The sequence below is a fragment of the Brasilonema sp. UFV-L1 genome, from assembly GCF_012912105.1.
Lineage (GTDB): Bacteria > Cyanobacteriota > Cyanobacteriia > Cyanobacteriales > Nostocaceae > Brasilonema.
Window position 1 is genome coordinate 1 of sequence record NZ_QMEA01000020.1, and the last position, 115,343, is coordinate 115,343.

A 115,343-nucleotide genomic window follows, 5' to 3' on the forward strand; every position below is an offset into this window, starting at 1 on the left:
ATGAGATTGTTTTGTGCCGTCAGGTGTAGCCAATTCAACTGCTAGAACCCCTTACTCTTGCCGCTCGCACCTATCATCGTCGGCGGGATTTCTACTCTAGCGCGGTCAGGGGATTGTTGTTATGCCCTGCTTCGGTTTAAGTTGCTTTTCTAGGCTCTGTTTCACCTTGTACACTCCCTGTTAGCGCCAGTGCTAGCCCATAACAGCCATCTGGTTGCGCCCTGTTAAGCGCTTCAGCCTCTAGGATTCCGAGCCTAGTCACTGTGGGCAGGTAAGGAGTCACCTCGCTCGTTTGAGGGGGAAGGGATTTCACCTTCATCCTGTCCGAAGTTCAGTCCGTTTCCAGACTGACTAGCTTATTTACGGACTGATTACCGAGATTCAGCTAGTAACGAATCGCACATAAGTAAACCGCGCTATACCCGCATGCTTACTCATTGTGGCTTTCTGTTCGGTTGTTAGTTTTAATTTAGTTTTGATGGATAAAAGCATTGTTCGACCTCAATACGTTTGTTTAGTGTCTAGGGATGTTAGGGGTTGACAATACAAGTCTTGGAAATTGACGACTTAGGATTGCTCCAAGAAACCGCCAAAGAAATCTAATGTTTCCTTCAACGCTTTGACAAAAACATCTATCTCTTCACGAGTATTGTAGAAAGACAGACTTGCCCGTGCAGTTGCCGCAATAGCTAAGTAACGGTGCAGTGGTTGCGTGCAGTGATGTCCAGAACGAATGGCAATGCCTTCTTGATCTAATAATGTAGATATATCATTAGCATGGACTTCCCCAGCGGTAAATGCAGCAAGAGCAGCTCTACCCAAACCTGCGACTTTAGGTTTAGGACCGTAGATGCGAATTTGAGGAATTTGTTCGAGCTGTTCAAACAAATAGCCAGTCAACTCAGCTTCGTATGCATAGATTTTATCCATACCAATGCTGCCAAGGTAGTCAACCGCTGCACCAAGAGCAATTGTTTCTCCAATGGCGGGTGTACCAGCTTCAAACTTATGTGGTAAATCCGCGTAGGTAGAATGGTCTAAAAACACCTCCGCAATCATTTCACCACCACCCAAGAAAGGAGGCATTTCTCGCAGCAAGTCTAACTTGCCGTACAAAAAGCCAATTCCGCTTGGAGCAGACATTTTGTGACCAGAAGCTACCAACCAATCACAGCCAATTTGCTGTACATTGATAGGCATATGAGGGACACTTTGGCAAGCATCAATTAATACTTTTGCACCGTGCTTGTGAGCAATTTCGCAAATTTCCTTGACTGGGTTAATACAACCCAAAGTGTTAGAAACGTGTACCACCGACACCAACTTTGTTTTGTCAGAAACCAGCTTCTTGAACTGTTCCAAATCAAAAGTTTCTTCTGCAGCCAGTTCAACAAACTTTAGCACTGCACCCGTCTTTTGGGCGACAAAATGCCAAGGTACTAAATTACTGTGGTGTTCCATCACCGAGAGGATGATTTCATCCCCTCGCTGCAAATTGCTCATTCCCCAACTGTAAGCAACCAAGTTAATCGCCTCAGATGCATTGCGAGTGAAGACGATTTCCTGACGCGACGCAGCATTGACGAACGCAGCAACTTTGTCTCTGGCGACTTCATAAGCTTCGGTAGCTTTAGCACTGAGAGTATGTACACCGCGATGTACATTAGAATTGTACTGCTCGTAGTAGTCTCGAATCGTGTTGAGGACGAGCAGAGGTTTTTGTGACGTAGCGGCGTTGTCGAAATAGATTAAAGGTTTGCCGTTGACTTCTTGGTGTAATATTGGGAAATCAGCACGGACTTTATCAGCAAGGGTTTTTTCTTGGGTAAAGGTCATATTAATCATGAGTCATGAGTCACTAGTGAGACCAGTGCTGCGGGAGGGGAGCCACTGCGTTGGATCGCCAGCACGGCGCAGGAGGGTCTCCCACCGGGCTGCGTCTGGCGTCCGGGTTTCCCGGCTTGTAGACGCCCGAAGGGCGGCTTCCCGAAGGGTAGCATGTGGCGTTTTCCCGACAACAGGCATCTGGCGGAACGCGCAGCGAGACCGGAGGTCTTCCCCGAAGGGTCATTAGTCATTGGTGATTGACTGATAACTGTTGACGGTTTGTGTGAGTCTTTCTTCTAAAGAGGTGACAGGTATTTGGTTGATGACTTCGGCGGCGAAGGCGTTAATTAATAAGTTGCGAGCATTATCTGCATCGATACCCCGACTTTGCAAGTAGAAGATTTCATCATCTTCCAACTGACTGACGGTAGCACCGTGAGCGCATTTCACGTTATCTGCGGTAATTTCTAATTGAGGCTTAGTATCAACCCTAGCCTTCGGTGATAGCAATAAGTTGCGATTCAACTGTGCTGCATCAGTTAACTGTGCAGGCTTGGGAACAAAAACTTTCCCGTTAAACACAGCATGAGCGCGATCGCCTACAATACACTTATGCAATTGTTGACTTTTACCATAAGGATAATTAAGTGCGATCGCGCTATGAGTATCCGCCAACTGGTTTTCCCCAATCACCGTCAACCCATTAAGAGTCGTCTGGGTTTGCTCACCAGCTTGTAAAATCTCTAAATTGTGACGCGACAGCTTTCCACCAAAAGTGATTGTATGACAAGTATACCGACTGTAACGAGCTTGAGAAACAGCAGTCTTCCCAACATGGAAAGCCTCCACACCTTCCTCCTCAAGCCGAGTGTGATTCACTTGAGCATTTTCCTCAATCCAAATCTCCGTCACCGCATTGGTAAAGTAAACCCTCTTCTCCTCTTCTTCCTTCGCGCTCTTCGCGCCTTTGCGGTTCGTATACTCTTCCACCAACGTCACACTACTACCAATCTCCGCCACCACCAAACAACGCGGTAGAGAAATCGTGGCATCACCAGCAGCAAGAAACACCAAATGAATCGGTGTTTCCACCACCACATTCTTCGGTACCCAAACCACAGCGACATCTTTAATTCCACTCGTGTTGAGCGCAGTAAAAACTTCATGCGCGCCCTCAGTTTGAGCCAAATACTGCTGTACACGATGACGATAGCCTACAGGTAAACCAGCCAAATTGCTGACAACAACCCCATCCGGCAAACCTGCAACCGTTGATAACTCAGGCGCATAAACCCCATTCACAAACACCAAACGGTTCGCAGCTTCTGGTATGGAATCAACATCCAATAAACTGATACTTGCTGGCTGATTCCCAACAGCTTCAAACGTAACTTTCCGCAAAGACGACAAATCAGTAAAGCGCCATTCCTCATCGCGGGTGGTGGGGAGAACCGATTTGCGCACCCAAAGCGTAGCGCGTTCCTGTAACTCCTGCAACCAATTTAGAGACGTTGCATCCCGTCGTTGTGCACCATGCGACGTCTCTAAAACCTGATTCAACAACTTAACGAGATCAGCATCTCTATCCAACACAGCAGACGCTAAATCGACTGGATTTGAATTCGGAACCGGACTAGGAGAAACTAGAATGCTCATCACACACCTACCTCAACCGCATTCTCTTCCAACACCCAGTCATAACCGCGTGATTCCAATTCCAACGCCAGTTCCTTACCACCACTGGTGATAATCCGCCCATTTGCCATCACATGAACAAAGTCTGGCACAATATAATTCAGCAATCGCTGATAGTGAGTAATCATAATCGTGGCATTTTCCGGACTCGTCAGCTGATTCACCCCATTCGCCACAATCTTCAAAGCGTCAATATCCAACCCTGAATCAGTCTCATCCAAAATCGCCAGCTTAGGTTCCAGAAGCGCCATTTGCAAAATCTCATTACGCTTCTTCTCACCACCAGAAAAACCTTCATTCACACTGCGACTAAGGAAAGCAGGATTCATCTTCACCACATCCAGCTTTTCCTCTACCAAATCATCAAAATCAAACGCATCCAATTCCTCCAAACCCTGCGCCTTACGCCGGGAATTGTAAGCCACCCGCAGAAAATCCAAATTACTCACACCTGGAATTTCCAACGGATACTGAAACGCCAAAAAAATGCCAGTCCTAGCGCGTTCCTCCGGTTCCATCTCTAAGAGATTTTCCCCTTGAAAAATCACCTCACCGCCAGTCACCTCATACGCCGGATGTCCAGCCAGAACCTTAGAAAAAGTACTCTTACCAGAACCATTCGGTCCCATAATCGCATGGATTTCACCCGAACGTACCTCAAGGTTCACTCCCTTAAGAATCGGCGTCCCATTAACCTCAGCCGTCAAATCTCGTACCGACAGCACAACTTCACTATTTTCAATAATCATGCTTGTTCTCTCTCTCTTCTCTTTCTTCCTCCTTCGCGCCCTTTGCGCCTTCGCGGTTAAATATTTTTTAAACCACGAAGACACGAAGAACACGAAGAGAACTAACCAACACTACCTTCCAACTTCAAACTCAACAGCTTATCAGCTTCCACCGCAAACTCCATCGGTAGCTGATTAAACACATCCTTACAGAAACCACTAATCATCATCGAAATAGCATCTTCCGAAGAAATGCCCCGCTGTGCGAAGAAGAACAATTGGTCTTCTCCAATCTTAGAAGTAGAAGCTTCATGCTCTACTTTCGCAGTATTATTCTGTACCTGAATATAAGGGAAAGTATTGGCGTGAGCATTATCTCCAATCAGCATAGAGTCGCACTGGGAATAGTTTCGCGCTCCTTGAGCTTTCGGATTGACTTTCACCAACCCACGGTAGCTGTTACTAGAGTTACCAGCAGAAATTCCCTTAGATATAATCGTGCTGCGGGTGTTCTTACCAACATGAATCATCTTAGTACCCGTATCAGCTTGCTGCATATTATTTGTCAGCGCCACCGAGTAAAACTCACCCACAGAGTTATCACCTACCAACACACAGCTAGGATACTTCCAGGTGATAGCAGAACCAGTTTCTACCTGTGTCCAAGAAATCTTAGAATTCACACCTTGACACAAACCGCGCTTAGTGACGAAGTTATAGATACCGCCTTTACCATTCGCATCTCCAGCGTACCAGTTCTGCACGGTGGAGTATTTAATCTCGGCATTATCAAGGGCGACGAGTTCTACAACAGCGGCGTGTAGCTGGTTGCTGTCATACATTGGTGCGGTACATCCTTCTAGGTAGGAGACATAGCTGTCTTCTTCAGCAACAATCAGTGTTCGCTCGAATTGTCCAGTTTCACCGTTGTTGATACGGAAATAGGTAGACAGTTCCATCGGACATTTTACGCCTTTGGGAATGTAGACGAAGGAACCATCGCTGAAGACGGCGGAATTAAGCGCTGCAAAATAATTATCTGCTGTTGGAACAACGCTACCCAAATACTTCTGCACTAATTCTGGATGTTCTTGCAGTGCTTCAGAAATGGAGCAGAAAATGACACCTTCTTCTGCCAGCTTTTCTTTAAAAGTAGTCCCAATAGAAACACTATCAAAAATCGCATCCACAGCGACGTTTGCCAGTCGCTTCTGTTCTGACAGGGGAAGTCCCAGCTTTTCAAAGGTTTCCAACAAAGCTGGATCAACTTCGTCCAAGCTGTTAAGCTTCTGTTTCTTTTGTTTCGGCGCTGAGTAATAAATGATATTCTGATAATCAATCACCGGATACTTAACGCTTGGCCAAGTTGGTTCTGTCATTTTCTGCCACTGGCGAAAAGCTCTGAGGCGAAAATCCAGCATGAACTCCGGCTCGTTTTTCTTTGCCCAGATGATGCGGATGATGTCCTCGTTTAGTCCACGCGGAATCATGTCGGCTTCGATGTTGGTGATAAAGCCGTACTTGTATGGCTGGTTGACTAAGGTTTTGACAGTGGCACTCATCAGTTGTTTTCTCTTGTGTTCGTTTTCTAGAATCTCTTTAAAGGACGGGAGACGGGCTTTGGTAGCCGATTCCCAGGTTTCGTAACCGAGTGGTTACAAGACTGCTAAAATTAGTATATAGATTAAAACAACAACTTTGTTGTTTAATGTATCTTCATTTTAAGCTAGATTAACAACAACATTGTTGTCAAACTTATATTCTTCTGCAAATCACATGAATTATTGGGGCGACGATGGAGACTACCCACCAGTCCTCAACAAAGCAAGATATCCTAGAATATCTTCTCAAACACATACAGGCTAGCGCTTTTGAGTTAGCCGAAGCTCTTGATATTAGCCCTCAAGCAATTCGTCGTCATCTTAAAGATTTAGAGGCGCAGGAGGTGATTTCTTTTTCGTTGTCAGCGCAGGGAGAAATGGGGCGTCCACAGCACATCTATCAATTGACTCGTAAAGGGCGCGATCGCCTGCGTCGAGAAGGTGCTGATGGTTATGGTCAATTTGCAGTTTCTCTGTTGGATACATTAGCAGAAACAGTGGGACGCGACAAAGTGAGTTCCATTTTACGAAAGCAATGGGAGCGTAAAGCAGAAGAATATCGCGATCGCCTGGGAAATGCTTCACTATCAGATCGGGTGGCAATTTTGGTAAAATTGAGAAAAGCTGAGGGCTTCATGGCTGAGTATCACCCTGTAGAATCGAGTGAGTCATCCGAAAGCGACGGATTTATCTTAACTGAACACAACTGCGCGATTTCTAACGTTGCAGAGTCTTTCCCCAGCATTTGCGGTCATGAATTAGAAATGTTTGCCGCAGTTTTACCAGATTGTACAGTGGAACGTACTCACTGGATGATCAACGGTGAACATCGCTGTGGCTATTTAGTACAAGAGCGAAAAAACAGACCTTAGCTTTTTCCATCAAATGATTCGCCCCAACAAGTGGGAACTTTTATTAAGTTTAAGTCATGGATGATTGGTAATTCGTAATAAACTTTACGAATCAATGATTCATGAGCGGTTATAACCAGAAATTTTGAGTGAGTTTTAGACAAATCTTAAACGAAAAGTTATGGAGTTACCATCACAGTCAGCGACACCACAGTTTTTAACTCTAGAAGAAGCAGCAAAAGTTGATGCAGCTTTGCTGTCTTCACCGGAGAAATTTTTAACCAGATTGACAATTTCATCACTCAGGCTTTTGAAGCAAATTGCTCAAGAATACGAAGTGAAAATCGAAAATTTGACAGCACAACAGGTGATTGATTGGTTTGAAAAAGATGGAAAGATTCGACGAGAGCAAGGAATTGAAGCTGCTTACTTGAAATGGTAGCGGTGAAGAGTTAGCTCTCATGTATCACATTATTACCAATCTCACCGAAAGTCAGATTTCAGAGTTGCTGGAATTGTACAAAAATGAATTCTGGAGTTACGAACGCGAACGTAAGGACATTGTGAAGATGCTTGCAGCATCAGATATTATCGTTGGATTGGTAGATGAAAACGAACAATTAATTGGCTTTAGTCGTGTTCTCACCGACTTTGTGTATAGGGCAATGATTTATGATGTCATTATTAAACCGAGTCATAGAAAAATGGGACTTGGTGCTAAGTTGGTTGACGCAGTTGTTAATCATCCTGAGTTAGCTTCAGTTGAGCAGATTATTCTTTACTGTTTACCAGAAATGATTCCTTTTTATGAACGTTGGGGTTTCACAAGTAATGTGGGTGGATTACGGTTGATGTACAGAAACAATCAAATTTAAGCTGAGAAGCCAGACAAAAACTTAGATCCAGTTTCTCAACAAGGAGATTTTCCACGGGGTTTTGGAGATTTGGCGCATGTGTTAATCGCCGCTATGCGCTTTGCTCGTGTTCGATTGGAGTCAGATGGATAACTACCCGTTGATTGAGAGCGCAAGCAATCTTTTGTAGCATGGAAAGAGAATGTCCCTCGTAATCAGCATCTTCAAGCCGTGCAATCACAGGCTGTTTTGTACCAACAAGTTCAGCAAGCTGTTTCTGTGTTAACCCGGCTTTTGTTCTGGCTTCGTAAATCAACTGCGCAACTTCTGCATTGATTGAGGCTTCTGCTACCATTGCCTCAAGCTCATGATCGGTACGAGTCATCTTGTCAATGATTTTAATCGCATTACTCGTCTTCGCCACTCTCTTCCTCCTCGACGTAAGTGTGAGTTTCTGGATTTTCTTCCAATAAACGTTTTCGCTCTATTGCTCGTTCAATATCAATGTTTGGTACTGCTGCTTGTTCTTTTGTAATAGCATGTGCGAGAATCGCCACGTTTTGCCCATGAAAAAAGTACAAGATGCGGTACTGCACATGAATATGCTTTGCTCGAAGTTCATAGATACCATCTCGCAGATAATCTGTTGCAGGGAAAGTCTGAGCGGAGGTTTCCTCCGAAGCGCGTAAGCTCCTCAAAGGAGCGAGGCTCAGAGCTTTCCAAGACAGAGGGCGCACCAGGAAGAGAGGAGGGAGAAGCAGAAGCTTGGTTTGACAGAGGTAATGAGCAATTTGATGCTGGGGATTTTGAAGGTGCGATCGCATCCTACGACAAAGCCCTTGAGATAAAACCTGACAATGATGCAGCTTGGTTCAACCGAGGGTTGGCGCTGCATAACTTAGGGCGATTTTCTGATGCGATCACATCCTACGACAAAGCACTTTTAATCCAACCCGACAAACATAAACCTTGGTATAACCGGGGCGTGACGCTGGGTAAGTTAGGGCGATTTGGAGAAGAAATTGCATCTTATGACAAAGCACTCTTAATCAAACCCGACAAACATGAACCTTGGTACAACCGAGGCGTGGCGCTGGGTAATAACTTAGGGCGATTTGAAGAAGCCAGTCCGGGGGTGAGGCAGAGTGATGCTTTGAGGGTTTCGTGACAAACAGGCGACTACCGTGCAGTTCCTGATGAGTTGAATATAGTTTCAAATATTGTATTAATATTTTTGAAGCGGTTTGTCTTTGCAAGACAAGCTGTTTTTTACACTATTGCTAATCTCTAGAGGTTCTTGGCTGTGGTTATGATAGCTCTTGTCAGGTGGATATCAGACCTGATCAGGACTTACGTAAAGAAACCCGGTTTCTACAAAAAATCCTCTGTTTCGCAACCAAATATGAACAAAGAAACCGGTTTGGTGGCTGATGGTGCGTCAGTCCTACTGATTTTAACGTAGAAGGAACGAAACACACCTCTGTTGAGAAAATGAGAAAATGCATTCATGGAAAAAATGCACTAAAGTACGATACAAATCACTGACAAATCATGAGATCATCAATTCAACCGTTGTCCTATCCCGTGATCAACACTCAATAGTCCGAAGTCTTAAAAAAAAACTAATAGCTGATGCTGATAATTCATGACTCAATCAAGTAAAAATTCATGGCAAAAAAACTTCGTCGCTCGGCTAAAACTGTCACTAAAAATTATGACGAAAATGAATTCTATCACGAACCAGGAACCATACCAGGAACCATCATTATTTCCGCAGATGCTTCCCCACCCCAGATTAAATTGATTGACTATACAACTCGCGATTTTCTTCGTAAAGAAATCACAACCCCCGAAGAGTGTGCTCCCTATCTAGATACAGAGTCTATTTCTTGGGTAGAAGTCCAAGGTTTAGGTAATGAAGACATTCTGCGACGACTGGGGAAGGTGTTTGATTTACATCCTTTGGTTTTAGAAGATATAGTCAATTTGGTAGAACGTCCAAAAATAGAAGAATATGAAGACCATTTGGTGATGATTTGCCGCATGGTTGTGCCAAAGGAAAGAAAATATGGTTTTTATAGTGAACAGGTGAGTCTGGTGTTGGGGAAAAATTGCTTGCTCACAGTACAAGAGGAACCAGAACATGATTGTTTAGAAGGAGTACGAGCACGAATTTGCAACAACAAAGGTATTATCCGTAAGCGTCAAACAGATTATTTAGCTTATTGTTTATTGGATGCAATTGTCGATGGTTTTTTTCCAGTTCTAGAACGTTATGGTGAGCGAATTGAAGACTTAGAAGAAGAAGTTATAGTAAATCCTTCACGGGAAACATTACAAAAAATTTACCAACTTAGACGAGAATTGTTACAATTGCGCCGTTATATCTGGCCTCAACGGGATGCAATTAATTCTTTGATTCGCGATGGCAATGAACTTATCAGTGAAGAAGTGAGAATTTATTTGCGAGACTGTTACGATCATGCGGTGCAGGTAATGGATATGCTAGAAACTTACCGGGAACTTGCCACTGGGTTGATGGATGTTTATCTTTCGGCAGTCAGTAACAGAATGAATGAAGTTATGAAGTTTTTGACAGTTATGTCATCAATTTTTATTCCGCTTACCTTTATTGCAGGAATTTATGGTATGAACTTCAATACTGACAAATCACCTTGGAATATGCCTGAGTTGAATTGGTATTGGGGTTATGCCTCTTGTTTAGCATTGATGGCAGTAATTGCCCTTCTGTTAGTCTTCATATTCTGGCGAAGAGGCTGGTTTCAGAATTTTTCAACAATGAATCCTGATTCCAAGATTTGAGATTGTCAGTCACTTGAATCTTCAAAATTAGTACAAAGGAGTTCATAAACTAAGTTATGAGAAACGGCGACAATAATTTACTGATTTTGACGCTTTATATAATTGGTATTACTTACACCATTAACCAAATGGTCGAATCAATTGCTGAACAAGTCAAGCTAGAATTCAATAAAGCATCTGTAGACGAACAACTGAAAGCCCAAAATCTGAAAGATAAGATTGGGATTAGTTTTGGCGGGCTGGCAAATACATTTGATATTGAAAAACCAAAATCTCTGTCGATTAATATTGAGAATAAATCTGAGGATGTAGCAATATACGTTGATTGGGATAATTGCGCTTTTGAAGAATTTGACGGAACCTCAAAGCGAGTCATTCGGATGTCACCAGATATCACCCGTGACTTAGGCGTATTTCAAACCCCCAGTCTGATTGTTCCTAAAAAAACACTTAAAGAATCAGTTTCATCTGAAAGTGTTTTTCAATTCGATAAGCTATCTGGAACATACACAGCAACAAAAAACTCGGTAGCTAATGTCCTTAAATGGAAAACAAGTCCCGTTAGGGCACAAAGAATTGAATTTAACAAATTTATGAGCCGAAAACGCAACTTTGAGTTTTCACTAGATTTAGTGTTCCGGCTAGCCGAAACAAATGTGGGTGTAGCTCATGGTACCACTGCTCCTCCCCTTTGTATTGTCAAGTGTCCCTTCACTGTCAGAAAACTTCCCTGGACATATGCTCTACCTTGGAATAAAAGGCGCTAAAGTGAAACGACCAGTACACCTCGGCAAAAGTCAAAAGAAAGAACCAAGATTTTGTAAGTCTCTTAGGCATTCCAAATGGTTGGTTTATTTGGAGCGCGACGTACTAGTTCGGTCATTCAAAGATTACACTGGATATTAAGAGAGAGTAGGCGCAGGTGGTTACAGACTAGTTTCATTGAAACTCGTTTGAGGAAAGTCCGGACTCCCGAAAGACCAGACTTGCTGGATAACGTCCAGTGCGAGCGATCGCGAGGATAGTGCCACAGAAACATACCGCCAGAATCAATTCAAAATTAAAAATTCAAAGGAGGGCTGCGCCCCGCTGCGCTAACAAAATGAATAATTTTTTGAATTGATTCTGGTAAGGGTGCAAAGGTGCGGTAAGAGCGCACCAGCGCGATCGAGAGATCGTGGCTCGGTAAACCCCGGTTGGGAGCAAGGTCGCAAGGAACTATGGTTGGTCTTTTACCAGTTCCGCTAAAATAAGAGCCGCTAGAGGCGTTTGGTAACAAACGTCCCAGATAGATAACTACCCTCTTGATATAGGAAAGTCGTATGCCTTTCCATAGAAAGAGAACAGAACCCGGCTTACGTTCCGACTCTCTCCCTCTTTTTTGTCCTTTGTTATTTGTCCTTAGTATGATTGTTAATCAGCAATGACTAATGACTCATGACTAATGAACGGCAGGAGGTGTTTTATGCCGGGGAACCCTAGTCGAGCACTGCCTTCTAATAACTAATAACTCAATGAGCATTGCTTATCCACGCCGTCAACGACAACTTGAAAGCTTAGTCAGAAAATTAGGTCTATCGGCAGATGCGCCCATAAAGTGGCAACTGATGGACTTGGCGCTGACTCATCCCACTGTCTCCGAGTCAGAAAATTATGAACATTTGGAGTTTGTCGGTGATGCAGTCGTGCGATTAGTGGCAGCTATTGTGCTATGGGAAAATTATCCCAATTGTCCAGTGGGAGATTTTGCAGCTATTCGTTCAGTGTTGGTGAGCGATCGCATTCTCGCCCAACTAGCCAGAGAATACGGCTTAGAGTTACATTTACTAGTTGCAGGTAGTGCGACTGCTGATAAAGTTGGTCAAGAGTCAAGACTAGCTGATGCCTTTGAAGCAGTTTTAGGCGCTCTTTATTTGAGTACAAACAATCTCGAACTCATCCGCTGTTGGCTAGATCCTCACTTCAAACAACTTGCAGCAGAAATTCGCCTCGATCCGGCTAGATTTAACTATAAAGCCGCTCTGCAAGAATGGACTCAAGCTAAGTATAAAGTCTTACCTGAATATCGAGTTGTGGAAATGAATCAACCGCAGCATAATCAAGAACGTTTCCTTGCTGAGGTATGGCTACACGGACAAAAGCTTGGTGAAGGAAAAGGACGTTCTATCAAAGCTTCTGAACAAGCTGCAGCCAAAATTGCTTTTTTATCACTTGAAAATCAGGAAAAATCCTGAAATGAAACAAGAGATGATACACTGATAAGTTGTTAGTTGTCCTTTGTCCTACACAATGGGAAGCCGCCCTCCGGGCGTTTACATCATTTGTGAATCGCTAATGACCCTTCGGGTTCGCCAGATGCCTGCGGAGGGAAACCCTCCCGCAGCACTGGTCTCACTAGTGACTAATGACTCATGACTCATGACTAAGAAAATAAAAATTGCAGTCGTTGGTGTTGGACGTTGGGGCGTCCATTTGCTGAGAAATTTTTTAGAACATCCGCAAGCAAGTGTGGTAGCGGTAGTCGATCCGAACCCAGAACGTTTGATGGTAGTCAAACAGCAATATCACTTAGATGACGAAGTTCTACTGATAACCGAGTGGAAAGCGCTAAAGCAAGTCGCGGGGTTAGATGCAGTCGTCATCGCTACCCCCGCGAGCACACATTACTTGTTAATTACCGATGCTTTGCGTTGGGGTTACCACGTTTTAGCAGAAAAACCTTTAACTCTTAACCCAGCAGAATGTCGAGAATTATACCAGCTTGCTCAAAAACAGCAACGACAACTGATAGTTGACCACACCTACTTATTTCACCCAGCAGTTTCGCGAGGGAAAGCTGTTGTACAAGCAAATCAATTAGGTGATTTACGTTATGGTTACGCAACCCGAACTCATTTAGGACCAGTTCGCCAAGATGTTGATGCACTCTGGGACTTAGCGATTCACGATATTGCCATTTTTAATTCTTGGCTAAATCAAATTCCCGTAAAAGTGCAAGCAACGGGTACAGTATGGCTACAACGAGGTGGGGAGAGTGCAAACTCTCATTCACCAGATCACCCGATCACCCCATCAAGTTTATCCGACCTAGTGTGGGCAATCCTCACATATCCGAACAATTTTCAAGCGTATATTCACTTATGTTGGCTCAATCCTGATAAACAACGACGACTAAGTATTGTTGGAAGTCTTGGCAGTCTGATTTTTGACGAAATGTCTCCTACCTCACCTTTGACCATACAACACGGCGAATTTGAACGCCAGGGAAACCAATTTATTCCTGTGAATCAGAAGCAACAAGTACTGGAAATAGAAATAGGTGAACCATTACGGCGAGTGTGCAATCACTTTATCACTTGTATTCTTGAGAATACTTGCTCAGAGGTTTCTTCTGGCTTGGTAGGTACGCAATTAGTGGAAATTCTTACTGCTTTAACACAATCTCTTGAGAAAGGTGGTCAGCCTATTTTTTTGAATGCAAATCAAGACTGAAATTCTACAACTTTACATTTTGTATACTCAATTTTGAATTTTGTAATTCCTTGTTCAAGATAGACGAGAAGCGTTTTTTTTTCAAGGTCACTTCTTCTGCTGCTTGCTTTGCTCCTCTGACTGCTTGCTCTCCGGAAGAAAGACTCAGGTTTTCTGGATCTTTTTTTCCTCCTGCGCCTGGTAAGAGTGAACCATCAATTAAGGGCAAAGTTACTGTGATTGTCGTGCCTTGATCAAGACCTGGACTCTCAAGAGTAATAGTACCTCCCATCAGTTCGATTAAATTTCGTGAAATAGCAAGTCCTAGTCCTGTACCACCAAACTTACGTGAACCATCTACCATCACGAAAGGACGAAAGAGTTTTTGCTGTTGAGCTGGATCAATCCCTATACCTGTATCTGTAACAGAGATAATGACTTCAGATTTATCATCCTTACGTTGAATTTCTGTCGAGATTGTAATGCTTCCCTGTTCGGTAAACTTAGTTGCATTACCAATGACATTAATCAGAACTTGTTTGAGCTTTGCTGCATCAGCATTCACTGGAATGATTTCATTTAGCTGCGGAATATTTAACTGCAAACCTTTTTGTTGAACATTAATTGATTGTATGTTAATGACTTCTTTTAAAACTTGCCGAAGATCAATAGGTTGCAAAACGACTGAAAGCTTTCCTGCTTCTATTTTGGAAATATCAAGTAATTCATTAATAATGCCCAATAGGTGAATGGCTGTGTCATCAGCACGCTTGAGAAACTCCAATTCTTCTTCGCGATCATCACACATACCATCTCGAACCAGACGAACACAATTAATGATGGTGTTGAGTGGATTTCTCAATTCATGGGAAGTTGTCGCTAAAAACTGAGTTTTAACCTGGTTGGCAGTTTTTGCTTCTTTCCATGCTATTTCTAATTCTTCTGCCCAATCTTTCAATCGCTCAACCATTTGCTCAAGTGCTTGCGCTAATTGGTTAAACTCTCGAATTTTGAAGTTGTGAGGAATTGGTTCTACTGATTGGTTTGAGTGAAGATTTATGGCGTAGTCTCGTAATTGTTCTACAGGACGTGCCAAATAACGAGCTAAATACAGCGACGCTAAAAGACTTGCGCCAATTAAACCTGATGTTAAAACAATCAGAATAAGTTTTATTCCCTTAAGACCATACAAAGCATTATCCAAATCTGTAACAGCTATAATAACCAATTTTTTCTGTTGCCCGTCTGTTAAAGGACTGGGAATAGCAGTATAGCCAGCAAGTAATTCTTCACCTTCATTTTCAAAAAAGAAATGCAGAAAATATTTCTTCCCTGCTAGAGCAGTTCTGACAATTTTTTTGAGTCGCGCAGCATCTGTATGTTGAGCTATATTTGTCCCAACACGATTAGCAATTGGGTGTGCCAAAATTGTTCCATCATCAGCAATCACCATTGTAGAGCCTGTTAGCAAGCCAGGTTTATTACTCGTTTTTTCTTGCAGTATTGTCGAACGAAATATCAAAGCATAACGTAAATCTCCCATATGATCGTAGATGGGAGTTGATAATAGTAATCGCAGTTGATTTGGGAAGTTTCTTCTACCTGTTGTTCCTACTTTTGGTGGTAATACCGCCTCGACATTAATCCCATCACTGGGTACAGGAAATTTTAATTCACCAATTGGTTGCTCACCGCAAGTACTCGCGACAACGTCACCGCTTTGTGGATTTGTCAGTTGAATGCACTCTATTTGCCTTGGTAGTTGTTGGACTATTTGATTGAGAAATCGTTTGACTTCAAGACGCGAACCTGTCTGGATAACCATTGTTTGACTAGCACTGAGTAAATTTGCTTTTAAGGCTGCGCTCGTCTCTACAATTTTCTCACCTTTGATAATGGCACTTTCTGTTAAATTTTGACGGGCGGTTTCCAGAAGGCTAGAACGCGCTTTTTTATAGGCTACAATTTCCCCTATCAGTAACACTGGAACCAACAGAAGCAAAATTTTTGATACTAAAATCCGACGAAAGGATGATTGACGGGGTTTAGCCATCGGAAGTCTCTCTTAGTATGTGCCAATCACAACAGTAATCCTAGGTAATTAAAGCAGCTAGTGTCGTTGAGTTCTCCAAATCTTATTTCATAACCATATTAAACATATAAAGCAATTTCATATCAAAAAGAAGCCTAGAATACAAACACTCTTAGATACTAGCTGATAAGTGCGAATATTGTTGCATATAAATACTAGAGATGAAATCGGGAGAAATGAGGTTTTCACTATTACTATTTCTGAGGATTAACATTCCGTATAAAAAGCAAAAATTATCAGACCACCCCAATGGTACAACATCGTCCACATACCACTGTCGTTTTGGCGATGAGTGCAGACGGTAAAATAGCTGATGTGAGGCGATCGCCTGCTCGGTTTGGTTCCAAAACGGACATTGCACATCTGGAGGAACAAATCGCCTTAGCTGATGCTGTTTTATTTGGTGCTGGGACTCTGCGCGCCTACGGTACAACGCTAACTATATCGCACCCACAACTGCTGCAACAACGAACTCAAGCGGGAAAGCCTTCCCAACCTGTTCATATACTTATTACACATTCTGCTAACCTTAATCCGGAAATACGATTCTTTCAGCAGCCAGTCAAGCGTTGGTTAATGACGACAACAACAGGAGCACTTTTTTGGAAACAACGCCCAGAATTTGAGCAAATTTTGGCTTTTGAAACACCAACCGCAAAAGTTGACATTCGTGCAGCTTTACAACATTTAACAACTTTGGGTATCAAACGCTTAGCTGTCTTGGGTGGCGGTGAGTTAGTCGCTTCCATGCTAGAACTAGATTTGATTGATGAATTTTGGCTCACCATTTGTCCGTTGCTTATAGGCGGTTCTACAGCACCGACACCAGTAGAAGGACGTGGATTTTTCGCTTTCGTGGCTCCCCGTCTACAATTGCTGGAAGTTGTCACAGTTGAACAGGAAGTCTTTGTGCATTATCGGCTGCAACGACCGACAGATTAGTTTAGTCTAAATAAAGTTTGTGCTAAATTTTGTATCTTTAAAACCTCTAATGGTGGAACAACTGCAACCTCGCTATTCTGTCGCTTGGATTAACAAAATTGCTGAAATCCCCCAAGAGGCGTGGGATGCTTTAGCATTGTCACTCAAAACTCCATTTTTAGAGTGGGAGTGGCTGAAAAATCTCGAAACCTCTCAAAGTGCTACAGCTAACACTGGTTGGTTACCAAATCACTTAACTGTATGGCGAGACAGAACCTTGATTGCTGCTGCCCCACTATACTTGAAGGGACACAGTTCTGGTGAATTTGTTTTTGACCACCAGTGGGCAGAGTTAGCACAACGCATTGGTGTTAAATACTACCCAAAAATGCTGGGAATGACTCCATTTACCCCAGCCGAAGGCTATCGATTCTTAATTGCGCCAGGGGAAGATGAAGATGAGATGACAGCATTGATGGTACATGAGATTGATGCTTTCTGCATCAAACACCGTATCTCTGGCTGTCATTTTCTCTATGTCGATCCCGAATGGCGTCCAATTTTAGAACGCCAAGGCTTCACAGCTTGGCTACACCACAGCTACATCTGGGAAAATCTTGGGTTTAACAATTTTGATGACTACTTGGGAGTGTTCAACGCCAACCAGCGCCGTAACATTAAGCGTGAACGCAAAGCCGTGGAAAAGGCTGGCTTGAAAATACAACCTCTGACTGGAGATGAAATTCCCAAGTCACTGTTTGCTTTGATGTATGAGTTCTACGCTGACACCTGTGATAAATTTGGCTGGTGGGGTAGTAAATACTTAACCAAGAAATTTTTTGAACAGCTACACACACATTATCGCCATCGGGTTGTATTTTTCGCCGCATACACAGAGCAGGATAACCGTCAACCAGTAGGGATGTCTTTTTGTTTGTTTAAAGGCGACAGGATGTATGGACGCTACTGGGGTTCTTTTCAAGAGATAGATTGCTTGCATTTTGATGCTTGCTATTATGCACCGATAGAGTGGGCGATCGCCAACGGTATCCAAATTTTTGATCCAGGTGCTGGTGGACGCCACAAAAAACGTCGCGGCTTTCCTGCATCTGGTAATCACAGTTTGCACCGCTTTTATAATGGTCGCTTAGCACAAATTCTGCAACATTACATCAGTGAAGTGAATGAACTCGAACAGCAGGAGATTTCAGCTATAAATGCCGAGTTGCCTTTTACAAAGGAAAGTCAACCACCAAAATCTTAAGAATGCTCAGGAAGATAAGAATTACACTTGAGAAGGGGTCAAAAGCCCTAAGAAAAGTTAATTTCTATGGTGATTATGGATTTGACTGTTGAAGGCTTAGCAGCAATTGACGACAAACTTTCTCAGCGTCACATTGACCTTGATCCCGGTGGGTATTTCATTATTTATCTAAATCGGGAAGAAGGATTAATTTATGCTAAGCATTTCACGAATGTGATTGATGAACGTGGTTTAGCTGTTGATCCGGAAACTGGACAAGTCATACCCGCACGAGGAAAGGTAGAACGCACTCACACAACCGTATTTAGTGCAAGAACAGCAAAGCAAATGTGTGTGAAAATTTTTGAAGAACAACAGCCCCCTCCTGTGACTCAGTTAACCCATGCGGCTTATTTGGGTCGCGAGTTTGTTCGAGCTGAGATTTCCCTTGTGACAGGGCAAGATTATGTCCAAGATTAAAACAGTACACAGTTATCAGTACACAGTAAACAGTGAAGGAGTCAGGAGTCAGGAGCGGAGCAAGGAAAGCTCCGCCTCCGGTCAGAAGTCAGAATAAAAGAGTTAATTGATTCTTCTATTCTGAATTCTGGATTCAGCAATACTGAATACTTCTTCAAACTGATAACTGATAACTGATAACCGATAATTATCCGTCAGAAGATGGCTGAAACACTAAATAAATGTAGTAAGTTGCCATCGGGATAACGGTGGCGGCGACTAAAAGTCCGACAATCCAAGCAGTTGCATTACCTTTGTTGACGTCAGTCTCTTCTGCTTTCGCAAAGGTGCTTTCTACCTGCACATTATCAACAATTTCGGGAGGCCCAGGATCCGGTTCGCCAGATAGAACAGCAACCAGGCGATCGCTAGCATCTAGAAACGCCTGATTGTATTTATTACCATCCCGCAATGGTGCTGTCAAAGTTTCGGAAGCGACACTCAAGGCAATATCATCTGACATCAAAGATTTCACTTGCTCGCCGGTTATAATTGCTGTACCGTTTTTTGCAGTATCAATCATTAATATCGTCTGATTTGCCTGTGCTTCCTTTGTCGGAAACCATTTTTCAAAGAGTGCTTTGGTAAAGCTCTCTGGAGTTTCACCGTAGTCAAGATGACGAAGTGTGACAATTCTGACTTCATTACCCGTTTGCTTTGCCAAATTCTCCAGGGTGCTGCTAAGCTTACTTTCATTTATACGGCTAATGACGTCAGCTTGATCCACAACCCAAGTAGGTTCACCACTTGTAATGGCTGGTATATCATACACACCAGTCGCCCAAGCAGGTGTAGCAAACACGAAAGTTGCCAAAATCACCATCACTGGCGTCAGAATGAGCCGTTGGATAAGCTTTTTCCAGCTATAGACTTGATTGAGGAGCTGTTTCATGGGATTTACCAAAAGACAGACGTGCAAAAAAATACTACATCACTCATGGCAAAGTTTCGCTATTTACCTGCGTCTTATATGCAAAGCGCAATTTATGGTTATAAGCGAACACTGCTAATCACTTCTAGCTTAAATCTCAAGTAGCATAAAATTCACTAGTTTTTAATGTCAATCCGAATAGGGCGTTCATGAAGCCGGAAGTCAACACGCTTCCTGATTGCAATATCTCAAATGCCCTTACGTACAATGTTGCACAAGTTCGTAGCGTTATAGTTTGGGCGTTGTGCAAAGAACGCTTATAGCGCCACTACAAGCCCAGCGTTACGATACGAGTTTATGAAATACAGTACTAAATATTTTATTTTTTGGATCTCCCTCAGACATCCTCAGATAATTTCTCCCTAAAATTTTGCAGATGCAGCAAAAAGCAAATTTTGTATCTTATCAGCCATATAACAAGTTAATAAGAGTTTTAAATATTAGCAGTGATGTTAGTTAACCGATGCGCGTACACACTGCACTTTTGTTGTTAAACAGTTAGTAAGAATTCAGGAGTCAGGAGCGTTCCCCTTACCTACGCTCCATTTCCAGTCAGAATCATGAATGGTAAATGAGCAACTTCAACGCATAGCAAATTTTGTCTCTATCACAGCCACATTGAGTAAAACATGTAAGTCATGAAACGTCTACAGCACGTTGATCCTGCTTTGAAGCAATTATTGGCGAAAATTCCTCAGGAAATCATTGATACTTTTACAGAAGAGGAAAGAAAAACCATCCAAAAAGCTTTTGGTCGTCATACTTTGACTCGTCATCCTTTAGATTTGAAAGTTTCGATTCCGATTCCAGGACTAAACTTTTATCTGGTGTTATTAGCTGATCCAGAAGGTCGTTTCAAACAGCGCTTGCAATCTCAAAAAAGCTTGTATTTTCTTTGGAATCCGAGTAATATCATGTTCATCATAGGATTTTTCATCATTCTATTAACTTCTGGCTTTACGACTTTTTCCTTTGTTTTGTCCTTATTTCCTTCAACATCCACCTCTTTCTATCCTACATCTATTCCCTGGCTTGACAGTAAATCTAAATGCGAACACACCAGAAGAATCTGGAGAAATGAAAAGTGTTGGGATTATGAACACAATCCTATGTTCTAAAACAGACTGACACTCATAAGGAGATGAAAGAATGAGAGAGTGAGAGAGTGTAGGAAAATATCTTTTCCTCTTCCCTCATTTCCTTCATCCAATAGCTTGATTTCACAACTCAAAGAGTAATGCTACAATAAATTTGTGAAAAGTACAGATGACAAATCAACAAGAATTAATCAGAAACGACTGACAAAGATGGTAAATTGCGTATTTCTTCACGCACACTCATGAGGATTTTACCAAGATGATTGTGACCTGTCTTATTGATACCACAACCCCAGAAATAATCGGTTGGTGAGTTTTCTACAATCAGTTTGTCACCGGTTGTTAAAAGAATTTCTCTAATATCGATATGTGTCAGAAACTTCTTGAGTACAGCTTCTCGCATCACTTGAATTTTAACATCCTCCCAATCTAATCGAACTTGGCGTGTAGTGTCACGTCCTAATGCTGCAGCCAATTCTGGTGTTTGAGCACTATGGATAAGAGGTATACTCATAGCATCTGAGGTTCCAACAAACTTTTGAGCTTGATAATAATGCTCAACTGTTGACCAATAGATGTCTTGCATGATGATTCCATGAGGAGAAAAATTGGAAAAACAGCCATAGGGCTGCCAAATCTTGTAAAAGTAAATAGTCATTTGAAAATTGCTGTTTTATGCATTAAAATTCATTATTACGGTAGATTCTAGCAAGAAATGGTCTGCTTTGAATTCCACCATATTACTTGTCTAAAGGTGGAAGATTGCTTTCAAAAGAGAGTTATATGGTGAAATGAAAAGTTGCAAAAGAGAGGTTGATAATGGAGGCAAAAAGTGAAAAAAGTAACCAACGTATACCGTTAATTGTTGCTGGAATTTTCCTTGGTTTAGGTCTTGGTGGATTCTTTGATGGCATTGTGCTGCATCAGATTCTTCAGTGGCACCATATGTTGAGCAATGTTCGACCTTTGACCACAATCTCTAATATAGATGTGAATACAGTCTGGGACGGCTTATTTCACGCTTTTGATTGGATCATGACTGTGATTGGAGTGGTATTGCTATGGCGGGCAGGACGGCGTGAAGATGTTCCTTGGTCATCCAATATCTATTTTGGATCTATACTTATCGGCGCTGGATTGTTTAACTTAATTGAAGGAGTGATTGATCATCATATTCTCGGTATCCATCATGTCAAACCAGGACCAAATCAGTTAGCCTGGGATTTAGGATTTCTTGCCGTTGGTGCGCTTCTTGTTGTCGTTGGGTGGTTCACCATACAACAAAGAAAGCAAAATTTAGAACTTAAGTAGGTTATATCTTACACCAGGGTCAAAAACCGGGTTTCTTGAGAATGACGACAGTTAAAATCCTTAATTTTCTGCCTCAGTGACCCGGTTTTTTAGATCTTGTTGAGAATCATGCAAGATGTCGGCTAGCCGCTGTATACATGGGTGAATTTTCCACAAATCCTCCAGTCGGAATTCAGCTATTAATCCTGTTGATGAGAAAATATGTAAGCACCCCATAGGGAAAGGGCGATCGCCATCACGAATAAAATTGGCACGCAATACCAAGGAAACTGAGACAATGGTAAATAAACAGCTGCACGCAATCCGAGGCTAGCGTAGGTAAGCGGTAACAAGTAAACAACGACTTTCAAAACTGTTGGTAATGTACCTGGATCAAAAAACGTTCCTCCCAAGAATGACATCGGGATAATAATAAAGTTGTTGTAGAGTCCGACTGATTCAAGGGATTTCACCGTCAACCCTACAATCACTCCCAAACCAGCAAAAACTGCACAACTTAATACCAGTATCAGCACAAACAATGGATTGAGAAAATTCCAGTTTCTAGTAAACACTAGGGCAACTAAAATAACGCTAAGTGAAGTCATTAATCCCCGCGTCACTCCCGCCAGCATTTTTCCTATGTGCAACGCCAGAGGATGCACGGGGACGAGTAATAATTCCTCGAAGTTTTTGGTAAAGATTCTGTCTCCGCAGATGGAAAAAGTCGTCCCGACAAAGCTGACTGTCATAGACGACAGTGCTACCATTCCTGGTAAAATAAATTCTAAATAGTTATTATAATCACTACTGATTCCTGAGCCAGGTTTGATTGAGCTACCCAAACCCAAGCCAAAAGTCAGAATGTATATCAGTGGAGAGATTAATCCAGATGACGCAATTGGTACAAATCGCGCACGTAATTCTAGCCAATCTCCCCAGAAGATTGTGAGACTATCGGCTATGAGAGTTTGAAATTGTGAGATTTTGAAACTTTTGCCAAAGGGCAGCGATCGTAGGAGTATCACTTTAGTTGTACAGAATGTATTAATATATTCTTAATATTTAAGTTAACAGAAATTTGCGGTTCCACTGTTAAAAGTAAATGGGTAAGTAGCAACAGTAGCCCCACCTAGATCAGATCCAAGTGGGGCACTAATAATGTGTAGCGTAAGTGTCAGTCAAGCATTATTTTGTTAACTTAACGACTGAGATCAACTCGACGAAATTCCGAAGGCGGATTGGGCACTTTTTCATGGGCACAGGGAAGGGGAGATTGAGCCAGCACCACAATCATTCTTTCCGTACCAGTATTTATAATTTCATGTCCCACATCTTTAGGAATGTGAACACAGTCTCCAGCTTGTACAGCCGCAATTTCATCAGCCACAATCACATCTCCTGCACCTTGCACAAAGTAACAAATTTCGTCACTTTGGGAATGCTTGTGCAATGGGTTGGATTGACCCGGCTCAATGCAGTAGATATTGAAATGCATGGAATCGGTAGAGAAAATTCGTCGCCGCACAAAGAAGCGAGGATTGAACTGAGCTATTTCTTCCAGGTTTTTGAGGTCGCCATTGCTGAACTTTTTGGGATCTTGCAAAAGACTAGTATCAGCTTGTAAGGGAATCAAACCAATTTCGTTGGTAATTTCAGTTTGCATGGTAAGTCTCTCCTTTATTAACTTCGTTATTAGTTCAACTCGTGGTTCAAATCGTGGTTCAAATCGTGTCACCCAATTAAGCTAGTGAATGAATACATTGGTATTCCTTTTTTGTCGTTAGCCTCTTGCTGGTTCCTCCCTGACACCAATCCGAAAAGCTAGTGCTGCTCCAATTAAAATTCCTGATATTAAGGCAAACGAAAGGCGGAAATCTTCACCACCTGACCAACTAATCAATACACCTGCCAATAAAGGACCTGCAGCGTGTCCCACATCAAAGATGGTTCCAAAGGTACCCATTGCTGAACCTAAATTACTTTCACTGCAAAAGTCAGCTACTAATGCTGCAGTTCCTGAGGTAACAATCGCCTCTCCAATTCCAAACACTGCGGCTAAAACCAGTAAGACCACATAGTTTTGAAACCAGGGGATGAGGGCAAAGGGGATTGCACAAGCAAACATACCCCAAAACAGCAGAGGTAATCGCCCTCTTTGGTCTGACAACCTGCCCATAAATGGCTTAGAAAAAGTTGTCACCAGAATCTGCACACCCCAAAGCATCCCCGCTTGAAATGCACTAAATCCGCAAATCTTGACAGCGTAAATAGGTAAGAAAGCTTCTAAGGCTCCAACTGAGAGGTTTTGCACTCCTTCGATGTTGCTGCTGAGTAACACTCGCCTATCCATTAGGATTTCACGGATACCTTTTTTAAACTTTCTCCAAACTGCGCCGAGTGTACGCGTTTGTTCAGACTTCGGTTCTTCCCATTGGTCTTTTAGCACCAACAAAGCAATCAGTAACGAAGCTGTACCCAAGGCTGCAACCACACCGTAGATAATGTGAAATTGGACAAGGCTAGGTGTCCCACTTCCCGCTAGCTGAGTCAGCAAAAACCCACCCAACGGCGCTCCAATCAGATTGCCAATAATGGTGACGGATGAGAACCAAGACAACATTTCTGCTCGTCTATCCTTAGCAATGCTCACCACGACAGCCATTGCTACAGGTCCATAAATTGCTGTGGCAAAACCATGCAAGAATCGCACCACAATCTACTCCTGCTGTTTCAGGACGCGCATATTGTCCGTCTCGCAGGTCAATTTCATGCACAATTTCCCCAACAGCTTGCATTCCAGGTTTATTCAAGCCAAATGCAGCCGCCATCACTTCAAAAGTGCAAAGGTTGCCACAATGTCCAAAGAAAGCATCTTTCATTTCAAAGGCGACTTCATCAGGAGCAACCTCATGAGAATATCGAATTTCAGCACTTGGATTGATAAATCGACGAATGAGCCAAATGCAGGCTAAGCGGTCTACATACGGTCGGGGTCTGGTAACCCATCGCTTATCCCGGTATTGGGCAATTGCTGTATGTGGAATCTCTACTGCCACAGATACACTCAGAGATAGTGCTTGAGCAACACGGTTTAATGCAGTTATTACTCGTTGTCCATCAGGACAATCGAAAAAGTCAACACGAGCAATCTCAGTGTGTTGTTTCCGTAGTTTTTCTAAAGTTTCAAGCAGACTCCTACGCTCTTCTAAGCTGGTGTTGGCATTTACAGACTTTTCCAATTCAATTGCTTGGGCTTCAATCTCTTGGTACTCTTCGCTACGAGCTTTACGAAATAATTCAGTGATTTCCTCATCTGCTAATCCCTCAAATCGCTCTACCCGCATAACTAATGCTTCACCCTTTGCCTGTTGTACTTCCTGCGCCAGCCATTGAAAGGATTCTATACACTCATCACGGGCAGGCAAAACGTGAATACCGCTTTTAAGAGAGATGGCTCCTATTCGTCGCAGTCGTCGCCACAGCGTGACACGAGGACTAGACGACGACTTGGAAGGGAGAGAGTAAGAGAAAATCATCCAACTCAACTTTGATACCTCCATCAAGAGCTTAAAGTAATATTTATTTCAATAGAAAGCAATAATATTTCATAAAAATTGTTGATACTAGGGTGATTAAGGTCATAGAATTTGTTAGTCATAAAATAAGCAATAAGTCAACTATTTGAATCACATACAGCATCAATCTAGCATGCTTCCATTTTGCTGAATCTGTCAGGTGGTAGGAACATAACAGAAAAACTTACAGACAATGACACTCAAGAATCGTCATACTGAAAGAGGGAGAGCAATTGAATCCACTCCCTGCTGTCCAAAGGGTAAAATTGATTAAGCGTGATTAAGCAAAAATGAGACGAAAATCCACTGGTAGAACAGCTACGATTCCTAAACCCTCTATCTTCCAATCTCCTATGTTTAATTTCACCACCATAGCGATTTTGGGAGGGGTATTTGTTTTGGGTATTGGGATTGGTATTGCTTTTAGCTCGACGGCTACATTTACTCCCAACAACGTAGCTACACGAGAATTTATTGATACTAAAGCACCAAATGCTGATATTTGCGTGCAGTATGGAGCCAGCGCTATGGTGATGGACACTAGATTATTTGTAACTCTTAACCCCTTTAAAGTATACGTCGGTCAGCCTAGTATGCGTCCTGGCTGTGTTTTGCGTTCTAGTAACTGGGCTATTTTAGAGCAAAAGAAACTTGTGTCATCAGATCAAGTCAGAGATTGCAAAAATCGCCTGAACCACTTTGCTTATGCGGGTGATTTGAACGGCGACAAACCTGATATTAGCTGCACTTACGAGAACGATGATGCGAAAAACTTCTTCATCAACCAACCAGGAGCAACAGCTCCAACACTGGAAACAGAAAGATTCTAGAAAAGATGAAGACAGAAGAAGAAAGAAAGAAGAATTTCCTTGTTATTTGGTTTTTCGTTCTTCTTTCTTTTTCTACCTTTACCTTGTAGAGTTGGGAAAAGGTTCACCAAACTCAATCACCCCAGAATTAGGAAAACGAGTTGAAGCATTGGGAACAGTTGGAACAGGAAAATTTGACTCCCCCACAGCAGGAACTCTGTGATTACTATGACTGCGTTGATATGGAAAAGAAGGTGCAGGAAAAGCAGAATCAGAAAGTTGAGAAGGATTATTACGGCTTAAGGGCGGTACTTGGACAGATGGTGTTTGTGGAAAGTTATTAGTTGTTGCAGGTAGGGTTGTTAATGGTGGCGGTACACTGAAATCAGGTACTTGTTGCTGATTATAGGTAGCTGATGGTAAGTTGTTTGGAGGTTGTGGGTAATTATTGTACATTCCAGGTTGTGGACTGCCTGGAGATTGTGGCGGATTATAAACACCCACTGATGGATTATTAGATGGTTGTGGCGGATTATTATAGATACCAAGTGGTGAGTGACTAGGTGGCTGTGGAGAATTGTAAGTGGCTGATGGTAAGTTACCTGAAGGCTGTGGCGGGTTGTAGATACCAAGTGGTGTGTTACTTGGTAACGGTGGAGTTATAGTTGTCGGTGAAAAATTGCTAGGATTCCTAGGTGCAGGTGACAAGTATCCTTGTGGTAAAGAGTTACCGCTGCTACTAGCAACCAAAGGACGTAATACCCAACGGTTGGGATTGTTTCTCGAAACAGGTTGCAGTTGCACTTGGTTTGGAGCAATGAAAGTTCCTGGTGCTAAATCCATGACAATACGAGTAACATCTGCGTTGAGTTGGGAAACGCGAATGCTTTGGATGGCTCCATAAAAATTTTGTTTGGTGGGAATTCTGCCTAATTTAGTACCTGGCAAATCTATAACTATGCGCGATGGTTGGCTGAGGTAAAAGTATCGAGGTTGTGCGGCTGCTGAGAGGGAAATTTCTAGTTGTGATGTCTCTGGAGAAAAGCGCCAATCCTCAAGTCTTGCTACTGGCGCGGTGCTACTACTATTGTTGCCCACATCAAAAGCATAGACGCTTAATGGTTTGCTATTAAATGCTGCTACATACAAGCCAAACAAGCTAACCCGAAATAAATACTTGCAAAACCGGAAAAATAGTTTATTCCTTAATTGCTTATCCATACTCCTCACGACTCCACAAAATTGATTCACAATTGTTATCTACAATTGTCCATGACAACTCGTTTTTTGGCTTCTCGCTTTTACCAAACGTCTCATGAAAAAGAATCCAGCATTTCCTCCTGAACGGAGGCGGAGCAAGGAAACCTCCGCTCCAGCAATTCTGAATTCTTACTTATTAATGACTGCTTGACTCCTGAGATTGTTCATTCTTTTTTTGTGGTTTTGCTGTCAATCCAATAGCTTTGGAAGTGTGACTCACATTTATGTTACCTACTAAATCTTCTTGCTGTGCCAATTGAAGTTGTATCTTAACTGGGATAATATTTGCTTGTGTTTGAGAATTTGGAGTATTGCATAGGATATATCTGGGAACTTTTCCAGATAAACTCAATTGTTGATTCTCAAGTTTACCAGTGAGAGCATATTTTTCAGATGATAGTGTCGAGTTTGTTGTTGAGTTAGCTGGCACTAAAAATCCATTTAAGTAAATTCCTGATTGCTGAATCTTTAAGAAGATAACATTTAATTTTTCGCATACAGGTAATTTTTCACTCAAGATGAGATGATAGTTACTGTTAATTGTCGGAGGTGCTTTGAGCTTATTTTCTCCATAAACACTTACGACTTTAAATAAAAGCAGTACTGAACTGATTGCCACACCATAAAAGGTTAGGGATTTTAAGTTGAAATGAGATTTGGTCATGGAGATAAGAGATAATAGAGAACCAAGACAAATAATGAAGCCTTCATCTAATTTTTCACCTCTGATTTGTCGCTAGAAAAAACAGAAGCAATATGAGAGGTAAATTGACTGTAGCGACGGGTAATGAGCAGCGAGGAACGACACTCAATCGCTAGTTCGTCTGTGTATCTTCCCAAAGTTTGACGTTCAATACCCCAAGCACGGTTAGTACCAGCAATCGTCAGATCAACATTTTCTGAAGCTGCAACTACAGCTTGAATTGGCTCTATGGCTTCGACTATTTTGAGATCAATGCGATCGCGTACACTTTGAGGTAATTGCTCCATGACGTTGTGAAGCTCATAACTGAGTTCATTTTTGACTTGATTTTCTGCCACCACAACTTGTAAAACGAGTAATCGACAAGTCTCAAGATTTATTAGCAATCTCAAAGCAAGTATCATTGCTAAATCATCGTGAATATTTGCACAATAAGGAACCAACAAGCTTTCTAAACGCTCTTCTCCTCGATCTATGAACACTGCTACATCCACTGGTGCATTGGTTAAAATTTGACCAACTCGTCCACCTAAGCGATTCTTACTAAAAGCTGGACGATGCCATCCGACTAAAATTAAATTAACTTGCTCAAGTAAGGCAATCCGTGCTGTTTCTCGTGCAACATTGCTCGAAGTGCGAACAATAGGTTGCATATAAGAGCGTACTTCTGATGGTTCTAAACGTGAAATTAATTCTTCTAGCTGCTCGCGCCGCTGTGCAATGGCTCTATCTGCTTCTTGTGGAGTACTTTCAAAGGCATAGTCTTCTTGGAATTCAATCAAACTGAGCGGATAAACAACAGCGCTTTGTCGATGGTTAACAGCAATCGCCACAGCCAACTGCACTAAACCTTTTTGAGTGCTGGGATTTGCGATTGGAACTAAAACTCGGTAAGGACGATTCTGAAGCTCTTCACCCTCAGAGATGTCTACTTCTGTTTGTTCTGGTTCTTGCTCAACGACATCCAACCTGATAAGCTTTTTTGGATAAGTGTGCTCTAATAGTGGTGAAGTCATAAACGTTGTTACCAATGCCATAATTACCAGCATGGTAAATAGTAGCGGCGAAATGACTCCAAGACTCAGACCGATATTTAAGACTATCAGTTCAGTTAAGCCGCGAGTATTCATCAACCAACCAAGCGCTGAAGCTTCTCGGTGATTTATACCACTGACACGCGCTGCTACATATGTACCAGCATATTTACCTATAATTGCCACTGCGAGGACAGCCAGACACAATACCCATAATTCAGGTTTATTTAGCAAACCAATTTGCGTCCGCAAACCACTGTAAGCAAAGAAGACTGGTAGCAGAAATATCAGAACAAAATCTTCCGTTTTGACGGCTAATTCCCGGACTAAACCCGGATTCTTTGGCATAGCTGCCCCTAGCAAAAATGCTCCAAATATAAGGTGAATGCCAATCAGTTCAGTAATCAGGGCAGAAGCAACCACACCCATGTAAATGAGAGCCAGAACCAATTGGTTCAGGCGTCCAGTACGGCGGTAGTAGCTGGCAAGGTGTTCCAAGAAGTTTCGCCCTACCGTCACCATTAAGCCGATGTATACTAAGCTGGCGATAATCGTAGGAACAGCACCAATAATACTACCTGTACGCGCTACTGCGATCGCCACTGCCAATAAGCACCACGCAGTTACATCATCTACCGCCGCACAAGTCAGCGCCAAAGTTCCCAAGCGTGTCCCTTGCAAGTTATTCTCAGTAATAATACGTGCCAAGACTGGAAAAGCAGTAATCGACATTGCCGCCCCCAGAAACAAGGCAAAAGCGGTAAATGACACACTAGCGTTGGAAACCAGAGGATACAGAAGTACTGCTAGCAGCGTTCCTAAGGAAAACGGTACTAAAATACTGACGTGAGATGTTAATATTGCGATTTCTAAATTGCCGCTGAGGTATTTGGGGTTTAGCTCTAGCCCAATCAAAAACATGAAAAATATTAACCCTACCTGAGATAATACATTCAGGAAGGGAATTGTTTCAGGTGGAAACAAGGTAGCTGCTAATCCTGGCGCAACCAAACCAAAAAGAGATGGTCCGAGCATAATCCCGGCAACAATTTCTCCAATGACTAATGGTTGGTTAATCCACCTAAAGGCAAGTCCTACTAACCGTGACAGTCCAATGACGATTAGTACCTCAACGAGAACGAGAACAACTGTGTGCATGTTTTCCTCACAAGCGACTATCCAGTGTTCCTAAGATAATTCTTTATAAGGCTTAAATCTGTCAACCAACTCTCAGCTGATTTTAAAACGTATTAGTGTTGTTAATTCTTGTTAAGAAACAACAACAGATATTAGGAATCATAAACTCTTAATTTTTTTTATAAAAAGGCGATCGCTAGCCCCTTAGGGGGCCTGCGCTAACGCTTGCCTTACGAGCGCAAAGTACACGCTACGCGCTTCGGCAGTGAGCCTACTTCTTTCGGTGCTATAAGATGACCGAACTTTCGCCTCTTCTTTTTACCGTAAGTTACAAAAAATCAATCATTTGAACCAAATCTGACTATTGGCAAACTCGCGTCAAACGATAGAATTGCACAAGTGGGAAAATGCTACATGTACCGACTGCCGCGAAACCTTAGTACTCGACCAACCCAAAATTGCTGGGTTAAAGCAAGTAGGGGGCGCTTGGGTCCCCTCTGGGGTTGGGGGCTGTAGGGGAGGCAGTGTGCCCAAAGGAGGTTTCCTCGTTGATTGCAACTGCCGTGAAGTAGAAGGAGAAAGAGATTTTTCTTGCTGCTATTAACCCCGCTTTCGTTCTCAAAGAAGGACTACTAGTACTGCGTGGCACCGAATAAAAATAGTATTCAAAATCCACGTAAAGCCTATGATATAAGCTTTTGGAATGAGCGAATTTTGAATGAGCGAATTCCAACATTATATCTCACTTCGATGAAAAGCGCTGTGAAGAATTTTATTAAAATCCTATATAAAACAAAAGAATTATTACAAATTTTTAACGCAGTGAACACCAGGAATCAAAGGAAGCAACCACAATGAGGATTCTCATCGTAGAGGATGACGAGTTAAGTGCCAAAGCGCTCACCACAGTTCTTGAACACCAAAATTATGCAGTTGAAATTGCCACAGATGGTCAAGCAGCTTGGGATTTGGTACAAGCCTTTGACTATGATTTAATCATGCTTGATGTGATGTTACCCAAGCTTGATGGCATTAGCCTTTGCCACAAGTTGCGATCGCACGACTTCAAAATGCCCATTCTTTTGCTGACAGGCCGAGATAGCAGTCATGATAAAGCAATAGGACTAGACGCAGGTGCAGATGATTACGTTGTCAAACCCTTTGACTGTGAGGAAATAGTCGCTCGTGTTCGTGCTCTACTGCGTCGAGGCAATTCTACCGTCACACCTCCTGTGTTGGAATGGGGAAACTTACGTTTTGACCCGAGTAGCTTAGAAGTTCGTTATGACACGCGCACTGTAGAACTCACTCCTAAAGAGTATGCTCTGTTAGAACTGTTTCTGCGAAATCCTCAACGGGTGTATAGCTGTGGGACAATTCTTGAGCACGTTTGGTCGTTTGATAAAATACCCACAGAAGAAGCCGTGAGAACTCAAATCAAAGGTTTACGGCACAAATTAAAAGCAGCAGGAGCAGCTTCTGATTTGATTGAGACTGTTTATGGTATTGGCTATCGACTCAAACCACTACAAGCAAAGACAAACAAAAACAAGCAGAGTGAGACAGAACAACAGAAACAGCAGACACTCGCAGCACTCGCTGGGGTTTGGAACCGATTTCAAGACAGAATTCATGAGCAGGTATCCGTTCTTGAACAAGCTGCAGTCGCAGTGTTGGAAAATAAACTCACTCAGGGATTACATGTTCTCGCGCAGCAGGAAGCTCATACACTCGCAGGTGTACTAGGCACTTTTGGTTCTAGCAAAGGTTCACAGTTAGCTCGTACTATCGAACATCAACTGCAAGCCGGTAAATCTTTTGGAACTAAAAAGGGTAAGCAGTTACGTCAATTGGTAAAAGCTTTACGCCAAGAAATAGAGCAAACGCCTCAAGAGTTAGTTTCAGCTTCCCAAACGAACAACGATGAACCTCCCAAGTTATTGATCATTGACAGTGACAGCCAAGTGACTCGTGAATTGGTGAGTGAGGCTCAAATGCGGGGAATCACAGCAGAAGTCGTAACGAACCTGTCCAAAGCTGAAGAGAAAATTGCTCAAGTTCGTCCGAATGTTGTGTTACTTGATCCCGCTGTTGATAATACCACTGAGGAGGGATTGACACTGTTGGCACAATTGCAGAAAACACCAGCAGTACCTGTTTTGATTTTTACTGCTTGTGATAGTTTAAGCGATCGCCTAGAAGTCGCCCGTTTAGGTTCCCGCGCCTTTTTACAAAAGCCATTACCAGCAACTCAAGTGCTAGAGGCAGTTACCCATGTACTACAACCAGCTGACACGAGTGTAGAAGCAGTGATCATGGTCGTAGATGACGATCCTCAGATTTTAGCAACTTTGAGAAGTTTACTGGAGCCTTGGGGATTTAAAGTCATTACCCTCAATGATTCTCGGCGGTTTTGGGAAACTCTGGAAGCCTCTGCACCGGATTTGCTGATTCTGGATATTGAGATACCGCATGTGAGTGGAATTGAATTGTGTAAAGTAGTGCGAAACGATACACGCACTTGTGGATTGCCAATTTTGTTTCTGACAGCTCATACAGAGTCTGCAATTGTGCATGAAGTGTTTGCTGTTGGTGCAGATGACTTTGTGAGCAAGCCAATTGTTGGGCCAGAATTGGTGACTCGTATTCTCAACCGTTTAGAACGCATTAAATTACTGCGGAGTTTAGCGGAAACAGATCCGCTGACGACAGTCTATAACCGTCATCGCGCAACCCAAGACTTGAATAAGTTTCTACGCTTGAGCCAACGATTCAATCAACCACTGTGCTTAGCTATTCTGGATTTAGACCACTTTAAACAAATCAACGATGCTTTTGGTCATGCAACCGGAGACGTGGTATTACGCCAACTCGGACAACTGCTGCGCCAATCATTTCGTGGAGAAGATGTTGTCTGTCGGTGGGGAGGAGAAGAATTTGTTGTGGGTATGTACGGTATGAACCAAAGTGATGGTGTACACCGGCTTGAAGAGGTGCTAAAAACTCTACAGAAGCAAGAGTTTATTGCCTCTAACGGCAGCAAATTTCAGGTAACTTTCAGTGCAGGTGTTGCTCAGTATCCTGAAAATGGAACTGACTTGCAGTTACTATATCGTTCTGCGGACACAGCCCTTTACCAAGCCAAGGCAAATGGACGCAATTGTGTATTACCTGCTGCAACCACTGCCAAACCTGAACTCAGTGTGACAAAGCATTAACCATAAATTATTAGAAATCATTATAAATAAATTTTATGACTCATATGACTCATTCTTTACCTGAAACTTTACCTGACAATGAAGCTCAACAACTGAGGTTAGCCCTAAAAGCAGCTCGTATGGGCATCTGGGACTGGAACATCTTAACTCACAAAGTCACCTGGGCTGGGGAACATGAACAGTTGTTTGGTGTATCGCCTGGTACCTTTGGGGGAACTTATGAAGCTTTTTATGAAAGAGTGTACCCAGAGGATCGTGAAGAAGTTGCCCAAGCAATAAACCTTGCCCGTCAACAACGACAGGATTTCTATCATGAATTTCGGATTGTCTGGAGTGATGGTAGCATTCACTGGATCGAGGGCAAAGGACGATTTTTCTACGATGAAACAGGTCTTGCAGTGCGCATGATTGGCACAGTTATGAGTGTAAGCGAACGGCAAGCTGTGCTCTTGCAACAAAAGCAGGCAAAAAAGAGCTTGAATGTACGACTCAACCAGCAAGCAGCTGTCGCTAAATTAGGTCAATTGGCTTTGTCAGGTTGTGATCTTGGTACCTTAATGGACGAGGCTGTTGTTCTTGTCACCCAAAGCCTGGGAGTAGAGTATAGCATGGTTTTGGAACTGCTTGATGATGGTAAGGCTTTACTGTTACGAGCAGGCGTGGGATGGAAAGAGGGATGTGTGGGTCATGTGAAAGTGAGTACAGGTGTTGATTCTCAAGCTGGCTACACCCTACTTGCTAATGAACCAGTGGTGACAGAGGATTTGCGGACAGAAACTAGATTTCGCGGTTCGCCCTTACTGCACGAACATCAAGTCATTAGCGGTTTAACTGTGACTATTTTTGGTAAGAATGGTCCTTATGGTATCTTGGGTACACACACAACGCAAAAACGCACATTCACTCAAGATGACATTCATTTTCTCCAGGTGATTGCCAATGTGTTGGCAGAGGCAATTGAACGTAAGCTTTTTGAGCAAATTCTGCAAGTGTCACTCAAAAATTTGGCAGACTTTAAGTTTGCATTAGATCAGTCCTCTATTGTAGCAATTACTGACCGCCAAGGAACGATTACTTACGTTAACGATAAATTTTGCGAGATTTCAAAATACTCTAGAGCAGAACTGTTGGGACAAAACCACCGCATCATTAATTCTGGTTATCACTCCAAAGAATTCTTTCAACAGATGTGGGCAACTATTACCAGTGGGCAAGTTTGGAAAGGCGAAATCAAAAACCGTGCCAAAGACGAAACGTATTACTGGGTAGATACGACCATAGTACCGCTTTTAAATAGTCAAGGACAACCCTATCAATATGTCGCAATTCGTAGCGATATTACTGAGCGCAAGCAGGCAGAAGAGGCGCTGCGACTAAGCGAAGAACGCTTCCGTGCCTTAGTAGAAGGTGTCAAAAACTACGCAATTTACATCGTCAATCCACAGGGATGCATTCTGAGTTGGAATGCGGGAGCACAGCGCATTCAAGGCTATCGCGCTGAGGAAATTTTGGGTCGGCATTTCTCTTGCTTTTACACGAGTGAAGATATCCAACTGGGTAAGCCAGAGCAAGAACTCAGGATAGCTTCGCTTGAAGGTCGCTTTGAAAACGAGGGCTGGTGCATACGTAAGGACAAGTCGCGTTTTTGGGCGAATACAATCATCACAGCCTTACATGATGAGTCTGGACAAATCTGTGGCTTTTCTAGAGTCATCCGCGACATCACTGAGCGCAAGCGCAATGAAGAAGCACTACGCAAAGCTAAGGATGAGCTAGAAATGAGAGTCGCAGAGCGGACAGCCGAATTGATTAGCGTCAACGCACAGTTACACAGTGAACTCGCTGAGCGCCAGCTGACGCAGGAGGCTTTGCGGCTATCACAAGCTCGGTTTGCAGGAATTCTGGAAATTGCCGATGATGCTATCATTTCAATAGATGCAAGTCAACGTATTACCTTGTTTAATCAGGGAGCAGAAAAGATTTTTGGCTACACTGCTAGTGAGGTTATCGGTCAACCGCTTGAGTTGCTTTTACCATCCAAATATACCTGTGTTCATCGCCAGCATGTTGCTAGGTTCGCGAACTCTACTGGAAAAGCCCGTAGAATGGGAGAGCGTAGCGAGATTTTTGCCCGCCGCAAAGATGGGACAGAGTTCCCCGCAGAAGCTTCGATTTCTAAGCTTGAGTTAGGCAATGAAATTATATTTACTGTGATTCTACGTGATACTACTCAGAGTCAACGAGCACGGGAAGCTCTCGAACGCCTCAGTCATCAAAATGAGTTGATTTTAAATTCTGTGGGAGAAGGCTTGTGCGGATTGGATAACTTGGGCAAAATCACCTTTGTCAATCCAGCCGCTGCTAAGTTGCTTGGGTATCAAGTCAAAGAATTAATCGGTCAGTCTATAGATATTCTCTTGCCTGACTCGAACTCTGACGGGACACCATACAGCTTGACAGATTCTCCGATTTATGAATCACTGCACGATGCATCAGTGCATCAAGTCACTCATGAAGTCTTTCGGTGCAAGAATGGTTCTAGTTTTCCGGTTGAGTATGTTTCAACGCCGATTCTAGAACAAGGTGTGGTCAAAGGAGCCGTTATCACCTTTAAAGATATTACTGATCGCCAGCTTGTGGAGCGGATGAAGAATGAGTTTATTTCTGTTGTCAGTCACGAACTCCGCACACCTTTAACTTCAATTCATGGTTCATTGGGGATGCTTGCGAGTGGGTTGCTTGATCCCAATTCAGAACGGGGACAGCGCCTTCTGGAAATTGCTGTCGATAGCACTGAACGCTTGGTACGACTCATCAATGACATTTTAGATATCGAACGCATTGAGTCGGGTAAGGTGACGATGGCAAAACAGGTTTGTAACGCTGCTGATTTGATGACTCAAGCAGCAGATGTGATGCAAGCTATGGCACAACGGTATGGGGTGAATTTATTAGTTTCACCCATTTGTGTTGATTTGTGGGCTGATAGCGATCGCCTTCACCAAACTCTTACCAATCTGTTGAGTAACGCTATTAAATTTTCACCCTCTGGAGGTACAGTTTGGTTAACTGCCGAACGTCAAGAAGATCAAATACTGTTTCAAGTTAAAGATCAAGGACGTGGTATCCCTAGTGATAAACTCGAAACCATTTTTGAACGCTTTCAACAAGTCGATTCCTCCGATTCACGGAACCATGAAGGAACTGGCTTAGGTTTGGCAATTTGCCGCAGTATTGTGCAGCAGCACTCTGGTCGTATATGGGCTGAAAGTCAATTGGGTGAGGGTAGTACCTTTTCGTTTACTTTACCAATCCCTAAAGCTTCAAAGCAAACTACACAAGAAACTGTCAATCATAATCCTTCCTTAATACTGGTGTGTGATCATGATTTAAATGCCAGAACTGTGTTGCAAACAATGCTGGAACAACAAAGTTACCGGGTTGTGACTGTGGCTTCTGGTGAAGAAGCCCTGCAACAGGCAATTGCTTTGCAACCAGACGCGATTCTACTGGATTTACTCATACCAGGGATGAATGGCTGGGAAATCATTGCGGCTCTCAAGCAGCACCCGAATACGAAAAATATTCCGATCATGCTTTGTAGTGTCTATTTACCAATGGATGCTTCAATTCCTCAGTGCAATTCATATACACGAGCAAGCATGCATAGAATATCACAAAAGCGGACTCCTGATGTGTTGGACTGTGATGAAAGCCACTACAACAGCGCTTTTGTGGATTGGGTGTATCAGCCTGTCAATGAAGTATCTCTGCTGGAATCTCTCAAACAAGTTGTCGCTAAACCTCATAAGCGTGTCCGCATCTTGCTAGTAGAAGATGACAACGAACTGGCACAGCTACTGATGATGTTGTTTGAAAACCATGAAATTGAAGTTTTTCACGCTCAAACTGCAAGAGAAGCAATTCACCAAAGCCAGCAATTGCAACCAGATTTACTTATTCTCGATTTGATACTACCTGATAAAGATGGGTTTGCAGTTGTAGAGTGGCTTTCTCAACATAATTATTTGCACAACTTACCTTTAGTAGTATACTCTGCTAAAGATTTAGATAATTCTGAACGAAATCGCCTCAAGTTGGGGCAAACCGAGTTCTTGACGAAAAGTCGTGTGACGGCTCAAGAATTTGAACAACGGGTGCTAGAACTTCTTTCCAGAATGACCCAGAACCAACGCAAGGATATACAGTGATGATGGCTAAACGCATTTTAGTGATTGATAACGAGGAATACATTCGAGAAGTCGCTCAAATTTGCCTAGAAACTGTGGCGGGTTGGGAGATTCTAACTGCTGCTGATGGGCGTTCTGGGTTAGTTTTGGCTCAAAGTACACAGCCTGATGCTATCCTGTTGGATGTGATGATGCCTGATATGGATGGTCCTACAACATTTGAACATTTACAGGCTAATGCTGCAACTAAAGATATTCCCGTGATTTTGCTGACAGCTAAAGTCCAAGCTTCGGATCGTCGCCGCTATGCGTCTATGGGAATGAAAGCTGCTATTTCCAAGCCCTTTAATCCGCTACAGTTAGCAAACGAAGTAGCCCAAGCCCTGGGCTGGACTTTGTGACAGATTTTTGAGTTCTGTTTCATCACTTTATCATTTCTTGGGTGTCGTCATAAGTCGTTGGTTGGCACAAAAAGTCCTCAACACAAATAAACACAACTGTCAATTCTTTACTACAGGTAAGGGAAAATAAAAAAAATAACAGTTCACACCCAACACTTAACATCCATCTTGTTATGTTCAATTACAATCCCTTAGACTGCCTACCTTCATCGGCAGAATTACCAGATTCAGATGATACACCTGTGGACAATGAACTGCAAATATTAATCCCCAATTTATTATTAGCTATCTTATCTTTGATATGGCAAAATCGCGATGATTGGTTTTTTGGTATAAATATGGGAATTTATTCTGCTCCCCATCAAGGACCAATTGTACCTGATGGATTTCTGAGTTTAGGAGTAGAAAGATTTGTTGGAGAAAATGGACGTTCTAGCTATGTTCTTTGGGAAGAAGATGGAATTTCGCCAATTCTGGCTTTAGAAGTTGTTTCTCAAACATACAACGGCGAATACGAACAAAAGAAAATAGACTATGCCGAATTAGGCATTTTATACTATGTCATTTATGCCCCAACGCGCTTGCGTCGTAAGCGACAACGTTTAGAAGTTTATCGCTTAGTTGAAGGGAAATATGTATTAGAATCTGGGGATGTCATTTGGATGCCTGAGATTGGTTTAGGTATTGGACGTGAACGCGGAACTTATCAGGGATTAACACGGGAATGGTTGTACTGGTATGACCAAAATGGTAAGAAATATCTCACACCAGAAGAACAATTACAAACTCTTTTAGCTAAGTTACAACAGCAGAAAATCGATCCGAATACATTTTAAATTAATTAAAGGATTTCTCGTAGGGTACTTAGTAATGCCTGAGCTGTGAAGGGTTTTGGCAAGAAGTGTTGGATGCCAAGACTTCTCTTTTGAGCAGTCGTCCAAGTGCTCATCAGTCCGCTCATTGCAATGATTTGCACCTGCGGATTCATACGTTGCAATGTCAGAATTGTGGTAGAACCATCCATCAAAGGCATCATCATATCTATCAATACAACACTGATTTTATTCTTGTACTGAGCGTAGAGTGCAAGTGCCTCAATTCCATCACTGGCGGTTAAAACTCTATAGTTATGGGTTTCCAAAGTCGTTTGAGCAATCTCGCAGATTGTGAGTTCGTCATCAACCACCAAAATTAATTCGCCATTGCCCCTTGGTGGATATGTATTAGTTGCTACTTGGGTTTCAGTGACTTGGCTACTCGGCAAATACACTTGAAAGGTGCTGCCCTTGCCCATCTCGCTATAAACATTCACAAAACCGCCGTGACTTTTAACAATCCCCATGACAGTAGAAAGTCCTAAACCAGTTCCTTTACCCACTTCTTTAGTTGTAAAAAAGGGGTCAAAAATGCGATCCATAATTTCCGGTGGAATGCCCTTTCCAGTATCAGTAATAGTGATCACAATGTATGAGCCGACCTCAGCATCCACATGCATACGAGCATAACTTTCGTCAACCAAAAGGTTTTCGGCGCTAATCTCCAGGATACCGCCATCGGGCATGGCATCACGAGCATTGACTATTAGGTTCATCAGCACTTGATGAAGTTGAGTTGCATCTGCACAAACCGTCCAAAGATTGGGTGCTATATTAGTTTCGGTTTCGATAGATTTTGGGAAGGTTCTTTGAGCAACCTGTGCCACATCGCAAAGCAAATGTTTAGTCTGGACAATGGTGCGGTTTCCTTCCACTCCTCGACGAGTAAACGATAGAATTTGCGTGACCAAATCAGCACCACGCTTGGCACTGCCTTCGAGTATGCTCAGCAGTTGCTGAGTGTTCTCATCAAGGTTGGAGAATTTGAGAGGTAGCAGTTGAGCAACTGCCAAAATGGGAGTAAGGATATTGTTGAAGTCGTGGGCAATGCCCGAAGCAAGAGTACCTAAGCTTTCTAGACGTTGGGTGCGGAGAAACTGGGTTTCGAGTTGTTTTTTCTCAGTAATATCAGTGTTAACAGTTAGAATAGATTTGGGATTGCCAGCTTCATCGTACACAAGCGTCCAGCGACTTTCGACGATGATCTCCTTACCGTTCTTTGTAACTTGCTGCAACTCACCCCGGCATTTCCCCTCTTTAGCCAGCGTTGCCTGCATTGTTTCAAACTGCGGCCAAATTTTTTCATGTTGGTACAAAAGCGACTCGGCACTCCTACCAAGGACTTCTGCAGCCTCCCATCCGTACAGGCGCTGGGCACCTTGATTCCAGAATAAGAGATTCTGTTCTAAATCTTGAACAAAAATTGCATCAGTCGTGACATCTAGTAAGGCTGCTTGTTCGCGGATTTTCTGTTCGGCTTGCAGGCGATCGCTGATGTCGTCGATTAGAACCAGGCTTGTCCATTTACCCGCAAATGAGAAAATGTGAGCCAATGCCTTGATATCGATCAGACTGCCATCTTTCTTGCGGTGTTTCCAAACCCCAAGGTCGTTCTGTCCGGGTGTGAAGTTAGATAAAGTCTTATGCAGTGAGGTGATGTCGGCGGCAGGAATAATATCAGCAAGCGTCATGCTCAAAAATTCTTCTTTGGAATAGCCGTAATGGGCGATCGCCGCTTGGTTCACCGCTAGAAAAGCCAGGGTTTCCATCTCAAAAACCCACATCGGGTTGGGGTTACTTTCAAACAGCAGGCGATACCGCGCTTCCGAGTCCCGTAGTTTATTCTCTGAACGCTTGCGATCAGTAATGTCTCTGGCAAGATGCGATGCGCCAAGCTGCTGATGATTTGCATTGCGAATCGAACTATAGGTAATCTCGTAATAATTCCGCTCTAATTGTTCATCCCCAAATTCCTCGATCACCGTGAACTCTTCTCCCAAGAGTGCCCGTTCCCAAATTGCGACTGCTTTGGCTTGTTCTTCTGGCAAATGGGCGAGTGCGTCTATCAAACTCATGCCCACTGCAACAGTTTTACCGAATATCTTTTGAAACTCCTGTTTATATGCACTGTTGAATGCAATAAACCGAAACTCTAGATCCAAGGCTGCGATTAAGTCATGGGTTCCTTCAAGAATCCCCGTGAGGCGATCGTTAACCAATTGCACATGCTGGTGAGCTTGCTGAAGTTGTTCCTCGGCATGTTTACGTTCGCTAATATCAATCACCACACAACGACTCATCAGGTAATTGCCTGTACTCTCCGTTATCGCAGTAGCGCTCAAGCTCACGGGCACGATTGTGCCATCCTTGCGAATTATGTGGAATTCCAGATCTCTGACTCTGCCTTGCTGCTGGAAAAGCAGGAGATTTTTTTGGAAGCTTTGTAAGCTCTCAGCAGCAAGTAAGTCGGAGAACTTTTTCTTGCCAATTATCTCATCCCGCGTGTACCCCAACATGTTAAGTTCTGTGTCGTTGATACGGACAAAGACGCCATCTTTATCCAGGGAGTGATAGCCACAGGGGGCATGGTTGTAAAGTTCTTCTAACTCCTCTGTATACTTTCGCAATACATTGTCTGCTTCCTGTAACGCGTGCTCTGCATGGTGCCGTTTCTGTCGTTCTTGTGCCTCCCGCAACTCCCGCTCCACTGCGGGTACCAGGCGGGCAAGATTACCTTTTATGATATAATCATGTGCCCCAGCTTTCATGGCAGCAACGGCAGTATCTTCGCCAATAGTGCCAGAAACGATAATAAAAGGTAAATCCAGTTTCTGGTTCTGGAGTAGTTTAAGGGCTTCCAAAGCACTGAAAGCAGGCAGACTGTAATCTGCAATCACAATGTCCCACGACTGTTGATCCAGTACTGCCTGCATAGCATCCGGGGTATCCACCCGAATATAGTCCAGAGTATAGCCGCTCCGACGTAACTCCCTCACAGTTAAGAGAGTATCATCTTCAGAATCCTCAACAATCAGAACACGCAGGTGAGAGTTCATCGTCACTACCTTCCTAAAGTGGCGGTGGTTCGTTCATTAAAAGCCAGTACATCCCTAATTGCCGGACTGCTTCCGTAAACTCGATAAAATTTACGGGTTTGCGGATGTAACTGTTACACCCCAAACTGTAACTATTGAGCATATCTTGTTCTTCGTTGGAGGTAGTCAGAATCACTACTGGCAGCAGCTTAGTGCGTTCGTCTTCTCGCAAGCGGCGCAATACTTCAATACCATCAATGCGGGGCAGCTTTAAATCCAACAAAATCACCGTAGGCTTGAGGTTGATATTTCGTCCGGCATAAACTCCAGTTCCAAACAGGTAATCTAGGGCTTCAACACCGTCATGAGCCACTACAATCTCATTGCTGATGTGATTGCGCTTGAGGGCTCGGATTGCCAAAGCTTCATCATCAGGATTATCTTCCACTAGGAGAATAGTTTTGTTGTTCGCGCTCATGTCCTTCCTCCTCTGCTACTAATGTAAAGTAAAAAGTAGCCCCTTGTTCCACTGCTCCTTCTGCCCACACCCGACCACCATGCCGATGCACAATTCGCTGCACAGTGGCAAGTCCAATTCCATTTCCTGGAAATTCATTCATTCCATGCAAACGCTGGAACGGACTAAATAACTTGTTAGTGTACGCCATATCAAAGCCCGCGCCATCATCTCGAACAAAGTAGACGCTCTTGCCACTTTCGCTCTGACTCGCTCCAAACGAAATCCGTGCTTGAAGGTGCTTGGATGTAAATTTCCAGGCATTGTTCAGTAAGTTTACCAACAAAACTCGCAACAGACGGCTATCCCCTTGAGCGATCAGCCCTGTTTGGATCACAAATTCTACCTGCCGTTCTGGCTGACTCTGCTGTAACTCAGTACAGATTCCACGAGCTAACAGACTCAAATTCACAGTTTCTAGGTGCATGTCACTGCGCGTCACCCTAGATAAATTGAGCAGATCATCAATCAATTGCCCCATCCGGTGAGTCGCTCCCCGAATTCGCCGCAGGTAGTCCTGTCCGGTTGTATCCAGCAAATCAAAGTAATCTTCCAGCAAAGCTTGACTGAAGCCGTCAATACCGCGTAAAGGCGCACGCAAATCATGGGAGACAGAGTAGCAAAAAGCTTCCAGTTCCTTGTTCACTGCCTGTAGTTCAATGATCGCTCGTTGCAGTCCCTGGTTTAGCGATTGTACTGCTTGCTGGGCTTGTAGGCGCTCCACGACTTCCGCCCGTAGATCAGCCAGGAGTTCTGCGTGCTGGAGAGCAACTCCCAAGTGAGTGGCAATTTGGCTGACAAATTCGATTTCTGTCGCTTGCCATTCTCGCTGAGTGCGACATTGCTGAATACAGAGCAATCCCCAGAGTTTTTCACCTTGCAGAAGTGGCACTGCTAGGTTAGCTCGTACCTGAAATTGAGATAGAATCTGAATGTGACAGTCGCTCAACCCATAATTATAAATATCTGCAACAGCCTGAATTCGCCCCTGCTGATAATGGACTGCAAACTGTTCGCCAAAACAATGATCGTGAATTTTTTGCGCCATAGCTGAAGGAAAAGCTGGATCCACATCCTCAGAAACAAATTCTCCATCATCCCAGCCTGAGTTTGGATAGAAGCGAAACATCCCGACTCGATCTGCTTCCAAAAGTTGACGAACCTCAGTCGCTGTGGCTTGAAAAATTGTTTCCAAATCTAGAGGTTCCCGCAAGCGAGTAATCACACGGAACAATGCTTTTTGCTGCTCTAGTTGGAAATTAGCTTGATTGATTTGCTGCTGCAATTGTTGGACTTCTTCTGCCAGGATCTGCTTGAGCGTCTCAAATGCCGCTTCATCTCTACACAAGTTTTGTAATCTTACCAATATCTCTGGGTTCATTTCTCTGAGCGGCGTTAGATCAGGAGTTAAAAACTATAACTTGATTGCTGAACACATCTAGGACTTACGCAAAAACCCTTTTAAACTCTCTTAACTATGCGCCAAGGGCGCACGCTGCGCTAACGTGCTCTTTGCGTCCTACCCTGCGGGAAGCCCTTCGGGGAAGACCTTCGGTCTCGCTGCGCTAACGCAGTCGCCTCTGTCGGGAAACCCTCCTGCAGCGCTGTCTCACCGCTGCGCGTCTATGCGGTTTATTTTTTCATTATTTTGCGTAAGTCCTGACATCTATACTTTACACGTCATTTTTTCATAACAACTGTCCACCCCGGAAGCGCCAACGGACAAATAAAATTCGCATCAAGCTTTGCGAAACAAGAAAAACTGCCAACCACACGATGCTATAATGCACTAAAAACCAGAAAATTGGTAGTTCTTTTGCAACCGCTGGTAAGCCAATAATTTTGATACTACACAAAACAAATATCATTTCCCAAAGACCAGCCAACAATTGATATGTAGCAGGCCAATCCCTATCCCAACGATATTTTTGGATTTGGATATAAACCACATCCCAGACTAAGCCAAATATAGCTACATAGCTAAGTATCCAAAAATAAACAGAGTCAGGAGGAGAACCAACTAAACCGATTGCAAAAGGTATCGATACCAATACGCCGACAGTAAAAAATAGTAACAGTCGAGTTTGCCAGCGACCAAACAAAGTAGGAGTCATAACAATTCACGCATTCGCTCATTCAAAAATAAGAAACTCGAATTAGAACACCGATTCACTAATCCCAAAAACCCAGTTTCTGTTACCGGAAAGACTGAAATTTCCTTGGCTCGACAAGAAGAAACTAGGTTTTTTTGTTAGAATTGTGAATACTGAATCGGTGTTCTACAAGGAACTGGAATTGTAGCAAGCAAAAGCTTCCCAATTCATGACATCCTCTAATAAAGTTTGATACCCAAGCGTATTTGGATGAAGACCGTCTTTGCTCAAACGTTTGAGCCTCCATGCTTCGCCGCAATCCATCCATTTCTGGAAAATATCGAGATAGGGAATTCTCCTTGCAGAACAAGCAACTCGCATAGCTTCTTTGTAACGGTACTGGTCAATATGATTGTAGTAAAGGCAATCCATAAATGGCATTTTGGCTTCATCAACTGGTACCATGCCTACAAACAAAACTGGACATAATTGCTGTGCTTGGTCAAGTAAGGATGCAATGTGTGACTCAAAAACGGCAAAATCTGTATAGTTTCGTCCATTCAAACGACCTAACCGTGCTGAATCGTTGACTCCGACTGAAAGAATAATCAAGTCAGGAACCTGATTTCGTAGTTCACCTCGATGTCGAAATTCAACTTCTAGCCTTTGTGAGACTTGCTGAATGCGATCGCCTCGTACTCCCAAATTGTAAATAACATGACCTGGGCTATCTGGTGACATCCAACATCGCCGTAGTCGTTCGACCCAGCCGCCTCCTTCTGGATCGCCAAATCCATAGACTAAGCTATCTCCTAACGCGACAATCTTTAGAGGCTGGCAACGTTTTGGTACAACTGACAGATGCATTAAGGAACTTGTTTCAAATGTCTGCATCTCTTAAATATATATTTAATATCTCTATAGAATTCTATACATTTCCATACCACAGAGCATAACATTTCTTGTTTTTTCACGACTCTTTTTCAAAAGAGTTGATGAAGTAGGGGATGTTTTCATCTTTGCGTGGCCAGTTTTGGGAAAGAAAGCGTACTAGCACAGGTAGTGAGAGAAGAATCAACACGATGCCTAACCACAAGCTATGACGGACTTGTTCTAACTCGTTCATGACTGAGACAGTGTTATTAGATTCATTGGATAACAGCGTCATGACCACCACGAAAGAATTATTGATTGCATGGCAGGCAATAGGTACCATGAGCGAGCGTGTCCTAATATATAGCACTCCCAAAATCATTCCTACCATAGACAATCCCACAACATTCGTGTGCCCGATGCCGAACAACAGCGATGAACTTATCAATCCTGCTCGAATACCCCATTTACTTGCCCAGCGTTGTAAGATAATTCCTCTAAAGAGAAATTCTTCTGTCAATGGGGCCACAACCACTAACACGATAGCTCCCAGCAGATTGGATAACAGTGGTGCAGTCTTTTGAGGTGTTGGACTTTTAGCAGCCTCACGTAGGATTGTATCTACAAATGATGGAGCAGCTAATGACAATAGGTAAAATAACACCAGGTACGAACCAATAGAAAATAGTATCAACACAATAACTAAGCCTACCATTGGCAACCACCTATGATTATTTGGCAGCCGACCAACGAAATACCTGATGTGAATTCTAAAACGCTTAAAGTCTGCCAGTGTCCACAGACAAAGTAATCCAAACACAAAAATGTAGAGGATGAGATTCAAGACTTGAGGATGGAATTGTACCCCTGTTGTCGCTTGGATGATCCCCAGTCCTAAACCAAGAATAAAAAATATCAGTAAAAGCCGCAACAGCAAAGAGCGAACTTTGAGATGGAGAAATGGATTATTGCTATTTTCAGGAGTCATAATTATAGGGATGCTTTGCTTGACACTTCCACGGCTTTTAGCCGTTTGCTGCGCGTGCCGTAGGCATTGGGCTTTCTGCTTTCAACACTGTAAGCGTATCCAGCGCCTGCAAATTCTTTCGTCTGCGGGATCAAGGCGATTGATTGAACACCCACTTCAACCATTGTCCAAAAGAACTAAAAGCATTTAAGCGATGTACCCCAGGCGCACGGGCAGCGGCAAGACTATCCACAGCACATAAAGCCGCGTACTGCAAACCGAGGAAGCTATCAACCGCTGCATAGGGACCACCTAAAGTTGTTGCCCCAGCGGCATATATTTGACTTTTTGCATGACGCATCTCAACCAACTCAAAGTTGTTCCCAACAGATAAACGCCCCAGATAATTCAATGGTAGGTTGTAGTGTTTCACCAAATCCTCCAGTAGTGGGCTGGCTTGCGCTTTAGCATCCAGTCCGGTGCTATCAATAATAAAATCAGCATCTAGAGTCATTTGCCCAAAACCTTGTTCTTGGATATGTGTAAGAGGTCGGTTTTGAGCATCGCGTTCCACCTTTTGTACTTCGCCAAATTCAATTTTATACCAACCTTCTCTTAATCCTTCCTCGGTAATACGCTGCCAGTCACGGCGATCTGCAGTGGTGGTACCACCCCAGTCTGTGAGCAAGCGCTTGCGTTCATCAGTATTCGCTTTTTCTAGCATGACTCGCAGTTCGCCACCCCAACAAGCTTTTGGCCAGTTAAAAGGTTGGAATTCGTAATGATTATTGACGAAACGTTGTGCTTTTTCAAACTTGTTACCGATGGGTTTAGGCGATCGCATTAAATGCAAAACTGTAATATTTCGATTTCGTTGTCGTGCTTCATAAATGCGCTGCAAAATACGGGAAGCTACAATTCCTCGTCCCCGAATCAGCACTTTACCACCCTGTTTCTCCAGTTGTTCATAAACATGATTGTGGTCTTCGTAAGCATTGACCACAGACTTAAAATCTTGATACTTTTCCCTGTAAGCTTGCAAATCTGGAAGAAACTGAATCGCTGGATAGCCAATTGCCAAATGTAGATAACGAGCAACATGAAAAGCATGACTTCCTGGTCCTTGAGAATAAGCGACACAATACCGACCATCATCAGTTTTACGAATTGCCCGCACTCGTCCATAACGATAAATCTTATCCCAACCTATACGCTTTGCCTCTCGATTTATCGAATCAAACACATTTCCCGCACGAGGAGTATAAGTTTCAGCAAAAGTTGGTTCGTTAAACACTTGCCACAAATATTTAAATGACTGACTCAGGTTTGCCTTGGTAAAATCACGCCAAGACTCCCGTAACGCGTAACTAGGCCAACCCCAAATATTATCAGGACAAGAATCTGAATTAGAACGCAATCGTTCATGCAAAGGAATTTGCGAATTCATACAGAGGCGCTTGTATCGCGCATAAGGTTCTTGATCTAATCCCAAAGCCACTATTTTTTCACAACGAACACCCCAAATTCTCAGTAAATCTACCCAAATATAGCTACCCAATCCTGCTCCAATTGCAAGAAAATCACTTTCACCCACTGTTTTACCAGTTGCGTGCAGCGCTTGTACTGGAACTTTTTCCTCTTGAAACACAGGTGGTGGAAAACTGCTGCCCAAAGGTGTTGCAGCTCTGGGAGAAAGTAAGCTGGGATCTGGTAAATTGGTGTCGGGATTGAAGTGGATAGCAGAGTTGACACTAGGGGTAAGTGCAGGTGTGTTAGCAGCAACAAAGGTGATTGTGATTATGTACGGACCGATTTGCACAGTATCGCCATTCGCCAGAACACTGCGTGTTTGTCGCTGACCATTGACAAAAATGCCATTGGTACTTTTTTGGTCAGTCACTACCAACTGATTTTGTTCCCATGAAATCAGCGCATGAACTCGAGAGACTTGATGACTATTTAGCAACATTCGGGTAACGCGCTGTCCTCTGATTTCAGTTGGTAGCGCAGCAAAATCTCGTCCAAAAGCAATCGGTAAACTCAGGCGTGGTTCTCGCCTCTCTCCCGTTGTTGGTTCATCCCAACTTAATTGAATTTGTAAATTATTAGTCATTAATGTTTAATTAATAGTTAAAAGCAACTGATTATTTGTAACAAGTCATCAGTCAAAAATTTTTGAATGCGTAAATGCGTGAATTGACCTGTGAATTGACCTAATGATTGGGTGCTACTAAAACACTGGCTGCGCCAGCCAAAGAAGTACCGCACCAACGACACCAACAACAGCCGACTTGCAGATATTCAGATGAGGAAACTCTATGACATTTGGGGCACTTTAACCCATAGACTTCTTGCTGTACAGGAAGTACAGGTGGATGATGATGTCCTGGCGCTACTGCTTGTTGTGCTGGAGGTATCGCTAAATGAACTTGAGGTTGTGACTGTACAACTGGTTTTACAGGTTGAGGATTTGCTGCTGGTGGTTGCGGTGGTAACAAAATTGTTGTTGGGACACTGCTTGTTGTAGGGATAGAAACAGCAATCACCTTGAGCTGTTGTTGTCCTAAATAGATAGTACTGCCCTGATTTAAAACCACCTCACCCTGAACGAGTTGCTGTCCATCTACAAGAGGAGGATTTTGCTCTCGCAAATTTCTCAAGAAAAAGTGCTGCTGTTGAGTGTGAAAATAGATTTCAATGTGCAGACCCGATACAGTCTGATGACTCAGAACAATGTCACATCGGAGTGGATCGCGACCGATGCGGACGCTACCATGATTTTTGTTTAGACCGTGTTCATGAATTTTCTGAGTTTTTTGTTGACCTGCATCGTTCCACTGTAAAGTTAGTGTGTTCATTTTTAACCAAGTAACTCTATATATAAATAACTTCAGTTCCTTCCTGTGCGATTCCTAACATGACTGAGATAGAAAAAGCAAGTCTTTAAAAAATTGAAAATTAACTTATATTGAGCCAGCGTGAAATTTCTTTATACAACGCAACAATTCCTTGAACAATCGGTCACCGCTTTCTGTCACAATGAGATATCCAAGTTTTTAAACTAAGCTTATTTACTATAATTACCTAACACTATGAACCGTGATAACTCTGAACTGCAACTAAAAATCTGCCACACCAAGAACAACTTTCAAGTAAATGCTTTGGGTCTACTATACGACGCTTATTCCGATTTACTTATTTTGCAGACGCGAGTTTATCAGCGATGCGTGTTGTTTCTGGTAACCGATATTTCGTCGTACAACGCAATACATAATCAATTGCCGTAGGTAAACTAATTTTATGACCGCTAGAAATATAGAGTGGTTTTACTCCTGTACGTGTCCGTAAAACAACTCCAATTGTTTCTCCTTTATGTATCAGTGGTTGATAGCTACCGCGTGTTTCTGGTACATCTTCATGCTGACCAACAAGCAATGATTTAGCAACACCAATAGTAGGTATATCGACAAGTAAACCTAAATGACAAGCTATACCAAATCTTCGAGGATGAGCAATTCCCTGTCCATCACACAAAATAATATCTGGTATTATTTGAATCTTTTCCAATGCATCTAGTACAGCAGGTATTTCCCGAAATGAGAGAAATCCAGGGATGTAAGGAAATGTTGTAGGACGTCGTGCTAAGCTTGTTTCTTGTAGTTGTAAATCAGGAAAACTTAGCACTGCAACAGCTGCACGACTAATTGTTCCATCCGCTTCAAAACCCATATCTACCCCAGCCACAAATTGTACCGGTTCTTTGAGTTTATCTTCAGTAATAACCTCATCTCTGAGTTCTTCTTGAATTTTTATCGCTTCATCTACTGTTAGAGACCAAGCATGACGTTGAGAAATTTTCATATTTTATAGCTTTTTTATAGCTTTAGTTAAATTTTGCAGGACTTACGCATAGACACGAAAGAAACCGGGTTTCACAGACAGAGACTTACGGTTAAAATAACAATTTTTCGTAAACTCAGATCTTGCACCTGAGTTAAAAACCGGGTTTCTTGAGAATACCTGCTCGTATAAACCTTAATTTCTCGTTTATAAACCCTAGGTTTGGGTCTTGTTGAGAATGGTGCAAGATATCAGTAAAGAAACCCGGTTTCTGCGTAAGTCCTATTTTGCAGGACTTACGCAAAATAATGAAAAAATAAACCGCAAAGGACGCAAAGAGCACGTTAGCGCAGCGTGCGCCCTTGGCGCATAGTTAAGAGGGTTTAAAAGGGTTTTTGCGTAAGTCCTATTTTGAATGAAATCCTACCCTAGGGTTCGGACGCTACGCAATGCGTGAATTTTGAATTTCCCGGAGAGACTGACGTTGCTCTTTACAGTGACTTTACTTAAAATCTGACTTTAGATAGATGCAGTGAACCCTTGATTTTACTGAGACTCCCATTGGTTACTTATTGGAAGAGCAATGATTGTTTAGTGCGAAAAAAGTTTGTTGTTCGATATGTTACAGCTAAATTTTGCCATGATCAAGTCTAACAACAAGCCGCGACAGGACTACACAGTCTTTTCCTAAAGGCGTAGAAATCTGTTCACTCAGGTCAAAAAAGTAGGTGTGAGATGAAAAAGTTTAGATTACCTATATGGTTTCCTTACCCCAGTTCTTGGTTAAATGCCTTGATATTATCAATGTTCATGACTGGGTTGGTCGCTTTGATCAGGCGTAGCAGCGGTTTGGATTCCTATTTCGCTCAATGGTCAAATAACCTAGAATTAGTGACCATGTTTGTCATATTCATAGCAATATTACCAATTCCTGCGATCGCCTTTTTTCATCACTTCTTTCTTGGTCGCTTCATCCCCGCGATTCCAGGAGAACCGACAAACAATATCAAGGGATTTGTTCCTGGAATTATCAGTTGGTGGGAAAGTTTATATAGCTGGCTTGTGTTTGTCTTTTCGACTCTGATTGCAATATTTTTTTCGACTCCTTTTTTACCTTTGTTTAAGGTCAGCTACGAAAATTTTATTGACAGCAATAACCAGCCTCACAAAAATCTGCAAGTCATCTTTACTATTTTCTGGATAATCAGCGCGGCTATTTTTTACCACATCGAGTATTCATTTAAATACCACTTGATTTTTGGTGATGTTGTTACTGCTGATTCTGAAAGTGTCAAGACAACGAGTAATGTACCAGTAGAGAATAAGACTGAAATTCAACCAACAGTAGCCAGTGTCCCCGAAACAAAACAAACTGAGCCAGCACCGACAAAAAAGTCCAATCTTATTGACTGGATTGTGAAAAATGGAAAGTTAGTTAAGAGACTTTTCACACTTGTTTTAATTTCCTTAATTGGTTTATGGATATACCTATTTACCAATTTGCCAGAAGTGAAACCAAGTCTATCATCTGCAAAGATATCTTTGGTCAATCAAATAGAAGTCTCTTCTCAACCGACTCCTGACAATGGTAATTATACGCAAGCGATTAATAAAGCTAAAATTGCAGCACGGCTAACCAAGTCAGCACAAACTGAAGATGAGTGGAAAATAGTTCTTAATCGGTGGGAACAAGCAATTAGACTTTTGGAAAAAGTACCCCTTTCTAGCGAAAACTACCCAATGGCGCAGCAAAAAATTATTCAGTATCAAATTCATCGGGAATTTGCTAGGCAAAATGCCGCAGTCAATTAGTTTGTAAAATTTATACTGCCTACAGTGACACTTCGCTAACATATAAAAAGAAAAGCGGATTTACCCCAGGAAGAAAACTATGTCAGGAAACACGACGCGGCGTAACTTCCTCATCACTAGTGTTGCTGTTACAGGCAGTATAGTGGGAGCGTCTGCTTTGCAACACAAAGCAGCTGACACTGCGACACCACCAGCAACAATGCTAGAACGAGTGCTGGGACGCACAGGAGTCAAAGTTCCCATTTTTGGGTTAGGAGGGGCAGGACAAACACCTCTCTCTTGGGAAGGAAAAGAACGTGATGCTGTCGCAATTATTCAAAAAGCGCTTGACCTTGGCATCCGTTACTTTGATACTGCAGCTGATTATGGACCAAGTGAAGATTATTTCGGGAAAGTCGTACCATCTCATAGAGCAAAAATTTTTCTTGCAAGCAAAACAGATAAAAGGGATCGTGATGGTGCGTGGCGAGAATTAGAAAGAAGTCTCAAACGTTTAAACACAGACTATCTTGACTTGTGGCAATTGCATCACGTCTCTTTCCGTGAAGAACTCAACTCTCTCTTTAGTTCGTCCGGTGCAGTGAAAGCCTTAGAAGAGGCAATGCAGCAAAAACTCGTTCGATTTGTTGGCATCACTGGACACCGCGACCCAGATGTAATTGCTGAAGGATTACGTCGCTATCCGTTCCACACAACGCTTATCCCCGTCAATTCTGCTGACAAATATCATCCGCGCCCATTCCTTCCAGTCGTTCTTCCAATCGCACAACAAAAAAATGTCGGTGTGATTGCTATGAAAGTACCGGCTTACGGCAGACTATTCAAACCAGGGGGAGTAGATGGGATGCAGCAAGCTATGGGATATAGTTTGTCTCAGCCTGGTGTTCAGTGTTGCGTCATTGCAGCTGAAACAGTCAAGCAATTGGAAGATAATGTAAAAGTCGCGCGAGCTTTCCAACCTCTTGGCAATAAAGAATTAGCCGCAATTGAGCAGCGTACTGCTGCAGTATGGCAGGATAGCACGTTTTTCCGAGCTTGGACATGAAATCTTGCTATTTCTTAAAATCATAGTCCGCAGCGACCGGAGGGAAGCAATCGCAACCCGCTAACTGAAAATTTCCGTTCTAGAAGTTGTGGGCGTAGCGAAAGCCCCCGGCTAGAAGCCGGGGGTAAGCTTACCTCCGTATACTCGCAAGATTACCAATATATTGTCTATCTACATAATCTGTTGTTTTCCCTTTCTTTTTATCTCCTGATTCCATCAACACTTTCAAATGTCTGCTACCACCTTTTGAAATATTTTACTCCTCAAAGAGTGACACAAGAGGGCTAACACTCGCCTCATGTAGTCTATGGCTTACTCGTAAATCCTGTAATTTTTTAAATCTGTTTCGGATATTTGCTCTGCATGGACTAGCCTGTAATGTTTTTCTTGTACTACCTTGACTTCGCCTTCCTCTAGCGTCAGTTCAAATATTGCTATTACGTTATTCTTCATAAACTGAGCCGATATAGTCCGACAAATCAACTCAGGAAATTTTATAGTGCAGTAAGCAATGTCTTGCTTTGTCTGAACAATGCTAATTTGGTCACTACCACTTTTAGCTTGAACAGGTATGATAAAATGCGCTCCATTACGATTTACACCAACATAAAGTTCATCTATTTCTATTTGACCAACTCCATTGACAGCAGTTCTGAGATGATTTTGTAGTGAGTAAGCCGTAATTCCTAAAAATATATCTATCAGCCGATTATAACGTATTTTAGTTAGGAGAGCCTGCTCATCGCCAGATGAATACTTGCTGATAATTTCTGGAGTAGAGTCAGGAATTTTTATTTGCACCAAGCTACTTGAGGGAACAATTCGGTTAATACGTTCCAGACGAAACCTGTAAATTGCACGTCCTGCTAACTCTATAATCCACTGCAATCCTTCAGGTTCTGTATTTGTTATTTCTTTAGGTAATGGTCTTCTAAATCGATAAGCATAAATAACATCACCAAGATTTTTTGGATCAAGTCCAAGCCTAACTCCAACGGCTTCAAGTTCAGAGCGAGTAAATTCAAATTGATCTATACCTGGTTCGTAATGCTGCCTAAAAATTTCAAGAATTACAGTGTTATATATTCTTTCCTTACTCATACCATTTCTCTATGAAGTTGAGTTTAATTCAACCCCCTTGTAGTCCCATGCTAGGTGCTATAACGCGCTTAACCAAGGGCGCACCGGCTCTCCAAGGTATTGGGAAGACGCCGGAGGCGGAGGATAATGATTAAGCGCATTGTTACAGAGAATTGCTATCACCTTGAATTTCTCTTCCTTGGCTCTATCACCTGTGGATTAACACCGTAATATTCAGCAGCTTGAGACATATCATACATCAGTAAATTTTCGTTTCCTAGTTCTTGTATAATTCTAGGTTTAAATAGATATACACCAAGAACTTTTATAATTTCTAACGCTACAGCCTTAGCTAATAATGGTGGAACAGAATTTCCTATTTGTCGAAATCCATGCCATTTTGTGACATGAAATCTGAACCAATCTGGATAAGAATGTAAACGTGCAGCTTCACGCACAGTAATGCATCTTGGGGTAAATGGGTGAATTGGTCTAGCAGAAGTAAAAGCTCCTCTATTACTGGGAGTTCCTGCTCTAAGTGTATTGCATATTCCTTCAGGAGCAAGTTTATGAAAGCGGCTGACAGGTTCTGTTTTCCCAGCAGGAGTAGCTTCAAACCTTTTGATAGATTGAAAAGTATGCTTTGTTCTTAAACTTGAGGTGAGCATTCTAGAGTCATATTTACGCTCATATGAATAGTCTTTATCTGTATAGCAAAGACCACGAAGTTGTCTAGCATAATCACTTGGTTTACCAAATTCTGCAATCACCGAATCTTTTTCAAAAAGCTCTATATAATCTTCGACTTCAGGTAAGTCGCCAATTGCATCCCAAACTGTTGGACTTAATGGTAATTGGTTTTTCAATTCTGCTTTATTTAATTTTGCAGGTCTAGTCAGGGCTGCAGGATAATTTGGTAATTCTAAATCCTGACGACAACCTAGCAAAAATAATCTTTCACGATTCTGTGGCACTCCGTATTCAGCAGCATTTAAGACTTTGTAATCTTTGCGAACTTTGTAACCACTTTGCTCAAATTCATTGATAATTACTGAAATAAACTCTCTGTGCTTTCCTAGAGTCATTCCTTTAACATTTTCTAAAACAAAAAACTTTGGCTGCAATTCTATAACTAAATTTATAAAATTTTTGACTAGGGAATTACGAGGGTCATCAAAAATACGTTTACCTATCAATGAAAAACCTTGACAAGGTGGTCCACCAAATACGACATCTATTTCTCTATCACCAATAGAAGAGCGACTTCTAATTTCTGCTGCAGTAGTATCAACGACACTTTTACATAAAATACGCCAAAAAGGAAAATTAAATTCATGTGTTGCACAATGAACTGGATCAATTTCAATAGATGCAAGTACGTCAAATCCTGCTTGCTCAAAACCAAGAGTCATGCCACCAGCACCAGCAAATAAATCAACAGCAATAGGTCTTTCTTTCTGATTACTATGAATCATCTTGGATTTTTTAGCTACTCATTATGGATTTTAGATGAAAAATGTATAGAGGCGCTGTTACAGCAAATCTAAATTATTTGTGAACATCTTCTCTCTTTTCTTCCTTTGCGTACTTAGCGTACTTCGCGGTTAGTTATCATAATTTTTTGTTCACGACCTATCTAGGATTGCTGTAGCAACGCCTCTACCCTGGATGATTGACTTTTAGCTTAATTTCAAATCTAAAATCTAATGCTCACAATGTGGTAGCATTTGCAAAATTTCTTTAGCAGCGCGATCGCACACTCCCACTTCTCCCAAACACTGTCGCATTTCTTGATAATCTTCCAACATCTGCTGTTTACGCTTGGGATTAAGCAGTAATTCCAAAGCTGCTTGAATAACGTTCTCTGGTGTCGCTTTTTCTTGTAAAAACTCTGGCACAATTGGCTTCATCACAACTAAGTTGGGTGGCGATGCAAAAGGTATAGAACCTTTGAGCACAGTACGCGCAATCCAAGCTGTTATCGGATGAAGTCGGTAGAGAACAACTTGAGGCACTTTCAACAGTGCCAGTTCTAAGTTAACTGTACCAGATTTGGTGATTGCTAAATCAGCAGCGGCGAGGACTTCCTGAGTTTTTCCAGATACCACAGAAGCTCGTAAACCATACCTGTGTATCGCTTGTTCTATAGGTTTTCGATAGATTTCCAGAGATAGAGGTATCCAAAAATGCACATGGGGTAATTTTGCTTGAATCACCTGAGCAGCCTGAAACATGACAGGTAGAAGGTGTTTGAGTTCTTGGCGACGAGAAGCGGGGAGAAGAGCGACACTGATTACATCTTCCGCAATTCCTAAATTAGCACGAGCCGCTTCTCGACTAGGAAAGTTTTGGACTCTATCTACCAAAGGATGTCCTACCCAAGTTACTTTTGCTCCTTTTTCTTGGAAGTAACGCGCTTCCTCTGGAAAAATAGCTAACAGCTTGTCTGTTATACTAACAATCAAATTTGTGTTACGTGAATTAACGGACCAAACCCACTCTTGAGGTGCAATATAGTACACTATAGGAATTTGTGACAAGTTTAGGCGAACATAATTGCCAATTCCCAAATTTGGTCCCATGTAGTCGATAAGTATCACCAAATCAGGTGGATTTTGTTTGAGATAGGCGATCGCCTGCCGCTGCATTCTGAGTGTTGGTAACACATAAGGCAGTGATTCCAAAATCCCAACCGAGCCAATCTCACTCGTATTACCTATAACGATAGCTCCAACACTTGCCATTTTTTCGCCACCCAGCGCCACAATCTCTAATTCCAAGCCAGCAGCCGCAGCTTGGCGCTTGAGTGCAGTAACAAGTAGCGACCCTTGCAGGTCGCCAGAAACTTCACCAGTACTGATAAATATTCGCATTTATAAATTTAGGAATAGGAATTGGAGAGTAGGGGAAGTGGGGGAAGTGGAGGGAGTCGGGGAAGAAAGTACTCCCCTAACTCCCTTAACTCCCCCATCTCCCCCACTCTGAATTATGATTCGTCACTCACGGCTGCTTTTCCTTTACCAGGAATTAAGCCACGTCTTCCTGGCATTTGAGAAAGCAGCAAAAAGCGACGTAGATGCTGTAATTGTTGGGTATCACCCAGGAGTTCTAGCTGTTCTAAGGAATCCTTGAAAAGCAACTCAGAACGATAAAGAATACGGAAGGCTTTTTTAAGGATTTGAAATTCGTCAGGAGTAAAACCAGCGCGTTTGAGTCCGACAAGGTTTAGTGAACGGATTCGCGATGGATTTCCTTCGACAAGCATATATGGAGGGACATCTCGCTCAATGCGACTCATACCTCCCACCATTGCGAAGCTACCAATATGGACAAATTGATGAATTCCTAGGACTCCACTAATGACTGCTCGTGATTCTATGTGAACGTGACCGGCGATCGCCACAGAATTAGAAATAGTCACACTGTCTTCTACCACAGAATTATGACCGACATGGACGTAAGCCATGAGCAAGTTACCGTTACCTATACGAGTTTCTTTACCCGCACCAGTTGCACGGTTAATCGTGACGTACTCGCGAATGCGATTATCATCTCCGATTTTAACCCAGCTAAATTCGCCATTATATTTCCGGTCTTGGGGTTCCATTCCAATAACCGCTCCCGGAAAAATTTGATTTCGTGCCCCAATTTCTAAAGGTCCTTCCAGTACAGCATGAGCGCCGATGGTGGTTTCTGGACCTACTTTGACATGCCCTCCAATGACAGCATAAGCACCGACTTGCACTGTAGGGTGCAATTCTGCATCAGGATGAACGACAGCTGTAGAATGAATTAACGTTTTCAAGGGTGCATCTCCAGAACAAACTTGAGTGCTGAGCATTTAGTTATTTAGTAGCCGAAAGTGTCAGGTAAGCTACTCAAGTGTGAGGGTGTCGAAAATATAGAACTCAAATAATAATGCTATTGTGGGCTGTGTATTTTACTGGTATCCTTATCAGTTACCAGTTATCAGTTATCAAGTACCCGCAGTATCAATTATCAATTATCAATTATCAATTATCAGTTATCGATTTGATAATTGTTCATTGCTGATTGCTCATTGTTCATTGATAACTGTTCATTGTTCACTGTTCAGTGTGTACTGTGTACTGTGTACTGTTTGAATCAAGATTTGATAAAGGCACGTCACGGTCATGCCTTTACCACGCTTCTACCACAAAAGCAAATTTTTAAGATACGAGGGAAAACATCAGTTCGCCTTCAGTAGCCAGGTGACCATCAACTTCGGCATGCGCTTGCATTTTACCGAAACGACGTTGTTTTACCCACAACAGTTCCACGGTCATAACCAGTTGATCCCCTGGCACAACTTGACGTCGGAAGCGAGTTTTGTCGATACCAGCAAAGACAAAGAGTCCGCCTTCCAACTCTGGAAGTTGAGTTAAAACAATACCGCCGACTTGTGCCATTGCTTCTACAATCAGTACTCCTGGCATAATTGGACGTCCTGGAAAATGACCTTGAAAATGAGGTTCATTGATAGTGACGTTTTTAATGCCAACAGCTCGTTTCCCTGGCACATATTCAATAATCCGGTCTACGAGCGCAAAGGGGTACCGATGAGGTAGCAGCTTTTGGATCTCTTCGACAGAGTAGATAATTTTATTGTCCGACTTGTTTGTGCTTGTATCATCTGCCTGATTGTTGGTAGATGCGGGTGTGGGAGCATCAACAACAGTATTGATTTGTTCGGTAACGGTTGACATTGAGACTGTTATTTGCCTTCTATTTTTGCTCTTTCCGTAGGTGCTTGTTTGAACCTCCCCCTTTTGATTTGGGATTTGGGATTTAGGATTTAAGAACCAATCTAAAATCTAAAATCCAAAATCTAAAATCTTTTGTGCCAGTTGAATGTGTAAATTGTGGCTGGCTTTATACGCCAAGAAATGAGCGCAAGGGAAAATTCCAAGTAAGCTTAAATCTCCTACTAGATCCAAGATTTTATGACGTACTGGCTCATTTGCAAATCTTAATGGCGGATTTAGCCAACCTTCTGGTCCACAAACAAGTGCATTCTCTAAGCTTCCACCTTTAATTAACCCAGTTTGCTGTAAGTGTTCGATTTGATGCAGTAAACCAAATGTACGGGCAGGAGCAATGTCTGTAACAAAGCTAGAATAAGGGTTTACTTTGTTAGTACTAAGTAATAAGCTGTGCCATTGATTACCAATTGCTGGTAAATCAAAATCAATTCCGTAGGTAAAACGAGTTTCTGGGGCTGGAAGGGCACAGACAAAAGCATCACCCTGACGTACCCAAATTGGCTGGTCAATAACTAGGGGAACTTTATCCTCAGTTAAGTTTTGTGACGTTAAGCCAACTTGGGCGATCGCCTCTGTCCATACTTTTGCCGAACCATCTAAAAGTGGCACTTCTGGGCCATCAATTTCAATTCGGGCGTTATCAACTCCCATTGCGCTAAGAGATGCGAGTAAATGCTCTACTGTGCGGACGTATGCTTCTTCTTTACCCAACTGAGTCGAAAGCACAGTTTGATGAACCGCTGCGACTTGGGCTGGAATTATTGGAGTATCGGGCAAATCTACACGTACAAAGTAGCGTCCACTTCCTGCTACATCTGGGCGTATCCGAACTTGGGTTGTGACTCCGCTATGCAGTCCTACCCCTGTTTGGATGATTTCTGCTGCTAATGTGTGTTGTTGCATATTGTTTTTTGTCCTTTGTCCTTAGTCATTGGTCTTAACTTATGACTAATGACCGAATCAGTTATCAGTTATCAGCAGGACTTACGCAAAATAATGAAAAAATAAACCGCAAAGGACGCATTAGCGTAGCGTGCCCGCAGGGCATAGAGCACGAAGTTAAGAGAGTTTAAAAGAGTTTTTGCGTAAGTCCTAATCAGTTATCAGTTATCAAGGAAGCGCAGTATCAGTACTTGTTATTCATAAGCGCTGATTTGTGTGTACTGTGTACTGTGTACTGTTTACTGATAACTGTTAATAATGAGTACTTAGAACCTTTCACCAATACCAAAATTGATCCGGCTATCTCCATCGTCGCTGATACCGTAGTCAATACGAATCGGTCCTAAAGGAGACTGTACCCGTACTCCAATACCATAGCCGTAGCCACTCCCGCTTTTGTTCAGTATCTCAGCTGCTTTGGTTCCGCTTCCCAAATCGGTACCAAGATCGAAAAAGAGTGCGCCACTGACGACTGAGAAAACTGGGAACCGATACTCAAGTGATGCTTGTACGAAACTGCGTCCACTCCCTAAACCTCCTTCGTCATATCCTCGAACGGAGTTGCTACCACCAAGAGAGAAAGCTTCGTAGGGAGGTAAGTCACCGAGAATTGTTCCCGCTTGAAGATTAAAAGCAAGGGTTTGCGGTCCTTTGCTGAAGTTCAGAAAGCTGACAGGGAGGTATTGACTGTAGCTACCCCGCAACCTGGTTAGTAAAATATTGCCTAATCCTATCGGTACTGATTGGTCAAGACCAACGCGGAAGAATGAACCCTTGGTAGGTTGTAAAGGATTATTTCTCAGGTCACGTGCAACACCAAGTTGCAATAACAGCAAATCGTCTTCACCTTCTCCAGATTGGCTCAACTCAACGAATTGATCCTTTGTGTCTTCGAGTAGTCCAATCTTTCTAATATCGCCATCAGCATCTTTGATGGAAACTCGTTGATATTGCAAACCAGCTGAAGCTGTCCATTGTGATCTCTCGAAGGGATTTCTGGACAAGGGACGGGTGAAGTTAACGCCACCTCCTAAACGCGTGATGCGGGGGCGATCGCCATCGTCGTCAGGTTTATTGGGGTTATAAGTCTCAATATTTTTATCATCACCCTCAAAAATTAAGGAAATCGACCGACGACGGAAGAGATTTGCCGTATACGAAGTCCGGAAGGGATCACCTGCTATCCAGGGATCTGTAAAGCGCAGGTCAAATAAAAATTCATCTCGCGTTCCCAGTTGTATTTCTGCCCCTAATTTTTGATTTCTACCGTTGAGGTTTTGCTGCTGATAGCTGAGAGAACCAAACAGTCCACTTGCAGAACTAATACCAGCACCAGCTCCAATAGAACCACTGTTGCGCTCAACAACATTAACGATCACATCCACTCTACTAGGATCTTTGCCCCCACTGGCGTCTGTACCTGGGTCAAGAGAAACATTGACATCTTCAAACAGTCCTAATCCAAAGACCCTTTGTAAGTCTTTTTGCACTGTGTTTCTGTTAAATATTTTTCCTGGCTTTAACTCCAGTTCTCTTGTGACGATATAAGGTTGTGTCCGTCCCCGGATTGGTTCTCCCTTATCATTTGTCACCTGACCTTCTTTATTGCGGAATTGTACTCGTATATTTGCGACTACCCCTTCTGCGACTTGCAAGTTGACAACGCCATTTTCTGAAACTTGCGGCGCTCCAATCACGTTTGCGAGTACGTAACCTTGGTCTTGATAGCGTTTAGTTAATTGCTTGATACCTTCTTGTAAATCACGCAGGTTCAGTATTTTACCATACTGCTCTTTGAATATTTCATCCGCAGTATTAGCAGGTAGTACGGATGGTACATTTGTGCCAGGATTTGCTTGTACCTGCACTTTCGTCAAGACAGGATTGGGTCGTACAACAAAGCTCACCCGTACTCCCAAAGGAGTATCTTCCGGTAGTGCTTGAACGTTTGAGAAGAAACCGGTGGCGAAGATAGAGTTGATATCCTCTTGCAGTTGAGAACGGGTTGTTGTTCGTCCTGGTTGGGTGCGAATTGCTCGATAAATTTGCTCTTCCAGTTCTGGCGTGATTTGTTGACCAGTTTCTGATCTAATGAAAACTTCAGAAACTAGCACGCGGGGTTCAGCAGCTTCTGGGGATTGTTCTGGTTGGGGACTTCCTGGAATTTGTGGAGATGTTGGTTGAGTCCCAGGTTCATTGGTTCCATCTGGTGTAGTTGGAGTACCAGGAGTTTGGGGCGGTATCTGCTGCTGTTGATTACCAGGAGCAGGTGTTTGTTGTTGAATGCTTGGGAAAGAAGGTGTTTCGGGAGAATTTTGTCCCGGTTGAGCTTCTGGTTGATTGGTGTTATCTGGCGTGGTGGGAGTATTAGGAGTTTGGGTTGGTATCTGCTGCTGTTGATTATTTGGAACGGGTGTTTGTTGTTGAATGCTTGGAAGCTGATTGGTATTTCCCGGTGCGGGCGTCGTATTTGGGACTTCGGGGGATATTTGTTGCTGTTGAGTGTCGGGTGTGGGTGTTGCTTCCGGATTTTGTGCAGTTGTTGACGATTTTCTTGGCAGTGTAACCTTTTTTGTGGCGGTTGGTGCTGCTTGTTGACTGGTTAAAGGTTTTAAAGCCTCTGCTGTCTGCTGAAAACTCTTGAGAGGTTGTATTGTCACTGACTTTTGTGCTGCTAAAGTTGGAAATCCGGTTGCAGCTTTGTACTGTTGACTAGTTAAAGGTTTTAAAGCCTCTGCTGTCTGCTGAACACTGTTGAGGGGTTGTGTTGTCACTGACTTTTCTGTGAAACTTGGCACTATGACTTCCGGTTTTGCCACAGATGCTGAAGCTGGAAAAATCCCGACAACTTGATGCTCCTGATGAGCTGTGGGTTTCAAAACCTCTGCTGTCTGGTTTGAGTTTGAACTATTGGGGGTTTGTGCATTTGCACTCAGTAAACTACCAAAAGGGGACGAAATCGCCACAACTGTGACTAAAACGGGAGATAAGCGCATTTTCTTTAGATTCCTCTTCACATCCACACACCATCACAAGGCAATCATGCTTTCGAGCAAAGGTTATGCAAAAATTACATTCCTACTTTTGCAATTTACCTTTATCAGGCAAATGACAAAAGACAAAACTGAATAAAACTCATTTGCTTTTCCTTTTTACCAGAAGTCTGAGGAATTGGGGATCACCGATGAAGGATTGGGGATAACCTAGTTCCCAGTCAAGAGTCTCCAATACCTCCGTAGCATCAAGTGCTTTCTACAGCTTTGAGTACTCGTTGTAAAACCTCCTGGTACGCATTTTCTACATTTCCCAAATCTCGACGGAAACGATCTTTGTCAAGTACCCGCAGATTCGGATCATCTCCTTTGGAGTTGTCCCACAAGCGACAAGTATCAGGGCTAATTTCATCTGCTAATAGCAATTGTTGTTGTGCGTCCAAGCCAAACTCCAGTTTGAAGTCTACTAAGGTAATGTCGCACCGCCCGAAAAAGTCACAGAGAAACTTGTTGATTTGTAATGCTAGATGGGTAATACTATCCACTTGTTCCACAGTCGCTAGTTCCAACAGGAAAAGGCGATCGCGTGTTAACAATGGATCTCCAAGTTGATCATTTTTGTAATAAAACTCGACCAATGGCTGTTTTAGCACAGTACCCAGTGCTAATCCTGTTTGTTGGCAAAGACTCCCAGCCGCAATGTTTCTAACAACGACTTCTAGGGGCAAAATCTTCAATGCCTTTACCCGCATCTGATGAGGACTAGGGCTGTCTATATAATGAGTCTTTATGCCATGTGCTTCCAGTTGTTGAAATAATTTACTGGAAATGCTACAATTAAAAGTTCCTTTATTCTGTATCAATCCTCGCTTTTGAGCATTAAAGGCAGTTGCATCGTCTTTAAAATCAGCTAATAAGATATTAGGCTCCTCCGTCGTATAGAGGATTTTAGCTTTGCCCTCGTATACTCTTGTTTGAATAGACATGGCGAAAGGTAAAGTTATCAGTAATGGACCGCTTTTATGGTTTGCGGCTTAATCATTTTATCTCTAGTCATTAGCTATTAGTCATTAGTAACAGACAAATGAGATACGCACCCGGATCTATGCTGATTTTAAGAGGATGTTTTAAAAGGGTTGTTCTATGTCATGTTGAACGCAGCAAAGCGGAGTGAAACATCTCAGTATATGCCCAAAATCCTAGATTCTATGTCCTCTTGTCCACGCTGCGCTAACGTTCCGCTTTGCTCCACTGCCCTCCCTTGCCCGCTGCGCGCTCCAGAATGACAAAATTATACTTTCTCGGACTTTTCAAACATCCTCTAAGATTAAGATGGTTGTCTTTAGATGACAAAAAAGATGCGAGTGATGTGTATAAAAATATACAATAATGGCTCATAAATTTTAGCTGTCTAAATGTTAGAATGAAATCTCGAAAAGAAAAAAAGATGACATTCTATCCGGTAATTTTCGTTTAAGTTAAACGCAATGATTCGGTTAAAGGCACAAGAATTTAGTGAGCAACCAAAGGAAACTCAACAGAGGTTACGAGCTATCTTTTGGAGCCGAAAACAGGGGGGATTAAGTCAATGGAGAGAACAATGGTAAATAAAGACGATTTTCTCTATCCTCGTGGTCGCTACTATGGTCAGGTCAAACCAGAAAACCTGGTTTTCAATGCTAACTTGCAGGAATTTGCGCAGAAAATAAGTTACATTTGTAACTTAGAAACAGCAGGGAAAATACCACCAGAGCAAGCCTACGATCAAATTAAGGAGCTTTGGAAGAACATAAAGCGCTCGAAAAAACAACTAGGAATTGGTGAAGATCCTTTTAAGAATGATCAGGGGAACAGTCAATAAGTCACGAATGATGAATGAGAGTATTCCGGTTAGGAATTCATAATTGACAATTCATATCCAAGTTTGTTGATGACTTTGGATTACTTTGTCAGCATACTGTATACACCATCCCAAGAAAGACTGGGAGGATGGTTAAGATAATTACGAGAACGTTCTAAGTGGATATCAACGGCTTGGTCTTTGGGTCGAATTTTTTTGGCGGCTTTAAAGCAGGCGATCGCGTACTGGAAATTGCGTGATAAGTAAGCAGTACGCCCATTTTGGTAATGGGATAAAAATTCTTGAGTGTTATCATCTAAAGGAGTGTGGCGATCGCCTATCAACTCGTAGATATTGACTGCTTGGAGTTTCCCTTTCACTCTTATTTTATCCAACTCGCGCACCCAAATCAGGTCACGGCACAATTGGTACGTAAATTCACTTAAAATGATATCACAGCCGTATTCTTTCGTGACTCCTTCTAAGCGCGAACTCAAATTGACTCCATCTCCGATTACGGTGTAGTCCATTCGTCTTCGGGAACCAATATTGCCAGAAACGACTTCTCCGGAACTAATTCCAATGCCAATATGAATTTGTGGTTGTTTCTGGACCATTCGTGGTCGATTAAATTCTGCGAGTCGTTTTCGCATTTCCAACGCCGACTGAATTGCCCTCCAAGCATGATTATCGGTTAACGGTAATGGGGCACCAAACACTGCCATCAAAGCATCACCAATAAACTTATCTAAAGTGCCTTCATGGTTAAAAACTGCTTCGACCATTGTTTCAAAATACTGATTCAGCAAGGAAACCACTTCAGCAGCACCGAGATTTTCTGTTAAGGTGGTATAACCTCTAATATCAGAAAACAAGATAGTAACCTCTTTACGTTCGCCCACCATTAAAGCATCTTCCCCTAATGCCATGACTTGTTCTGCAACTCGGGGAGTCAGGTACCGGTACATAGTCGTTTTCATGCGTTTTTCCTGACTGATGTCTTCCAGTACGACCAAACCACCTCTTACCCCACCTTCTGGGTTTGTTAAGGGGTTGACGGTAAGGTTAATGCTGCGTTCGATTTTCAGAACATTGTTTGCATCAAGCAACGCCAAACGAGGTGTCAGAGGTTGATTCCAAGGAATGAAAACGTCTGGGTTCGTGCGATCGCGTATTGCCAAAATGTAAACAGGTGCGTCCTGCAAAGACTTGACATATAACGTCTCTACATATTGTCCTATCATTAAACTTTGCTCTGGGACATAATGTTTTGCCCCAGTTTTTAAACTATCTTGTAGCCGCAGTTGCAGATTATCAATTGGCACAACTTCCCACACGAAGCGACCAATCAAGTTTTGTTCCCAAAGATACTTGTTATTTTTTGCGTTTGCATCTCCCAACGGACAACCTAAAAGCTGTAACGCGGCATCATTAATTGTAACAATCTTCCCTTCCATATCCGTAGAAATAACGGCATCGGAAAGACTTTGTAGAATATCTTTTTGATACTGTTTTTCTAATAAAACATTTTCAAATAAGCGGGCATTTTCTAGAGCAATCCCTGCTTGAATATTAAAAGCCCGCATAAATTCTTCATCCGATGCGGTAAAAAAACTACCTTTATGCTTATTAATCAACTGCGTTACGCCAATCAATTCATTTGCTGAATTAAAAACTGGCAAACACAGGATATTGCGGGTCATATACCCTGTCTTTTGGTCTGTCGTGGGGTCAAAACGTGGATCTTTGTAAGCATCGGGAATATTCAGTGCTTCACCAGTAGATGCTACGTAACCTACAATTCCCTTGTTCGCGGGCATACGGATTTCCATCGTCGTTTTACCATCTGCAGATGCTACCTTTGTCCAAAGTTCCCCCATTTCTTTACGATGTAAAAATAGAGTGCTGCGGTCTGCTTGCATCAAAATTCGGGCTTGTTCCATGACTATTTGCAAAGTTGCTTCGAGATCTAAACTTTGTCCCAAAGTTTGAGTTGCTCGTAAAAGAGCAGTTGCACCTCGTTGATTGCGAGCAGCAACATAGAAAGATTGACAACTTTCCAAGATTATGCCTATAGAAGAAGCAAAATCCCGAAAGTGTACTTCATCTTCATAATTAAACGGAAAACTCCCAGCTTTATTTGCCAGTTGCACGACCGCTACAACCTGATTTTTACTGCTCAAAACAGGCATACATAATATATTGCGAAACTTATAGCCCATTTGTTTTTCTAATTCCGGGCTAAAAAGGGGATGAGTAGAGGTATCAGATATATTCAAACATTGACCTGTACTCGCAACATGACCGGGGATACCAATGGTGATTGGAGTACGAATTTCTATAGCTTTTTGGGTATTATCTTGAGGAATTTTTGACCACAACTGACCTTTGTCATAATCAACTAAAAAAATTGTGGTGTGTTCAGCTTGTAAAATTTGACCAATTTTGAGTGTAATTGCCTCCAATACCTTTTCCAGCATGGTTTCTAGAGCTTCATTATTAATTAATTCGATGGCTCTGAGAAACTGCTGAAACTCGGCTGTGATGAAGTCGAGTAAACAAACAAATTCGTTAACAGAAAGGTTTTTTACACGATACAGTAAGGAGTGAGTGCGATTAACTTGAGTCAGTTCAGTTAATGTAGCCAGGACGCTACCAGGATCTAGGAGTGTCATGGGGATTGTAGATTGTATTGTAAGTTTTGACGTACCCACAGCTTCAAGCCGTGGAATTCATGTGTAGAAACGTTTTCAAAATATTGCTGACGGCTCAGATATACACCGGTGTTGTACAAGCTGTTAGATGCCATGCCTTGTACATTCAGGATACTTTGAGTTATTGCGTCTGGCTTGCTCACGTTGTTTTGTGTTCCTAGCATGTTTATTACCTACGCAGGGAAAACGTCAGTCGCCGAGGGCGAAGGATTTTGGTGTTGGACGGGGGAGTCTCCAAAGGGGATGAGGGGCAGAGGGGGGAAAGACATGCCAACGGGAGAACCAGTCGCCAAGGCGCGGGAAACAAGAACTGTATAGCGCTGCCTCCCTGACTGTGAACTGGCTCACCGATAACTAACAACTGACAATCCCTATGCCACCTTTGGCAATTCAGAATAAATCACCTTTTGATAGTAGGTTTGTAGCTGACGTGTAGCAGCAGCCCATCCCCAACGTTCTGCTTCCCGACGCGCGTTTTGACGGATAGTTTCTCGTTCTTGTTGCTGTTTCAGAAGACCTTGAGTTGCATCAATGGCACTTTGAACGTCTACTTCTGGCTCAAAAAGATATCCATTCACTCCATCTGTCACAATATCAGGAATGCCACCGGAACGGGCTGCAACAACTGGACATCCAGCTGCCATAGCTTCTAGGAGAACTAATCCTAGTGTCTCTGTCCGAGAAGGAAAAATAAACGCGTCAGCACTCGCAAAGGCAGAGGCTAATTCTTTACCAACAAGGTACCCAACAAAATGGGTATTTGTTCCAGCAAAGTGTTTTTCTAACGCTTGACGATGGGGACCATCTCCTACTAATGCTAGCCGTGCTTTGGGAATAGCTTCTAAGATTGGTTTGATACGCTCAATTTCTTTTTCGGCGGAAAGACGCCCTACGTACAGTAACAATGGGCTATCGGGGTGATTTTGTGACAGGCGCGATCGCATGTGGTGGCATACGTTATCAGGATGAAACGATTCCGTATCCACCCCTCTTTGCCATAGATCCACCCTTTCAATACCGTGTGCTATCAATTCTTGCATCATCGCCGTGGAAGTACACAAATTTAAAGCTGCTTGATTGTGACCGACCTTCAGTAGTTCCCACAATAATCCTTCCAGCATTCCTAAACCGTAATGCTGAAGATACTGAGGCAGGTGAGTATGATAAGATGCAACCAAGGGAACATTCAAATATTTGCTATAAAATATACCAGCTAGTCCCAAGACTGCTGGATTCACCACATGAATGATATCTGGCTTAAACTCCTCTAAGGTTTGACCAATTGCTGGACGAGGTAGTGCCATTTTTAACTCTGGATACAGTGGCAAGGAGAAACCCGAGACACCATATACTCTAGCTCCTTTATACTCAAAAATGCCACCATCCGGGGCAACAACTAAAACTTGGTTACCATTACGCTGAAGATGGTCAATGGTATGACTTAGACGTGTTACAATTCCATCAACCTTGGGTAGAAAGGTTTCGGTAAACAGGGCGATTCGCATAAATAAGTGTGTTAGAAAAAGCGAAGTATGAAGTATGAAATGAAGGCAAAGGTTTGAAGTATCAAGCATCAAGTCAAGAATGGGTATTTCATCCTTCATCCTTCTAAAAATATAGTCGTCATACTGGGCAACAATATGACGACTATATTTTATACAGATCATGAGCCAGCAGTCTTGGGACAGAATTTACTTAATTTTTCCGCCAAGAGACTTTGGGCAGAATTTGATTGTGATCAACTTGATGCTGGTACTTAGTCGCAAAGTTCAACAGAGAATCGAGTAGAGAATCAGATAGATAGTGGGGCTGCAACCCAAGATCCAACAATCTCGTGTTTTTGGCGTTGTAGTAATGTTCTTCTCTCTCAACTCTGGGATTATCTAAATGATTGATTTCAACATTTAATCCCATTGCTAATCCAGCTTTTTTCACCATCATCGCCAAGTCACCTACGCTAAATTGTTCGGTAAATTGGTTAAACACACGGAATTCTCCAGATTGCGCTGGGTTGGCAATCGCAATCTCGACACATCGCACTGTATCTCGAATATCTAAAAATCCTCGAGTTTGCCCACCTTTACCGTAAACAGTCAGCGGATGACCGATTGCTGCTTGAATACAGAAACGGTTTAGCGCAGTTCCAAATACCCCATCGTAATCAAGGCGGTTAATCAACAGTTCGTCCATCCCTGTCTCTTCGGTTAAAACACCGTAGACAACGCCTTGATTCAAATCTGTTGCTCTTAATCCCCAAATCCGACAAGCAAAGTGAATATTGTGACTGTCATGGACTTTGCTTAAGTGATACATTGAACCGGGCTGCTTGGGATAAGGTAGGGTATCTTTACGCCCGTTGTGTTCTACAGTAATGTATCCTTCTTCAATATCGATGTTGGGTGTGCCGTATTCACCCATTGTGCCCAGTTTGACCAAGTGACAGTTAGGGAAATCTTCCCGCATCGCATACAGTAAGTTCAACGTACCAACTACGTTGTTCACTTGAGTCAGAACTGCATGTTCACGATCAATCATTGAAAAAGGTGCTGAACGTTGTTCACCAAAATGCACAATTGCTTCTGGCGAGAATGTGTGCAGCGCCTTACTCAAAAATTCGTAATTAGTAATATCGCCAATAAAGAGGTCGATAGATTTGCCTGTCAAATCTCGCCAGCGCTGTATTCGTTGCTGAATTGGCGCGATTGGGGTGAGAGTTTGCACCCCCAGTTCGTTATCCCAGTGCCGGCGCACTAAACTATCTAAAATACCAACTTCATAGCCGCGATTTGAAAGGTAAAGTGCGGTTGCCCAACCGCAATACCCATCGCCACCAATAACCAGGACTTTCATTTTCACCAGTTTTTACTCGCTGATAGCTAAATCTATCAGGTTTGTGTCCCTTCTAATCATGAAAGATGGGGAGGTCGCTTAACAATTAAAAAGTCAAAAGAGAATTCTCAATCTTTCCGATATCGGGATTTAACAAGGACGCGTGAGTTGAATTGAAACCTTACATTAACAAATGTAACAATAATGCCGTCAAAACGTTTTACCGTCTTGACAAGCAATAGGATGTCCGATATCGTGATATACATACCCGGGTAAGACCGTTAAAGAGTAATATGCAAGCTAAGCAAAAGGTTACATTGTATCTGTCGCCAGAACTGCACAGAAAGTTGAAGATTCGTTCGGCAATTGACTCCGAACCGATGTCAGAGTTAGCTGAACGTGCCCTTGACTTCTATTTGGCAAATTCGGAATTAGTAGAAGAAATGGTGGAAGAGTCGTATGGAAGAACTCACAAAGTTTATTCCTGCCCAGCTTGCGAAAGCTCAGTAGTGTTGCGAGATGGGGAATTGGTCACCTTGGGTCAACAGCCCGGAGTGATTGGTCAACAACAAGAAGAACGCCTTCCCATTGATGAAAGAAATCGGGATGAGACGAACCAAAAAAGTAAGGAAGAATTAGTTCCCTGCTAAATAGGAATTATGAATCTCAAATTCATATTTCTCTCATCTTTGCACAACAAAGCGATGTCTGTACTGTCTGTAAAGGTCCCAAGTAGGTCGATGTATGAAAGAAGAGCTCAACATCCTCATTCAAGCTCAATACCCTATAATCTACCTTGTGACCTCCGAGGAAGAGCGGGCTGAGCAGGCAATTTCTACAATCGCTCAATCGTCAAAGCCTCAGCGAAAAGTATATGTGTGGACAGTCACTCACGGCATCGTAGAGTATGGTCAACCCCGGAATGTAACTCAACATAATACCGTTTCTCCGGAAGCGGCAATTGAGTGGATCATTCGGCAGAGAGAACCAGGTATATTTATTCTTAAAGATTTACATCCATTTATAGATGCGCCAGCGACAACAAGGTCATTACGTGATGCGATCGCTAGCTTTAAGGGGTCGCAGAAGAATATTATCTTGATGTCACCGATGCAGCAGGTCCCAATTGAACTGGAGAAGGAAGTAGTCGTTCTTGATTTCCCGCTTCCAGACATGGGCGATTTAAATAAAGTTCTATCTAGTCATCTGGAGCAAAACCGTGGGCGACGGCTAGCGACAGAGGCGCGTGAAAAGCTGTTGAGGGCTGCTTTAGGATTAACTAAAGATGAAGCTGAAAAAGTCTACCGTAAGGCACAGGTCACGACAGGGCGTCTGACGGAAGATGAAGTAGACATAGTCTTATCCGAGAAAAAGCAGCTAATTCGGCGTAATGGTATATTAGAATACATAGAAGAAGACGCAACCATTGATGCTGTTGGTGGCTTAGAAGAGTTAAAGAAGTGGCTAAAGCAACGCTCTAACGCCTTTACAGAGAGAGCGCGTGAATATGGATTACCTCAACCAAAAGGGATGCTGATTTTGGGAGTTCCAGGTTGTGGAAAGTCTTTAATTGCCAAAACGACCTCTCGGCTGTGGGGTTTACCACTACTGCGGTTAGATATGGGGCGAGTGTATGATGGCTCAATGGTAGGACGTTCAGAAGCAAATTTACGTAATGCCCTAAAAACAGCAGAATCTATTTCACCAGCCATTCTGTTTATTGATGAATTAGATAAATCCTTTGCTGGAAGTGCTGGTTCTGGAGATTCTGATGGTGGTACTTCCAGCCGGATATTCGGCTCTTTCCTCACCTGGATGCAAGAAAAGAAATCGCCAGTGTTTGTCATGGCAACAGCAAACCGAGTTGAACGCCTACCTGGCGAATTTTTGAGGAAAGGTCGCTTTGATGAGATTTTCTTTGTGGATCTGCCCACCCCTGAAGAGCGGCAGGATATTTTCACAATACACCTGTCTAAGCGCCGGGAAGACATCTCGCGATTTGACCTAGAACAGCTCTCTAAGATGTCTGAAGGATTTTCCGGGGCAGAAATTGAACAAGCGATTGTTGCGGCAATGTACGAAGCTTTTGCCCAAGATCGGGAGTTCACACAATTAGATATTATTGCGGCGATTAAAGCAACACTGCCGTTGTCTCGTACGATGCAAGAACAAGTGACAGCCCTAAGAGATTGGGCTAGACAACGAGCAAGACCAGCCGCATCCTCCGTTGCTGAGTATCAGCGAATGGAGTTCTAAAAGCTTTCTCCTGCTACCACAGGGGGAAAGGCTAGCACCATAAAGCTAGCAGTTATGAAAAAACCGCGTCTAGGTAAACGCGGCTTCGCTTAAAACAAACCGTTGTCTTTTTCTCTACTTTCTCATTGGAGGAAACCCAAATGTCTCACTTTAGCACTCTGCGTACCAAAATCACCGATGCAGAAATCCTTAAGTCTTCCCTGCGCGATCTAGGTATCTCTGTTAAGACCGAGGCTGATGTTCGTGGCTACAATGGTCAGCGTGTTCGTTCCGACATCGTTGCAGTTTTGGAAGGCGAGTATGACCTCGGTTGGTCTCGTAACAGCGACGGTTCCTTCGACCTGATCGCAGACCTGTGGGGTGTTGCTAAGAAGCACAACCAAACCGAGTTAATCAACTCAATCAACCAAAAGTATGCCGTTAACAAGACCCTGGCAGAAGTGAAGCAACGCGGCCTGCAAAATGCCAACGTTAAGTTGGTATTGCAATAGTCATATTTCTGCGCGTTCCCAAAGCTGCACGGGTTAACCAAGTTAATAGCGGTTAGCCCGCTTTTTTTCGGACTAGAATCATTTCTAGTCCGTTAATTTTTTTATCTTTTATGAATTTACCATAACAAAAATCTTTTATTCAAAGGGGATGGGAAAAATTTTTTTGTTATTCTCCTCCCCAACCTCACATTGGTGAAGAATGTCGCACCTCTACGTCTGGTTCCTTATGCTTTGGTTATGGGAAACTGGACTTCTGTCACGTATGACTCATTGTCCTGTTCGTTTCCTCCAATAATATAAACCTCGCGGTTAGAACCGATGATTTTATAGCCATTAGCTTCAATCCAAGCAGGTAAAGCAGCATACGCTTTTTCTATGGTGTTATAGCTACCATGATGGACTACACAAGCCATTTTTTCTACGCCTGGTAATTCGTACACTTTCAAGCGTTCTGTACTGGGTAGTTCACCCTCAATTGATATCACTGCTTCGCCATCCACATTAAACTCTTTGTATTCCGGATCGTGCCAGATGGCAGCACAATAACTACCCTCTTCAACTCCATGTTGCTTGAAATACTCTAATAACTCATCGTATAGCCGCCCTATACTGGAAAAATCTGGTAATATTTCTCGTATTGATGCAACTTTGATTGAACTTTCTTTTTTCAGTACAATTTCGTAATTAGCCATAGTATCCTCCTGTTCAATCTGTTTAAGTTTTGCTTCTACACGTAATAGCCGCGCCTGTTCTTCCTCAACTAACCGCTGAAGTTCCGCTTGCTTGATTCGCAGCATTCCACGAATTTCTGCTGCTGGCAAATTCTCATCTAGCAGCTTGGCAATCTGCTCAAGAGAAAAACCCAAGTCTTTGAATGCTAAAATACGGTTCAGTCGAGGTAACTGGTCAGCCTAATAGTACCGATATCCGGTAAAGTGGTCTACATAGCTTGGTTTGAGTAGTCCCAGTTGGTCGTATAGCCGCAGTGCTTTGACTGTCACATGGCTGAGTTTGGAAAAGTCGCCAATTTTCAGCATCTTTTCGCCTCTTGTCTCACTACAGTTCTGGGGGCCAATTGGGAGTGTGTGTTAGTTCCAGCTTGATGCCATCTGGATCTAAAAAGAACAAAGCATAGTAACCTGGCAAATAATCGTATTCAGCAGGAGGATCTAGAATTTCTACTCTTTGTTCTAACAAATACTTATACAGCTGGTCCACATCTTCTCGACTATCCGCACTAAAAGCAAGATGATGCAACCCCGGAGAATAGCGATCATGCTTTTGATTAGGTGATTCCGGATGAGACGGAGAAATAGTTATGACACCATTAGGACTTGCCCAGAGTATTAACTGCGGTGTTTTTTCTCCCTGTTCATAGCCAAGGAATCCAAGTAGCGCGTTGTAGAAAGACTCTGAACGCTCTAAATTAGATACACTTAAGGCTATGTGATTGATAGCTCCCAGTTTCATAGTTTCTTGCCTCATGCCCGTGACTGTTTCTAGTACACACCCTCCTGTAAGGGCAGAGTCAACAGCGATATGAAGGAAAATTTTCATGAGTTCACCCGAACCCCTGCAAAAATTGTTGGTGCTGGAAGGTTGTTATAACACTCGCGATATTGGTGGTTACGAAACACTGGATGGCAAAAAGACGAGCTGGTGTACCATATTACGTTTAGATGGAATGACAGCTGAGCAAATTAATCAATTACATGGGATGCTGATTGATTAATTAGTTTTCATTCACAAATGTCTGTTATTTCTTCTGTATCTATTACTGTTCCAGCGACAACTGCTAATTTAGGACCAGGTTTTGATTGTATTGGTGCGGCTCTGACGCTGTACAATAAGTTTCAGTTCACTCGCACTGAACAAGAGAAAGTGAAAATTAATGTCACGGGTGCGGAGGCTGAAAAAGTTGTTACTGATGAAGGTAATTTACTCTATCAAGCTTTTGTAAAGTTTTATCAACACATAGAACAAACACCGCCACCTGTAGACATCGAGATTCATCTTGGTGTTCCACTGGCACGGGGTTTGGGAAGTTCTGCGACAGCAATTGTTGGTGGGTTGGTTGGTGCCAATTTGCTGGCAGGGGAACCTTTGAGTCAGCTGCAAGTGATGGAGTTGGCGATCGCCCTAGAAGGACATCCGGATAATGTGGTACCAGCTTTGTTGGGAGGATGTCGGTTGGCGGCGACGGGGGTAAGAAACGAACCGCAAAGACACAAAGAACGCGAAGAAAAGAGTTGGGAGATTTGTGAGGTTCTTTGGTGTGAGGAGATTGTACCAGTGGTGGCGATTCCAGATTTTGAGCTTTCGACGAAGGAGGCGCGCCAGGTTTTACCTACTGAGGTGAGTCGTGCAGATGCAATTTTTAATGCGGCGCATCTGGGGTTGTTGTTGCGTGGTTTGGAAACTGGTAGGGGTGATTGGTTGAGGGCTGCTTTGCAAGATAGGTTGCATCAGCCTTATCGCAAAGTATTGATTCGAGGTTACGATGCTGTGCATTCTGCGGCTGTTGGGGCTGGTGCTTATGGAATGGTGATTAGTGGTGCAGGTCCAACGCTGTTGGCTTTAACGGATAATACTCATTGTGAAGCTGTGGCGCAAGCGATGACAGCTGCTTGGATAAAGGAGGGCATAAAAGCAGAGGTGCGATCGCTCTGTGTTGATACTCAAGGAGCACAATCAATTCAAGGAAATAATGCGTGAATTTTTCTTCATCCTGACACCAAGTTCGGACTTTTTTTTGGGAAACTTGCAACATAAGTACACGTCTTTGAAGTGTGTGCAACATTGGTGTCAGACGATTTCGGTGTCTAACATTTTCTGAAATTGAGATGTTTTGTTAGGTGTCAACCGTATCGTTTGAGATAGCTAAGGGTAACTTTATCTCTCTTTTGGTTTAAGTAGTGAGAACTCTCCTTGCCAGATCACCTTCTTTAGGCAGATTTTATATAATAATTTGTGACGGTGGCAACAGCCACCGTTTTTTGTTGACTTAGCAAAACTTTACAATTAGAATAGATTTGAGCTAACAAAATAAGTATTTATTCCTATCAATGCTAAAGATTTGATTTTGATAGAGAAAGGACGTTCACAAAACTATGAATTGCTTAATATAATGTAATTAAAAAGAAAAACGTAAAGTGATTGTCAGTGATGAATACTATTGATTTTCCTTGGTTAACGACCATAATTCTTTTGCCAATATTGGCTGCTACAGCCATCCCCTTTATCCCAGATAAAGAAGGCAGAGCTGTTCGGTGGTATGCTTTGGGGGTTGCGATCGCGGACTTTGCTTTGATGATTTACGCCTTTTGGGATGACTACGATTTTCAAAGTTCCGCATTCCAACTTGTTGAAAAATATTCTTGGATTCCTCAGATAGGTTTGAATTGGTCTGTAGCGGTTGACGGTTTATCGATGCCGTTGATACTGTTGACAGGCTTGATTAACACACTCGCAGTATTCGCGGCTTGGAAGGTTACTAACAAGCCGCGTTTGTTTTATGGTTTGATGCTGGCGATGTACAGCGCTCAAATTGGCGTGTTTGTTGCCCAGGATTTGCTGTTGTTCTTCCTAATGTGGGAAATCGAGTTGGTACCTGTGTACTTGCTGATTTCTATCTGGGGAGGAGAAAAGCGCCGCTATGCAGCAACCAAGTTTATTCTCTACACTGCTGCTGCTTCAATATTTATTTTGGTAGCGGGCTTTGCAATGGCATTCTCAGGAGACAACGTTACCTTCGATATGGCAACTCTGGGAATGAAGGAATATCCCAAAGCGTTTGAACTCCTAGTTTATGTATGCTTCTTGATTGCTTTTGGTGTCAAGCTGCCGATTTTCCCTTTGCACACTTGGTTACCTGATGCTCATGGTGAAGCCCCAGCACCTGGTTCGATGATTTTGGCTGGTGTTTTGTTAAAGATGGGCGGTTATGCACTCATCCGCATCAACGTGGAGATGTTACCCGACGCTCATGTTTACTTTGCTCCAGTGCTAGCAATTTTAGGTGTTGTGAATATTGTCTACGGTGCTTGCTGTGCCTTTGCTCAAACGAATCTGAAGCGGCGCTTGGCTTATTCGTCAGTTGCTCACATGGGGTTTGTTCTGATTGGTATTGCCTCCTACACAGACTTGGGCATCAACGGCGCAATGCTGCAGATGATTTCTCATGGATTGATTGCTGCAAGCTTGTTCTTCCTCGCTGGTGTGACTTACGAGCGCACTCACACTTTAATGATGGACAAAATGGGGGGCATAGCAAAAGTCATGCCCAAAACCTTTGCTTTGTTCACAGCAGGTGCAATGGCTTCTCTAGCGTTACCAGGGATGAGTGGTTTTGTTGGTGAATTGATGGTTTTTCTCGGTATTGCTACAAGCGATGTTTACAGCTCAAGCTTTAAGGTTGTCGTCGTGTTGCTCTCGGCTGTTGGTGTGATTCTGACTCCGATTTACTTATTATCAATGCTGCGCGCAGTGTTCTACGGTCAGCAAAATGAAGATTTAGTCCTGGATGCAGTGGTTCTGGATGTTAAACCACGCGAACTGTTCATCACTGCTTGTTTGATAATTCCCATCATCGGTATCGGTTTGTATCCTAAATTGGCGACACAAGCATACGATGTGAAAACTATGCAAGTCGCAACTCATGCCCGTCAAGTTCTACCAGTTGTCGCTCGACAGCAACCTACAAGTTTATATTCTCTTATATTTACAGCACCAACATTGGCTGATTCACAAGTTCCAGGTTTGGTGAATATAGCTGAGTAATATCTGTTCTCAGGGAACTAGTGCTATCTAATAATCGTACAAAGATTATATGGGGGATGATTCAGCAATCATCCCCCTCACAATTGGTACTTTTGTCACATCTGCTCATGACTTTAGTCCGATGAAATTGCTGCGTGGAATTTTTAGTATAGATATGGCATTAACATCAAGCACTCAAAACCTAACCCCATGAGACACGGGTTGGGTTTTTTTGTTGTTTGATTGTCAGTTAAGCAATTACAAAAATTTCTTGATTATGAATGTAACGGAAAAAGTGCAATAAAAAAGACCTGATTATCTACGGCTTTCTGGTTTTAATCTATACAAATCGTACCAATGACGGACTGCAAGCCAAATAACTGAAAGCAAACCTGCAAGACTGAGTGTAAGACCACTAAATGGTACTAATAATCCAAAAACAGGTAGCACAGCGCCAGCAATTGTACAGATGAGAGCTGCTAAAGAAACACTGCGATTTTTTGACCCTAAACCCCATGTCAACGCTAACAAGACAAAAGAAATGAGAGTCCAAGCTAGCTGAGAATTTATGAAGCGACTGAGATAAGTCAAACTCAATAAACAGGCAAAGAAAACAGTACCTGCAATTGTCACATTTGTCAAGTTCATCGGTAGTGAGAAATACAGCAGCAATATCCACCATAAAAATATTGTCGGTGCTAGCAATAACAGTCGAGGTAGGACACCAGTATGACGAACAGGGTCAGTGTAAGTGTATACTCCAAATGGGTTTTTGACTGAAACATTGTCATCAAATACCCAAGTAAATTGAGTTCCCTGTCTGTCGTTTTTAATCTCATTAGGTACAATACCGCTAGCAAAATCTGCTCCAGGGAAGTTGGCGATCGCCACCAAGCGGAAGTTAGAAAGTAACTGTCCATTGGAACTATAAACCCAGCGTGGTCCTCCTTGTGCCTTATAAGTGACTCTGAGACTTGTTTCTTCTGTTGGTTGTAGTTGAAAAGGAAAGCCATAGTCACCAGGATTTGTTTGTGAAAGTCTAGTACCGTCACGCTCTACTTTGTAGCTTTGTAATAAAGAGTAACCAATTGGTGGCGGTGCTTCAAAGAAAAAACTCTTAATATCTTTAAGTTGGTTAATAACTTTATAGTCGGCAGTATAGTCTATCTTATAAATTGCGCGACGACCTTGAACATCTGGGCTTTGGTCGATTTTAACTTGAATTTGCGAACCACTTAATGTTAAAAAACGGCTGATTTTCCGTTTCTCATTTACCTTAATTATTTTGCCATTCACTTGAGTGGTGTATACATATGGCTCTTCGGTAATGTATCGTATTTGAGGCGCTATTTGTTCTAACCTTTCACCAGCAACACTCTGGGCGACTTGAGCCACCTTCGCCTGTTCCCAATGATGATAACGATTGCTCAAAGTTGAACAAAGAAAAAATCCTCCCACCAGCAAAATTAACACCAGAGTAAAATGCTGTAATCCCCGCAATAGTTGAGAGTAACTAACTGCCCACTCTCCAATCAAAATTTCTTGCTGTTGTTGATTTCGACGTAGGGCAAAGCTCAACAGAGCAATTGCAATTCCCAGAGCTAAAACCAAGAATACTAATAATAGTGAAGCTTTGAGTAGATGCGTTCCAAATTGGATGAGTTCGGTAGGATGCGTCAAATCGGGCAATCCTGGAATGCCTTGGGCAGATTCAGACATGAGCGAGTTTTGAAAGAATTTGGAGATTCTGACTGATAATATCTACCAAATGTTTCTTGTTATTCTTGTCAAAACTCAGTCTTTATCTTCGTCCAGGATTGTTCCTTCTAGATTTGCATTATTCAAGTTGGTTTGGTTCAGATTGGTTTCGTTGAGTTCCGCATTGCTCAGATCTGCTTGGCTTAAATCTGCTTTAGCTAAGTCAGCACGACTGAGATTTGCTTCATTTAAAGAAACTGCATTCAGGTTGGCGGACTGTAACTCCGCTTCACGCAAGTTAGTACCAATTAACTTTGCGATCGTCAAGTCAGCTTGATTTAAATTAGCACCATCCAAAATAGCTCCTTCTAGAATTGCTCCATCTAGAATAGCTCCACTCAAATTAGCTTTTGTGAGATTTGCCTGATTTAAATTGGCTCCATTTAAGTCAGCCTCTATTAAGCTTGCTTGAGTTAAATTAACCCTACTTAAATCAGCTCCATCCAAAATAGCTCTGTCTAAAATTGCTCCACTCAGATTAACTCCTTCTAAAAACACCTCACTCAGATTGACTTCAGTAAAATCTCTTCTACCTTTGGCGTATTGTGCCAATAGTTCATCAGCTTTCATTGCTTCGCCTCCGACAAGTTTTTACTTCTTTTGTCAGCTACAGTAGGCAAATTTTTGAGGGCAGAGTATTCCTCTACCCTTGAAGATGAGACTAATTAATTTTCACTTTCATTTTCATTTTCAAGCTGCTTTGTTCCGACTAGAAAGTTTATATCTTCCCTTGGCACTTTGGCATACACATCTTTGCCTCCTGGAAGAGGAAACTGAACATCAAAACCATCTTCCTTGCATTCTAAAACCTTTCCTACTAAACCTTCTGGCAGGTTCTGATCAACATCGCGAGCTAGTCCAACTAAATCGTTCTTTTCGATGGGCGTCATATTTTTGACCTCCACTTAGTGACTATTTGAGTGGGCTGCCTTTGCTTTTGCAAAGTGTTTTATTAAAGTATTCTGTTAATCATGACGCATCACTTGCTCTATTCACGTCCTACCTAGGCACGAACTTTAATACTTGATACCATCCTATGGATGTACGAAGAAAGAAAGAGCTCATCCGTAGAGTACCAACCTAAACACTTTTGTTGTACTTTTGTTGTGAGCTATAAGCCTCCGGCTGATCGCATGTGCGTATCGAGCTGAAGACTTGTGATATCAAATCCGTTTGTAATGGCTAGCGGATACGGTCATGGCCAATACGGTTCGGTTAAGGGTAGTTCGGTGCTTAGAAACCGGGTTTGTGTCCGGGTGCCAGATTTTTAGGGGACAATGCGTCACAATCTGAGTTAAAACTTGATTTAGTGCTTCATGGGTTGTAACTTTTGCTGCTCGCAAACACTGCTTTAGTTTTGACCAACATAATTCAATCCCAGATAAATCAGGTGAGCAATCAAAAATTATGTCGCAAAAAATAAGTTTCAAAAACAGCAATAATCCAAATATTACAATGTCCGCTTTGATTAATTTTCCCGAAGGATTTGACGAAAGCAAAAAATATCCGGCAATCGTCGTTACGCATCCGGGCGGCGGCGTGAAGGAGCAAACAGCAGGTTTGTATGCAGAAAAAATGGCGGTAGTAACCGGATTTATCACTATCGCCACCGACGCTTCTTATCAAGGCGAAAGCGGCGGCGAACCGCGTCAGTTGGAAAACCCGCATATCAGAACGGAAGACATCAGCGCAGTTGCGTTCTCTGCAACGAAAGATTGCTCAACGAGAGGGGAACCCCCACACGCAAGTGTCCTCGCTTTTGTGGTTTTTAAAAAATTCAGATTCAATCGGAAACAATATTAAATGGTGGTATTCGTAGACTTCGACTTCCGATCATTTTTTACTTTCCCGTCGCCACTTTCCTCGTACCAAGCGAATTTCATCAAAGCTATAATTATCACCAAGATATTCTTTAATTGGTGTCAAAGAAATATCACCCAGAATTTCTAAAACTTGCAAAATTTTCTGCTGCTTTTCGACAGGAACTAACAGATTAAAATCTACTGACTGATTCTTCTCTATTAAATCGGAAAGGTGACGAACAATTGTTGTCGGGCGAAGATTGCGTTTTGCCGCAATTTCTGTCACACTAAGACCTTGTTGGTGTAACTGTAAAGTTAATAATTCAGTGTCTGAAGGTAAGCCAAAAAAAGGTGTGGAATTTTCTTCTAGCAAACCTTGCTCTTGGCGATAGGCGCGAATTTCTGCAAGGAACTTTTCACCATAGTTGGAAACTTTATGACTGCCTACACCAGAAAGTTTACTAAATTCGTTTAAAGTTTGAGGTTGTACCTGAGCCATTAATTTTAAGGTAGAGTCGGCAAAAATGACGTAAGGTGGAACAGACTGCGCATCAGCAATTTGTTTGCGTAAAGCACGTAACCTTTGCAAAAGCAATTCCACCTCTGTTGCTTTTTCATCTCCATCTTCCCAAGTTATCTTTTGCACGACAGGAACTGCAATAGAAACTGTTCGCTGTCTTCGCATGACTTCCCAACTCAGGGCGTTGAGTTTCAGCACAGCGTAACCATCAGCGCTTTGTTCTAGTAAGCCTTGATGCAAAAGAGAACGCCCCAGCATGCGCCACTCATCTACAGTTTTATCTTTACCAATACTGTAGGTGGAAAGTTTGTCGTGTTCGTATTGAGCAATTTTTTGGGTTTTTGCTCCTCGCAAAACATCTATAATATGACCCATTCCAAATCTTTCTTTACATCGAGCCACACAAGATAAGAACTTCATGGCTTCAATTGTCCAGTCTTCTACTGGTTTAGGATAACGACAATTATCACAGTTACCACAGTTACCAGAAAAACGTTCCCCAAAATATCCTAACTGAATTGTCCGTCGGCAGTCTGTTCCTTCAGCATAGTCTATTATCTGCCGCAATTGATGTTTAGAAATCAACTGTTCTTGAGGATCTGGTTTTTGGTTAATCAGAAATTCAATTGTTTTGACATCACCGTAACTATAGAAAAGTATACAGCGAGATGCTTCTCCGTCTCTTCCTGCTCTACCTGATTCCTGATAGTAACTTTCTAGATTACGGGAGATATCAAAGTGAATGACAAACCGCACATCCGGTTTATTAATTCCCATACCAAAAGCGATTGTTGCCACCATAACACGTACATCATCCCGAATAAACCGAGTTTGATTTGTGGTGCGTTCTTCATCAGTTAATCCAGCATGATAAGGCAAAACTGAAATCTTATCGTGTTGCAGTTTTATAGTCAGTTCATCAACTTTTTTGCGTGTCAAGCAATAGATAATTCCTGAACCTTCCGTTTCCCGAAGGAGTTCCAACACTTCGGCGTAAGCATACTTCGTTTTAGAACGGACTTCGTAGTAAAGATTTGTGCGGTTGAAGCTAGCGAGATGGATACTTGGTTGATTCAACCCAAGTTGTTTGATAATATCAGCACGAACACGCTCAGTTGCTGTCGCAGTCAAGGCAAGCACGGGAATATCTGGGTAGCGTTTGCGCAGTGACTTCAGTTGACGATACTCTGGACGAAAGTCGTGTCCCCACTCAGAGACGCAGTGTGCTTCGTCAATCGCAAAGGCAGAAATGCCAACTTGATGATGTACTAAGTCGAGAAACGGGAGAAATCTTTCACTCAGCAGGCGTTCTGGAGCGACGTATAGTAATTTGACTTTACCACTGAGGATGTATTCTTCGCGCGATCGCACTTTGTAAGCATTCAAACTACTATTAAGAAATGTTGCGGCAATTCCATTATCTTGTAGTGCTTCCACTTGGTCTTGCATCAAGGCTATCAGCGGCGATACCACCACAGTTAAACCTTTTTTGAGTAGTGCTGGTAGTTGAAAACACAGCGACTTTCCGCCACCAGTCGGCATGACAATCATTAAATCCCGATTTTGGAGCGCTTGTTCTATGATTTGTCGCTGTCCGAGGCGAAAGTTATCGTATCCGAAGTAATATTTTAGCGCTTGTTCTAAATTGGGATTGTGTGACATAACAGACTGTGTTGCAAAGGAGGCAGATTGCTTGTTTTACATGATAGTCAATACTTTCAAGACTTGAGCGTATCTTTTCTTTCTACCACAAAGGCTATTTTGAATACGTCACTTTGACACGGAATGCCCCCACATTATCAGAAAACCATACAAGCGGTACTGAACCAATCTTATGATAATAATCTCCACTGAGAGACTGTTCAGCCTTTTTTAAGGCTTCATAGTACACTCGCGACTTTTCTGATGGAGAATATTGTGAATTAACAGCCTCATTGATTATAAAAGTTAACCAGCCGTCTCGATCAGCTACAAAATCTTCTTTCTTCTTGAAAACATGAAGCAATTGTCCAGTCTGAAGTTCTCCTTGATTTTTCAGGACTTCAAAAGGATCGGTTTGTGAGGAAAAATTGTCTTTGGGCATTACAATAGCAAGTAACGTTCCCCAATTCAAGTCTGTCCGAAGTTTACAATCGTTAAGAAAGTCACTATCAACTGATTCCCCTTCAGGACCCATCCAATTTCGATTAAAAATATTTTTGTCACTTTTGTCATCTAAATCTAGTTGTGAATACTGTCTTTGTATATTTTCGGCAAAGGTTCCTGATGGTGAATGTTTGATAATGAGTGGTTTGATATACTCTGCACGATTGTAAATTTGAGCTACAGCTAGATGAATACGCCCCTCAGGTTCAAGGACAACCCGTTGTCCCTGTTTGAGGAAAATACCTGAATTCTGGAATCCAGCAGTTGCATCGACTGTCATGTATGTCTCAATAGGTTGGTCATTCGGAGTAGAAGAAGAGTTGAATGTGTTTTTCGGTGAAGATTGGGATGTCATCATTAACATATTTGCCAAAAGAAGAATTGAACACACTAGTAATATAACGAGGACTGAAACAATGATTTTGTATGTTTTCTCCATTCTTACATTTTATTCAAACTATTAATTGTTGAACTTTAATCTTGAAATACTTGAAATAAATTCATAACAGCCACTCCCAACAAACTAGATAAAACTGATAGCAACACCAAACTCAAAAATCCCACTACTTGTGGCTTCCAATTTTCCAAACCAGGAACACATGAAAAAATTATCAGGGTAGGAATTAAGGAACTGATGACCAAACTAATCTGTTGTTTATTTTTGCGTATTTTAGTAACAAAAAAGTAAATCAAAGCAGAAAATATTATGGGTAAAAGCCAGAAGCTAGCACTCGTTAAACCAACTTTTAGTAACATCACAATTGCAAACGTTACCAAAAAGCTAGCAGAACTCGTGAACCATGCTATTATTAGATTCAAAAACTTCCTTTGATTCGCTTGACTAAGTAAAGTATCAACAGGTGGTTGAATCGCTTCTGAAACAACATTTTCTAATGGATTATGTGTCGGGTTAAGTTGCGTATTTTGAGTGTTAACAAGGGAGAATTGAGTCTCTAGATTTGGCTCAATATTACCAATCTTACCTGGTAGTCTATCTAGCCATTCTTGTATTGTCTGAGGACGTTCCTTTGGATAGATTTGCAATCCTAGGAGAATGGCATCATTTACCTGAGTACTTATATATTGTTTACCTCTAATCTGCTGCGGAGTTTCCAATGTCTCTCCTTTTAATCTCCTCCAAAAAGTAATTGGTACTTTCCCTGTCAACAAAAAATACAGTGTTGCTGCTAAAGCATAAACATCAGTGTAAGCTCCTCTTTTATACTTTTCTATATACTGCTCAATTGGTGCAAAATCTCGTGTGAAAATTGGAGTATGTTGCTCTGTCTGGTTATGAGAGAAATGACGAGCAATTCCCAAATCAATTAAAACTGCTTCTAAACCATTAGCTCTCCTGATAATATTTTGGGGCTTAACATCTCGATGTAATAAATTATGATCATGAAGTACTTTTAGTGCTTCACCAATTTGCCGAATATAACGTAAAGCATCATTTTCGGAGAGAGGACCATTTTTAATAACCCATTTGTTCAAGTCTTCACCTTCAACATATTCCATCACAATGCACCATTTACCCGATGACTTAATCAGGTTTTTAAACTGCACTATGCATGAATGTTTACAGATTGCAAGATAAATGGCTTCTTTGACAAAATTTTCTTCAAAACAGTCAAATTCTTGTTGGTTGTGCAATTCATTTTTGAGAACTTTGATCACAACATCTTGATTTTTTCGGGTATCTTTGGCGCGATAGATAACACCAAAGCCTCCACGACTCAATTCTTCTTGAAGAATGTACCGACCACCTTCTAATTTATAACCATGCGACCAGTTACTTACAATACCTCGCTGATTTTGAAGTGACTGTTCTAACACCTGCTGTATTTCCTCTTGTGCAATTTTGTTTATAGGTTCACTTAACTTACCATTATTAGCAAAGCTAGGTTCTTTTTGAACCATAATGCCTATCCACTCAAAGTTAATTGAAGACATTCAGCTGAGTGCTTCAGGAGGGCGATCGCTCATACCAAAAGCGTAAATCTATGTTATGGGAAATCGCCTATTGTTTGTGGTTAAGATATATTTAAGGTTATAAAACTAGTGACAAGCCAAATGCGACACCTGGTATTTGGCTTCAATCAAAGGTTGCTTTCACTAACAATTATTTTTGCAAGTACTACTTACACTGCTAGTATATTAGTTAACATAAACGAATAATTAACAATGAGCAATGAACAGTGAACAGTGAACAGTAAACATTGAACAGTGAACAAGGGGTGGACGAGTCCGTTTCCTACCTGATAACTGATAACTGGTAACTGGTAACTGGTAACTGGTAACTGGTAACTGGTAACTGGTAACTGATAACTGGTAACTGATAACTGATAATTGACAATTGATGAGTCACGCCTTGAATTTTTCTTGCTCAAAAACTCTTAAGTGTCATTTGATGCGTAGGCAAGATGCTCACCAGAAGAATCATAATGTTATGTGTAGCGTTATGACCACTTGTCATCTATGCCAAAAGCAATCTGGAATGGTGCTGTGTTAGCCGAAAGCGATAACACCGTCGTTGTGGAAAGCAACCATTACTTTCCTCCTGACTCAATTGACAAACAGTACTTCAAGGGAAGCGACACTCACACGACTTGTCCTTGGAAAGGTGTAGCCAGTTACTACAACATTGAAGTTGATGGACAAGTCAACAAGGACGCTGCTTGGTATTATCCTGATGCAAAGGAGAAGGCAAAGCAAATTGAAGGTTATGTCGCCTTCTGGAGAGGTGTAAAAGTCGAAGCTTAATAAAAGTATATAATTCAAAATGCCCTCATTCCTTACTCCTTCCCAACTAGGAACAGAGTTTACGGATAAGGGCTTTTGTGTTATTGTCAGTTTTTACCTACCATAATAATACAATCTTTTAACGCTTGATAGCTTAAAATGAACTTTTCTTTATTCCCTGGCAATCACGATATCGTTAGATTTAATCACTGCGTAAGCTTCTGCACCCTCAGACAAATCTAGCTCATCTGCTGACACTCTTGTGATGATTGAGGTTAGCTCAACTTTGTGAACAATCTCCAGCGTGACTTCAGTGTTAACTGCTCCTGTCACAATTCGTTTAACGATTCCCTTAAGAATATTACGGGAACTGACTTTGAGTGGTTTCTTGCGACCAAAAACTTCTATCTGTGAAGTCCAAGGCTTCTCGTCTTCATACCGTTGTGTTGGTATTGACGGCTGTTGTGGAGACTCCTTGTTGAGACTACGCACAAGTTCCCGCAAAATTTCTGTTTTGGTGCGCTGAGACTGCTTTGAAAACTCATCCAGAATTTTTCGTTCCTCTTCTGAGGTTTGAAAAGTAATCCATCCTTGTTCTTTTCTTGGCATAAGGTTACCAATTAAGTTGGTAATTAGAGCTTTTCCTGGTATGATCCTATCAAGTGTCAATCCTTGTAAAAATAAACTTCTGTCGAGCTGTTTTCCGATGAGAAGACAAGATGCTTTCTTTCGCACAGCATTGCCAGCTTGCTTTTGAATATCTAGCTTAGGATTGTTTGATTGGTTGCCAGTTGTAGCACAATCTAACATTAACTTACTTATGTTTGCTACGACCAGCTCAAAAAAAGAATAAGCAAATAAGAGGCTAATTTTATCAAAAATTTTATCTAGGCAAGTGATACTAGTATGTCATAGCCGAAATAAAGCACCTATCCAAAATCAGTGAAAAGCTTGCTGTGTACTAATGCGTGAATTTTGAATTTCTCCGAATTGCGAATTTCAAGAAAGCAGTACTAGTCTTTAAATCACGACTGTCCAATCGCCAGTTTGGGTGCTGTGCTTTGCACAATTGCGTTACACGATCCCATTCGACTCGTATGAATGAACCCTGCTTCTAACGAAGCAGGGAAGGCGTTTTTGAAAAAAACGCCTTGACAATATACGCCGAAGTGTCCATCAAGTGGTAGAAACCATGTGTTAAGACACATCTTTTTCATCCGATATTTCATCTACCCCAATTTCCCAAGGTATGCCCTCTTTAGATGGAGGATAGAAACGGATTTTGGCAGTATTGGAAAATAGCTTTAACTTGTCAACCATCTGGGGAATAGCATTTGCCATATGCCAGTAACTTTCCACGTCATAGCTAATAATGACTAGTATTAAAGTCCCAGCATTCATTTGAAAATACCAGTGACAACTAGACAATAAAGCCCGAGTGATTGGACCGCAAACTTTGAAAAACCGTTTGCAGGTAGCTTCTTCCAATTGTCTTAGCAATAACTCATCAAGTTGTGTCACCCGAGTTGGAGGCAAATCATCTGGAGAAAGAGGAGGAAGAAAACGTCTACTCATGGCACAAAATCTTTCTATTAACGGGATTGCTTATACATAAATTCGCACTGTCTAATGAAAGTACGCTAATTTCTCTAGATTTTTTTCCAAATTAGATAACAAAAATTTAAAAAACCATTGAAGATTTTATGTCCAGTACTAAAGCCTCTTTGGTTCGTGTTTTTTTATTAACTAGACTAGAACATTGAATTCTATGTCACTAATTTATACTGTTATTTATATAGGATATTCAAAAATAAAATTGTCACTGAGTGATGCATTCTTTGAGTCAAAATACTCAATCAACAAAAAACTTAGCAAAGCTTTAAACATAAAAATAAACTCATGAAAGTTGTCAGCTTTCAGCCTAATTACTGAAAGCTAACAGTTCATCATTCACTCATGACAGAAGCTCTATGTTGAGCTTCTTGCCAAAGTTTTTGGAGAAAGAACTCAGTGCATGAAGCAGAGCGATCGCCCCACATAGATGGGCACTCTGCAGCATCGCCTTTTGAGCAGCTTCCTCCGAGAACATCGCCCGCAAGTGAATCACTCATCGCGGTGACAAAAATGCCATCAGCATCCTGGGAACCATTTGATAGCCAATAACCTCGTAGAATCACCTCCACACACTCATTATCACAACCACACAGTGCGATGATTTCATTGTCCTCTTTATTGACAAGAGTCTTAAGTATTTCTACTCCTGGCAAATTAACAGGAAGTAAAAAGGAAGCAGTGCTGGGTTCAACGCAAAGAGATTGACCCACTCGCAGTGCCAAAATCACTCGCGCTTGTACCCATTCTTCCAACGATTGAACTAAACACTCTAAACAAAAGCTCGTTTCAGTGTACGTTAATTTCAGCATTCCTTATGCTCTCCTGTGATTCCAGGTTTGCTTTGAGCGAGGTGAGTAAACTTCCCATCTGGCTTGGCTGGAAAAATATAGTGATTCAGCCTTATTTGTTACTAACAATACAATCGCTTGTTTGATATTAACCTGATACAGTGGCAAGTCACTTTGAGAAAACACGATCACGGATTGTTCTAAAACTCGCATCACGCTTGTCACAGCTTGACTCCTCATAAACAAACCCCCGCTTCTTATTGAGTTGAAGCGGGGGTTGGAATTTGACCTTTAAGTCTTCTTCTTTTACCTCTACAGAGGTACAGCATCTTGTTATAATCTGTACCTCCCGCTTCGTCGTTCTAGTCTTCGTACTGCATTCAGTACACCAATGCTGGCATATTGAGAATCATTATTGCCCTCTGTGATTTGCCATTTATTCAGGCTACCGTCTCCCATAAATAAATACTCCACTCCCAAAGCAGGTGATTTCCAACTCAATCGGCAGTTGGCAACACGCAAGGAAGTAGAGATCGGGTAAACGGATTTCACAGAAAATTTCACCTATTGAACATTCCTTTAAACATACTACACTTGTATTACTATCCTGTCCATAGTTTAAGGAGAAAAAATGATGCATACAATAGCTCGCACACCAACCACCGACATGGAAGTGACCAGCATCCGTTTAGAACGGGAATTGAAAGATAAACTCAAAGAATTAGCTGGTAATCAGGGATATCAAGCTTTGATTCGAGACATTCTCTGGAATTATGTCCAGCAAAAATCAGGTGAGTGGAAACCTCGGTTTTCGCGAGCCGATATTCGCGCTAGCATAGCCGCAACTGCACAACAAGAAGAACGCTGTGTACTCACTGGTCAACTCATTTCACCAAAACAACCGATGTTATTAGGACTGACAAGAAATGGCGATATGGTTCCTCTCAGTATCGAGAGTTTAGCTGGTTAAACTTTTTCAAGTGAACGCAGCTGGCGTTGCTCTATGTGATACTGCAACGGGCTGCGTTCATATTTTACTCTTTCTTGTTGCTCAGTATATTTAAGAATTCACAATATGAAATTCTTAGAGTGTTAGCCTATCGATTTTTCAGTTCTTTCATCAAGCAGCTGTTGCACCAGCAAAAGTTTTAACAACACTACACATACGAAAACCCTGAGCCTTAGTCATACAGCAGCCATTCCGAGAGCGTTCCCTTATTCCTACTTCGGAGATCCGGAGTAAAACAGCCTTCATACCTGGCGCGTGAAATCTAGGTTCTGTACCTCACTGACTAGCAAACTGCTGTCAGTCAAATCTTGTAAACAATTATGAATTAAGAATATAATACCTAAAAAGTTTTTGGGTCTTTGTGAACACAAACCATAGAAAATTCTTTGAAACTTTGTGTTGATAACATTTTCTTCTGGCTAAACTCGCAAGTTTTCACTCAATGACTGTATCAAATGTTTTGTGATATTTAATACCAAAAAAGCAAAAAAACTATCCGTGGTAACGCGGATGCTATTCACAGAGCTTTCGCCTCAAGACCAGAGAAATTACGGTTTATATGTGGAGGCTGGCAGGATATTCTAAATCAAGGTTAGCTAGTTATTGAAGGCAAAAATAGCCGAAAATTCTTTACAGACAACGTCTTAAGAAAATTTTAATTTTTATTCACATAAAGAAAAATTTATCTCACAAAGGATTTGACTATCTCTAATAGAAAGGGGCTATAACAGGTAGCACAAGCTTTGGGTGAATGATATGCCGAGAGGTTGCTTACGAAAAAAATGGGATCAAGATTCAAGAGTGTACCAAAAATGAATAAATTTTTATCGCCGTCTAAGCATTTAGACGAAGCAGATCTACAGAAACAATACTCAGTTAAGCTGATGCAGCATCCGGAAGAACCTGTCTACCAGTTAATACAAGAAATTAATAAAATCATTGCCAATAGCTCAACTCCGACAAGGATGCTGCAAGATGTTGCCAAAGTGCTAGGAGTTGCTTTTAAAGTAGATGGCTGTAGCTTAGTGACAGTATCAGGTGAAGTGTCGAGTGAGACAATAATTGCGAACTGGTGTGCCCGAGATCATTCAGAGTTGTCTGGTGGAGATGAAATATTTCCAATAGAACAGCATTTGGACGTAGCAGTGATGGAATGTGCTTCTGAGACATTGAGCATTGAAGATGTTTCAACAATTCAAAAAAGTTTGGCAATTGGACATCAATCTTTGCCACTAACAATTAAAGCTGTTTTAGCCATCTCCACTCGTTTTGGTAGCAAAAATAACGGCGTAATTAGTCTGATAAAATCACAGCCATACATTTGGCGAGAATCAGAAAAACAACTCTTAAAAGCTGTAGAGTCGTGTTGCGCGATCGCATTTTCTCAAGTTGCACAAGCCCAGCAGATTGCGGCTCAAAACCAGTACCTACGAACTTCTGTACAGCATCAAAGTTTAATCAAGCAATTAACGATAATAAGTCGTAGCAATCTGGAGTTAAATCAAATGCTTCAGCTAGCGCTAACTTCTACAGCTGAGGCTCTGGAAACAGATCGTGGTTTGCTCATACTGCTGAAATATACCGATCCATTATTTAGAAATCGACCAAAAAAACAAATTCTCAAAGCAAAAGCCTCTGTTGTCGGTGAATGGAATAAGAAAACAGAAAATTTCCTCATAAATCAATCAGAGACTTCTTTTTTTATTTCCGACTGTGGTTTATGCCAGCGTGCCTTTCTAAACTCTGGGAAACCATTAATCATCAATGACATCAATGACGATACAGATTTAAAAGATACTTTAACAGTTGCCCCAGTATTTGCAATAGAAGCGCTGCCTGCAGTACTATTAATGCCATTAGAAATTCAAGGTAAAGTATTAGGATTTTTAGTTTTACAGCAATCAGTTGCTCGCAATTGGCAATCAGCAGAATTAAATATAGTACAAATGGTTTGTGCTCAACTGAGCAATACGATCATTCAAACACAGACACTACGTCAAGTACAAACATTGGTAGATGAACGTACAGCACAACTGCAACGTAGTTTAGAAGTTCAAGCAAGACTCTACGAAATCAAGCGCCAACAAACTGAGCAGTTGCAGAGGCTGAACGATTTAAAAGATGAATTTTTAAGCAATATTAGCGATCGCTTGCGTCATCCACTGACAAGGATCCGTTTGGCTATTCGTAACTTACGTCAAATGGGACAATTAAACGAGCGTCAGACTAAGTACGCCCATATGATCGAGCAAGATTGTACCGATGAAATTAATTTAATTAACGACTTACTAAAACTCCAAGCATTAGCAACCCATAATGAACGTCCGCAATTAGAAACTACTGATATAAATGCCAGAATTCGTGATTTAGCAACCATTTTTGATACTAAACTAGCAGAGAAAGGCATAAGGCTTTCCCTAAATTTGCCAGATTCACCACTGACAGTGCAAACTGAAGCAGAGAGCTTTGACCGCATTCTACAGGAATTATTAACAAATGCTAGTAAATACTCAGAACATGACACTGTTGTTCATTTGGAAGTTACTCATCAACTCAATCAACAACTTGATCAAGTTATCATTAAAGTTAGTAATATAGGACGTGGCATTTCACAAGAAGAAGCCACTTACATATTTGACAGGTTTCGTCGGGGGCAAGGGAGATGGACTCCTGGAGCTGGCGTAGGACTTGCTCTGGTCAAGTCTTTAGTTCAACATCTAAATGGGTCAATAGCAGTGGAGAGTATGCCCATTGAAGACTCCAGCTTATGTACAATCTGCTTTACCCTGACACTGCCCCAATTTTCTGACCAAGATGACTGATTATTTTTGGCAAAAGTGACTGAAAAACACAACACACAACAGGAACTGGATTTATCTGTCATCGGTGACGACACCGATCCAGAACTCAATGTAGTAGCCGCAGATGCTGACGATTTAGAAGCTGTAGAAGTTCAAATCGAGACGATACAGGAACGACAGCGACAAATCACTGCTAAACTCCAAATTCCCCAACCAGTAGAACAAGTCTGGAAAGTACTCACAGATTATGAAGCTTTAGCTGACTTCATCCCCAATTTGACAAAAAGCCGCCTCCTTGAGCATCCTCAAGGAGGTATTCGTTTAGAGCAAGTGGGTGCTCAGCGATTTTTACGCTTTAACTTTTGTGCGCGTGTCGTTCTTGACTTAGAAGAATATTTTCCAAAAGCTATTCATTTCCGTATGGTAGAAGGAGATTTCAAAGATTTCTCAGGTAGCTGGCTATTAGAACCTTACTCTCTGAATGAAGCTCTGGAAACAGTTCTTTGCTACACTGTGAAGGTTTGGCCTAAACGCACTATGCCAGTTGGATTCATTGAGCGCCGTCTTAGCAATGATATGCGATTAAACCTCATTGCAATCCGTAAACGGGTCTTAGATTCATGAACAACAGAGGAAGAGGAGACAATTCAGTGACGCTTCTTAATATTTCTCCTCTTTTTCTGTTTTTCTCTAATACCCCCAGGGGAATTCGAATCCCCGTTACCTCCGTGAAAGGGAGGTGTCCTAGGCCTCTAGACGATGGGGGCGCTTGGTTGACACTCTTATAAATCTAACGGTTTTCGCCACTGATGTCAACAGATTTTGAAAACTTTTCCAAAAAAATTACGGAAAGATGAAAAATAGGGACATGAAAACTGTGTATCAGCAAAAATGCTTACGAATGACAAAAACGCAGAGTTTAAAGTATAGAATATCTCTAGACAGTATAATAGCATGGGTTAAAAGCAAGTTTGCTTCGCCTTATACTCAAATGCAATCATCACTGCTAGTTCACAAAAAAGAAAGAAACTTAAAATTCAATTATGTTGAGTATGATACAATACTCGGCTTAGTAAGGGACTGTGGATGTGATATTGCACCCTGTAGAGTTACAACCTACAATCCTTTACGAAAGATTTTGAAATTCATCGCTCAAAATCTACAGCATGGAAGCATCTTTTGAAATTACCCTGCAGATAGTAACGACTGTCTTTGCAGGCATTAGCGCTCAGGTACTGGCTGCATCTCTTAAGGTACCCAGCATTGTCTTTTTGCTGATGTTTGGCATTCTGCTTGGCTCTGATGGCATTGGGCTATTGCACCCTCAAATGCTAGGCACCGGTTTGGAAGTTATTGTCGCTTTGGCAACAGCAATTATTCTGTTTGAAGGCGGACTTAACTTGGATTTGCAAGAGTTAGGCAAAGTTTCCACTAGCCTGCAATTGCTTGTTACTCTGGGAACCATGATCACGCTGCTTGGGGGCGGTATGGCTGTGCATTGGCTAGGTGAATTTCCTTGGCCGATTGCTTTTCTCTACGCTTCCTTGGTAGTGGTGACAGGACCAACCGTTGTGAGTCCTCTACTCAAGCAAATCAATGTGGATCGGCAAGTAGCAACACTTTTGGAAGGGGAAGCCGTTCTCATTGACCCAGTAGGAGCTATCCTCGCCGTCGTGGTGCTCAACACGATATTAAACAACCACACTGACTTCATGACAGCAATGAGCAGTCTCATACTGCGCTTGGGTGTTGGTAGCATAATTGGTGCAGCCGGTGGCTGGCTGATGTCCTTAGTTAGCAAACGTGCCAACTTTCTCTCATTTGAGCTGAAAAACCTGGTTGTCCTAGCGGGATTATGGGGCTTATTTGCTCTCTCGCAGATGATTCGCAGCGAGTCAGGATTGATGAGTGTTGTCGTTGCAGGAGTCGTTTTTGGAGCTTCCTCAGTCCCAGAAGAACGATTGTTGCGACGTTTTAAAGGTCAACTGACTATTCTCAGCGTTTCAGTGTTGTTCATCTTGCTAGCAGCTGACTTATCTATTGCGAGTGTGTTTGCTTTGGGTTGGGGCAGTGTGTTCACAGTGCTAGTATTGATGTTTGTTGTTCGCCCGATAAATATCCTTTTTTGTACCTGGAATAGTGATCTTAATTGGCGACAGAAATTGTTTTTAAGTTGGATCGCGCCACGCGGAATCGTTTCTGCCTCTGTTGCTTCTTTGTTTGCAATTTTACTGACTCAGCGCGGGATTAACGGTGGTGAAGCCATCAAAGCTTTAGTATTTCTCACAATTATCATGACTGTCGTCTGTCAGGGATTAACGGCTGGTTGGGTTGCCAAATGTCTAGAAATCACCTCAAAAGACGCCATAGGGGCGGTGATTGTGGGTTGTAATCCTTTGAGTTTATTGATTGCTCGGTTGTTTCAAGAACGGGGAGAACCAGTGGTGATGATTGACACTGACCCGCAACGTTGTGAACAAGCTCAAGCACAAAATCTGAGAGTTATTTCTAGCAGCGCCTTAGATACTGGTGTACTAGAAGAAGCTGGACTTGCTTCAATGGGAACTTTTCTAGCAATGACTAGTAATGGTGAAGTTAATTTTGTCTTAGCACAACGTGCAACAGAAGAGTTTAACCCACCCCGTGTCTTGGCTGTTTTCCCTCGCGATCCACAAGCAACGACTTCCAATAATGAAAATAAGATTAACCAGGCTTTGATTCCAGATTTGCCAATTAAGATCTGGAATGAGTATGTGAATGACGGACAGGTCAAGTTGGGGACAACGACGCTCAATGAATCTAGTTTTGACCTTCAACAAGAGCATTTGAAAGCGTTAATTAGAACTGGCGAGTTGATACCGTTATTGGTAGAACGAGAAGAACATCTTCAAGTTATGCCTGCATCACAAGAGTGGGAGGTTGGCGATCGCATCATCTACCTATTACACGATCCCAGACCACACTTATTAAAACGCTTGTCCGGTGGTAGCCAGTCAACTCGTCTCGCCCTTGAAAAATTACCGAAAGTTGAAGAAATACCATTAGCAAAACTCCCTCAACTTTCTGCGCGCGATACTTCTAGACTGTGAACGATCCACTGACTTCACTTACACTAAGTCTAGGGCTTCCAGATTCACGGGCGATGACCTCGTGTCATATCAAATCTGATAGCATCACAATACTGCGTAGGTTTTGGAAATTTATTTATCTCCCACAGGGGAGGCACTTGGGTTGCTTTTGAGGAAAAAAAGGCTTATCCGAGTAGTATTCGGTAGCATCGGAGTGAATCGCCTTGGGCTAAAACCTAATATTAACCAAAACAGCGAAGGTGTCAGTCGTCAGGAGCGTTCTCCCTGCCTACATTCCGCGCCTAAAGTCAGAATAGTTCTTGTACGACGCTCAGATGAGTAAAGGGGTAGCTCTGAGATGAATTGATCAACTGACCGGAATGCACCTTTCTCAACAAAACCTAAAAAACCGGGTTTTTGAATAGAAAATTAAGGTAAAGCTTGTGTTGTCATTCTCAAGAAACTCGGTTTTTTAGTCTAGTGCAAGATATAACTCAACAAACTCTCTTAGCCGTTCTTGCCAATTGAGGACGGTTTTAAGTTTTTCTTATTAACCTTTTCGACCTTTACTTTAAAGTTTATCGACTTGGTTTCGAGTGGTTCGTCACCATAAGGTTTCTCTCATGAGTGACTGGGGTAACTTGGGAGAATTTAAACACCACTAACAGTCATTATCTTAGATTATTTGAGAAATCTAAATCGAGGAAATTACCATATGTCGCAGTTGTTGCGTACTTGTTTGTTTGCAGGCTACTTTTCTGTGATAGTTACAATTGCAGTTACCCCATCTGTCTCGGCTGAATTATTCAATAGTCCTGTTGATAAATTACCTGTTGCCGAACGAGTAAAATTAAGAAATGGTCAAGCTTTAGTCACTGGAGAAAAAGGAAAGTATACTGCTAAAGTTTTGGTGACAGCTTCGCCAGATATTGCTTGGGAAGTACTGACTGATTATGATAATTTTTCTAAATTTTTACCTAATACAGTATCGGGTAAAGTGCTTACAGTGAATGGCAATCAGAAAGTGGTCGAGCAGGTAGATACACGTCAGGTATTTTTAATGAATGTTCAATCACGCATTCGGTCAGCTATTACTGAAACTGCAAAAACCCGTATAGATTTTCGTCAAATTGATGGAGATTTACAAAGCTTAGATGGATACTGGAAAATTGAACCTGTAGCTCCCTATTCTGGTGCAAAAGCAAATCAAGTTTTAATTACGCAGGTCGTGGACGCTCAACCAAAATCAGGAACTCCAAAGGGAATCTTCTATAATCTTTTTAAAGATTCACTGGCTAAAATTATGATTGCAATAAAAAAAGAAGTCGATAGACGAACTCCTTAAGCAAAACCTTATTTTCCCGCACGTTAAAGCCTAAGCTTATAGAAGCTCATCTCCGATAAAACACATTCTGTTGCGTAAGGATTAGGAATGAGTTCTAAGCCGAAAGCGTGAGCTTTTTTATTGAGGTTTTTGATTATCCGATCAGCGTATCGTCGTCAGCTATGTATGAAAGAAACACATTTTTGTTAATTTCTTCAAAGACTTGCTGTATAAGGCTTGTAAAATGTGTTTCCGAAAAGTGATCGCATCTTTACATCGAAGATGGCCATTTAGCTAGTCATTCAGCTTTGACACTCGTTAACTCCAATGCTGTACAGGTTGTTCGAGTTTCTAGCATAAAAATATTGTGAAGGCTCTCCCATTTCATACTCGTTATGAGTACAATAAAAAATTCATACTCGTTATGAGTACGTTTTAACAAAACTGCCATTCTCACGGCAGTCTTTGAGAGAATAATGGAGAGGCAACACAATGGATTTATCAAACTCAAACACTGCAAAGAACTTGTCTGAAGCATTTGCAGGCGAGTCGATGGCGAATCGTAAGTATCTGTTTTTTGCAGAAGTGACTCGCCAGTTGGGGATGACGGAAGTGTCAAAGCTATTTCGAGAAACAGCAAATCAGGAGACAGAACATGCTTTTGCTCACTTTCGATTAATGCATCCAGAGTTGGTGGTGGATGATGTGGCTTCGTTAACTGATGAGCAAAAGAAAGCGATCGCAGCTCGTTGTCTAGAGTTAGCAATTGAGGGCGAAACCTATGAGTACACCACAATGTACCCAGAGTTTACAGAAGCAGCACGTGTAGATAGAGATCACAAGGCTGTTGTCGAGTTTGAAGCACAACAAGCTGAATCCCGTGAACACGCCCAAATTTTCCGTAAAGCTGCACACAACTTTGGATTGCTGACACCAATCGAACATCATCATGCCAATCAGTATACAGAAGCGCTTCAAGCTCTGGAAGGAGTTGCTCCTGCACCAAAAGCAGCAAGTGATAACCCTACAACCCAGAAATGGATTTGTCGCCAGTGTTCGATGATTTATGATCCCGTAGAGGGCGATCCTGATTCTGGAATTGCTCCTGGAACGCCGTTTGAAGCAATTCCAGAAGATTGGTACTGTCCAATTTGTAACGCTTCTAAGAAAACTTTTGTTCCTTATGAAGAAGCTGTTGCAGCATAAACATTAATTAACAATTTTGGTGTGTGTCATGTAGGGGCGTAATATATTACGCTCTTTACCTTAACTTGTTACAAATTATAGTCATTATAAGGTTGAGTTATTTTTCAGGAGAAACAATAGCCATGAGTAACATAAAAGACACAATCGTGCAGGACGTGCAAACTTGGCAAGGTGTAACTGTCGCACCTCATCGCTTTGGTGGTATAGAGTTTCAGGTCAATGGTCGAGAAATTGGTCACCTGCATGGAGATTATCAAGCAGATATTCCTTTTACAGCTCGCATACGTAAAGAACTCGTAGAATCAGGCAAAGCCTCAGTGCATCACATCTATCCAAAAAGCGGTTGGATTTCTTTCTACATTCATGGTGTTGAGGATGTACCTTTACTTTTGGAGCTGTTGCGAATGAATTATGACCGACTAGCAAAGACTCGGTTAGAAGTGAAAGGTGAGAAAATAGCAGCGTAGCTATATTGCTATGTACAATTTTTCTCAAATATTATGGGTAGGACATCTTGTCCGCCCATATAAGAAATTTATTGTGCTTGAAGCGCAAACAATGAATGAACTTTTTATAGTTTATAAATGTTTGAAAAACGATTGCGGATTATTTAAAAAAGGTTTTGTTTTTTTAGCAAGTTGTTTTTTGGCGATCGCTCTTAAATGAATCATGCAGTGAAACTTGCCAAGAGTAACTTTAATAATAATTATGCCGCATTTGAGTTAAGGGTTGTTTCCTGTTGGTACATTAGAAAAACAGACTTCAAAAGATGCCTATATGAGCCAGACTACGACTAACCAGGTACGCTGGACAACTTCTGATTTAGAGCTGTTCCCAGATAACGGCAAGCGGTATGAAATTGTAGATGGAGAGTTATTTGTGACATATGCACCACACTGGAGACACCAAAAAGCTGCTGATAATATTTGTACAGAGTTGAAACTGTGGTCTCGCCACTCTGGTTTGGGAGAAGCTGTCACAGCCGCTGGTATTATTTTCACTGATGCTGATAACGTCATTCCTGATGTGGTGTGGATTAGCAATGAACGGCTAGCATTGGTGATAGATCATGCAGGACATCTCACTGCTGCACCAGAGTTAGTGGTTGAGGTACTTTCTCCTGGTGAGAACAATGAACGACGCGATAAACAAGTGAAGCTGAAGCTTTACGCTACTCAAGGCGTCCAAGAATACTGGATTGTTGATTGGCAGTTACAGCAAATTCAGGTTTATCGACGGCAGCAAGCGACACTAGTGTTGGTAGCAACGTTAGTTATCAGTGACGAACTAAGTTCACCACTCTTAAGCGGGTTCACTTGTCCTATTGCCCGAATATTTAGTTAGTTAATTATACTTTAGCGTTAAGACTACGAAATGTTTTCCATCAAGATCTCTCTGGAACTTCTGGGCTGTCTGGAATCCGGCTTTTTCACATATCCGTAACGCCTGCTTATTAAAATCAGCAACTGTAACACGAAACACAGTGGGTGTAAACTTGTTTTGAGCGAAATTTAGTACCGCATCAATTACACGAAGACCAAGTCCTCGTCTCGTCAGGTTCGGACGTATACCAAGCCCAACATCGAGTGCTTCGACACTATAATCACCTCCACTGACTCGCGCATCTGGTCCGAAGCAACAGTAGGCTATAAGATTACTATCATCATTGGTAATGGTGTAATAAGCATTGTGCGGATCTAAAAATTGCTGTACACTCTCGGAGATTTCACCAGAATCTAAGTTGTAGAAGTCATAGGGCTCGTCGTATCGCCAAGTCAGAATAACACATGAACTCTCAGAGTTCATTGGTGAGAAGATAAAAGACATAAGTTTGAGTTGTAGAGTTGTGATTAGTCTAATCAAATACAATTGACAAAAATTTACTTTGTCAAGTCTATAGTTATACCAATTTGAAAAAAGAATGCGACAGATACACAGTCCCAAACCCTCGTTATCTTAGGCTTTCTTAATTTTGAATTTTGAATTTTGAATTTTGAATTGGTATTAGTCCTTCTCTCAACACTTCACGGTGAATCAACGCTCTATCCACTAAATACTGAATTTTTTCTGCTGACAATGGATCACCATTAGCGTAATGCTCCATCCATGTTTTACTAATGAAATTAGGATCATCTGGCAAATTAGCTAAATCCCATCCTGGCATATCCACATCTTCCATCAATCGATTCACTTTGGGGTCATAACTTAACGCAAAGCAGCGACAACCTTCACTTGCTGCCATAATTAAGCTATGCAAACGCATCCCAATTGCCATTTCTACGCCGCGAAACACTCCTTTTAAAAGTTCCGGTTCTTCCAAGCACATAATTTTGCTAACATCTTTGAGTTGTGGTTGAATTGCTTCGGCTATTTCTAAATCTTCACTCTTTTGAAAAGGCAACAATAATATAAAAGTTTGTGTAGCTTTTTGAAAATCAACGAGTGCGCGAGTTAGGTTAGCAAGGCGTGTTTGGGTTAACTGAGAGTGAGTTCGTAAAGTCACCGCCACTCTAGGGGCGGGTAAATCCCAAAGTCCAGGAACTGGTTTACTTTGTAGCGCCCAAACTGGATCTGGAGCTAAGATAAAAGGAATTTGCCAATCAGTGAGTAATGCAGCAGAAGCGCGATCGCGCACACTCACTTTTGTACAACCACCAAAATTTTGCCGTGCTAACCAACGAGTCACAGGACGTTTCAAAGGACCAATTCCTTGTCCCCAAGCGATCGTTTTTAAACCCATTTTTTGGGCTAATGTCATGATTGCTCCATAATAAAATGGACTAATGGCACTGGTTGTATCTTGAATTAAGCTACCGCCACCCCAAATAAAAGCATCACAAGAGCGTAAAGCTTGCAGTACGGTTAAAGGTGCCATGCGATCGCACGCTTGGACACCATAGCGACTGCTAGTTTCCTCTGGATTGCCAGAGAGAACCACAGGTGTGACTGATGGTGGTAGCATCTGTAGAAGCGTTGCTAACAAAGCTTCGTCCCCACCATTTCCCTTACCGTAATATCCAGACAGTAGTACCCGCATCTTTGATCCTGATAAATTGACTTTTATGAACGCTCTTTCGATTCCGACTTGGATTATTCACGTCTCTAGCGTTATTGAGTGGATTGCCGCCATTTGGTTAATTTGGAAATACGGTGAAGTCACTAGTAACCGTACTTGGTGGGCATTGTCCTTTGCCATGTTACCTGCTTTAGTCAGCGCCATGTGTGCTTGCACTTGGCACTACTTTGATAACGCAGAATCTCTAGAATGGTTGGTCACACTACAAGCTAGTATGACTTTATTGGGTAATTTTACCCTTTGGGCAGCGGCGGTGTTGATTTGGCGTTCCAGCAAGTCTGCCAAAATAACAAATAATCCTGTCTCCACTAAAACTATAGAATTAAAGCAATGATTTCAAAAGAAACCCTCTTTGCCCTTTCCCTGTTTCCCTACTTGGGTTTCTTGTGGTTTATCAGCCGTACTCCGCAAATGCCTCGTTTGGCGCTGTATGGTTTTTACTGTACTCTTGTCTTTGTCGCCGTCACCATTCCAGCAGGGATTTATGCTCAAGTTCATTATGGAAAGTCTCTAGCAAATGTCGATTGGCTGCATGGAAGTGCAGAATCTTTTTTGACGCTTGCTAATATCTTGATTGTGCTAGGTTTTCGGCAAGCTGTGATTCACAAGAGCCAAGAGTAGAATTGTTAGATGAATTTAAATCCTTTTATGGTGAGCTTAGCAAGACAGTTCACAGATATTCCTTATGCTAAGGAGTTGACGCAATTGCCAGAAGCACAAGGATTGGTAGAGCTATCTGAGACACAAAAGCAAGACAAAAGTGCTTCGCTTACCGTACGCGTAGAAGCTCGCTGTGACATCCTCCCACACCAACCGCAAGCGGTATGGTGTGGGCTTCCAAAATTCACACTTTGGATTTCCTGGTTACTCTGTTGCGAGATTTCGCCACTTGCCTAGACTGACTTTCGTCAGTCCCCGGCAGATCGACTGCACAGGCTGTTTCCATTCCCGTCTGCCCGACGGTACTAATGAGGACTATCCCTCGATTTCTAATATTTTGACCAGCTGCTACATCTCTATCTGTTTGATATCCACAATGTGAGCAGCTATGAACTCTAACACTGGAATCTTTTTTGACCAAACCACCACATTCTGGACATTCTTGAGAAGTCCCTTTGGCATCAACTTCAGCAAAAAACTTTCCACGCTTCCAACACACGTACTTGACGATAGTTCTGAACTGCCCAAATCCAGCATCAAGCATATGCTTGCCAAACATTCCTCTGGCACTGGTACGATAGTCTAGGTCTTCCATGAAAATCATGTCGCCGCTATCGCAAAGCGCATGGGCTTGCTTAAAGTGAAAGTCCTTCCTTGTATTGTCAATTTTGTGATGTAGCCCTTGTACCAAAAGTCGTTGTTTCTCGTAGTTTTTCGACCGCTTTTGTAATCTAGCTAGTCTGCGTTGCAGCAATTTCAGCTTGCCTTGCAGTTGCTTGAAAAACTTTGGCGGTTTTATGAGAACGCCATCGCTGGTTGCTAAAAACTTCTCCAATCCAATGTCAACTCCAACTGGATGACCGTGTGGTACTGGATCTGGAACTGTCACATCAGATTGAAGAGCAATGGATGCATACCACTTATCTGCTTTCCTCAAGATTCTTACTTGCTTGACCACAAATCCGGTAGGAATTGGTCGATGCAAATTAATTGGAATTGCTCCAATCTTCGGCAGTTTGATATGCAAATTCGTCACCGGACTCTCTTTGAACTGAGGGAACAACAACGATTTAAACTGTCCATGCTTTTTGAATCGAGGAAAGCCAAAACCTCTGTCCTGAAAATATTCCCAACTTCTATGCAACTGCTTGACAGCTTGCTGAAGCACTTGAGAAGGAACTTCTCCTAGTTTGGGGAACTCAATCTTCGCTTTCGGCAAGTTGTTCAGTTGATAGACCTCATTGGGAAATTTTAATTCACAAGAGAGGATATACTCTTTTTCAATGGAACATCTATCAATGAAACACTTACGACTATCACACCAATCTTTTATTTCCCGAAGAGCAAAGTTGTAAGCTCCTCGACAAATTTCCATCCACTCAATCAATGTTTGCTCTTGAGTGGCATCTGGATAGATTCGGTAGCGGTGAGTCAGTGTTATCATGGATTAATTTTAGCGCATTTACTAGAAATGTGTCGCCTAGTAAATGCGATTTTCATACCCATCGAGGGCATGAAAATCGCGCGGGGGTCCATGTATCTGACGCATCGTCCCCTCCAAAATCAGCCAGCCTTATTAGAGCGAGTACGCGACTTGGAAGACAGATCAACGGAAACAAAGGCTGGCTCATTTTCTTTGCCCAATGCGACGGCTGATTTTGGTACGTGTTAGACCCCCACCCGCACTAAATCAAAGATTATAGTGCCGGTCTTATAGCCCCCGAACCCCCGTTAGATAAACAAATTAGTTTTTCAGGACAGTTATGGAAGTTATTCCGGCGATAGATTTACTAGAAGGTCGCTGTGTGCGACTTTATCAGGGAGATTATGAACGATCGCAAGTTTTCAGCGACAACCCAGTTGATGTTGCAAATCAGTGGGTTGAACAGGGAGCCACCAGATTACACATAGTCGATTTGGATGGGGCGAAAACTGGTAAACTAGTGAACTTGCCAGCAATTGAAGCGATCGCTCAAGCTGTGTCGCTACCCATTCAAGTTGGTGGAGGAGTGCGCGATCGCTCTCGTGTACAACAACTACTCAACATAGGCGTGCAACGGGTTATTTTGGGAACTGTAGCCGTAGAACAACCCCAGCTTGTGCAACAACTCTGTCAAGAATTTCCAGAGCAGATTGTGATTGGTATAGATGCTCGTAATGGAATGGTAGCAACTCGTGGGTGGCAAGAAACCTCTGAAGTTTTTGCAACTCAACTGGCTGTACAGATGCAAGAATTGGGAGCAGCAGCCATCATTTACACTGATATCCATCGTGATGGTACCCTTTCTGGACCAAATATAGAAGCATTGCGATCGCTCGCGGCTAAAATTTCCATTCCGATCATTGCTTCTGGTGGTGTCAGTTCTGTCACCGATTTGCTGAGTCTGTTGGCGCTAGAGTCACAAGGTGTGACTGGTGTTATTGTTGGTCGAGCACTATATACAGGAGATGTTTCTTTAACAGAAGCATTGCGTGCTGTTGGTTTTGGACGTATTCAAGACGTTGGGCCCAATATAGATTTTTCAGCATTTGCTTAATAACCCAAGTTGCTAGTTATCAAAAAGCGCCCCTTTTTAAGTACAAAACTTTAGTTTTTTGTAACTAGCAATACTTAAAAACCAAGTTTTTGTATCTTTTGGATACTGTTTAGGGGTACTAACTAGCAACTTGCGTTAATATTTTTTACCTTCGAGTGTAGAGAAATTCTATAGTACGTTTGTGATTCCAAATTTATAACCGGCTTGCAGCCGGTTATTTTTTGAGATTTTCCGGAGTGGTCATTTCCTCTCGTGTATCTCAACTTATAAACAATCATCCAGTTCTAAAGATAGCGGGTTCGGCACTCGCCAAAGTTCGGAAAAGCTATCATTTGCGTCTTTATTCATCTCTTAATAGAGGTAAACTACGCAAAAAATCCTGGATGAGAATAAAGTGCCTGGAAATAACATTTATTTTAAATATTTAAATTTCTCATTCTAAATTTTGATTTTTACAATTTATGGGTTTCCTCTCTGATAGAGACGCTTGGTTTATGCGTCTCTATTTTCTTTTTTAGAATGAAACGGGACAATTTTTTGTAACTATCTTCTTTGTACCATCCAACGGTCGTCTGTTGATGTTGTACTCAAAATTCCCTTGTCACAAATGTATACAGATACATGCTGAATGCAGAGAGTGTCACAAGAACAGGTATAACAATGTTATTCTGTAGTTTCCGTGTTTTCAAAATTTCTAGACAATATATAGGAATACTCAGAAACCAGAAGACACTTGTTGTCAAAAAAACTACCATGTCTAACCACTTTTCTTCTGGAGAATAAATTGGATGCCGAATAGAAAAAGTTAACCAATTCATCAAAAAATAGCAACTGATCAGCAGATAACTCACAACCAAAGCCAGTTCAATCTTGTTCATGGTAGGTACTCCTTAAGCTAATTCAATCTGAAAAAGAATACTGAAAACGCTAATTTTTTTCCACAATTTTGACAGAGTGTCAATGATTTCTTGAAGAAGCTGTCAGAAGACAGCCTTGCTGAATCGATTTGGTTGGACATTCAAAGCTGACAACCAACCGTTAACCACCAAATTTACAATTTTGGTGGAGGCGACGACCACCGATTTTTTCAATCGAGCGTCTAAAGTATTCCGACTCAATTGTTTAGACTGATGCTTCTATGTATTTCGTGTCAAATCAAGAACATTTTTTTGCTAGAAGTCAGCCCATATATTAGCAAGTTTATGTGTGTCTTAAAAGTAAGAAAGTTAGGTAATTACTATTAATTTTTTTTAAAAAAGTGGGAAATGTAGAAAAAGTGATAGTCTTTAGAAAAGAACGCAGAAATTCTTAGCACAGAACTCGTCTGGGAAAAAATCTTTTTTATGGAAAAATTTGTAGAATTTTTTCATGAATAATCGATATCAAATCGAGTCAGTGCGTTCGTTGCCGGGGTTCCCCCAGTTGTTGCATCTGGCGTGGCTTTCTAATGTGTCATTCCTCTGTCTGGGAAGAATCTCGCGAGATACAGCAATTCCAAACAGAGACGTTGAGTCTACAACAGAAGACGCGCACTCAGTAAATAATCCTGTACTGATAAGAGCAAGAAATAAGTTGTCAAAATCTATCAAGTTAGTTGCTGTGTAGTATAATTTGGGACTTGTTGCAAATCCTGATGATAAGTTCGCTTGATTATAGCTATTTTTCGTATTTTTAACGGTTAAAAAGTAAATTTGTAAAAAACAATTGCTGGTTTTGTGTTGCTTTGGTTTATAATAATATTAGTTCTGTTGTAGATGTTACAAATTGTAAATTTAAATATCTTCAAGAAAGCGTAGATACACTGAAATTAAAGAATTAATATTGATACCATCACAACCACGAGAATCTGTGATATCAATGTATACCAGCGAATCGACCAAGTATCCCCACACGGCGGCAATCGGACAAAGAAGCCGCATTCTGGTAGTGGAAGATGAAGAGCTGATCCGGGATATGATTGTTTTAGCTTTGGAAGAGGAAGGTTATGGAGTTGTAACTGCCACTGATGGGCGGTTGGCTGTAGAATACCTCAAAAGTTATGAACCCAGTTCAGGAGAGCTTTCCTTTGATCTGGTGATTCTTGATTTGATGCTACCTCAAATTAATGGATTAGATATCTGCCGCTTAATCCGATATCAAGGGAACCCAGTACCAATTTTAATGTTAAGTGCTAAGGGGAGTGAAACAGACCGTGTTTTGGGGCTGGAAGTGGGGGCAGATGACTACTTAACCAAACCCTTTAGTATGCGGGAGTTAGTGGCTCGTTGTCGAGCATTGCTGCGTCGTCAACGCTTGAGCTGTTTGCCTCAGCTACCAGTACTTCAGTATAAAGATGTGACTTTGTATCCCCAAGAATGTCGGGTGCTGGTTCGCTCTCAAGAGGTGAATTTGTCACCAAAGGAATTCCGACTTTTAGAACTGTTTATGAGTTATGCCCGTAGGGTATGGTCGCGCGAGCAATTGCTAGACCAAGTTTGGGGACCAGATTTTGTCGGAGATAGTAAAACTGTGGATGTGCATATTCGCTGGCTGCGCGAAAAATTAGAGCAAGATCCCAGTCGTCCAGAATATATCGTGACTGTACGAGGTTTTGGCTATCGATTTGGATAGTTGTTAGTTTTTAGTTGTCAGAGAACAACTAATAACTAGCAATGCTCATACTGGGATTTTTACTGGGTTTAGCGGTAGGTGTAAGTTTTTGGGTATGGCAACAGGTTCAACTGAACCGCTATTTAGGGCAGGTATTGCGACCGTTAACCGCGCATTCTTCTGACGTGGCGCTGCTAATACCAGGCTTGCGGCACGAAATTAAATTAATTGTGCAGCAACGGCAACAATTGCAACAGTTGCTCCAAACATATGAAGACCTCTTAGAGTTCGCGCCAGTAGGGTATTTGCAAGTTGACGAAGAAAATCAACTGCTTTGGTGTAATCAGCAGGCGCGAAAAATGTTGTATCTGCAAAGATGGCAACCCGGACAGGTACGCTTATTGTTAGAGTTAATAAGATCCTACGAACTTGACCAGTTAATTGAGCAAACGCGCGATCGCCAAAAGTCACAGGTTAAGGAGTGGGTGTTTCATCCTTCTTGCGAGAATGCAGCAGCTATTTCGGAGGTGAAATCTCTCATGTTGCAAGCAACAAGTTTATCCTTGCCAAAAGGACATGTAGGAGTTTTTATAGAAAATCGTCAGCCTGTGCTGGATATGAACCAAGCACGCGAGCGTGCTTTTTCTGATCTCGCACACGAACTGAGAACTCCGTTGACTTCAATACGTCTGGTTGTCGAAACATTACAAGATCGTGTCAAACCACCTTTGGATCGCTGGGTGAATCGTCTGTTGCAAGAGGTTGACAGATTGATTCACCTGGTACAAAGTTGGCTAGAACTCACTCAGCTAGAAACAAACCCTACCATTCAACTGCATCGTCAACCAATAGAAGCGCGATCGCTGATTCTGTCTGTATGGGACACTTTAGCACCCTTAGCACAGCAACACAAAATTGAGATTGCTTACTCTGGTCCAGAAAATATCTGGATTAATGCCGATGAATCTCGCATTTACCAGGTGTTCCTCAACTTACTTGACAACAGTATCAAATACAGCTTACCAAATACAACCGTTGTCGTTGAAGCAAAAATCGTTTCGGAACAGAAAAATCAACAACCAGTACTACAAATTAACATTATTGACTCCGGTGCAGGTTTTTCTCAAGCAGATTTACCCCATGTTTTTGAGCGATTTTACCGAGGAGACCAAGCACGGTCTCGTGTGACAACTTTAGACAGTTATTCAACTACGGCAATTGTCGGTAGTGGTTTAGGTTTGGCAATTGTCCGGCAAATTATTCTAGCCCACGGCGGTTCTGTAAAAGCGATGAATCATCCAAAAACTGGGGGAGCATGGTTACAAATTGAACTTCCTTGCGTCGTGGCAAATTCTGCTAGCCAAGATTATATTTGAAAATATCTTCATGTTTGAGACTACAAGAGTGAAAGTCCCCCTTTATAGTCCCAATACTGAAACACCCCAGCTGGCTCGTGAGATTAGGCGCTTAGAGCAAGATGTCTTGCGTATGGGTGCTCTAGTAGAACAATCTTTTCGTCAGAGTCACCAAGCCTTGTTTGCTCGTAACTTGACAGCAGCTGAGGAACTTCCTGTTTTAGATAAAAAGATTGATCGCTTCTATAAACAAATAGAGCTAGATTGTACAGCAATCATGACGCTGCAAGTTCCTACAGCTCAAGATTTGCGTTGTTTGAGTGCTTTTATGCAACTTGTGCGCGATTTAGAACGCATTGGTGACTATGCTAAGGATTTGGCTAAAATTGCAATTAAAATTTTTCCCTATCCGACTCATTCTTCTTTACCAGAGATTGCAGTCATGTCTCACCATGCACAAGCAATGTTAGCAACGAGCTTAGTGGCTTTAGCAGATTTAGATGAAGTCAACGGACGAGGTATAAAGCAACTCGATGATGCTGTAGATAATGCTTATGAACGGCTTTATCAGACTTTAGCTCATCAGCGCTACGACCAAGGTGTTGTTGAGCCGATTTTACTGTTGGTACTGGCGATTCGTTGTTTAGAGCGCATGGCAGATCATGCAACTAACATCGGTCAACGTGTAGCATATATTGTGACTGGTCAACGAAATTAAATACTCGGTGTAAGTTTCGGGGAGGGAGTTTTCACTCTCCCCAAGCCTATATTTCTATCAACAGCCTATCTCTTGTAGCTATTACTTTAGATAGATGTAGGCAAAACAGATAAAGATTACTTATTATATTATCAAAAACATTTAGCTTGTTCCTTCTTAAAAAAGGTTAGTAGCTCTTCAAAAAAAACAGGCCAAAAGCTATACAGATTGTATTTTCTGATAATGAGATAAAAACTTGAGATATCCCAAGAGTTTAAAAGATTTGTGTACTAGCAAATATTTTACGAAAAATTTACCTATTCTTAAACTTATAAGTTTAGATTAGGCAATGATAATGTAAAAGCGATGCTGTCTGATAGATAGCTCAAGTGTAATTAATAAAATAAATGAGTATCACACGTCGGGACTTCCTGCTGTTGCTTGGAAGCAGTGCAAGTACAGTAGTACTTTACTCTTTGGCAGGATGCGACAAAAAAGTCGCAGTGCAACCTACCACGCCAGAAGTCAAAGCAGCATTTGCATTTCAACCAATTAAAGGTCCAATTCCCCTAGAAACAGCTGGTTTTCGACCAGAACAGCAAAAAGAACAATACAGTAGTTATGAAGTTCAGGATGATTTGGTTCTGCCACAAGGATATCAATACCAAGTCATTGCTGCATGGGGTGATAAATTAGGTGATTCTCGTTTTGGTTACAACAATGATTATCTTTCTTTGATTCCAACAGGCGAGAATGAAGGATATTTGTCAGTCAACTTTGAATATATTAGTGCCATACCTTGGATGCAAACTTACGAACAAGTGATCGGGAAATCACTGCCGTTTGATGAGGTAAAAGCAGCACTCAAAGAAAACAAGTCAGGAAAGAATGAGATTAATGCTTTCTCATTGCCAGACTCAAATCCAATCAAGGCGAAAATACGAGAAATTTGCAAAGAAGCACTCTTAGACCAGGGCTTGGGTGTGATGTCCATTCGCAAAACAGCTGATGGAAAGTGGGAACGTACTAATTCTAAAGCAGATAGACGAATTAGTGGTATCTCTGGTTTGGAAGATGGGCGCTATCTGAAAGCAACTGGACCGGCAGTTGTGGTTTTTCGCAAGCAGCAAGGATTAGGATATGTAGATAAGTTAGGCGATCGCATTATTGGTTCTTATGGTAACTGTGCTGGTGGAACCACGCCTTGGGGTACAGTCCTCAGCGCGGAAGAAAACTTTCAAGCACAAGTCCCAGAACCAGTTTATGCTGATGGCACATCCTTTGACCCCAGCAAGCAACCATTTGCTTTAGGTGACGAAGAACTTTTCGGACAAGGTAATGTGTTTGGATTAGCAGGGAATAAATATGGTTGGATTGTGGAAGTTGATCCAGCTAATCCTAACGACTACGGAACAAAACATACTTGGTTGGGACGCTATCACCATGAAGCGGTAGGTGTGCGAACAGAAGCAGGAAAACCACTGGCTTTTTATTCTGGGTGCGATCGCCGAGGCGGACACATCTACAAATTTGTCAGCCGTGATATTGTCAACGATCCCAAAGATAAAGCGAATTCCCGCTTACTTTCTCAAGGAATGCTGTACGTTGCAAAATTTAACCCTGATGGGACAGGTCGTTGGATTCCCTTGAAAGCTGACACACCTATCAATCCAGATCTTCCTAGCACAATTGCAGGAAACGTCATTCGCTTACCAAAAGGTCCAACAAAAGCTCAAGATAAAGGAGGACAAGCTTTTCAGCCGTTGCCAGCGCGTGTCGAAGGTGGTGATTTTGAAATCACCAAAGACGAGCAGATAACTCAGTACAAGCAAAAATTTAAAAAACTGGGTGACCTTTATATTGGTAATCCAGAAGAACAACAAGGTGCTATTCTTATAGACGCTCATTATGCAGCTAATGCTGCTGGTGGAACTTGCACAGCTCGTCCTGAAGATACAGAAATCGCTCCGAATGGAAATTTGTATATTAGTTTCACCTCTGGTTCTCCTGATGATGAAGGTGGTCCAGATATACGAGTTTTTAAAGGTCCTAAAAACGAAACTCCCTATGAGTATGGCTGGGTGATGCGTCTGGTTGAAGATGCGAACGAGCCTACAGCAAATAGCTTCCAATGGCAAATGGTAGCGACTGGTGGTGAGCCATCTGTTGGTGGTTTGGGTTTTGCAAATCCAGACAATTTACTCTTGGATAACAACGGTAATATCTGGATGGTAACAGATATGTCCACCAGCAAAATGAATCAAGCTGTAAAAAGTCGCACAAATGACAAGGGAAAACCTGCTAGCCTATCCGGCTTGTTTGGTAACAACGCCTTATGGTACATTCCCACAAACGGCGACGATGCTCTTAAAGCTTTTTTGTTTGGCATCGGACCGATGGAATGCGAAACCACAGGACCTTGCTTTGCTCCAGACCAGCAAACAATGTTTCTTTCCATACAACACCCTGGAGAAACTAACGGCATTCGTAAAAACCAAGCATCCGAGACTAGAGAATTTCTGATCACCACAACAACAGGTGAAGAATTCTTACAATCTCGTCAAATTCCAGTTGGTTCTAATTGGCCAAGCAAAAAACCTGATGATTCACCGAAACCAGCGGTTGTTGCTGTCTGGAAATCTCCGGCAACTTGACAAAGAATTCAGGACAAGCTAGGATGTTCTGCTGCGAGTTTTTATTTTGTCCAGAGCGAAAATGATTTTTTGATACACGTAAGTCTGCTCTTCATAGCATTTCTCCATAAATCTTTAGAAACAAAGACAACACAAAGAATCAACAATACATCAAAATGATTTTATGTCAGACAAAAATGACAAAGCCTGATTTCAACCCCATCGTATTGCTTTTGCTTTTTATGACAAATTAATCAGCACAACTATTCAACGCACTACCAAACTAAGTGCTTACAGCTATCACTAAGATTTTACTTGTTAATTTTTCACCAATTCTTTCTATTATAGTCAACTAGGTTACAGTCTTAAGTGACCAGAGTCTCCCAAGCTTACCAAATCTATCTTTTGATTGAGCTTGATACCAAGGAGCACGGATATGATAGCCTGAACCAACTTTGTGACGAGGCAACGTTCGACCCCACATCTTCGTGATGGCTCTAATCACTTTCCAATCTATCCCTTGACTCGTTTTACCTTATAAAATCCCATGATGAATTCTACAAATCATTCTCAAAATCCTCTGCAGTCTAATAATTCTTCTCCTAGTGGGCAACTGCCACAACGACTTTTTACACGCCGTGAAATCATTCCGGCGCGCAATGACGTACTGTGGCGGATTGAGCGTGGAGCAGTTCGGACTTTAACCTGGAGTGAAGACGGAACGTTTATCACTTTGGGTTATTGGGGAGCTGGGGATTTGATTGGCTATCCTTTATCCAATGTCAAGCCATACCAAATTGAATGCTTAACGAGTGTAGAAGTCAGCGCCATCCCACCTCATTTGTGGAGTCAGGACGTTCATGCTTTGTTTTCCCACATCCAACAAGCAGAAGAGCTACTCAGTATTATACACCGTAAACCCATTTCCTTGCGTTTATGGCAGTTTCTTGGTTGGCTAAGTGGAAAATTTGGTCGTGATGTCGAGCAAGGAAAGCTCATCGACCTCAATGTCACTCATCAAGAGATGGCAGAAGTGTTAAATACAACACGGGTGACTGTAACTCGCTTGCTTCAGCAGTTTGAAGAAGAAGGAACTTTGCTGCGTCACAAACGTCGCGTGATTTTGCGTTCGTCAGAGAAAGAATGTAAATAGTTTGCATTCAGTTCAGCCTTGCAGGCGGTTTTCCACAACCAGGAAACCAGCGTAGCCTATCTATAGACTTTGCATGCCCGCAGGGCTATTGACATATACAAAGAGTAAAAAAAGAGTGGTGATTAACCTGTGTTAATCACCACTTACATCTGGTACAATTCTGACAGAGAATCATTAGTGAGTTCCCAACAAAACCGTGTATTTTTAGGGAATTGTACCATGATTAAGTCGGTAGGTGTGAGCGAGACATAAATCATGAAAAAACTATCTAAAAACTTTCTAAAGTTAAGCCCAGTTGTTGTAGCTGCAACATTTTTCGCCGCAAATAGTGCTGTAGCCGGAGAAGTCAACGAACAAATGACTTCCGTCTCTCAATTGACAGCACAATCTGACAGCATTGGTCAAGTAACATCTGTTTCCCAGTTTTCTGACGTACAACCAACAGATTGGGCATTCCAAGCATTACAGTCTCTGGTGGAGCGCTACGGTTGTATCGCTGGTTATCCAAATGGAACCTATCGTGGTAACCGCGCTTTGACTCGTTATGAGTTCGCGGCTGGTTTGAATGCTTGTTTGGATCGGGTGAATGAACTGATTGCAACAGCCACCGCCGACTTGGTAAGAAAAGAAGACCTGACGACCTTACAGCGCTTACAAGAAGAATTTTCTGCTGAATTGGCTACCCTGCGCGGTCGTGTTGATGCCTTAGAAGCTCGTACTGCTGAATTGGAAGCAAATCAATTCTCCACCACGACAAAATTAGTTGGGGAAGCAATTTTCAACGTATCTGGCGCTTTTGGAGATGAAAAAGCAGTTCCCTCCGGTGCTGCACGTAATAACTCAGACGTAGAAGACAACATAGTTTTCTCTGATCGGGTTCGTTTGAACTTGAACACCAGCTTCTTTGGCTCAGACCAGTTGCAAACTCGTCTCCAAGCTCGCAACACCTTCCAAAATGATGGTGGGAGCACATCTTCTACCAACCCCAGACCTAACGTCACGGGTACAAGCATGACCCGTCTGGGCTTTGATGGAAACAACAACAACGACATTGAAATCGACAAACTCAATTATGCTTTCAATTTAGGCAGCGCTGCGCGTGTCAAGATTGATGCATTTGGTGGTGAGTTATACGAAAACATCAACACTTTCAACCCAGATTTTGCTAGCTCCGGTAGAGGTGCAATTTCCCGCTACGGTCGTTTCAGCCCCATTTACCGCCAAGGGAATGGTGGTAGTGGTGCAACACTAACCCTCAATCCCAAAGGACCTATCACTGTATCTGCTGCGTACCTAGCTGCTAGAGCCAATAACCCTAACGATGGGTCAGGTCTTTTCGATGGTAGCTATGCAGCCGTTGGTCAGATATCCTTCCAGCCGACTCAAGCATTCAACGTTGGTTTGACATACGCTCGCACCTATCAAAATAGAGGTGAAGGCAATGTAGGATCGATTAACCTGTTTGACTCCACTGGTAGTCAATATGCAAATAACCCTTTTAACGATGCTGCTCTCACTGCTGACAATTACGGTGTACAAGCCAGTCTGAGACTTGGACCTAAAGTTACGCTTGGTGGTTGGTACGGTTACAGTGAGGCAGAAGCTGTGAGCGGTACGAGAGAGGGTGATAATGCATACTTCGAGTACTGGGCTGCTACAGTCTCTTTCAAGGACTTTGGCAGACAAGGTAGCGTGCTTGGTTTCGTCTTTGGTCAACCACCCAAAGCAACTGGTAACGAATTTGTCCAAACAAATGGTGTTCGTCGTCAAGATAGAGATACGTCATATCACTTAGAGGCGCTGTACAGATTGCAACTCACTGATAACATTGCTGTCACTCCTGGCGTGT

Annotated in this window: 104 protein-coding genes, 1 tRNA gene and 1 other RNA gene (1 of these 106 running past the window's edge); 49 read left to right on the forward strand and 57 right to left on the reverse strand. The window is 42.2% G+C overall.

From position 1 onward, the window contains the following. Positions 1–381 precede the first annotated feature (381 nt). From DP117_RS08600 to sufB, 5 genes are all read right to left on the reverse strand, one after another. On the reverse strand, positions 382–492 hold the full coding sequence (locus DP117_RS08600; protein WP_248277589.1) for a helix-turn-helix domain-containing protein: 111 nt from the start codon (positions 490–492) through the stop codon (positions 382–384). 75 nt (positions 493–567) lie between these two features. Continuing rightward, positions 568–1,836: a SufS family cysteine desulfurase gene (locus tag DP117_RS08605; RefSeq protein ID WP_169218000.1), complete on the reverse strand. Its 1,269-nt coding sequence runs from the start codon at positions 1,834–1,836 to the stop codon at positions 568–570. 234 nt (positions 1,837–2,070) lie between these two features. Further along, on the reverse strand, positions 2,071–3,483 hold the full coding sequence (gene sufD, locus DP117_RS08610; protein ID WP_169217905.1) for a Fe-S cluster assembly protein SufD: 1,413 nt from the start codon (positions 3,481–3,483) through the stop codon (positions 2,071–2,073). Further along, complete coding sequence (gene sufC / locus DP117_RS08615) at positions 3,483–4,271, reverse strand: Fe-S cluster assembly ATPase SufC (RefSeq protein WP_169217906.1); 789 nt, start codon at positions 4,269–4,271, stop codon at positions 3,483–3,485. The genes sufD and sufC overlap by 1 nt, the downstream gene beginning before the upstream one ends. Positions 4,272–4,372: 101 nt before the next feature. Then, positions 4,373–5,812, reverse strand: a complete 1,440-nt coding sequence (gene sufB / locus DP117_RS08620; RefSeq protein ID WP_169217907.1) for a Fe-S cluster assembly protein SufB — start codon at positions 5,810–5,812, stop codon at positions 4,373–4,375. A gap of 233 nt (positions 5,813–6,045) precedes the next feature. Here sufB and sufR point away from each other — a divergent pair, with 233 nt between their 5' ends. The 3 genes from sufR to DP117_RS08635 all read left to right on the forward strand — a co-directional run bounded on the left by sufR (position 6,046) and on the right by DP117_RS08635 (position 7,577). Further along, complete coding sequence (sufR, locus tag DP117_RS08625) at positions 6,046–6,723, forward strand: iron-sulfur cluster biosynthesis transcriptional regulator SufR (RefSeq protein ID WP_169217908.1); 678 nt, start codon at positions 6,046–6,048, stop codon at positions 6,721–6,723. Between the two features lie 160 nt (positions 6,724–6,883). Then, a complete protein-coding gene (locus DP117_RS08630; RefSeq protein WP_169217909.1) occupies positions 6,884–7,144 on the forward strand; it encodes a hypothetical protein in 261 nt (86 codons plus the stop codon). Between the two features lie 19 nt (positions 7,145–7,163). Continuing rightward, positions 7,164–7,577 carry a GNAT family N-acetyltransferase gene (locus DP117_RS08635; protein WP_169217910.1) on the forward strand — a complete coding sequence of 138 codons (414 nt, stop codon included), beginning with the start codon at positions 7,164–7,166 and terminating at the stop codon, positions 7,575–7,577. Between the two features lie 91 nt (positions 7,578–7,668). Here DP117_RS08635 and DP117_RS08640 read toward each other — a convergent pair whose 3' ends face one another. After that, positions 7,669–7,980 (reverse strand): helix-turn-helix transcriptional regulator, encoded by a 312-nt coding sequence (locus DP117_RS08640; RefSeq protein ID WP_169217911.1) that lies wholly within the window; start codon positions 7,978–7,980, stop codon positions 7,669–7,671. Further along, a complete protein-coding gene (locus tag DP117_RS36055) occupies positions 7,964–8,254 on the reverse strand; it encodes a type II toxin-antitoxin system RelE/ParE family toxin (protein WP_248277590.1) in 291 nt (96 codons plus the stop codon). The genes DP117_RS08640 and DP117_RS36055 overlap by 17 nt, the downstream gene beginning before the upstream one ends. On the opposite strand from DP117_RS36055, the gene DP117_RS08650 reads away from it, so the two are divergent. From DP117_RS08650 to DP117_RS08675, 6 genes are all read left to right on the forward strand, one after another. Further along, positions 8,164–8,724, forward strand: coding sequence for a tetratricopeptide repeat protein (locus tag DP117_RS08650; protein ID WP_211175994.1), 561 nt, complete (start codon positions 8,164–8,166; stop codon positions 8,722–8,724). The two genes, DP117_RS36055 and DP117_RS08650, sit on opposite strands and share 91 nt — an antisense overlap. Before the next feature lie 500 nt (positions 8,725–9,224). Then, positions 9,225–10,379, forward strand: coding sequence for a magnesium/cobalt transporter CorA (gene corA, locus DP117_RS08655; protein ID WP_169217913.1), 1,155 nt, complete (start codon positions 9,225–9,227; stop codon positions 10,377–10,379). 56 nt (positions 10,380–10,435) lie between these two features. Then, positions 10,436–11,146 carry a hypothetical protein gene (locus DP117_RS08660; protein ID WP_169217914.1) on the forward strand — a complete coding sequence of 237 codons (711 nt, stop codon included), beginning with the start codon at positions 10,436–10,438 and terminating at the stop codon, positions 11,144–11,146. Positions 11,147–11,288: 142 nt separating this feature from the next. Further along, an RNA gene (gene rnpB / locus DP117_RS08665) (RNase P RNA component class A) lies at positions 11,289–11,753 on the forward strand. A gap of 140 nt (positions 11,754–11,893) precedes the next feature. Next, complete coding sequence (gene rnc, locus DP117_RS08670) at positions 11,894–12,613, forward strand: ribonuclease III (protein WP_169217915.1); 720 nt, start codon at positions 11,894–11,896, stop codon at positions 12,611–12,613. Positions 12,614–12,797: 184 nt separating this feature from the next. Beyond that, on the forward strand, positions 12,798–13,871 hold the full coding sequence (locus DP117_RS08675; RefSeq protein ID WP_169217916.1) for a Gfo/Idh/MocA family oxidoreductase: 1,074 nt from the start codon (positions 12,798–12,800) through the stop codon (positions 13,869–13,871). 4 nt (positions 13,872–13,875) lie between these two features. On the opposite strand, the gene DP117_RS08680 is transcribed toward DP117_RS08675, so the two are convergent. Continuing rightward, complete coding sequence (locus DP117_RS08680) at positions 13,876–15,903, reverse strand: ATP-binding protein (protein ID WP_169217917.1); 2,028 nt, start codon at positions 15,901–15,903, stop codon at positions 13,876–13,878. A gap of 288 nt (positions 15,904–16,191) precedes the next feature. Here DP117_RS08680 and DP117_RS08685 point away from each other — a divergent pair, with 288 nt between their 5' ends. The 3 genes from DP117_RS08685 (at position 16,192) to DP117_RS08695 (ending at position 18,586) form a co-directional block, all read left to right on the forward strand. Continuing rightward, positions 16,192–16,884, forward strand: a complete 693-nt coding sequence (locus DP117_RS08685) for a RibD family protein (RefSeq protein WP_169217918.1) — start codon at positions 16,192–16,194, stop codon at positions 16,882–16,884. 49 nt (positions 16,885–16,933) lie between these two features. After that, positions 16,934–18,127 (forward strand): GNAT family N-acetyltransferase, encoded by a 1,194-nt coding sequence (locus tag DP117_RS08690; RefSeq protein WP_169217919.1) that lies wholly within the window; start codon positions 16,934–16,936, stop codon positions 18,125–18,127. A 75-nt stretch (positions 18,128–18,202) separates the two neighbouring features. Next, positions 18,203–18,586 carry a DUF4346 domain-containing protein gene (locus DP117_RS08695; RefSeq protein WP_169218002.1) on the forward strand — a complete coding sequence of 128 codons (384 nt, stop codon included), beginning with the start codon at positions 18,203–18,205 and terminating at the stop codon, positions 18,584–18,586. 187 nt (positions 18,587–18,773) lie between these two features. On the opposite strand, the gene DP117_RS08700 is transcribed toward DP117_RS08695, so the two are convergent. Then, positions 18,774–19,517: a TPM domain-containing protein gene (locus DP117_RS08700; RefSeq protein ID WP_169217920.1), complete on the reverse strand. Its 744-nt coding sequence runs from the start codon at positions 19,515–19,517 to the stop codon at positions 18,774–18,776. Between the two features lie 677 nt (positions 19,518–20,194). On the opposite strand from DP117_RS08700, the gene DP117_RS08705 reads away from it, so the two are divergent. Continuing rightward, on the forward strand, positions 20,195–20,674 hold the full coding sequence (locus DP117_RS08705; protein WP_169217921.1) for a hypothetical protein: 480 nt from the start codon (positions 20,195–20,197) through the stop codon (positions 20,672–20,674). Between the two features lie 166 nt (positions 20,675–20,840). On the opposite strand, the gene DP117_RS08710 is transcribed toward DP117_RS08705, so the two are convergent. After that, positions 20,841–21,311 carry an NADAR domain-containing protein gene (locus tag DP117_RS08710; RefSeq protein WP_169217922.1) on the reverse strand — a complete coding sequence of 157 codons (471 nt, stop codon included), beginning with the start codon at positions 21,309–21,311 and terminating at the stop codon, positions 20,841–20,843. A 161-nt stretch (positions 21,312–21,472) separates the two neighbouring features. Here DP117_RS08710 and DP117_RS08715 point away from each other — a divergent pair, with 161 nt between their 5' ends. Then, positions 21,473–21,964, forward strand: coding sequence for a DUF2243 domain-containing protein (locus DP117_RS08715; RefSeq protein ID WP_169217923.1), 492 nt, complete (start codon positions 21,473–21,475; stop codon positions 21,962–21,964). A 179-nt stretch (positions 21,965–22,143) separates the two neighbouring features. Here DP117_RS08715 and DP117_RS08720 read toward each other — a convergent pair whose 3' ends face one another. The 4 genes from DP117_RS08720 to DP117_RS08735 form a co-directional block, all read right to left on the reverse strand. After that, the gene (locus DP117_RS08720; protein WP_169217924.1) at positions 22,144–22,971 is read right to left on the reverse strand and encodes an ABC transporter permease; all 828 of its coding nucleotides are present in this window, start codon (positions 22,969–22,971) and stop codon (positions 22,144–22,146) included. 173 nt (positions 22,972–23,144) lie between these two features. Further along, entirely contained in the window at positions 23,145–23,609 is a 465-nt protein-coding gene (locus DP117_RS08725) for a cupin domain-containing protein (protein ID WP_169217925.1), read from the reverse strand. Positions 23,610–23,726: 117 nt separating this feature from the next. Beyond that, on the reverse strand, positions 23,727–24,656 hold the full coding sequence (locus DP117_RS08730; protein ID WP_348982993.1) for an MFS transporter: 930 nt from the start codon (positions 24,654–24,656) through the stop codon (positions 23,727–23,729). Next, positions 24,583–25,482, reverse strand: coding sequence for a chromate resistance protein ChrB domain-containing protein (locus tag DP117_RS08735; RefSeq protein ID WP_169217926.1), 900 nt, complete (start codon positions 25,480–25,482; stop codon positions 24,583–24,585). The genes DP117_RS08730 and DP117_RS08735 overlap by 74 nt, the downstream gene beginning before the upstream one ends. Before the next feature lie 329 nt (positions 25,483–25,811). On the opposite strand from DP117_RS08735, the gene DP117_RS08740 reads away from it, so the two are divergent. Next, a complete protein-coding gene (locus DP117_RS08740) occupies positions 25,812–26,351 on the forward strand; it encodes a DUF3172 domain-containing protein (RefSeq protein ID WP_169217927.1) in 540 nt (179 codons plus the stop codon). A gap of 78 nt (positions 26,352–26,429) precedes the next feature. Here the strand turns inward: DP117_RS08740 and DP117_RS08745 are convergent, their stop codons facing one another. From DP117_RS08745 to DP117_RS08755, 3 genes are all read right to left on the reverse strand, one after another. Beyond that, positions 26,430–27,551 carry an AMIN domain-containing protein gene (locus DP117_RS08745; protein WP_169217928.1) on the reverse strand — a complete coding sequence of 374 codons (1,122 nt, stop codon included), beginning with the start codon at positions 27,549–27,551 and terminating at the stop codon, positions 26,430–26,432. A 175-nt stretch (positions 27,552–27,726) separates the two neighbouring features. Continuing rightward, complete coding sequence (locus tag DP117_RS08750) at positions 27,727–28,254, reverse strand: hypothetical protein (RefSeq protein ID WP_211175988.1); 528 nt, start codon at positions 28,252–28,254, stop codon at positions 27,727–27,729. Between the two features lie 47 nt (positions 28,255–28,301). Next, the gene (locus tag DP117_RS08755) at positions 28,302–30,485 is read right to left on the reverse strand and encodes a cation:proton antiporter (RefSeq protein WP_169217929.1); all 2,184 of its coding nucleotides are present in this window, start codon (positions 30,483–30,485) and stop codon (positions 28,302–28,304) included. Positions 30,486–31,318: 833 nt separating this feature from the next. Between DP117_RS08755 and DP117_RS08760 the strand changes: the two genes are divergently transcribed. The 4 genes from DP117_RS08760 to DP117_RS08775 all read left to right on the forward strand — a co-directional run bounded on the left by DP117_RS08760 (position 31,319) and on the right by DP117_RS08775 (position 39,109). Then, positions 31,319–33,682 carry a response regulator gene (locus tag DP117_RS08760; protein ID WP_169217930.1) on the forward strand — a complete coding sequence of 788 codons (2,364 nt, stop codon included), beginning with the start codon at positions 31,319–31,321 and terminating at the stop codon, positions 33,680–33,682. Between the two features lie 35 nt (positions 33,683–33,717). After that, positions 33,718–37,893 carry a PAS domain S-box protein gene (locus tag DP117_RS08765; protein WP_169217931.1) on the forward strand — a complete coding sequence of 1,392 codons (4,176 nt, stop codon included), beginning with the start codon at positions 33,718–33,720 and terminating at the stop codon, positions 37,891–37,893. Further along, entirely contained in the window at positions 37,893–38,273 is a 381-nt protein-coding gene (locus tag DP117_RS08770; RefSeq protein ID WP_169217932.1) for a response regulator, read from the forward strand. The genes DP117_RS08765 and DP117_RS08770 overlap by 1 nt, the downstream gene beginning before the upstream one ends. A 173-nt stretch (positions 38,274–38,446) precedes the next feature. Next, the gene (locus DP117_RS08775; protein ID WP_169217933.1) at positions 38,447–39,109 is read left to right on the forward strand and encodes a Uma2 family endonuclease; all 663 of its coding nucleotides are present in this window, start codon (positions 38,447–38,449) and stop codon (positions 39,107–39,109) included. A 5-nt stretch (positions 39,110–39,114) separates the two neighbouring features. On the opposite strand, the gene DP117_RS08780 is transcribed toward DP117_RS08775, so the two are convergent. From DP117_RS08780 to nfi, 9 genes are all read right to left on the reverse strand, one after another. Continuing rightward, positions 39,115–42,204, reverse strand: coding sequence for a PAS domain S-box protein (locus tag DP117_RS08780; RefSeq protein ID WP_211175989.1), 3,090 nt, complete (start codon positions 42,202–42,204; stop codon positions 39,115–39,117). A gap of 13 nt (positions 42,205–42,217) precedes the next feature. After that, positions 42,218–42,661 (reverse strand): response regulator, encoded by a 444-nt coding sequence (locus tag DP117_RS08790; protein WP_169217934.1) that lies wholly within the window; start codon positions 42,659–42,661, stop codon positions 42,218–42,220. Then, positions 42,621–44,081 (reverse strand): GAF domain-containing protein, encoded by a 1,461-nt coding sequence (locus DP117_RS08795; protein WP_169217935.1) that lies wholly within the window; start codon positions 44,079–44,081, stop codon positions 42,621–42,623. The genes DP117_RS08790 and DP117_RS08795 overlap by 41 nt, the downstream gene beginning before the upstream one ends. 307 nt (positions 44,082–44,388) lie before the next feature. After that, positions 44,389–44,814, reverse strand: a complete 426-nt coding sequence (locus DP117_RS08800; RefSeq protein WP_169217936.1) for a hypothetical protein — start codon at positions 44,812–44,814, stop codon at positions 44,389–44,391. A 165-nt stretch (positions 44,815–44,979) separates the two neighbouring features. Next, positions 44,980–45,687, reverse strand: coding sequence for a GDSL-type esterase/lipase family protein (locus DP117_RS08805; protein WP_169217937.1), 708 nt, complete (start codon positions 45,685–45,687; stop codon positions 44,980–44,982). Positions 45,688–45,763: 76 nt separating this feature from the next. Next, entirely contained in the window at positions 45,764–46,654 is an 891-nt protein-coding gene (locus tag DP117_RS08810) for a type II CAAX endopeptidase family protein (RefSeq protein WP_169217938.1), read from the reverse strand. A 130-nt stretch (positions 46,655–46,784) separates the two neighbouring features. After that, positions 46,785–48,746 (reverse strand): FHA domain-containing protein, encoded by a 1,962-nt coding sequence (locus DP117_RS08815; protein ID WP_169217939.1) that lies wholly within the window; start codon positions 48,744–48,746, stop codon positions 46,785–46,787. A 100-nt stretch (positions 48,747–48,846) separates the two neighbouring features. Next, entirely contained in the window at positions 48,847–49,491 is a 645-nt protein-coding gene (locus DP117_RS08820) for an FHA domain-containing protein (protein ID WP_169217940.1), read from the reverse strand. Between the two features lie 337 nt (positions 49,492–49,828). After that, complete coding sequence (nfi, locus tag DP117_RS08825) at positions 49,829–50,494, reverse strand: deoxyribonuclease V (RefSeq protein ID WP_169217941.1); 666 nt, start codon at positions 50,492–50,494, stop codon at positions 49,829–49,831. Positions 50,495–51,208: 714 nt separating this feature from the next. On the opposite strand from nfi, the gene DP117_RS08830 reads away from it, so the two are divergent. Next, entirely contained in the window at positions 51,209–52,285 is a 1,077-nt protein-coding gene (locus tag DP117_RS08830) for a hypothetical protein (RefSeq protein ID WP_169217942.1), read from the forward strand. 79 nt (positions 52,286–52,364) lie between these two features. Further along, positions 52,365–53,330, forward strand: a complete 966-nt coding sequence (locus DP117_RS08835) for an aldo/keto reductase (protein WP_169217943.1) — start codon at positions 52,365–52,367, stop codon at positions 53,328–53,330. 312 nt (positions 53,331–53,642) lie between these two features. Here the strand turns inward: DP117_RS08835 and DP117_RS08840 are convergent, their stop codons facing one another. The 8 genes from DP117_RS08840 to purC all read right to left on the reverse strand — a co-directional run bounded on the left by DP117_RS08840 (position 53,643) and on the right by purC (position 64,115). Beyond that, on the reverse strand, positions 53,643–54,431 hold the full coding sequence (locus tag DP117_RS08840) for an endonuclease (protein WP_169217944.1): 789 nt from the start codon (positions 54,429–54,431) through the stop codon (positions 53,643–53,645). A 158-nt stretch (positions 54,432–54,589) separates the two neighbouring features. Continuing rightward, positions 54,590–55,885: a DNA cytosine methyltransferase gene (locus DP117_RS08845; protein ID WP_169217945.1), complete on the reverse strand. Its 1,296-nt coding sequence runs from the start codon at positions 55,883–55,885 to the stop codon at positions 54,590–54,592. A 228-nt stretch (positions 55,886–56,113) separates the two neighbouring features. After that, positions 56,114–57,283 (reverse strand): lipid-A-disaccharide synthase, encoded by a 1,170-nt coding sequence (gene lpxB, locus DP117_RS08850; protein WP_169217946.1) that lies wholly within the window; start codon positions 57,281–57,283, stop codon positions 56,114–56,116. A 113-nt stretch (positions 57,284–57,396) separates the two neighbouring features. Then, positions 57,397–58,215 carry an acyl-ACP--UDP-N-acetylglucosamine O-acyltransferase gene (gene lpxA, locus DP117_RS08855; protein WP_169218005.1) on the reverse strand — a complete coding sequence of 273 codons (819 nt, stop codon included), beginning with the start codon at positions 58,213–58,215 and terminating at the stop codon, positions 57,397–57,399. 385 nt (positions 58,216–58,600) lie between these two features. Next, positions 58,601–59,137 carry a 3-hydroxyacyl-ACP dehydratase FabZ gene (gene fabZ, locus DP117_RS08860; protein WP_169217947.1) on the reverse strand — a complete coding sequence of 179 codons (537 nt, stop codon included), beginning with the start codon at positions 59,135–59,137 and terminating at the stop codon, positions 58,601–58,603. A 108-nt stretch (positions 59,138–59,245) separates the two neighbouring features. Continuing rightward, positions 59,246–60,097: a UDP-3-O-acyl-N-acetylglucosamine deacetylase gene (gene lpxC, locus DP117_RS08865; protein ID WP_169217948.1), complete on the reverse strand. Its 852-nt coding sequence runs from the start codon at positions 60,095–60,097 to the stop codon at positions 59,246–59,248. A gap of 305 nt (positions 60,098–60,402) precedes the next feature. After that, positions 60,403–63,132, reverse strand: a complete 2,730-nt coding sequence (locus tag DP117_RS08870) for a BamA/TamA family outer membrane protein (RefSeq protein ID WP_169217949.1) — start codon at positions 63,130–63,132, stop codon at positions 60,403–60,405. Positions 63,133–63,377: 245 nt separating this feature from the next. Next, a complete protein-coding gene (gene purC / locus DP117_RS08875) occupies positions 63,378–64,115 on the reverse strand; it encodes a phosphoribosylaminoimidazolesuccinocarboxamide synthase (RefSeq protein WP_169217950.1) in 738 nt (245 codons plus the stop codon). Positions 64,116–64,729: 614 nt separating this feature from the next. Here purC and DP117_RS08880 point away from each other — a divergent pair. Next, the gene (locus DP117_RS08880; protein ID WP_169217951.1) at positions 64,730–64,990 is read left to right on the forward strand and encodes a hypothetical protein; all 261 of its coding nucleotides are present in this window, start codon (positions 64,730–64,732) and stop codon (positions 64,988–64,990) included. A gap of 80 nt (positions 64,991–65,070) precedes the next feature. Here DP117_RS08880 and DP117_RS08885 read toward each other — a convergent pair whose 3' ends face one another. The 4 genes from DP117_RS08885 to DP117_RS08900 form a co-directional block, all read right to left on the reverse strand. After that, positions 65,071–67,644, reverse strand: a complete 2,574-nt coding sequence (locus DP117_RS08885; protein WP_169217952.1) for a GAF domain-containing protein — start codon at positions 67,642–67,644, stop codon at positions 65,071–65,073. Next, positions 67,641–67,847, reverse strand: coding sequence for a hypothetical protein (locus DP117_RS08890; RefSeq protein ID WP_169217953.1), 207 nt, complete (start codon positions 67,845–67,847; stop codon positions 67,641–67,643). The genes DP117_RS08885 and DP117_RS08890 overlap by 4 nt, the downstream gene beginning before the upstream one ends. A 207-nt stretch (positions 67,848–68,054) precedes the next feature. Continuing rightward, complete coding sequence (locus DP117_RS08895; RefSeq protein ID WP_169217954.1) at positions 68,055–69,188, reverse strand: glycosyltransferase family 1 protein; 1,134 nt, start codon at positions 69,186–69,188, stop codon at positions 68,055–68,057. Between the two features lie 190 nt (positions 69,189–69,378). Continuing rightward, positions 69,379–70,533: an NAD-dependent epimerase/dehydratase family protein gene (locus tag DP117_RS08900; RefSeq protein WP_169217955.1), complete on the reverse strand. Its 1,155-nt coding sequence runs from the start codon at positions 70,531–70,533 to the stop codon at positions 69,379–69,381. Between the two features lie 272 nt (positions 70,534–70,805). On the opposite strand from DP117_RS08900, the gene DP117_RS08905 reads away from it, so the two are divergent. The 3 genes from DP117_RS08905 to DP117_RS08915 all read left to right on the forward strand — a co-directional run bounded on the left by DP117_RS08905 (position 70,806) and on the right by DP117_RS08915 (position 73,259). Beyond that, the gene (locus DP117_RS08905) at positions 70,806–71,162 is read left to right on the forward strand and encodes a hypothetical protein (protein WP_169217956.1); all 357 of its coding nucleotides are present in this window, start codon (positions 70,806–70,808) and stop codon (positions 71,160–71,162) included. Between the two features lie 94 nt (positions 71,163–71,256). Further along, on the forward strand, positions 71,257–72,768 hold the full coding sequence (locus DP117_RS08910) for an AAA family ATPase (protein ID WP_169217957.1): 1,512 nt from the start codon (positions 71,257–71,259) through the stop codon (positions 72,766–72,768). A 140-nt stretch (positions 72,769–72,908) separates the two neighbouring features. Beyond that, complete coding sequence (locus DP117_RS08915) at positions 72,909–73,259, forward strand: DUF1257 domain-containing protein (RefSeq protein ID WP_048868763.1); 351 nt, start codon at positions 72,909–72,911, stop codon at positions 73,257–73,259. 224 nt (positions 73,260–73,483) lie between these two features. Here DP117_RS08915 and DP117_RS08920 read toward each other — a convergent pair whose 3' ends face one another. From DP117_RS08920 to DP117_RS08925, 3 genes are read right to left on the reverse strand one after another with little or no spacing between them, the layout of a single operon-like run. Continuing rightward, positions 73,484–74,152, reverse strand: coding sequence for a GyrI-like domain-containing protein (locus DP117_RS08920; protein ID WP_282440266.1), 669 nt, complete (start codon positions 74,150–74,152; stop codon positions 73,484–73,486). An 18-nt stretch (positions 74,153–74,170) separates the two neighbouring features. Further along, the gene (locus DP117_RS36060; protein ID WP_248277592.1) at positions 74,171–74,296 is read right to left on the reverse strand and encodes a MerR family DNA-binding transcriptional regulator; all 126 of its coding nucleotides are present in this window, start codon (positions 74,294–74,296) and stop codon (positions 74,171–74,173) included. Between the two features lie 19 nt (positions 74,297–74,315). Further along, positions 74,316–74,816, reverse strand: a complete 501-nt coding sequence (locus tag DP117_RS08925) for a VOC family protein (protein WP_248277593.1) — start codon at positions 74,814–74,816, stop codon at positions 74,316–74,318. On the opposite strand from DP117_RS08925, the gene DP117_RS08930 reads away from it, so the two are divergent. From DP117_RS08930 to DP117_RS08945, 4 genes are all read left to right on the forward strand, one after another. Then, the gene (locus tag DP117_RS08930; RefSeq protein ID WP_169217958.1) at positions 74,815–74,991 is read left to right on the forward strand and encodes a tyrosine-protein phosphatase; all 177 of its coding nucleotides are present in this window, start codon (positions 74,815–74,817) and stop codon (positions 74,989–74,991) included. The genes DP117_RS08925 and DP117_RS08930 overlap by 2 nt on opposite strands. Positions 74,992–75,008: 17 nt before the next feature. Beyond that, entirely contained in the window at positions 75,009–75,974 is a 966-nt protein-coding gene (thrB, locus tag DP117_RS08935) for a homoserine kinase (protein ID WP_169217959.1), read from the forward strand. A gap of 450 nt (positions 75,975–76,424) precedes the next feature. After that, entirely contained in the window at positions 76,425–78,038 is a 1,614-nt protein-coding gene (locus DP117_RS08940; protein ID WP_169217960.1) for an NAD(P)H-quinone oxidoreductase subunit 4, read from the forward strand. Positions 78,039–78,087: 49 nt separating this feature from the next. Then, the gene (locus tag DP117_RS08945) at positions 78,088–78,231 is read left to right on the forward strand and encodes a hypothetical protein (RefSeq protein WP_169217961.1); all 144 of its coding nucleotides are present in this window, start codon (positions 78,088–78,090) and stop codon (positions 78,229–78,231) included. A gap of 101 nt (positions 78,232–78,332) precedes the next feature. Here the strand turns inward: DP117_RS08945 and DP117_RS08950 are convergent, their stop codons facing one another. The 3 genes from DP117_RS08950 to DP117_RS08960 form a co-directional block, all read right to left on the reverse strand. Continuing rightward, positions 78,333–79,736 carry a hypothetical protein gene (locus DP117_RS08950; protein WP_169217962.1) on the reverse strand — a complete coding sequence of 468 codons (1,404 nt, stop codon included), beginning with the start codon at positions 79,734–79,736 and terminating at the stop codon, positions 78,333–78,335. A 75-nt stretch (positions 79,737–79,811) separates the two neighbouring features. Beyond that, the gene (locus DP117_RS08955) at positions 79,812–80,345 is read right to left on the reverse strand and encodes a pentapeptide repeat-containing protein (RefSeq protein WP_169217963.1); all 534 of its coding nucleotides are present in this window, start codon (positions 80,343–80,345) and stop codon (positions 79,812–79,814) included. A gap of 95 nt (positions 80,346–80,440) precedes the next feature. Beyond that, positions 80,441–80,665, reverse strand: coding sequence for a hypothetical protein (locus DP117_RS08960; protein WP_169217964.1), 225 nt, complete (start codon positions 80,663–80,665; stop codon positions 80,441–80,443). Positions 80,666–81,182: 517 nt separating this feature from the next. On the opposite strand from DP117_RS08960, the gene DP117_RS08965 reads away from it, so the two are divergent. Next, positions 81,183–81,578, forward strand: coding sequence for an alpha/beta hydrolase (locus DP117_RS08965; protein WP_211175990.1), 396 nt, complete (start codon positions 81,183–81,185; stop codon positions 81,576–81,578). Positions 81,579–81,608: 30 nt separating this feature from the next. Here the strand turns inward: DP117_RS08965 and recQ are convergent, their stop codons facing one another. The 3 genes from recQ to DP117_RS08980 all read right to left on the reverse strand — a co-directional run bounded on the left by recQ (position 81,609) and on the right by DP117_RS08980 (position 86,195). Next, positions 81,609–83,759 carry a DNA helicase RecQ gene (gene recQ / locus DP117_RS08970; RefSeq protein WP_169217965.1) on the reverse strand — a complete coding sequence of 717 codons (2,151 nt, stop codon included), beginning with the start codon at positions 83,757–83,759 and terminating at the stop codon, positions 81,609–81,611. Between the two features lie 94 nt (positions 83,760–83,853). Further along, complete coding sequence (locus DP117_RS08975; protein WP_169217966.1) at positions 83,854–84,600, reverse strand: hypothetical protein; 747 nt, start codon at positions 84,598–84,600, stop codon at positions 83,854–83,856. A gap of 116 nt (positions 84,601–84,716) precedes the next feature. Continuing rightward, positions 84,717–86,195, reverse strand: coding sequence for a serine/threonine-protein kinase (locus DP117_RS08980; RefSeq protein ID WP_169217967.1), 1,479 nt, complete (start codon positions 86,193–86,195; stop codon positions 84,717–84,719). A gap of 525 nt (positions 86,196–86,720) precedes the next feature. Here DP117_RS08980 and DP117_RS08985 point away from each other — a divergent pair. Beyond that, positions 86,721–87,005 carry a DUF427 domain-containing protein gene (locus DP117_RS08985; RefSeq protein ID WP_169217968.1) on the forward strand — a complete coding sequence of 95 codons (285 nt, stop codon included), beginning with the start codon at positions 86,721–86,723 and terminating at the stop codon, positions 87,003–87,005. A 150-nt stretch (positions 87,006–87,155) separates the two neighbouring features. On the opposite strand, the gene DP117_RS08990 is transcribed toward DP117_RS08985, so the two are convergent. The 5 genes from DP117_RS08990 to DP117_RS09010 all read right to left on the reverse strand — a co-directional run bounded on the left by DP117_RS08990 (position 87,156) and on the right by DP117_RS09010 (position 89,938). Further along, positions 87,156–87,593: a molybdopterin-binding protein gene (locus DP117_RS08990; RefSeq protein ID WP_169218007.1), complete on the reverse strand. Its 438-nt coding sequence runs from the start codon at positions 87,591–87,593 to the stop codon at positions 87,156–87,158. A gap of 588 nt (positions 87,594–88,181) precedes the next feature. Beyond that, complete coding sequence (locus tag DP117_RS08995; RefSeq protein WP_169217969.1) at positions 88,182–88,559, reverse strand: hypothetical protein; 378 nt, start codon at positions 88,557–88,559, stop codon at positions 88,182–88,184. A 371-nt stretch (positions 88,560–88,930) separates the two neighbouring features. After that, positions 88,931–89,407 carry an alr0857 family protein gene (locus DP117_RS09000; RefSeq protein ID WP_169217970.1) on the reverse strand — a complete coding sequence of 159 codons (477 nt, stop codon included), beginning with the start codon at positions 89,405–89,407 and terminating at the stop codon, positions 88,931–88,933. Between the two features lie 3 nt (positions 89,408–89,410). Continuing rightward, a complete protein-coding gene (locus DP117_RS09005; RefSeq protein WP_211175991.1) occupies positions 89,411–89,626 on the reverse strand; it encodes a hypothetical protein in 216 nt (71 codons plus the stop codon). A gap of 93 nt (positions 89,627–89,719) precedes the next feature. Then, positions 89,720–89,938 (reverse strand): hypothetical protein, encoded by a 219-nt coding sequence (locus DP117_RS09010; protein ID WP_339381117.1) that lies wholly within the window; start codon positions 89,936–89,938, stop codon positions 89,720–89,722. An 82-nt stretch (positions 89,939–90,020) separates the two neighbouring features. On the opposite strand from DP117_RS09010, the gene DP117_RS09015 reads away from it, so the two are divergent. The 3 genes from DP117_RS09015 to DP117_RS09025 all read left to right on the forward strand — a co-directional run bounded on the left by DP117_RS09015 (position 90,021) and on the right by DP117_RS09025 (position 93,820). Beyond that, positions 90,021–90,356 carry a hypothetical protein gene (locus tag DP117_RS09015; RefSeq protein ID WP_169218008.1) on the forward strand — a complete coding sequence of 112 codons (336 nt, stop codon included), beginning with the start codon at positions 90,021–90,023 and terminating at the stop codon, positions 90,354–90,356. 851 nt (positions 90,357–91,207) lie between these two features. Further along, complete coding sequence (locus DP117_RS09020; protein WP_248277594.1) at positions 91,208–93,217, forward strand: GAF domain-containing sensor histidine kinase; 2,010 nt, start codon at positions 91,208–91,210, stop codon at positions 93,215–93,217. A 15-nt stretch (positions 93,218–93,232) separates the two neighbouring features. Next, positions 93,233–93,820 (forward strand): SRPBCC family protein, encoded by a 588-nt coding sequence (locus DP117_RS09025; RefSeq protein WP_169217973.1) that lies wholly within the window; start codon positions 93,233–93,235, stop codon positions 93,818–93,820. A 70-nt stretch (positions 93,821–93,890) separates the two neighbouring features. Here the strand turns inward: DP117_RS09025 and DP117_RS09030 are convergent. Next, a tRNA-Glu gene (locus tag DP117_RS09030) sits at positions 93,891–93,963 on the reverse strand. 399 nt (positions 93,964–94,362) lie between these two features. On the opposite strand from DP117_RS09030, the gene DP117_RS09035 reads away from it, so the two are divergent. From DP117_RS09035 to DP117_RS09055, 5 genes are all read left to right on the forward strand, one after another. After that, on the forward strand, positions 94,363–96,285 hold the full coding sequence (locus DP117_RS09035) for a cation:proton antiporter (RefSeq protein WP_169217974.1): 1,923 nt from the start codon (positions 94,363–94,365) through the stop codon (positions 96,283–96,285). 694 nt (positions 96,286–96,979) lie between these two features. Then, positions 96,980–97,609 (forward strand): SRPBCC family protein, encoded by a 630-nt coding sequence (locus DP117_RS09040; RefSeq protein WP_169217975.1) that lies wholly within the window; start codon positions 96,980–96,982, stop codon positions 97,607–97,609. A gap of 471 nt (positions 97,610–98,080) precedes the next feature. After that, positions 98,081–98,794 (forward strand): rubrerythrin family protein, encoded by a 714-nt coding sequence (locus DP117_RS09045; RefSeq protein ID WP_169217976.1) that lies wholly within the window; start codon positions 98,081–98,083, stop codon positions 98,792–98,794. A 122-nt stretch (positions 98,795–98,916) separates the two neighbouring features. Next, positions 98,917–99,261, forward strand: a complete 345-nt coding sequence (locus DP117_RS09050; RefSeq protein ID WP_169217977.1) for a luciferase family protein — start codon at positions 98,917–98,919, stop codon at positions 99,259–99,261. A 310-nt stretch (positions 99,262–99,571) separates the two neighbouring features. Continuing rightward, complete coding sequence (locus DP117_RS09055; protein WP_169217978.1) at positions 99,572–100,138, forward strand: Uma2 family endonuclease; 567 nt, start codon at positions 99,572–99,574, stop codon at positions 100,136–100,138. On the opposite strand, the gene DP117_RS09060 is transcribed toward DP117_RS09055, so the two are convergent. Together DP117_RS09060 and csaB are read right to left on the reverse strand one after the other, a co-directional pair. After that, a complete protein-coding gene (locus DP117_RS09060) occupies positions 100,139–100,621 on the reverse strand; it encodes a GNAT family protein (protein WP_169217979.1) in 483 nt (160 codons plus the stop codon). A gap of 139 nt (positions 100,622–100,760) precedes the next feature. Further along, the gene (gene csaB / locus DP117_RS09065; protein ID WP_169217980.1) at positions 100,761–101,831 is read right to left on the reverse strand and encodes a polysaccharide pyruvyl transferase CsaB; all 1,071 of its coding nucleotides are present in this window, start codon (positions 101,829–101,831) and stop codon (positions 100,761–100,763) included. A 25-nt stretch (positions 101,832–101,856) separates the two neighbouring features. On the opposite strand from csaB, the gene DP117_RS09070 reads away from it, so the two are divergent. From DP117_RS09070 to DP117_RS09080, 3 genes are read left to right on the forward strand one after another with little or no spacing between them, the layout of a single operon-like run. Continuing rightward, positions 101,857–102,204 carry a DUF2499 domain-containing protein gene (locus tag DP117_RS09070; protein ID WP_169217981.1) on the forward strand — a complete coding sequence of 116 codons (348 nt, stop codon included), beginning with the start codon at positions 101,857–101,859 and terminating at the stop codon, positions 102,202–102,204. Continuing rightward, the gene (locus DP117_RS09075; protein WP_169217982.1) at positions 102,201–102,491 is read left to right on the forward strand and encodes a DUF3593 domain-containing protein; all 291 of its coding nucleotides are present in this window, start codon (positions 102,201–102,203) and stop codon (positions 102,489–102,491) included. The genes DP117_RS09070 and DP117_RS09075 overlap by 4 nt, the downstream gene beginning before the upstream one ends. 9 nt (positions 102,492–102,500) lie before the next feature. Continuing rightward, positions 102,501–102,767, forward strand: a complete 267-nt coding sequence (locus DP117_RS09080) for a hypothetical protein (protein WP_169217983.1) — start codon at positions 102,501–102,503, stop codon at positions 102,765–102,767. On the opposite strand, the gene DP117_RS09085 is transcribed toward DP117_RS09080, so the two are convergent. After that, positions 102,715–103,974 carry an RNA-guided endonuclease TnpB family protein gene (locus DP117_RS09085; protein ID WP_169217984.1) on the reverse strand — a complete coding sequence of 420 codons (1,260 nt, stop codon included), beginning with the start codon at positions 103,972–103,974 and terminating at the stop codon, positions 102,715–102,717. The genes DP117_RS09080 and DP117_RS09085 overlap by 53 nt on opposite strands. Before the next feature lie 319 nt (positions 103,975–104,293). Between DP117_RS09085 and hisA the strand changes: the two genes are divergently transcribed. Then, positions 104,294–105,067, forward strand: coding sequence for a 1-(5-phosphoribosyl)-5-[(5-phosphoribosylamino)methylideneamino]imidazole-4-carboxamide isomerase (gene hisA / locus DP117_RS09090; RefSeq protein WP_169217985.1), 774 nt, complete (start codon positions 104,294–104,296; stop codon positions 105,065–105,067). 587 nt (positions 105,068–105,654) lie between these two features. Here the strand turns inward: hisA and DP117_RS09095 are convergent. Further along, positions 105,655–105,945, reverse strand: a complete 291-nt coding sequence (locus tag DP117_RS09095) for a hypothetical protein (RefSeq protein ID WP_169217986.1) — start codon at positions 105,943–105,945, stop codon at positions 105,655–105,657. A gap of 979 nt (positions 105,946–106,924) precedes the next feature. On the opposite strand from DP117_RS09095, the gene DP117_RS09100 reads away from it, so the two are divergent. From DP117_RS09100 to DP117_RS09125, 6 genes are all read left to right on the forward strand, one after another. Then, positions 106,925–107,677: a response regulator transcription factor gene (locus DP117_RS09100; RefSeq protein ID WP_169217987.1), complete on the forward strand. Its 753-nt coding sequence runs from the start codon at positions 106,925–106,927 to the stop codon at positions 107,675–107,677. 41 nt (positions 107,678–107,718) lie between these two features. Continuing rightward, complete coding sequence (locus tag DP117_RS09105; RefSeq protein WP_169217988.1) at positions 107,719–109,032, forward strand: ATP-binding protein; 1,314 nt, start codon at positions 107,719–107,721, stop codon at positions 109,030–109,032. Between the two features lie 10 nt (positions 109,033–109,042). Continuing rightward, on the forward strand, positions 109,043–109,729 hold the full coding sequence (gene phoU, locus DP117_RS09110) for a phosphate signaling complex protein PhoU (protein ID WP_169217989.1): 687 nt from the start codon (positions 109,043–109,045) through the stop codon (positions 109,727–109,729). Between the two features lie 386 nt (positions 109,730–110,115). After that, positions 110,116–112,362: an alkaline phosphatase PhoX gene (locus tag DP117_RS09115; protein WP_169217990.1), complete on the forward strand. Its 2,247-nt coding sequence runs from the start codon at positions 110,116–110,118 to the stop codon at positions 112,360–112,362. Positions 112,363–112,888: 526 nt separating this feature from the next. Further along, positions 112,889–113,494: a Crp/Fnr family transcriptional regulator gene (locus DP117_RS09120; RefSeq protein WP_169217991.1), complete on the forward strand. Its 606-nt coding sequence runs from the start codon at positions 112,889–112,891 to the stop codon at positions 113,492–113,494. A 255-nt stretch (positions 113,495–113,749) separates the two neighbouring features. Beyond that, positions 113,750–115,343, forward strand: partial view of an iron uptake porin gene (locus DP117_RS09125; protein ID WP_169217992.1) — the 5' portion only. It continues 80 nt past the right edge of the window; only the first 1,594 of its 1,674 coding nucleotides appear in the window; its start codon is at positions 113,750–113,752; its stop codon lies beyond the right edge, outside the window.

Bases quoted from the DNA above. Each gene is read 5' to 3' on its own strand.
- DP117_RS08805 (WP_169217937.1), bottom strand. From the start codon at position 45,687: ATGCAGACATTTGAAACAAGTTCCTTAATGCATCTGTCAGTTGTACCA.
- sufD (WP_169217905.1), bottom strand. From the start codon at position 3,483: ATGAGCATTCTAGTTTCTCCTAGTCCGGTTCCGAATTCAAATCCAGTC.
- DP117_RS08765 (WP_169217931.1), top strand. From the start codon at position 33,718: ATGACTCATATGACTCATTCTTTACCTGAAACTTTACCTGACAATGAA.
- DP117_RS08985 (WP_169217968.1), top strand. From the start codon at position 86,721: ATGCCAAAAGCAATCTGGAATGGTGCTGTGTTAGCCGAAAGCGATAAC.
- lpxC (WP_169217948.1), bottom strand. From the start codon at position 60,097: ATGCAACAACACACATTAGCAGCAGAAATCATCCAAACAGGGGTAGGA.
- DP117_RS08690 (WP_169217919.1), top strand. From the start codon at position 16,934: ATGGTGGAACAACTGCAACCTCGCTATTCTGTCGCTTGGATTAACAAA.
- DP117_RS08770 (WP_169217932.1), top strand. From the start codon at position 37,893: ATGATGGCTAAACGCATTTTAGTGATTGATAACGAGGAATACATTCGA.
- purC (WP_169217950.1), bottom strand. From the start codon at position 64,115: ATGTCTATTCAAACAAGAGTATACGAGGGCAAAGCTAAAATCCTCTAT.
- phoU (WP_169217989.1), top strand. From the start codon at position 109,043: ATGTTTGAGACTACAAGAGTGAAAGTCCCCCTTTATAGTCCCAATACT.
- DP117_RS08900 (WP_169217955.1), bottom strand. From the start codon at position 70,533: ATGAAAGTCCTGGTTATTGGTGGCGATGGGTATTGCGGTTGGGCAACC.
- DP117_RS09075 (WP_169217982.1), top strand. From the start codon at position 102,201: ATGATTTCAAAAGAAACCCTCTTTGCCCTTTCCCTGTTTCCCTACTTG.
- DP117_RS08890 (WP_169217953.1), bottom strand. From the start codon at position 67,847: ATGCTAGGAACACAAAACAACGTGAGCAAGCCAGACGCAATAACTCAA.
- DP117_RS09005 (WP_211175991.1), bottom strand. From the start codon at position 89,626: ATGAGGAGTCAAGCTGTGACAAGCGTGATGCGAGTTTTAGAACAATCC.
- DP117_RS09050 (WP_169217977.1), top strand. From the start codon at position 98,917: ATGAGTAACATAAAAGACACAATCGTGCAGGACGTGCAAACTTGGCAA.
- csaB (WP_169217980.1), bottom strand. From the start codon at position 101,831: ATGCGGGTACTACTGTCTGGATATTACGGTAAGGGAAATGGTGGGGAC.
- DP117_RS08965 (WP_211175990.1), top strand. From the start codon at position 81,183: ATGTCGCAAAAAATAAGTTTCAAAAACAGCAATAATCCAAATATTACA.
- DP117_RS08780 (WP_211175989.1), bottom strand. From the start codon at position 42,204: ATGAACTCTCACCTGCGTGTTCTGATTGTTGAGGATTCTGAAGATGAT.
- DP117_RS09055 (WP_169217978.1), top strand. From the start codon at position 99,572: ATGAGCCAGACTACGACTAACCAGGTACGCTGGACAACTTCTGATTTA.
- DP117_RS08695 (WP_169218002.1), top strand. From the start codon at position 18,203: ATGGATTTGACTGTTGAAGGCTTAGCAGCAATTGACGACAAACTTTCT.
- DP117_RS08605 (WP_169218000.1), bottom strand. From the start codon at position 1,836: ATGACCTTTACCCAAGAAAAAACCCTTGCTGATAAAGTCCGTGCTGAT.
- DP117_RS08660 (WP_169217914.1), top strand. From the start codon at position 10,436: ATGAGAAACGGCGACAATAATTTACTGATTTTGACGCTTTATATAATT.
- DP117_RS09060 (WP_169217979.1), bottom strand. From the start codon at position 100,621: ATGTCTTTTATCTTCTCACCAATGAACTCTGAGAGTTCATGTGTTATT.
- DP117_RS08830 (WP_169217942.1), top strand. From the start codon at position 51,209: ATGAAAAAGTTTAGATTACCTATATGGTTTCCTTACCCCAGTTCTTGG.
- DP117_RS08915 (WP_048868763.1), top strand. From the start codon at position 72,909: ATGTCTCACTTTAGCACTCTGCGTACCAAAATCACCGATGCAGAAATC.
- DP117_RS08880 (WP_169217951.1), top strand. From the start codon at position 64,730: ATGGTAAATAAAGACGATTTTCTCTATCCTCGTGGTCGCTACTATGGT.
- DP117_RS08820 (WP_169217940.1), bottom strand. From the start codon at position 49,491: ATGAACACACTAACTTTACAGTGGAACGATGCAGGTCAACAAAAAACT.
- DP117_RS08910 (WP_169217957.1), top strand. From the start codon at position 71,257: ATGAAAGAAGAGCTCAACATCCTCATTCAAGCTCAATACCCTATAATC.
- DP117_RS08845 (WP_169217945.1), bottom strand. From the start codon at position 55,885: ATGATTCATAGTAATCAGAAAGAAAGACCTATTGCTGTTGATTTATTT.
- DP117_RS08960 (WP_169217964.1), bottom strand. From the start codon at position 80,665: ATGACGCCCATCGAAAAGAACGATTTAGTTGGACTAGCTCGCGATGTT.
- DP117_RS08795 (WP_169217935.1), bottom strand. From the start codon at position 44,081: ATGAACCCAGAGATATTGGTAAGATTACAAAACTTGTGTAGAGATGAA.
- DP117_RS09070 (WP_169217981.1), top strand. From the start codon at position 101,857: ATGAACGCTCTTTCGATTCCGACTTGGATTATTCACGTCTCTAGCGTT.
- DP117_RS08685 (WP_169217918.1), top strand. From the start codon at position 16,192: ATGGTACAACATCGTCCACATACCACTGTCGTTTTGGCGATGAGTGCA.
- DP117_RS08755 (WP_169217929.1), bottom strand. From the start codon at position 30,485: ATGCACACAGTTGTTCTCGTTCTCGTTGAGGTACTAATCGTCATTGGA.
- DP117_RS08630 (WP_169217909.1), top strand. From the start codon at position 6,884: ATGGAGTTACCATCACAGTCAGCGACACCACAGTTTTTAACTCTAGAA.
- DP117_RS08975 (WP_169217966.1), bottom strand. From the start codon at position 84,600: ATGATGACATCCCAATCTTCACCGAAAAACACATTCAACTCTTCTTCT.
- DP117_RS08800 (WP_169217936.1), bottom strand. From the start codon at position 44,814: ATGACTCCTACTTTGTTTGGTCGCTGGCAAACTCGACTGTTACTATTT.
- DP117_RS08925 (WP_248277593.1), bottom strand. From the start codon at position 74,816: ATGAAAATTTTCCTTCATATCGCTGTTGACTCTGCCCTTACAGGAGGG.
- DP117_RS08990 (WP_169218007.1), bottom strand. From the start codon at position 87,593: ATGCCAAGAAAAGAACAAGGATGGATTACTTTTCAAACCTCAGAAGAG.
- DP117_RS08745 (WP_169217928.1), bottom strand. From the start codon at position 27,551: ATGGATAAGCAATTAAGGAATAAACTATTTTTCCGGTTTTGCAAGTAT.
- DP117_RS08680 (WP_169217917.1), bottom strand. From the start codon at position 15,903: ATGGCTAAACCCCGTCAATCATCCTTTCGTCGGATTTTAGTATCAAAA.
- DP117_RS08740 (WP_169217927.1), top strand. From the start codon at position 25,812: ATGAGACGAAAATCCACTGGTAGAACAGCTACGATTCCTAAACCCTCT.
- DP117_RS08840 (WP_169217944.1), bottom strand. From the start codon at position 54,431: ATGAGTAAGGAAAGAATATATAACACTGTAATTCTTGAAATTTTTAGG.
- DP117_RS09035 (WP_169217974.1), top strand. From the start codon at position 94,363: ATGGAAGCATCTTTTGAAATTACCCTGCAGATAGTAACGACTGTCTTT.
- DP117_RS09040 (WP_169217975.1), top strand. From the start codon at position 96,980: ATGTCGCAGTTGTTGCGTACTTGTTTGTTTGCAGGCTACTTTTCTGTG.
- DP117_RS08945 (WP_169217961.1), top strand. From the start codon at position 78,088: ATGGGGGATGATTCAGCAATCATCCCCCTCACAATTGGTACTTTTGTC.
- DP117_RS09100 (WP_169217987.1), top strand. From the start codon at position 106,925: ATGTATACCAGCGAATCGACCAAGTATCCCCACACGGCGGCAATCGGA.
- DP117_RS09095 (WP_169217986.1), bottom strand. From the start codon at position 105,945: ATGAACAAGATTGAACTGGCTTTGGTTGTGAGTTATCTGCTGATCAGT.
- DP117_RS08905 (WP_169217956.1), top strand. From the start codon at position 70,806: ATGCAAGCTAAGCAAAAGGTTACATTGTATCTGTCGCCAGAACTGCAC.
- thrB (WP_169217959.1), top strand. From the start codon at position 75,009: ATGTCTGTTATTTCTTCTGTATCTATTACTGTTCCAGCGACAACTGCT.
- lpxB (WP_169217946.1), bottom strand. From the start codon at position 57,283: ATGCGAATATTTATCAGTACTGGTGAAGTTTCTGGCGACCTGCAAGGG.
- DP117_RS08930 (WP_169217958.1), top strand. From the start codon at position 74,815: ATGAGTTCACCCGAACCCCTGCAAAAATTGTTGGTGCTGGAAGGTTGT.
- DP117_RS08760 (WP_169217930.1), top strand. From the start codon at position 31,319: ATGAGGATTCTCATCGTAGAGGATGACGAGTTAAGTGCCAAAGCGCTC.
- DP117_RS08700 (WP_169217920.1), bottom strand. From the start codon at position 19,517: ATGAAACAGCTCCTCAATCAAGTCTATAGCTGGAAAAAGCTTATCCAA.
- DP117_RS08835 (WP_169217943.1), top strand. From the start codon at position 52,365: ATGTCAGGAAACACGACGCGGCGTAACTTCCTCATCACTAGTGTTGCT.
- rnc (WP_169217915.1), top strand. From the start codon at position 11,894: ATGAGCATTGCTTATCCACGCCGTCAACGACAACTTGAAAGCTTAGTC.
- DP117_RS09085 (WP_169217984.1), bottom strand. From the start codon at position 103,974: ATGATAACACTGACTCACCGCTACCGAATCTATCCAGATGCCACTCAA.
- sufB (WP_169217907.1), bottom strand. From the start codon at position 5,812: ATGAGTGCCACTGTCAAAACCTTAGTCAACCAGCCATACAAGTACGGC.
- DP117_RS08600 (WP_248277589.1), bottom strand. From the start codon at position 492: ATGCTTTTATCCATCAAAACTAAATTAAAACTAACAACCGAACAGAAA.
- DP117_RS09120 (WP_169217991.1), top strand. From the start codon at position 112,889: ATGATGAATTCTACAAATCATTCTCAAAATCCTCTGCAGTCTAATAAT.
- DP117_RS08710 (WP_169217922.1), bottom strand. From the start codon at position 21,311: ATGACTATTTACTTTTACAAGATTTGGCAGCCCTATGGCTGTTTTTCC.
- DP117_RS09105 (WP_169217988.1), top strand. From the start codon at position 107,719: ATGCTCATACTGGGATTTTTACTGGGTTTAGCGGTAGGTGTAAGTTTT.
- DP117_RS08950 (WP_169217962.1), bottom strand. From the start codon at position 79,736: ATGTCTGAATCTGCCCAAGGCATTCCAGGATTGCCCGATTTGACGCAT.
- DP117_RS09015 (WP_169218008.1), top strand. From the start codon at position 90,021: ATGCATACAATAGCTCGCACACCAACCACCGACATGGAAGTGACCAGC.
- DP117_RS08870 (WP_169217949.1), bottom strand. From the start codon at position 63,132: ATGCGCTTATCTCCCGTTTTAGTCACAGTTGTGGCGATTTCGTCCCCT.
- DP117_RS08715 (WP_169217923.1), top strand. From the start codon at position 21,473: ATGGAGGCAAAAAGTGAAAAAAGTAACCAACGTATACCGTTAATTGTT.
- corA (WP_169217913.1), top strand. From the start codon at position 9,225: ATGGCAAAAAAACTTCGTCGCTCGGCTAAAACTGTCACTAAAAATTAT.
- DP117_RS08980 (WP_169217967.1), bottom strand. From the start codon at position 86,195: ATGTCTTCAATTAACTTTGAGTGGATAGGCATTATGGTTCAAAAAGAA.
- DP117_RS09080 (WP_169217983.1), top strand. From the start codon at position 102,501: ATGAATTTAAATCCTTTTATGGTGAGCTTAGCAAGACAGTTCACAGAT.
- DP117_RS08725 (WP_169217925.1), bottom strand. From the start codon at position 23,609: ATGCAAACTGAAATTACCAACGAAATTGGTTTGATTCCCTTACAAGCT.
- fabZ (WP_169217947.1), bottom strand. From the start codon at position 59,137: ATGTCAACCGTTACCGAACAAATCAATACTGTTGTTGATGCTCCCACA.
- DP117_RS08995 (WP_169217969.1), bottom strand. From the start codon at position 88,559: ATGAGTAGACGTTTTCTTCCTCCTCTTTCTCCAGATGATTTGCCTCCA.
- DP117_RS09045 (WP_169217976.1), top strand. From the start codon at position 98,081: ATGGATTTATCAAACTCAAACACTGCAAAGAACTTGTCTGAAGCATTT.
- DP117_RS08940 (WP_169217960.1), top strand. From the start codon at position 76,425: ATGAATACTATTGATTTTCCTTGGTTAACGACCATAATTCTTTTGCCA.
- DP117_RS08775 (WP_169217933.1), top strand. From the start codon at position 38,447: ATGTTCAATTACAATCCCTTAGACTGCCTACCTTCATCGGCAGAATTA.
- sufR (WP_169217908.1), top strand. From the start codon at position 6,046: ATGGAGACTACCCACCAGTCCTCAACAAAGCAAGATATCCTAGAATAT.
- DP117_RS36060 (WP_248277592.1), bottom strand. From the start codon at position 74,296: ATGCTGAAAATTGGCGACTTTTCCAAACTCAGCCATGTGACAGTCAAA.
- DP117_RS08790 (WP_169217934.1), bottom strand. From the start codon at position 42,661: ATGAGCGCGAACAACAAAACTATTCTCCTAGTGGAAGATAATCCTGAT.
- DP117_RS08955 (WP_169217963.1), bottom strand. From the start codon at position 80,345: ATGAAAGCTGATGAACTATTGGCACAATACGCCAAAGGTAGAAGAGAT.
- hisA (WP_169217985.1), top strand. From the start codon at position 104,294: ATGGAAGTTATTCCGGCGATAGATTTACTAGAAGGTCGCTGTGTGCGA.
- DP117_RS09020 (WP_248277594.1), top strand. From the start codon at position 91,208: ATGAATAAATTTTTATCGCCGTCTAAGCATTTAGACGAAGCAGATCTA.
- DP117_RS08635 (WP_169217910.1), top strand. From the start codon at position 7,164: ATGTATCACATTATTACCAATCTCACCGAAAGTCAGATTTCAGAGTTG.
- DP117_RS08815 (WP_169217939.1), bottom strand. From the start codon at position 48,746: ATGACTAATAATTTACAAATTCAATTAAGTTGGGATGAACCAACAACG.
- DP117_RS09115 (WP_169217990.1), top strand. From the start codon at position 110,116: ATGAGTATCACACGTCGGGACTTCCTGCTGTTGCTTGGAAGCAGTGCA.
- nfi (WP_169217941.1), bottom strand. From the start codon at position 50,494: ATGAAAATTTCTCAACGTCATGCTTGGTCTCTAACAGTAGATGAAGCG.
- DP117_RS08895 (WP_169217954.1), bottom strand. From the start codon at position 69,188: ATGCGAATCGCCCTGTTTACCGAAACCTTTCTACCCAAGGTTGATGGA.
- DP117_RS08750 (WP_211175988.1), bottom strand. From the start codon at position 28,254: ATGACCAAATCTCATTTCAACTTAAAATCCCTAACCTTTTATGGTGTG.
- sufC (WP_169217906.1), bottom strand. From the start codon at position 4,271: ATGATTATTGAAAATAGTGAAGTTGTGCTGTCGGTACGAGATTTGACG.
- DP117_RS08885 (WP_169217952.1), bottom strand. From the start codon at position 67,644: ATGACACTCCTAGATCCTGGTAGCGTCCTGGCTACATTAACTGAACTG.
- DP117_RS08705 (WP_169217921.1), top strand. From the start codon at position 20,195: ATGAAACGTCTACAGCACGTTGATCCTGCTTTGAAGCAATTATTGGCG.
- DP117_RS08675 (WP_169217916.1), top strand. From the start codon at position 12,798: ATGACTAAGAAAATAAAAATTGCAGTCGTTGGTGTTGGACGTTGGGGC.
- DP117_RS09000 (WP_169217970.1), bottom strand. From the start codon at position 89,407: ATGCTGAAATTAACGTACACTGAAACGAGCTTTTGTTTAGAGTGTTTA.
- DP117_RS08810 (WP_169217938.1), bottom strand. From the start codon at position 46,654: ATGACTCCTGAAAATAGCAATAATCCATTTCTCCATCTCAAAGTTCGC.
- DP117_RS08735 (WP_169217926.1), bottom strand. From the start codon at position 25,482: ATGATTTTCTCTTACTCTCTCCCTTCCAAGTCGTCGTCTAGTCCTCGT.
- recQ (WP_169217965.1), bottom strand. From the start codon at position 83,759: ATGTCACACAATCCCAATTTAGAACAAGCGCTAAAATATTACTTCGGA.